Source organism: Bradyrhizobium sp. SZCCHNR1002 (assembly GCF_032381435.1).
Classification (GTDB): Bacteria; Pseudomonadota; Alphaproteobacteria; order Rhizobiales; family Xanthobacteraceae; genus Bradyrhizobium; species Bradyrhizobium aeschynomenes.
Genome location: NZ_JAUHIS010000001.1, coordinates 1916515 through 2029054, shown reverse-complemented (window position 1 = coordinate 2029054; position 112540 = coordinate 1916515). Strand labels below are relative to the sequence as shown.

Here is a 112540-nt window from a genome sequence, read left to right as displayed (position 1 = left end):
CATCTTCTACGGCTTTCGCGAGCTGACCCCGATCGGCCGGCGCGGCGACGAGATGATCCGCAAGCTCGCCGATCGCCTGGTCGGCATCGACCTGCTCGACCAGGCCGCCGAGCTCTTGCAGTACCAGGTCGACCATCGCCTCGAAGGCGCCGCGCGCGCCCAGGTCGCAGCCCGCCTCGCCATGGTGTACCTCACCAACCGCAAGCCGGACCGTGCCATCGAGGCGCTGCGCACCACCCGCATCGCCGATCTCTCCGGCGAATTGCGCCAGCAGCGGCTGCTGCTGGAGGCACGTGCCAACAGCGATATCGGACGCCACGATCTCGGCCTCGACATCATCACCAATGTGGCGGGGCGCGAGGCGATCCGGCTGCGCTCCGACATCTACTGGGCGTCACGGCGCTGGCGTGAGGCCTCGGAGCAGATCGAACTGTATTACGGCGACCGCTGGCGCGATTTCCGTCCGCTCAATCCGTCCGAGCGCGGCGACATCCTGCGTGCCGTTGTCGGCTATGCGCTGGCGGACGATGCGATCGGCCTCGCCCGCTTCCGCGAGAAATACGCACCGCTGATGACCGGTGAGGCCGACAAGCTCGCCTTCGACGTCGCCAGCAAGCCGGCCAGCGGATCGAGCGCGGAGTTCGCCCAGATCGCCAAGATGGCGGCGGGTGTCGATACGCTCGACGGCTTCCTGCGCGACATGAAGGCGCGGTTCCCCGACGCCACCGGCAAGGGCCCGGATGCCGGCAAGGATGCCGCCAGGCCCGGCCTCGAATCCACCGGCTCCCTGCCGCGCATCCAGGGCGTCAAGCAGGCGATCGCGGGCCGCTGATCACAGCACCGCACAGCCGGAGAACGCCGGCCGGCATGACCGGAGCCCGATCCGGGCCCCGGTCACGTCGGCATTGGTCACTTCGGCGATTCAGGTCTGGATGTCAGCCTGAGGAAGCTCCCGGCTACTGCTTCGGCCTGATCGCGTCGGCCGTCGCCTGGATGAAGGCCTGGATCTTCACGACATCCTCCTCCTTCAGCTTGCCGGTGAAATCAGGCATGCCGCGGTCGCGGAACGGTCCGTTGAAGACGATGTCCTTCAGCTTGGTGATCTCCTCGGCCGGCACGTAGCCGAGATTACGGATGTTGCCGCCACGATCGACGCCGGGCACGCCATGGCAGGTGGCGCAGGCGGCAATGTAGAGCGCGGTGCCCTCGGGCACATCCTTCGGGTCGTACTTCACGCCCTGCAGCAGGCCCTCGGTCTGGTACTTCACGAACTCCGGCAGTTTCGCCTTGGCGCCGACCGCGAAGGTGTAGACGGTGCCGGGCGTGCGCAGCTCGGTGGCGCGGGCGGCAAGGCCGTAGACGCCGCCCCAGCCGACCGCGATCGAGACATATTGCACGCCGTCGATCATGTAGGTCGACGGCGCGGCGACGACGCCGGTGCCCGTCGGCGTCTCCCACAGCTTCTTGCCGTCGCGGGCGTCATAGGCGACGAAACGGCCGTCCGCGGTGCCCTGGAAGACGAGATTGCCGGCCGTCGTCAGCGTGCCGCCGTTCCACGGCGAGGCGTGCTCGATCCGCCAGACCTCCTTCTGCTGTACCGGATCCCACGCGAGAAGCCGCCCGAATGCCGGCGCCTTCGGCGGCGTCGCGTTCAAGGCGAAGCCGAGATTCCAGGCGGTGACGCCGCCGAACTTGCCGGGCGTCGGGGCGTTGTTGACGAAGTTCTTCTCCGGCGTGAGGTTCACCGGGATGTTCTGCGCCGGCAGATAGACGAGGCCGGTCTGCGGATTGAACGACATCGGGTGCCAGTTATGCGCACCATAGGGGCCCGGAATGGAGTCGTAGGGATCATCGCCGCGCGCGGCGGGCACCTCAATCGGACGGCCATTGGCATCATAGCCGGTCGCCCAGTTCACATCGACGAAGTTCTTGGCCGAGATGAACTTGCCGTTGGTGCGGTCGATCACGAAGAAGAAGCCGTTCTTCGGCGCATGCAGGATCACCTTGCGCGGCGCGCCGTCGATGGTGATGTCGGCCAGGATCATCGGCTGGGTCGAGGTGTAGTCCCAGTGATCGCCGGGCGTCTCCTGATAGTGCCAGATGTATTTGCCGGTGTCGGCGTTCAGGGCCACGATGGAGGCGAGATAGAGATTGTCGCCGCCGGACGGGCTGCGGATCTTGCGATTCCACGGCGCGCCGTTGCCGGTGCCGAGATAGACCATGTTCAGGTCGGGATCGTAGGTGATCGTATCCCACGGCGTGCCGCCACCGCCATTGATCCAGTATTTGGTCGAGGGATCCCAGGTCTTCGCCGCCGCGGCCATCGACTCGTCCTCGAACGGCTTGGACGGATCGCCGGGGATGGTGAACCAGCGCCACAGCTGGTTGCCGGTCTCGGTGTCATAGGCGGTGATGTAGCCGCGCGCGCCATACTCCGCGCCGCCCTGGCCGATCACCACCTTGCCGTTGAACGCGCGCGGCGCGCCGGTGATGGTGTAGGAGTGCTCGTGATCGATCAGCGTGTCCTTTTCCCAGACCTTCTGGCCAGTCGCGGCATCGAGCGCGATCAGCCGCCCGTCATAGGCACCGACGAACACCTTGCCCTTGTAGACGGCGACGCCGCGATTGACGACGTCGCAGCAGCCCTTGTAGCCGAGCTCGCGCTTGACGCCGGGATCGAAGGTCCAGATCTTCTTGCCAGTGCGGGCATCGATCGCATGCACGACGCTCCACGATGCCGTCTGATACATGATGCCGTCGACCACGACGGGCGTCGCCTCGATGCCGCGCTCGGACTCCAGATTGTAGCTCCAGGCGAGTCCGAGATCCTTGACGTTGCCGGTGTTGATCTTGTCGAGCTTGCTGAAGCGCGTCTCGCCATAGTCGAGGCCGATGGTCGGCCAATCCTTCGACGTCGCGGCATTGGCCTTGATCATCGCGCTGTCGACGGCGGACATCGTTGCCTTGATGCGATCCGGCGTCAATTCCTCGGCTGTCGTTCCGCCCGCGGGAATGGCGAGCGCCACGCAAAGAATGGCAGCCGCGCGAACAGCGGACCGAACTCTTGCTCGATGTATACCTTGTCTGACTTCCATATCGTTCCTCCCTGGATCTCTGTCGGATCCTTCTTGCATCGTAGGGGCGGATGAAAGTGAGCGTCAAGAAACGGAGCCGGCAAAGTCGCCGCTGCAGCGATCACAACAACTAATTGTCCTCGTTTGATAGTTGTCCCATCCAATTCTTCCTGCAGCGCCGTGGACAATTTCCCGATCTGACCGCGAGTTCTGTCCCGAAACGCTGTCACACATTTCAGGGTTCACACACCACGCGTCGCGAACTACGCTTCGTGCATTCATCATCTTTCCAGGATCCACCTTCGTCTCCGGCTTCCCAAGGGCCGGAGACTTTCTTTTGACTCGGGTGCGGTGCCGCGCTTGCGGCGAGCGGATCAGCCTCTCGCCGGCGCGACCCGGCTCGCTGCGACGATTCCTTGTCGGTCAATCTCGGTGACGATCCGCTCCCTGAGGAGCCGGCGGCAGGCGAGCATCTCGAAGGGCGAGCCTCGAATTGTGGCCTCATGGTTCGAGACGCGCCTGCGGCGCTCCTCACCATGAGGTCTTGGCACTCAAGGGTGGGGGGCTGCACACCGACCATGAACGCGCCAACCGGCGCGTTCATGGAGAGGAGAAAGAGCTTGCCTCGGGAGGGGAACGAGCTTGCCCCGGGGGAAAGCGTGCCGCGACGATCGTCGTTGCGCCGCTACCCGCCGTAGCTCTGCACCAGGCTGCCGGCGACCAGCGACCAACCGTCGACGAGGACGAAGAAGATCAGCTTGAACGGCAGCGACACCACCACCGGCGGCAGCATCATCATGCCCATCGACATCAGCACCGAGGCGACCACGAGGTCGATGATCAAGAACGGCAGGAACAGCAGGAAGCCGATCTCGAAGGCGCGCTTGAGCTCGGAGATCATGAAGGCCGGCACCAGGATGCGCAGCGACAGGTCGTCGGGCGTCGCCGGCGGCGCCTCGCCCGAGAGGTCCATGAACAGCTTGAGGTCCTTCTCACGTACGTTCTTCTGCATGAAGCCGCGCAACGGCACCGAGGCGCGCTGCAGGGCGTCCTCGACGCCGATCTGGTTCTCGACCAGCGGCCGGATGCCGTCGTCATAGGATTTCTGCAGCACCGGGCCCATGACGAACGCGGTCAGGAACATCGCGAGCGCGATGATGACGGAGTTGGGCGGCGCGGTCGCCGTGCCCATCGCCGTGCGCAGCAGCGACAGCACGACCACGATGCGCGTGAACGATGTCATCATGATCAGGATCGACGGCGCGATCGACAGCACCGTGAGCAGGGCGATCAGCTGGACCGCACGCTCGGTGACGCCGCCACCGCCGGCGCCGCCGAGATTGATGCTGATGTCCTGCGCAGCCGCGCTCCCCGCGAACGAGCCGGCGGCAATCAGGACAGCGATGAGGACAACTCTACGCGGGAAGCTGCGCGATCTCACTGAGAGGACTTCGGACGTCCGAGCAGCGAGGCCATCTCGTCCTCCAGATTCTCGAAGCTCGTCTTGGGCGCAGCAGGCGCCGCTGCCGGCTCGCTGCGCGCCGGGCGGAGCGCTGCGGGGCCGCCCGATGCCGCCGGCTGCTCGGAGGTCGGGCGCCGCAACGCCGCCTCCAGACGCTGCGCCATCTCGGCCAGATTGGCCTCGGCGCTCTGATCCACAGGTGGTGGCGGCGGCGCCGGCGGGGGCGGTGCAGGCACCTGGGCGACCGGTGGAAGCGGCGGCGCGGCCACGCGCTCGGCCTGCTCGGCGCGTTCTGCCCGTTCGACTCGCTCGGCGCGAACCGGCGGCAGCCGAGGGCCCTCGGGCGGGCGCTGTGCTTCGGCCTGGCGCTGCGGCTCGGCCGGCCGCAGCGGTCGCGGCATGACCTGCTCGCCGCGGCCGGCAGCCCGCTCGGGGCGCGGCTCCAGGCGGGTCTCGTCGCCCCCGCGCGGCTCTGCGCGCATCTCGGGGCGGGGGGCAGGCCGGCGCGGCGGCAGCGGCGGCTCGGGCGGGAAGGCCGGCGGCGGCTCGCGCCGCTCGGCCGCGGCCGGCGCGGTGCGGCGAACCTCGTCGATGAACGAGGGACGCTGCGGACGGAGCGGCAGTTCCGGAACCGGCACCTCCGCAAGCTCGGCGGCCTCGGGCTTCGGCTCGTTGTCGGTCCAGGACGGCGAGTCCTGCGCCGGCGCGATGCGCGCCGCCGGCTGTTCGGCAGCATTGAGGCCCGGCCGTTGCGGCAACTGCTCGCGTGCCGGCATCGCACGCACGATGTTGGATTCGACGACGATGTCGGTCGGCCCGCCGATCATCAGGAGATGCTCTATGTTATCACGGCGCACCAGCACGAGCCGGCGGCGGCCGTCGACGGCGGCGGCATCGATCACGGCGAGCCGGGGCATGCGGCCGCGATTCGGGTTCGTGCCGAGGCGGTTGCCGGCGAATCGACGAACCAGCCATGCGGCAAGGCCGATCAACGCCAGCACGGCTACGAAAGCAAAAAAGAACGTCAGCGCCTGCATCTCTGTCCCCGGCAAATACCGCGTCCTTTCGAAGTCTCTCCTGTGTCCAACGCAGTCGCGTCAGTGAACGAGGCCTTCAGAACCGGAACCAACCCGTTAACGCAAAACGGCAGGATCTGCCGCTTGGTATCTTAATAACCCATGAATCGGCCGGGCCAAAACGACTTCTTGGCGAGGTCCCCCGTCCCGAATTGATGCATCGATCAGCCGGCCGACCCGCATTTTCCTAAGAAAGTGTCAAAACCCCGGGATAGTCCCGGTGTTCGACATACCGTTTCTTAACCCTCCGTTAACCATATGCACGGCAATTTCTACCTACCCAAACCGTCCGGTAGCCGGACACAACCGAGCAGCGCGATGTCCATCAACGATCTCCCCGTCTTGTCGGCGTTGCGGACGAAGATGCAATGGCATCAGGAGCGCCAGCGCGTGCTGTCCGAAAACGTGTCCAACTCGGACACGCCGAACTTCAAGCCCAAGGATCTGGTTGAGCCGAAGTTCAATTCAACCGGCCAGCCGGTGGGCGGCTTCGCCGCATTGACGCTGACGCGCACCAGCACGGCGCACATTGCGCCGTCGTCGGGCGACAATGCGAGCTTCGACCAGAATCGGAAGGTGGGATTTCTGACGCGGCCGGCCGGCAATGCCGTCAGCCTCGAGGAGGAGATGCTCAAGGTCTCCGCCAACCAGATGGATTATGCAGCCGCGACCTCGCTCTACGGCAAGAGCCTGCGTTTGTTGAAGACGGCGATCGGCAAGGCCTGAGCCGGAGCTAAGGACGGAGACCGACAAGCATGGCAAACGACTCCAGCGATTTCCTGCGCTCGATGAGCATCGCGACGTCAGGCCTGCGTGCGCAGGCCGGGCGCATGCGCGTCATTTCCGAGAACATCGCCAATGCCGACTCGACCGCGGCGAAAGCGGGCGGCGATCCGTATCGCCGCAAGGTCCCGACCTTCAGCTCGGCGCTCGACCGCGCGCTGGACGCCAAGGTGGTGACGCTCGGCAAGGTGGTGCCCGATCAATCTTCGTTCCGCGTCAAATACGACCCCAGTAACCCGGCCGCGGACGCGTCCGGCAATGTCAAGTACCCCAATGTCAATCCGCTCATCGAAATGACCGACATGCGTGATGCTCAGCGGTCCTACGAGGCGAACTTGAACATCATCGGCGCCACGCGCCGCATGATCCAACGCACACTCGACATTCTGAAGACCTAGGACAGGAACGAAAGTCATGGCCTCCCCAATCTCCGCAGCAAATGCCTATGCGAACTCCGCCCGCGTGCTCGACACCAGCGGTTCGGGCAATGCCTTCGGCGGTCTTGCGCGCGTGCGTGACGTGCTCGGCAGTGGCGCCGGCGCCGACAAGGGTGGCCCGTCGTTCAGCGCGGTGCTGAAGGATGCGCTCGGCAGCGTCGTGGAGGCTGGGCGCAAGTCCGACAGCCAGACGGTCGCGATGGCCTCGGGCAAGGCAAATGTGATGGACGTCGTCACCGCGGTCGCCGAGACCGACGTCGCGGTGTCGACGCTGGTCTCGGTGCGCGACCGCGTGATCCAGGCCTATGAGGACGTCATGAAGATGACGATCTGAGCCCGCTTGCGGGCGCTTGAACGACGTGATGCGCACAGGGCGTGTCACGTCGCATGATCTGCGGGGCCGGATGTGCCGGAGCCGTGCGCAATGCAAGGTCGCCCGATCAGGCGCCGACCGACGACGAGGGGCGACAGGACATGACCGGAGCTGAAACGCTCGACGTGGCGCGCGATGCGATCTGGACGATCGTGCTGGTGTCGTCGCCGCTGATGGTGGTCGGCCTCGTGGTCGGCGTGGTGGTCTCGCTGTTTCAGGCGCTGACGCAGATCCAGGAGCAGACGCTGGTGTTCGTGCCGAAGATCATCGCGATCTTCGTGACGCTGCTGCTCGCGCTGCCGTTCATGGCCGATGCGCTGCATTCGCACATGATGCGGATCTCGTCGCGAATCATCGGCGGATGAGGCAATGTCCGGCGCAGCAGAGCTGTCCTGCTTGGAGGCGTTGCGACCGGTCGTGAAGGGCAGTCCGGGGGGCACTGCCGTTCTCGATCGGGCGCAAGCGGCCTTCCGGCTCGGCGCTCTGCAGGCCGGTTGCCAGGCTGTGTCCTGTCCGGTCTTTTCTTCGCAGACCGGCGTGCCGCAGCAGCTTGCGGTTGCCGGCGCCGGGACCGCGGACGATGCGCATCGACATCTCGTTTCTTCCGACCCTGGCGGCGGTGTTCATGCTGGCCTTCGCGCGCATCGGCGCGATGGTGATGCTGCTGCCGGGCCTCGGCGAGGTCAACATTCCCGTTCGCATCAAGCTCGCGACCGCGCTGCTGCTTACGATGGTCGTGCTGCCGCTGCACCGTCAGGCCTATCAGATCGACCTGCAGGCGATGGCGCCGCTGCTGGTGATGATGGTGCACGAGATCGTGATCGGCATCGTGCTCGGTGCGACCGCGCGGGTGACGCTGTCGGCGCTGCAGGTCGCGGGCTCGGTGATCGCGCAGCAGATGGGGCTCGGCTTCGTCACCGCGGTCGATCCGACGCAGGGCCAGCAGGGCGTCCTGATCGGCAACTTCCTGACCATGCTCGGCGTGACCCTGCTGTTCTCGACCGACAGCCATCATCTGGTCATCGCAGCGCTGAGCGACAGCTACAAGATCTTCGCGCCCGGCGAACTGATCCCGAGCGGCGACGTCGCCTCGCTGGCCACCAAGGCGTTTGCCGCGGCCTTCAAGATCGGGCTGCAATTGTCGGCGCCGTTCCTGGTGTTCGGCCTGGTCTTCAACATCGGGCTTGGCGTGCTGGCGCGGCTGATGCCGCAGATGCAGGTGTATTTCGTCGGTGCGCCGCTCTCGATCCTGATCGGATTCATGATCTTCGCGCTGGTTCTCGCCGCGATGATGGGATCGTTCATCGGCTATTTCGAAGGCGTCATGCGCGAGCTGATGCCGCGGTGAGGGGAGCCTGACCGATGGCCGATGAAGCCGATTCCGAAGACAAAACAGAAGACCCGACGCAAAAACGCCTCGACCAGGCGCTCGAGCGCGGCGACGTCGTCAAGAGCCAGGAGCTCAACACCTGGTTCGTGATCGCCGCCGCGACGTTGGTGATGACGACCTTCTCCGGCTCGATCGGTGTCGCCGTGCTGGTGCCGATGCGCAACCTGATCGCCAATTCCTGGATGATCCACACCGACGGCGCGGGCCTGATGGCGCTGGCGCGCAGCCTGTCGTTCACCGTGATCGCCGCCATCGGCGTGCCGATCCTGATGGTGATGCTGGCGGCGATCGCCGGCAACATGATGCAGCATCGCCTGGTCTGGTCGGGCGAGCCGATGAAGCCGAGCCTGAGCAAGATCTCGCCGCTGGCCGGGGCCAAGCGGTTGTTCGGCAAGCAGGCCGCGGCCAACTTCGCCAAGGGCATCTTCAAGCTGGTGCTGCTCGGCACCGTCATGGTGATGATCCTGTGGCCGGAGCGGCTGCGCCTGGAATCGCTGCTGCACATGGATGTCAGCGAGCTGCTCGGCGTCACGATCTCGCTGACCACGCATCTGATGGGCTCGGTGGTGGCGCTGCTCGCCCTCGTCGCCATCGGCGACTACCTGTTCCAGTACCGGCAGTGGTACGAGCGGCAGAAGATGTCGCTGCAGGAGATGAAGGAGGAGTTCAAGCAGTCCGAAGGCGACCCGCACGTCAAGGGCCGCATCCGGCAGATCCGCCAGCAGCGCATGAAGAAGCGCATGATGGCTGCGGTTCCCAAGGCCTCCGTGATCATCACCAACCCGACCCACTACTCGGTCGCGCTGTCCTATGAGCGCGGCATGTCCGCGCCGGTCTGCGTCGCCAAGGGCGTCGACAACATCGCCTTCAAGATCCGGGAAGTCGCCAAGGCGCACGACATCCCGATCGTCGAGAACGTGCCGCTGGCCCGCGCGCTCTACGCCACGGTCGAGATCGACGAGGAAATCCCGGTGGAACATTATCACGCGGTCGCGGAGATCATCGGCTACGTGATGGGGCTGCGGCGCAACCTGTCGGGGCGCCCGCGATGACAACCGATTCGCTCCAGGATCGGGCCGCAAAATACGGATAAATCATGGAATATCGGCTTGACGGGCTTGCGCTTGACCCGTCGATTCAGGCAGGTGGAAGCGGGGGCCGCACGAATGGGCTGAGGCTCCCAGCCGACAGGTCGCGTCCCTTTGCCATGAGCGCCGAACCCGACAACGAAGCGTCACCTGACCAGGTGAACCTGCCGGAGCGGCCGCGCCGCAGCGGCAGCATTCTGCTGATTCTGCTGGTGGCGTTCGGCCTCGTCGCAGTCGCGATCGCGTTGATGACGATCGGCCGCGCCCAGGCGCAGCCTTATATTCTCGGCCTGTTGTCGCTGCTCGCCACCGTCGGCCTGTTCAACCTGTTCGCCTTTGCCGCCGGCATCGTCCGCTTCGCCGACAAGGCGACCGACGATCCCGTCATGGGCGCGATCGCCGACCACGCCTTCGATGGCCTGGCGGTGACCGATCCGCGCGGCCACGTCGTCTACGCCAACGCCGCCTATCTCAGCATGACCGGTGCGGCGGGTCCGCAGGAGGCGCGGCCCGTCGAGCGCGTCTTCATCGGCAATCCCGATGTCTCCGAGGCGGTGTTCCGCCTGCTCAAGGCGGCACGCGAGGGCAAGCGGCAGCAGGAGGAGGTGCGCATCACCGCGGCCGAGGGCGGCCAGGGCCGTTGGCTGCGCATGCGGGTGCGCCCGCTCGGCCAGACCAAGCGCCACGCCCGCTACGCCGTGTGGTCGATCGCCGACATCACCAGGGACCGCGAGCGCCAGGAGGACGTGTTCCAGGAGCTGCAGCACGCGATCGAATATCTCGACCACGCGCCGTGCGGCTTCTTCTCGGTCAATCCCGAAGGCAGCCTGGTCTACGTCAATGCGACGCTCGCCAACTGGCTCGACTATGATCTCGCCGAGATCGGCTCGGGCGGGCTGAAGCTTGCCGACGTCGTCTCCGGCGACGGCGCCTCGCTGCTCACCTCGATCGTCGCGGTGCCCGGCGAGGTCCGCACCGAGGTGTTCGACATCGACCTGAAGATGCGCGGCGGCAAGACCATGCCGGCGCGGCTCTATCACAAGCTCGCCTTCGGCGCCGACGGCAAGCCGGGCGCCTCGCGCACCCTGGTCATCAGCCGCGCCCGCGACGAGCGCTCCGATCCGGACCGCGCGGCCGAGGTGCGCTTCATGCGCTTCTTCGACCACACGCCGATGGCGATCGCGACCGTCGATCGCGGCGGCGCGGTGGTGCGCGCCAATGCGCGCTTCGCCAAGCTGGCGCAGAGCGTCAGCGGCGATGCGGCGGCTGCCAAATCGATCTTCCGTGCCGTCAGCCAGCGCGACCGGCATCTGCTGATCGCCGCGATCAACCAGGCGGGCGAAGGGCAGGCGGACATTCCGCCGGTCGAGGTGATGCTGGACGGCGCCAAGGAGCGCTTCGGCCAGTTCTTCGTCACGGCGGTCGACGAGGACGAGCGCGAGACCGAGGCTGCGATCGTCTACATGCTCGAGACCACCGAGCGGCGCGCGCTGGAGAACCAGATCAACCAGTCGCAGAAGATGGAGATGGTCGGCCAGCTCGCCGGCGGCATCGCCCACGACTTTAACAACGTGCTGTCGGCCATCATGATGGCCAACGATTTCCTGCTGAACGCGCACAAGCCGACCGATCCGTCGTTCCAGGACATCATGCAGATCAAGCAGAACGCGACGCGCGCCGCGACGCTGGTGCGGCAGCTGCTCGCGTTCTCGCGCCGTCAGACCCTGCGGCCGCAGGTGCTCGATCTCGGCGACGCGCTGTCGGACCTGACGATGCTGCTGCGCCGGCTGATCGGCGAGAAGGTCAAGCTCGATCTCGCCCATGGCCGCGACCTCTGGCCGGTCAAGGTCGACGTCTCGCAGTTCGAGCAGGTGGTGGTGAACCTCGCCGTCAATGCCCGCGACGCCATGCCCGACGGCGGCAAGCTCTCGGTGCGCACCGCCAACGTCTCGGCCGACGAGGTCGCGCAGGCGGCCTACAAGGGCATGCCCGTCGCCGACTATGTGCGCATCGAGATCAGCGACACCGGCACCGGCATTCCGCCCGAGATTCGCGAGAAGATCTTCGAGCCGTTCTTCTCGACCAAGGAGGTCGGCAAGGGCACCGGCCTCGGCCTGTCCACGGTCTACGGCATCATCAAGCAGACCGGTGGGTTCATCTATGTCGACAGCGAGGTCGGCAAGGGGACTTCGTTCCAGATTTTCCTGCCGCGCCATGTCGTCGTGCCGGAGACCCAGGCCGAGCCGCAGGCGGTCAACGGCGCAGCCAGGGATTCGGCCGCCGTCGAGCCGCCGAAGCCGCGCGCCGATCTGACCGGGCAGGGCACGATCCTGCTGGTGGAGGACGAGGAGGGCCTGCGGGCGCTGAATGCGCGCGGCCTGCGCTCGCGCGGCTACAGCGTCATCGAGGCCTCCAACGGCATCGAGGCGCTGGAGGCGCTGGAGGAATGCAATGGCGAGCTCGATCTCGTGGTCTCCGACGTCGTGATGCCGGAGATGGACGGGCCGACGCTGTTGAAGGTGATGCGAGAGAAGAATCCGGAGATCAAGATCATCTTCGTCTCGGGCTATGCCGAGGACGCGTTCGAGAAGAGCCTGCCGGAGAATCAGCAGTTCGCGTTCCTGCCGAAGCCCTTCACGCTCAGCCAGCTTGTCGCGGCGGTGAAGGAAACCATGGCGCCGCAATAGGTTACCAGGGTACCCTGGCACGGCGGCCGAGCGCGTTCATCCCGCGACCCAGCGCCGCAGCCGCGCGGCCTCGTGCCGCCTTCCTTTTTCGCCCGATGTGCCCATCTTAGGGGCATCCCCATTCCGGGGAGTTATGGGAAACGAAGATGAGCTTCATGCAGCGCAAAAGCGGCCTCCTCAAGGCGATGGCCGTGGCCCTTTCATTGGCGCTGCCGACGGTGCTCGCCGTCTCGGCGGCCGACGCCCGGATCGGCGGCGGCTCCAGCTCGGGCTCCCGCGGCACGCGGACCTTCTCCGCGCCGCCTCCGACATCGACCGCGCCGGGGTCGGCGTCGCAGTTCAATCGCACCATGACCCAGCCGGGCCAGCCCGGCATGAACACGGCTGCGCCCGCGCGCGGCGGCCTGTTCGGCGGACGCGCTGGCGGCCTGCTCGGCGGCCTCGCCGCGGGTTTCCTCGGCGCCGGCCTGTTCGGCATGCTGTTCGGCGGCGGTCTGTTCTCCGGCCTCGGCGGCTTCGCCTCGATCATCGGCCTGATCCTCCAGGTCCTGCTGGTGGTGCTGGTGGTGCGGTTCGCGATGGCCTGGTGGCAGCGCCGCAACCAGCCGGCCTATGCCGCCGGTCCCACGCCGTCGCCGACCGACGGGCAGCCGAGCTTCCGTTCGGGCCTGAGCGGTCTGGGTGGTGGTTTCGGCGGCTTCGGCGGCGGCAGCCAGCCGCCGCTGCAGATCCAGCCGGTCGACTATGAGGCGTTCGAGCGGCTGCTCGGCGACATCCAGTCGGCGTGGTCGAGCGAGGACGTGGGCCGCCTGCGTCTGCTGTCGACGCCCGAGATGGCCTCGTATTTCGAGCGCGATCTCGAGCAGAACCAGGCTCGCGGCGTCGTCAACAAGGTCACCGGCGTCAAGCTGCTGCAGGGCGACCTGGCCGAATCCTGGCGCGAGAACGGCGCCGACTACGCCACGGTGGCGATGCGGTTCACCTTGGCCGACAAGACCATCGAGCGCGCCTCGGGCCGCGTGGTCGACGGCTCCGACCAGCCGCAGGAGGTCACGGAGATCTGGACCTTCCTGCGTCACCCCGGCGCCGACTGGCAGCTGTCGGCGATCCAGCAGGTCGGCTGAGCCGATTGATAGGAACGAACTTCAGGCGCCGCGGAGCCATCCGCGGCGTCTTTGTTTTGCGCCGGCGGGTGCGGAATAATCCGGCCCTCAACGGGTTCCATGCTCACGAACGACATCGCGTCCAAGCGATGCGCCAATATCGTCCAAGAACTCGTCGAAGAACTCGTCGAAGAACTCGTCCAAGAACGTCGTCCAAGAGGGAGGACACCATGACACCGCTCCGCAGCATCCTGATCGCGAGCGCGCTGCTCGCCGCGGCACCCGGCCTGATCGCGACCGCGACGGCCCAGAGCGCCGACATGAGCTTCTTCCTGACCAGCAACGGCCCCGGCAATGGCGGCAATCTCGGCGGCCTCGCCGGCGCCGACAAGCACTGCCAGTCGCTCGCCCAGGCAGCGGGCGCCGGCGCCAAGACCTGGCGCGCCTATCTGTCGACGCAGGCTGCCGATGGCCAGCCCGCGGTGAACGCGCGCGACCGCATCGGCAAGGGTCCGTGGCAGAACGCCAAGGGCGTCGTCGTCGCCAAGGACGTCGCCGACCTGCACGGCGCATCCAACAACCTCACCAAGCAGACCGCACTGAGCGAAAAGGGCGAGGTCATCAACGGCCGCGGCGACACGCCGAATCGCCACGACGTGCTGACCGGCTCGCAGGCCGACGGAACCGCATTCGCCGCCGGCGAGGACCGCACCTGCCGCAACTGGACGAGCTCCACGCAAGGCGCTGCGATGGTCGGCCATTCGGATCGCATCGGGCTTCGCGACGACGAGCCGTCGAAGTCGTGGAACACCTCGCATCCCTCGCGCGGTCCCGACGGCGGCTGCTCCCAGGCCGATCTGAAGAGCACCGGCGGCGACGGGCTGCTATACTGCTTCGCGGCGAACTAACAACCCGCGTCCGTCTCCGCCGCATCGCGTATGGGCGCATCACATCGAGGATGGCCCATGCGTTACGAGCTGTATTACTGGCCGATGATCCAGGGCCGCGGCGAATATGTGCGGCTGGCGCTGGAGGAGGCGGGTGCCAGCTATCGCGACGTCGCGCGCGAGGAGGGGATCGGCGCGATGACCGCGGTGCTGGAGGCGGCGAGCGACACGCCGCCCTTCGCGCCGCCGTTCCTCAAAGCCGGCCGCCGCATCATCGGCCAGACCGCCAATATCCTGCTCTTCCTCGGCAGCCGCCACGGGCTCGCGCCGAAGGCCGAGGCAGGCCAGTCGTGGGTGCATCAGCTGCAGCTCACGGTCACCGACTTCGTCGTCGAGATCCACGACACCCATCATCCGCTCGGGCCGACGCTGTATTACGAGGACCAGCGCGCGGCCGCGAAGAAGCGCACCGCCGAGTTCTGGGGCGAGCGGGTGCCGAAATTCCTCGGCTATTTCGAGCAGATCCTGGCCAAGAGCGGCGGCGCCTATGTCACCGGGCGGCGGCTCACTTACGTCGACCTGTCGCTGTTCCAGATCGTCGCCGGCCTGCGCTATGCCTTTCCCCGCCGGATGGCCGCCTTCGAGCGCAACATCCCTGGCCTCGTCGCGCTGCACGACCGTGTCGCCATCAGGCCGAACGTCGCCGCCTACCTCGCCAGCGACCGCCGCATCCCCTTCAACGAGGACGGCATCTTCCGCCACTACAAGGCGCTGGATGCCTGATGCGGCGGCTCAACGCACACGTATGACGGCAGACGCCCAAAGGCGCCGCCGCCATACGAAGTTGGCCTGAGGGTGTGGGGTCGTCAGGCGATGATGTCGACGCGCGTGCCCTGGCCGGGCGGCAGCGGCGGACGCGAAGCCTTGTTCTCGGCAGCGTTTTCGTCCCCGGTCTTCTCCGGCTTGAACGACTGCGTCTGTTGGCTCTGAGTCTGCTGCGTCTGCGGCGTGTTCGTCTCGATCGAGACCGGCGGCGGTGAAGGCGGCGGTGATGATGTCGAAACGCTCGAAACGGACATGGTCCGGCTCCTCGCTTGGTGTTCGGCCAAGCGTGGCCATGTCCAGCGAACGTTTCGTCAACCGGATCGGTCGAATTGTCTGCAACTGTGAGTGGCGGCCCGGAATAGTGAACGGGTCGCTGATTCCCTTGCAGAAACCGGCGGCACCCTGGTCACGCCAGGCTATTGATCCTTGCTGCGGCTGATCGTGATCGACGATTCGGTCTTGGTTCGGGCGCAGCGCATGTCGAGCCGGCGGTAGCGGCTGGGAACGTCGTCGCCGCGGAAGATGCCGAGCCGGCGGTAGCAGCGGTTGACGCCGCGCACCATGTCGTCCTTCGGCAGGGTGAACACGATCGCCGCTGCGCTCGCCATCAGCTCGACGAAGGCCGGCGGCGGCTTGCGGTCGGTTTTCCCGAACAGCTGGTTCGAGAAGTTCTTCGACGAGCAGCCGAGCGTGATCTCGCGCGCCTTGGGATGAGCGAGATACACGGTGCCCGCCGCGGTCTGGCCGATCTTGAGACCGTCGATGCCGTTCTTGAGTTCCTTGGCGACGTCGTCGCACCGATCGGCCCGCGCCGCCTGCGGCGCGAGCATCGCGCCGAGCGCAATGATGATGGCAAATCCAGCCGAGCGGCCAAACGAATAGAGAAATGACTGCATTCCAATTACCCCCAATTCCATTGAAGCGTGCACGCGCGGGTCATGCAAGCGCCGATGGACCGGGCAGGGCAGCAGGCCGCCGGGTGTGGCAAACCGGAGTCCGTCGGTCCCTCGCGCGGTTCTTTTCGTCGCCCACCAGCGCTATTACGTTCAACCCATGACCAGATTGCTCGAGCAGGCTTTGCAAGAGGTCCAGCGCTTGTCGGCCGACGATCAGAACGCTGCGGCCGGCGCTCTCCTCGATTACGTCAAGCACATGCGGGATGTTGGACTGACAGACGACCAGCTGGAGGAAGTTCTCCGGAGGAAGCTCGATCCAGACCGGAAGATTGTCTCGCAGACAGAAGCACGAGATTGCATCAGCAAGCTCGGGTGCTGAACGCCTCCGGCGTCTGACGGGTTCACGACCGGTTCCGTCCGCCCATACTGCCCCGCCAACCTCCCGCCATTCAGACCAAAGGTGGCATGGTCCCGCCCTGGAACGGCCATGCCGAACCATATGTTGCGCCCCAACACCAGGGTGATATCAGACCTGTCAAGACCGCTTTGGGCGGCCCATTTTAGAACCCCACGAGCTCGCCATGAACGCGCCCACCGCCTTCCCCGACCAGTCCAAGCCCGTTCCGCCCTACAAGCACACGCCGCTGTTTCCGCTCGGGCCGGACACCACGCCTTACAAGAAGATCAGCACCGAGGGCGTGCGGGTCGAGAAGGTGCTCGGACGCGACATGCTGGTCGTGTCGCGCGCGGCGCTGCGGACGCTGTCGGAGGCCGCGTTCGGCGAGATCAACCACTTCCTGCGCCCCGGCCATCTGAAGCAGCTGCGCAGCATCCTGGACGACGCGGAGGCCAGCCCGAACGACAAGTTCGTCGCGCTCGACTTCCTGAAGAACGCCAACATCTCCGCCGGCGGCGTGCTGCCGATGTGCCAGGATACCGGCACCGCGATCATCATGGGCAAGAAGGGCTGCAACGTCATCACCGACGGTGACGACGAGGCGGCGCTCAGCGAAGGCGCGCGCGATGCCTATCTGCGCCGTAACCTGCGCTACTCGCAGGTCGCGCCGCTCTCGATGTACGAGGAGAAGAACACCGCCAACAACATGCCGGCGCAGACCGAGATCTACGCCGAGGGCGAGGACGCCTACAAGTTCATGTTCATGGCCAAGGGCGGCGGCTCGGCCAACAAGAGCTTCCTGTTCCAGGCGACGCCCTCGGTGCTGACCAAGGACCGGCTGCTGGCGTTCCTCAAGGAGAAGATCCTGACGCTCGGCACCGCCGCGTGCCCGCCTTATCACCTCGCCATCGTCATCGGCGGCACCTCGGCCGAGCTGTGCATGAAGACCGTGAAGCTTGCCTCCGCGCGCTATCTCGATGCGCTGCCGACCCAGGGCTCCGCCGACGGCAACGCCTTCCGCGACGTCGAGATGGAGCAGGAAATCCACAAGATGACGCAGTCGCTCGGCGTCGGCGCGCAGTTCGGCGGCAAGTATTTCTGCCACGATGTCCGCGTCATCCGCATGCCGCGCCATGGCGCTTCGCTCCCGATCGGGCTGGGCGTATCCTGCTCGGCCGACCGCCAGGTGCTCGGCAAGATCACCAAGGACGGCGTCTATCTCGAGGAGCTCGAGCATCACCCGGCGCAATATCTGCCGGAGGTCGAGCAGGCGCTCGGCGGCGAGGTCGTCAAGATCGACTTGAACCAGCCAATGAAGGACATCCTCGCCACCCTGTCGAAGAACCCGATCAAGACCCGGCTGTCGCTGACCGGCACCATGATCGTCGCCCGCGACGCCGCGCATGCCAAGCTGCGCGAGCGCCTCGACCGCGGCGAGCCGCTGCCGGACTACTTCAAGAACCACCCGGTCTACTACGCCGGTCCGGCCAAGACCCCGGACGGCTACGCCTCCGGCGCGTTCGGCCCGACCACGGCGGGCCGCATGGATTCCTTCGTCGATCAGTTCCAGGCGGCCGGCGGCTCGATGGTCATGGTCGCCAAGGGCAACCGCGCGCCGGCCGTGCGCGAGGCCTGCAAGACCCACGGCGGCTTCTATCTCGGCTCGATCGGCGGCGCCGCCGCGAACCTCGCCGAGCACTGCATCAAGAAGGTCGAGGTCGTCGAATATCCCGAGCTCGGCATGGAAGCCATCTGGCGCATCGAGGTCGTCGACTTCCCGGCCTTCATCATCATCGACGACAAGGGCAACGACTTCTTCAAGGAGCTGAACCTCGGCTGAGGGGAGGCGAGGGTGCTTTTCGTTGCAACGGCCGGGAGTCATCCCGGCCGTTAGCTTGTGTAGGGGCAGGGTGGGGCGTCGAGGACCGTTCTCCGAGCTCCAACTGTGCATACGAGCCTTTGAAGTTGCTCCGCGAACGGTGCGCCCCCCTCCCCCTTGCGGGGAGGGGTCGGGAGTGGGGGTCCACGAGTCCCGCTCTGTCGATGAGTAACAGACCGCTGCGTGCGCAGCGCACTGGCTCTCTCGATGATCCGGTGAGTGTGCGCGAATGAGCCCACCCTGGAGTTCATCGCCCGGAGACCCCCACCCCCAACCCCTCCCCGCAAGGGGGAGGGGAGCTCACCGTCGGTGTGGTGACCATCTCGGCTTCGATTTCGAATGGGCTGTGTTCACTGCCCCCCGACAGTTAGGCAAGGCGGGTCAGACGCATTTGGTAGGTGAGCGCAATGCATCCCCAACGCTTCCTCGGCCTCGATGGCTTCTCGTGCGGATGGGTCGCCGTGTCGATCGAAGGCGACGACCGTGACATCGCCTTCCTCGCCGATGTCACCACCGCACTCGTATCTCCCTTCACTCGCGCCTTCATCGACATCCCCATCGGTATGACCGACGACGGCACCCGCGCCTGCGACCTGCTCGCGCGTGACAAGCTCGCGCCGCATCGCTCCCGCGTGTTCACCGGTGCGCGGCGTTGGCTTTGGGAGACCTACACCGATCCCGACGAGGCAAACACCGAAGCCACCCGCCGCGGCCAGCCCCGTGCCTCGCGCCAGCTCTGGCATCTCGGCCGCAAGATCATGGAGGTCGATGCCTTCGTCCGCGCGCATCGCGAGCGCGACATTCGCGAGGCCCATCCGGAGCTGGTGTTCCTGCGCCTCAACGGCGCGCCGCTGCCGTCGAAGAAGACGGCGCAGGGGATCAGGCTGCGGCGCGACCTGTTAGTTGCCGCGGGCTTTGCGGGCATCGATGACTGGCTGACCCGCGCCCGCATCGGCACTGGCGCCAAGTCCGACGATGTGCTCGACGCCTGCGCCGTCGCGCTGGCCGCCCGCGACTGCGCCGGCTGCGTGCCCGACGGCGATCCGCCACGCGATGCGCATGGCCTGGCGATGCAGATCTGGTTCTGAGAGTGCGTGAGCACTCCTGCGGCCACGAACTCCGCCGTCATTCCGGGGCGAACGTCAAGCCCGGAATCCATCGGGCTGGGCGTGCTGCCGCCCGATGGATTCCGGGCTCGTGCTTCGCACGCCCCGGAATGACGGAGGAGAGAGTGTCGCCTCTCGCGAGATCCAGCGGTCAGGCGAGAATGCGTGTTCCGAAAAATAAAAATTCATTGCCATTTTCCGGAAATCATGATAATCTCCCCGCATCCCGTCCCACTGCGAAGGGGCGTAGCGCGCGATCGTCACGACACGCGGGGCGGGGAGCGATGGCCGCGATGGAGCCGCAGCGTGTCCTCAGCGGATGCGCGGACGAACGGCTCGGCGCGGACGTGAAGTCGCAGCGGCCTGACACCCCGAAGCTGGTGTCAACAGCGCAATGCGCAAGCATTGTCGCGGCATGGTGGCCAACACGCCGGCGCACCAGGGCGACTGCGTATAAACGTGAGACCGTCGCGCAGGGAAGGCCGGGTGTTCTCGGCTGCACCTGTGGTACCTGCCGCCTGCATTTTTTCAGCAGGCGGGCCGCAGGCGTCAGCCGACGCCTGGCCTTCCCTGCGCCCTCTGCTTTCGAAGAGGGACCTGCCGGTGCATCACTCGGGCGTTATCAGCTGCGAGACTGCGAATGCTTGTCTGGGAGATGTGAAGCGGAATGCTGGCGGAAAAATAGGCGTCGTCCCGGCCTTGAGCCGGGACCCATACGCTGCCGCGGATGTGAGGGGCAAAATGCCAATCGCCAGCGTGCCTCAAACCGCTCCCGCTTTCGCGGGGACGACAGCGGAGGGCGTCGAGGCGACGTGCTCACCACTCTAAAGAATAAGGATCAGCCGCGGGCGCCGGTGAACGGGAAGCTGCCCATGAAGCCGATGCCCATCTCGCCGGAGATGGTGTCGCCGGACACCTTGCCCTTGAAGTCGAGCGTCAGCGGCATCGGGCTGGTGATCGAGACCTTCCAGGAGACGTCGTCGCCATTGACGGTGCCGTCGAAGATCTCGGCGGAATCGCCCTCGGCGGCCTGGGTGCCGGTCAGCGTCGAGCCGGAGCTCTTCACGCTCAAGGTCGCGCTGCGCTCGCCCATCGGCGTGTTCAAGGTCAGATTCCAGTTGCCGTCCACAGCCATCGATCGTTCTCCCTGGCGTTGCACATCCCGGATGCCGAAGCGGCCCCGCATGGATGCGTTCGCGCGCTCCTATAGCGTATCTTTGATCGTAAGCCCATTGGGCGATGGACGGCCCCGGTCAGGCTCGTGCGGCCCGGAGGCGGTTGGCGACCGCGAAGCGGAAGGCGATGAACTGCAGGGCGAAGGCCGCGACCTTGGCGCCGCCGGCGACCACGGTGATGTAGAGCACCCACAGCTTGATGTCGCCGGTCATGGCGACGGCCACCGTGCCGAGGCCGAGTGCGAACATCAGCGCCGCCCAGGCATAGCCGGCGACCGTGACGTATTCCGGAATCGTCTCGGAAACGATCGGCGGCACGTAGCGCAGCATCCAGCCGCGCCTGAGCATGATGAGGCCGATGGCGAAATGGCCGATCGCGGGTTTTGCGAACATGAAGCGCGGATCGTTGGTCAGCAGCGTGACGCCGCCGAGCACGATGACGAGGGCGACGCTGGCATAGGCCATGAAGCTGAGGCTGACGCCCTTGATGCGGGCCCAGACCACCTGGACGATGGCGACGCCGACCGCGGCGGAGGTGGCCAGCACGACGTCATCGGTGGCGATGTACAGGATGAAGAAGACGGCAGCAGAGAGGAAATCGGCAGTCAGTTTCGAAAACACGTCTTTCACGCACGTCTCCCTGGAGCCAACCCGTCACGAATCCTGACCGGACATTGCGGCGGCAGTCTGCGCGGCGATGTCCTTTGTCTTACGATACTCAGGATACCAGCGCGTGAAATAAAGTGCACTGTTGCGTGCAGCAAAGGCAATGGCGAGACCGGTCCAGTAGGGCAGGCCGGGAACGTAGAGCGTCATGAGGTTACCGACGATCATCAGCAGCGCCGACAGCGTCCAGGCGCCGGTGATGACGTAATTGGCGCGCAGAAAGCCGGGAATCGCCGCCGTTTCCGGCGGCACGTCCTCGAGCGCATATTGCAGGGTGAAGGGGGTGCGGAGCAGCATCGAGCCCAGCGACAGTGCGAAAATGCCGCAGTCGACCGCGATCCGCACTCCGGACGCGCTCAATGTGGGATCGAAGAGCTGCAGGTAGGCGGCTACGCCCGCGAATATGATCGCCGAGCCGAGGCCCAGGATCTTGACCGACCGGCCGCGCACGACGTCCAGCCCAACCACCGCCAGGCACAGCGCGGCCGCCACCGCCAGGCTGAGCGTGGCCGAGGCCACCATCATCAGCGCAGCATAGACGCCGTAGGGCGCGAGGATGAGGAAGATCGTCATGGCGAGGTCCCGTCGCACTCATCTTTACATTGGAAAGATAAATACGGCCCGCTGCAGCGCGGGTCAAGGTGAACTTGACAGTGTAAACATATCGTGAGGCGAGAGGTTCGTGTCGTCTTTCAATGGCTTGGTATTCAGAGGCTCGGATTTCAGGCGCCGACCCAGTTGCCGTGGAAGCCGTCCGGCACGCGGTGGCCGAGATGAACCAGGGCCACCGGTCCGCTGCCGATATCGGTGGCGTTGAACACGGCGAGGTCGGACGTGTTGGTCGCGGCGCGCCAGACCACGGTCAGCAGCCAGCCGTCGCCTTCGGCCGCGCCCGCGCTGCGCGGCACGAACACCGGCTCGGACAGGCTGTCGCCGTCCGGCAGCAGATGGGTCGCGCGGCGCGTGCCGGCGCCATCGACATGAGCGAGGCCGGAGAGTGCGCCGAACAGCGGACCGTCCGGATTGGCGCAGGCGTACCAGCCATGATGGCTGGCAAGGCCGGCGCGGCGGTCGTCGACGCGGGGGAATTCGCCGGTGAGGTCGTCGAGATACATCTGCGTGAAGCGGTCGCTGTTGCCGGCGAGGTCGAAGCTCCAGCGGCACAGCCGCGCGCGCGACTTCCGCGGATCGGTCGGCCGACCGTCGGGGTGCGGAAACAGCGGCGGCTCGTCGAACTGCATGACGTCGGCAATGATGCGACTGCCGTCGTCCCAGGCGTTCATGATGTGGAAGACGTAGCAGGCGTCACCGCGAAACCAGACGATGTCCTTGATGTCGCCGCTCCGCTTCATCACACCGACGAAGGCGCCCTTGTCGGGCTCCCACGCATAAGGCGGCTTGCCCGACATTGCGCGTTCCATGCTGCCGGTGAGCGGGAGGATCGGAAACAGGACGTGGTTGGCGGTGACGATGAAGTCATGCACCATGCTGGCATAGGGCGCTTCGAACCGATTGAAGCGCGTCAATTGGCCGGCGGCGTCGATGGTGCCGTAGGTGAGCGCGGGCGTCAGCGGTCCGGCCGCGTTATAGCCGAAGAACAGCAACTCGCCGGTGACCGGATCGGTCTTTGGATGCGCGGTGAAGGCCCCGCGCAGGCGGCCGCCGAAATCCTGATAGCCTGTCGTCGCCAGCGTGCCGGGCTCGATCTCGGTCGGCAGATGCGCCTCCTCCAGCGCGAGCAGCTTCCCCGCATGGGCGATGATGTTGGTGTTGGCAACGCCGCCATCGCTGACGTCGCTCGGCGCGTCCGGCAGCTTGCGGCCGAAGCCGCCGAACAGCGCGCGTCCCGCGCGGCGCTCGGCCTCGAATTTCGGCGTGCGGATCCAGCGGTTGCGATAGGAGGCGCGGCCGTTTTCGAGATGGAAGGCGTGCAGCATGCCGTCGCCGACGAACCAGTGCGAGCCGGGCGAGTCGAACTGCGGATTGGGACCGTTGCGATAGAGCGTGCCGTTGAGCTCGCGCGGCAGCTCGCCGGTGACCTTCAGGAACGGGGCATCACATTCGAATGGGATCGGCGCGAGATTGTTGCGCCTGGTCCAGTTGTGCTGGTCACTCGTCTGGAGAGTTTCGCTCACGACCGTTCCTCCACTTTATCTTTACGTTGTAAAGATAAGGCTATCGGTCGCGCAGGCGATGGTCAAGCCAAATCTTTACGGTGTCAAAATTGGTTGTATAAGGAGGCTCATGACGAGCAAGACGGAACAGGTTCGGGTCCGGCCCGGCCGCACGCCTGCGCCAGCGGCACGCCTGGCGCGGCGACGTACCGGCGCAGCGGAGGCGGCGCCCTATCACCATGGCGCGCTACGCGATGCGCTGCTGCAAGCCGCCGAGCGCGTGCTGGAGCGGGACGGCCTCGCGGGCCTCACCTTGCGCGCGGTGGCGCGCGAGGCGGGCGTCTCCCATGCAGCGCCGACGCATCATTTCAAGGATCTCACCGGGCTCGTCAGCGAGCTCGCCGCAATCGGCTTCACGCGATTCAACGCGGCGATGAAGGCCGCGGGAGAATCGCCGGGCACGCCGATCGAGCGCGCGATGGCCCGGGCGCATGCGTATGTTGCCTATGCGCAGGCCAATCCCGGCATGTACGGGCTGATGTTCCGCACCGAGCGCCTCGACTATTCGCGCCCGTCGCTGCACTCTGCCGCCGAGGCCTCTTTTGCCGGTCTGGCGGGCTCGGTGGCGGGACGCGAAGGCCTTGTCGGCGACGAGGAGCTTTCGCTGGATCAGGCCGCGGCGATCGCGCGCGCGTGGTCGCTGGTGCATGGCTATACGATGCTGCTGCTCGACGGCAGGCTCGCCGACATTCTGCGCCGCTCTCCCGCGGGCACCACGGCCGAATCGCTGCTGGATGCGATGCTGCGCGCGACCGTGCCGAGGCTGCCGCCGGGGGCTTAGTTCGACGCAGCGGAAACCGGGTCGGGGATCATGCGTTGATGACGCATGGCACGATCACCACGCGCTCCCTGGAGCAAGACCAATCCGCGCAAGCGCGCCGGCAAGGCCTCCAAGCCTCTCACCCCGGCACAAAAGGCGACGGCCAAGGCGCGCGCCCGCCGGGCGGGACGGCGCTATCCCAACCTCGTCGACAACATGCGCGTTGCGGCCAAGAAGGCCGCCAAGACCAAGACCAGCGGTCGCAAGCGGACGGCGAAGTCCAAGACCACGCCGCGCGCCGCCCCCTCTGCAAAGAAGCGACCGGCCAAGCGCGGCGCGGCTCGCTCTCGGAAGACGACAACCCAAGCGCCGGAGAAGGATCCGCGCGGCGGCCTCACCGCGGCGGGGCGCCGGGCGTTTGCCGAACGCGACGGTGCGCATCTGAAGCCGGGCGTCACCAAGAAGGTGTCGGAGATGACGCCGCTGGAGATGCGCCGCAAGGGCAGCTGGGCGGTGCGGTTCTACGGACGCAAGCGGTTGCCGCCGCTCGTCGACGCGAAAGGGCGTCCCACGCGGCTGGCGCTCTCGGCGCATGCCTGGGGCGAGCCGGTGCCGCGCACCGTGGCAGCTGCGCGCCGGATTGCAGCAAAGGGCGAGCGGCTGCTCGCACGCTACCATCGCATCAAGGACCGGGATGCCCGAGGCAGAAGAGGCTAGGGCTGCGGCAACGCCAGATCGATCACGCGGCCGCGCGGGCCCATGATCTTCACCTTGTCCTTGCCGCAGGCAAAGCCCCGCGCCGCCTCGTCAGCCGCCTGGCGCGCGAGCTCGTTGGCGTTGGTGCCGGCGGCATCGACATAAGCGACGTGGCACACCGGCCCCGGCGGCAGCCGCGTCACCACCAGCATCGGCTTGTCCTTCGGCCCCTTCCTGCCCTGGTCGTCATTGTCGGCGATCTGCCAGCGCTGGATGATCGCGAACGGTTTGCCGTCGGCCATGCGCCACTCCACGATGGGGCCGGCGGAGTTGAACGGACCGAACCAGGTCTGGGCTGCGGGCTCCTTCGCGGCGGTGCGGATGTTGCGGCCCACCGACACCGTCTGGCGAAGATCGCCTTCATTCACCAGCAGGATCAGGCCGTCTCTGCCGGGACAGGTTTGCGTGGAGCTGTCGCCCTCCGGCTTGCCGATGGTCCGGCAGTCCTTGGCGGCCGCCGACGTGTAGGCGCTGGCGATGGTCTCGGCAGCCGCCCGGCTGATCCACGGGATCAAGAGCACGAGCGCGACACTGATTCGCGAAACCGCGCCATTGATGAAGGATCTGGGCATGCGCCTGATGTCCGGAACTCGTCCCGCGCAGGACGCTGCAAGCTGGGGACGACGCGAAACGGCAGCGGGAAACACCTGACAGCGTCGTGAAATTATCCTAGAACGGCGGCCTCGCGAGGTCCATCTCTTCTCATCGCTCATGCCTGTCATCCCAAAGACCAAACCCTATCGCGTCGGCCGCTCCAAGACGGGGCTTGGCCTGTTCGCCACGCAGCCGATCAAGAAGGGCACCAAGATCATCCGCTATTTCGGACCGCTGCTGGATTCGAAGAAGGCGGAGGACGACGCGATCGAGAACAAATATCTGTTCGAGCTCGACAAGCGCTGGACCATCGACGGCTCGATCCGCGAGAACGTCGCCCGCTACATCAATCATTCCTGCAAGCCGAACGCCGAATCCGACGTCAAGCCGCGCAAGAAGAAGATCGTCATCCGCGCGATCAAGAACATCGCGCCCGGCGACGAGATCAACTACGACTACGGCACCGACTACTTCAAAGCCTATCTGAAGCCGATTGGCTGCAAATGCGATGCCTGCGAGAAGAAGCGGGCGAAGAAGCAGGCCGAGGCGCGCGACGAGCGGGCGCGGGTGAAGGCCAAGGAGAAGGCGAAAGACGCGCGCAAGGCCGAGAAGAAGGCGAAGAAGGCCGAGACGCTCGTCAAGGGCAGGGACAAGCAGCGGGCCATGACGAAGGCGAGCATGGACAAGGCGACCAAGACTCGCGGCCAGACGCGCCGCGATGCTGCCGGTCTGAAGCGCGCCAAGACGAAATCCGGCTCGGCGAAAGCGGCCGCGGGTCGCGCCAAGGCAGCCTGAGCGAAGCCGGCTCGGCCGCCGCGCGGCACGCGGCGACCGATCGCTCGACGTCTGGCCGTTCAGGCGGCGACCGCGCCGGCGCTTCGGCGCAACCCCATATATTGCAGCTCGGCGAACACGCCGGTGCCGACCGCCTGGGCCGCGACGAACATCTCGCCGAGCAGGTTGGGCGTCACGAGGCCGGAGAACAGCAGCGCGATGCTGCCAATCGTCCAGGCGGCATTGCCGGCAATGACGAGCAGGACCAGCGGCTTCGGTGCCAGTGGCCGCGAACCCAGCCAGCCGACGAACGCAGCATAGACGATCAGGAACAGGCCGGTCTCAAGAAGCAGGGCGTCCGGGAGTTGCAGCCGTGCCGCGAGCGGCGATGCGGCGAAGGTGAGCGCAAGGCCCGCGACGCCGCTGAACACGGCATCGGCGATCAAGGCGCGGCGGAGCAGGGCGGACGAGGTGATCATGTCGGGTCTCCTTCGGTTGGGGTGAGGTTGGCTTCAGCGGAACCAGGCGAGGAGTTGACGTCGCAGGCGCGCCGGGCGCAGCGAGCGTGCGGCCCGGAGCTCCATTTCATAGACCTGCGCGAAGACGAGGCTGCCCGTGGCGTGCAGCAGCGGCTCCGGCAGGTTGAGCGAGCGCGCCAGCAGCGAGGTTGCAAGCCCGGCCATCCAGCGGCTGACGGCTGCGACTGGACTCGTTGTCGGCGTGTGCGGCCTGCTCATCGGTCATCTCCTGTGGTGAGGACGATGATCGGCAACGCGAGGCATTTCGATTACCTCGCACGTCATGGTGGCGCTGACGTCTGCGTGATAGGTCTTCCGCTCATGATGACCCAGTTCGCCTCGGCGCGCGCCGACCGCGCCAAACCCGTTCATGTCGGCGAGCATCTGCGGCAGTGGCGGCAGCGCCGGCATCTCAGCCAGCTCGATCTCGCGCTCGATGCGGAGATTTCGGCGCGGCATTTGAGCTTCGTGGAGACCGGCCGCGCCGCGCCGTCGCGCGACATGGTCCTCAAACTGGCGGAGCGGCTGGACGTGCCGCTGCGTGAGCGCAACGTGCTGCTGGTGGCCGCGGGCTACGCGCCGGCGTTTCAGCAGCGCCCGCTGGATGATCCAGCGCTCAAGGCTGCGCGCGAGGCGATGCACCTGGTGCTCAAGGCGCATGAGCCCAATCCGGCGCTCGCGGTGGATCGGCACTGGAACCTGGTCGCAGCCAATCGGATGATCGCGCCGCTGCTGGCGGGCATCCCCGAACGGCTGCTGGCGCCGCCGCTCAACGTGCTGCGCGTCGCGCTCCATCCCGAGGGGCTCGCCGCGCGGACGGTAAACCTCGCCGAATGGTGCGGGCATCTGCTGGAGCGGCTGCACCGGCAATGCGAGGCCACCGCGGATGCCGACTTGCTGACGCTCTATCAGGAGCTGAAATCCTATCCGATCCCGGCGCGATCGGGGCCCATCGCAACCGACAGCGTCGCGATTCCGCTGCGGCTGCGGGTCGGCGCCGACGTGCTGAGCTTCTTCTCGACGACGATGGTGTTCGGCACGCCGGTCGACATCACGCTGTCGGAGCTGGCGCTGGAGACCTTCTTCCCGGCTGACGAGCTCACGGCCGCGAGGTTGAAGGAGATGGTTACCTCGCTGTGACCTGAGCTTGTGTTGGCCGTTCACCACTCTATCTTGGACGCAGCCCGTCGGAACCTGGAGGCACGCGCATGAGCACCTTGAAGCCGCTGATCATCGACGTCGTCTCCGACGTCGTCTGTCCCTGGTGCTATATCGGCAAGCATCGCATCGAGGAGGCCCTGAAGCTGGTGCCCGACGTACCGGTCGAGGTGAACTTCCGGCCGTTCTTCCTCAATCCCTGGGTGCCGCGCGAGGGTATCAGCCGCGAGCAGTATCTGACGACCAAGTTCGGCTCGGTCGAAGCCTATAAGGGCATCGCGGGTCGCGTGGTCGCGGCCGCCGAGCAGGAGGGACTGACCTACCGGCCCGACAAGGTGGCGCGCCAGCCCAACACGACCGATTGCCATCGCCTCATTCACTGGGCCGGCCAGATCGGCAAGGCGGCCGAGATGAAGCAGCGGCTGATGGAGCTGTATTTCCGCGACGGCGGCGATCTCACCGAGACCGAGGTGCTGGTGCAGGCCGCCGCGGATTGCGGGCTCGATGCCGCCGTCGTCCGCAAGATGCTGGCAACCGACGAGGACGTCGCGCTGGTCTCGGGGCAGGCCCAGGAAGCCGCGGAGAAGGGCATCTCCGGCGTGCCGACCTACGTCTTTGCGCAAAAATACGCCGTGTCCGGCGCGCAGGATCCGCAGATGCTGGCGCGCGCCATTCGCCAGGTCTCGGCAGAGGTCAATGCGGAGGCCGCTGAGTAGTCGTCCGGTGTCTCCGCCAGTCGCGGATCGCGTGAACCGCGCGCCGGGCAAGGCCGAGGCCCTGGCGGCGGGCGATCAGCGCGGCGTGAATGATCTCGACGGCGGGATCGCGCGCATAGAGCGGGATCAGCACGTCACCGATCGCAAGGCGCCCGCGCCAGATCGGATTGATCATGGGATGGTCGGGACCCGCGGTGGAATCGGCGGAGCTGATGGACGGATCGCTGCAGAGGTGCCGCGTCAGATCGAGCGTCAATTGCACGCCCGGCGAATATTTCGCGAACCGCTCGTCGACGCCGAGCTTGAAGAAGAAGGCGCGGCCGCGGTGGCGCAGCACGATGCCCGCAGCCACGGCAATGTCTCCGGCCAGGAGGCTGATGACCTCGCAGGCGTGGTCCTGCGCGAGCGCCGGTACTGCGCGCCGGATGAAGGTTGCATCGCCATCATGCTGGATCAGCGCGGTGCCCCGGCGTCCCTTCCAGCCGCTCGCCTCGAGCCGCAGGAAGGTCTCGAGCGCAGCTGCGACATCGCCGGGGGCGCGCGCGACCTCGAAGCGGATCTCGCCATGCTCGGCCAGACGATGGCGCTGGCGGCGCAGCTCCTTCAGCTTCTTGGTGCCGAGCGCGTCGTGGAGCATCGTCTCGCCGTCGCCGGTCGCGTCGAGGCATGCTCGCTCGTAGGAGTGCACGATGCGTGGACGCAGCCCCGCGCTGCCGAGGATGGCGGCGAACGCCTGCATCACGGGTCCCTTGACCGACATGTCGCGCAGCAGCACCGCGCGTGCACCCGTTCGCCTGGCCTCGTCGAGAAGTCGCGCCGCGGCCGGCTCCGCGCTGCCGGCATCGAGCAGCGGCGTGCACAGCGTGCCGTAGGGGTGGCCGCTGGCGAGCACAGGCAGCGGCAGCTTGCAGGCGCGCCACAGCGAGGTGACGGGCATGAGGCCGACGAGGTGAGGAGACGGGTCGTCATTCCACGCGCACAGCGCCGAGGTGCCGGTGCGGCCCTGGGCAGAGGCGTCGACGGCGAACTCCCAACCCGGCAGGTAGTAGCCGTTCGGCTCCAGCGCCCGCTGGGCGAGAGCCTGCCAGGCCGGAACAGCGACCTCTCCGAGCGCAAGCAAGGGCGCTGCCGTCGCAACGGTGCCGGCGTGGGTGCGGCGCCCCGGTGCGCCCGCTGAAGCATGTGCAATCGAATGATCGATGATCTCGGCCACGTCCCATCGTCCCCTTGCTGCGCGAACCGCGCCGCCCCGCCGAACGGTATCGCAAAGCTGACAAGATAGGCCTTGCCGCTCGATTAGGATTTGCGTGCCGGCCTTAACGGCGCATTCACCACGGCTTGATTGAGCCTCAGCGCATCAGCGCGACATCGCGGAAGGCGCCGATCAGCGGCTTCTCGAGCTTGCCTTCCATCCCCTGCAGAATCTCGTATGCCTTTTCGCGCGCCATCACCGGCTTGTAGCTGCGATATTCGATCAAGGCCGAGAAGATGTCGGAGATGGTGAGGATGCGCGTCAGATCCGGGATGTTGTTGGCCATCAGCCCGTCCGGATAGCCGCTGCCGTCGAGAAATTCATGATGGTGGCGGACCGCGTTGAGCACCTCGGTCGTGATCGCCGCGTTGTCCTTCAGCGCATCGTATCCCGCCGCGGGGTGTGTTTCGACCAGCGCGCGCTCCTTGACGTCGAGCCGGCCCGGCTTGTCGAGGATGGTCAGCGGGATCTTGGCCTTGCCGATGTCGTGGAACATCGCGGCCATGTAGAGCCGCTCCAGATCGGAGCTGTGGACGCCGAGGCTCAGGCCAAAGTCGACGGTGATGCCGGTAACCAGCAGACAATGCTGATAAGTGCCTTCATGGTGGCGCCGAACGGTCGCGAGCCAGTCAGACAGGCCGTTTTCAGCGATACATTCCGCAATCCGCTTGCCGGCGCGACGCGTCTCCTCGATGTCGATCTCGGCGCCGCCGAGCACCGCAGCGAACATCGAGGCGATGCAGGCCGCACCCGTGAATGCGGCTTGGCGATCGTCGACCGCAACGCTCTTGACCGCCGAGTTCGGCCGCGCATCCAGCAGCTTTCCCAGCAACTGATTGCGGCTCGGTGTGCTCGACAACACGCTCGTAGCACCGAGCGCATAGGCCTGAACCGTCGACAGACGGGACTTGTGGTTGGTCAGGAAAATGCGGCGCGGAATCCGCGCCAGCCGGTCGGAGATCTCCTTCAATGCCGTGATGTTGTCGACGTCGCGCAGATCCGCGGCGACGACGATGGCGTCGATGTCGCCGCCTTTGATGTCGGCGTCACCGATCAGCTCCGATGTGAGCGAGCAGCGCTCGGCCAGCATGCCACGAAGCAGGGCGAGCTTGGCTGTGTCATCGCCGACGATATGAACGTTCATGGAGAACCAGATTCCAAGGGTCATTCCGCGCGTGTGTCGGAGATGATGTTCCCCAGGAATCGTTAAATTTGAGCCATTCGTTCGCTGGGCGGTCGCTGGTTTGCGTTAGCTAATAACTAACACTACGTTCCCGAGGTGGTAGCAGGTTCTTGCATGGAGCGGCTCGTCATCAGCTCCGGTCGTCCGGATTCAGTACAGTCGCCCTGTGGTTGAATCATTTCGTGGGCAGGATCGGTTTGTAATCATCAGACACGCAGTCGCGGCCTGGGACGGCGCGCCGCCGGTCGATGATTTCGTTTTGCCGGATCGTCAGCCGGTAGGTCTGGCGCCGGAGCCGAGCGCCGGCGACGGAGATGATCTGGGCGCGCACGCAGGCGGTCCATGCGTCGCCACGCTCCGTGCGCATGGCGGGTGTGGCCTCCAGATCGCGCGGCTGCGCCGTGGCGACGAAGATCATGTCGAGAGACTTGCGGACGAGAACCGCCACGTCGGGCGGAGCTTCCGGCGGCGGCTCGGGGGCCCTGGCGCGCATGAAGGCGGGGAGGCGGGATTGACTGTCTGCGGCGCAGCCTGCAAGCGGCAGAGCCGCGAGCATTCCCGCAACTGACGCCATCAGTCGCATTTTCGAGCTACACGCCATGCGGCGCGGACGCTAGGTCGCGATCGCGGCAGTGCTGCGGGAATCTCGTGCTGCAAAGATGTCGACTAGGACGCCACGCCTCGGCAGGACCTGCCGAGTGGAGCCGACCGTGCGGCATTTGCTCCCGGCAATGAACCGGGCCGCGAACCGGCCCGACCAACGGGCAAGTCACGTGCAGATTGGAGATTGCCATGTTCCGCCACGCTCTCAGGGCCGCCGTGCTGGCCGGCGGCCTGCTAGCCGGATTGTCGCCCGCATTGGCCGAGAGCAGCAGGCTGGCGCTGGTGATCGGGCAGTCGGCCTATCGTGCGGTGACCCCGCTGCCCAATCCGGCGAATGACGCCAATGCGATGGCCAAGATGCTGGCAGAGGCCGGCTTCGATGTGACCAGGGCCGCCGATCTGTCGCAGCGCGACTTGAACCGCGAAGTTGGGGATTTTGCCGCAAAGATTGCGAGCAAGGGACCGGATACGGTGGCGCTGGTGTTCTATGCCGGCCACGGCCTGCAGATCGATGGCGAGAACTATCTCGTTCCGGTCGACGTCGACCCGCGACGTGAGGCCGACATTCCGCTGCAGGCGGTGCGTCTCAACGATCTTCTGAATACGCTCAACTCTGTGCCCAGCCGGATGCGCATCCTGCTGCTCGACGCCTGCCGCAACAATCCGTTTCCCGCGATCAATCAGAACGCCGGCCGCGGTCTCGCGCTGGTCGACACCAAGACCGGCGCGCCGGGCACCTTCCTGTCGTACTCGACCTCGCCAGGGGCGGAAGCCGAGGACGGCACTGGCGCCAACAGCCCATACACCACGGCCCTGCTACAGGCCGCGCGGGAGCCGGGCCTGCCGATCGAGCAGGCGTTCAAGCGGGTGCGCGTGGCAGTGAACAAGGTCACTGAAGGCCGCCAGACGCCCTGGGATTCGTCGTCGCTGACGGAGGATTTTCGCTTCGTCGTCTCCGCCGATGCGAGCGCTGCCAATGCCGGCCCGCGGCCGGTGGTCGCCAAGCGCAGCGTCGACGAATGGAAGCGCAGCCTGCAGGACAAGCCGATCGAAGCCGCCAACGAGATCATCGTCGGCGACGGCAGCGTCGAAGCTTATGAGGCGTTCGTGGCGCTCTACACCGCGCCGCCCTACGGTCCGCAGGCGCGGGAGTGGCTCGACCTCCACAACAGGATGGCGGCCTGGAACGAGGCGGTTTTGATCAACACGGTCGCCGCCTATCAAGGGTTTCTCGCGAGCTATCCGGACAGCGATCTGACTCCGACCGCACGCAAGCTGATCGAGCGGCTGCGCAATCGGCCGGTGGTGGCGCCCGTCGTGGCGGCCGCCAATGCGGCGATCCCTGCCGCGGCTCCGGCCAGCCCGCCGGTCGTGCCGGTGGCCGCCACCGCAGGTCCCACCTGCCCGTGCTCGCAGACACCGCCGCCGGCCCGCAAATCGGAGACGCCGAAGCGGGTCGAGGAGAAGCCGGCCCGGAAGCGCGACGAGGATCCGCCCAGGCGCGCTGGCCGGACGCCTCGCCGCGACCCTGGTGATGATGTCGTCGTCTATGCGCCGCCGCCTCCGCCGCGCGACTATTATGGACCTCCGGTGCGGGTGGCGCCGCCGGTTGGTGTGAGGATCGGCGTCGGCGGGGGCTATGGTGGCGGCGGCTATGGTCGGGCTCCTCAGAGCTATCCGACGCGGCGCGGCTACGGTTACTGAAGCTCATCGACTCCACGTGATCGAGGTGGCCGTCCGCAGGGGCGGCCGCTTCCACATTTGGAGAAGCTCCGTCCGGTCGTCCCTGGCGTCCGCCATCCGTCATTGCGTTCAACCACTCGTCCCGCATCGGCTGCCAACCGTCCCATTCGACTGGATTTGCCCATGGGAGATGCTCTCATGGCTCACGCGTCGCTTCGGAGGCAGCTTGCGGGAGGAAGAGGAGGATGTGGTTGCGTCAAGGTGGCGTTTGGGCGGCGGTCATCTGGAGCCAGCTGATGGGGGTGCCGGCCCATGGCTGGGAGCATTGGGGTGGCGACGCCGGGGGGACGCGATTCTCGCCGCTGGCGCAGATCACGCCGGCGAACGTCGATCGGCTGGTGCCCGCCTGGGACTATCACACCGGTGATCTCCAGAGCCGGCCGCCGGCGGCAGCGCTTCGTACCAAGTTCGAGGCGACGCCGATCCTGGTCGAGGACAGCCTTGTGTTCTGCATCCCGTTCAACGAGGTCGTCGCGCTCGACCCCGGCACCGGCGTGCCGCGCTGGCGCTTCGATCCCAAGGTCGGCGACGGACGGCGTCCGGCCAATCGCTATGCCTGCCGTGGCGTCGCGCATTGGATCGACGCGCAGGCGCCGGCCGATGCGGCATGCCGCAGCCGGCTGTTCATGGGCACGGTCGATGCCCGATTGATCGCGCTGGACGCGCGGACCGGACGTCCCTGCGCCGGCTTCGGAGCCGATGGCGAAGTGCGGATCGACATCGCCAGGGACCTGCTGTGGCCGGGAGAATTCCAGATCACGTCGGCACCGGTGATTGGTCGTGGTGTCGTGGTGGTCGGCTCATCGATCGGCGACAATGTACGGGTCGATGCGCCCCGAGGCACCGTGCGCGGCTTCGATGCGCGCAGCGGCGAGCTGCGCTGGAGCTTCGATCCGCTGATCCATGACGGCATCGTTGCCGGCCATGCCAATGTCTGGGCGCCGATGTCGGTCGACGAGGAGCGCGGCCTGGTCTTCCTTCCGACGTCCTCGCCCAGTCCGGATTTCTTCGGCGGCGCGCGCCCAGGCGACAATCGCCATTCCGATTCCGTCGTCGCGTTGCGGCTCGAGACCGGCGCGCTCGCCTGGTCGTTCCAGACCACGCATCACGACGTCTGGGACTATGACCTGCCGGCGCAGCCGACGCTGGCGCGGATCGAGACCGGGCAGGGCATGCGTGACGTCGTGATGCAGCCGACCAAGCAGGGTTTCGTGTTCGTGCTCGATCGCGACACCGGTCTGCCGATCTGGCCGGTCGAGGAGCGTGACGTGCCGCAAGGCGCGGTCGAGGGCGAGCATCTCTCTCCGACGCAGCCATTTCCGACGCACGTGCCGCCGCTGCTGGAGCAGCGTTTCGCACCGGCGGACATCTTCCGGGTGATGCCGCGCGTCGTCGATTCATCCTGTGACGATCAGCTCGCAGGTCTGCGCAACGACGGCCTCTACACGCCGCCGACGACGCAAGGCACGCTGCTCTATCCGATGACCGGCGGCGGCGTGAACTGGGGCGGAGCGGCGTTCGATCCCGTCCACCAGATCCTCTATGCCAATGTCAGTCGCGCCGTTCACGTCGTCAGGCTGATCCCGCGCGCCGAGGCCGACCGCATGACACCGCCGCGCGGCGTCGATTTCGGCCTGCAACGCGGCGCCCCGTTCGCGGTGACGCGCGCGGTTGCGATGTCCAAGCTCGGTTTGTTGTGCAATCGGCCGCCCTGGGGCGAGATGGTCGCGGTCGATCTCAAGGCCGGGAAAATCCTGTGGCGCGCGACGGTCGGCACCACGGAGGATCGTGCGCCGCTCGGGCTTGCGTTCAAATGGGGGACGCCGCTCGTCAACGGTGTCGCCGTGACGGCGGGCGGACTGGTCTTCACCGGCGCGATGGATGCCTATCTGCGCGCCTTCGACGCCGGCACGGGGCGGGAGTTGTGGCAGGGCCGGCTGCCGGCGCCGGGCGTCGCCAATCCCATGACCTATGAGTGGAAGGGCGAGCAATATCTGGTGATCGCAGCCGGCGGCCATTCCGAGGCCGGCACATCGCTGGGCGACAGTGTCGTGGCATTCCGGCTGGCGCGGGCGGGCGAGGCGCCGTCTTGGTGGTCGCGAACGATCGACAGGCCTGGCGGACGGTTCGCCGGCGGTGGCCTCACGGCGAGCCTGGTGATTGCGGTGCTTGTCTCGGCCGGCTGGCGATGGCGGCTGCGGAGGCGGCGGCTCTAGCCGCCGGATCCGCTCAATCGAAGGCCACGCCGATCCGCTTGTCGTGGCTCCACACCGCGTGACAACGCCGCGTGAACTTGTCAGACGGGATCACCAGCGTGAACGCCTCGGGCAGGCCGACCGGGCTCACCACCTCGACCCGCGCACCCGTATCGGACATGTTGCGGACCATGCAATCGACCGCGCCGCCGCCGTCGAACGCCAGCCTGCCCTGCTTGAGCACCCGATGCCGGGGTGCGATCCGCTTCTCATCTGTCTCGCTCATGGCCGTAACCCGATGCCGGCTGACGCCGCCTTTCGTGTCAAAAGCGCGTAAAATAAATCAGGCCCGGGTTTCATTGAGATAAATCCGGCCCGCGAAGGCCGGACCGTCGTCTTTACGTTTCGTTAAGTCTCCGGAGCCACCCTTATCAGAGCATCGCAAAGGCGCTCGACACCATCGCCACCGGCTTGCCGTCGGATGCGCTCGTCAGCGTGACCCGGCCGAAGCTCATGGTCCGCCCCATCCGAACGACACGTGCATCCGCGATCACGTCGGCGGAGGCTATGGCGCGCATGAAATGCGTGGTCTGGTCGACGGTGGTCATGGGCCGATAGCCGCCGCTTGCCGTCACCATGGCGATCACCATCGCGGTGTCGGCAAAGGCCATCAAGGCCTGGCCGCAGACCACGCCATTGTCACGACATAGGCGTGAGGAGAACGGCATCCGCAGGATGGCCCCGGGCTCGCCCTGCGCCGATGGGGCGATGTCCTCGACCGCCAGAGCGAGATCCTTGATCCAGGGTGCGAACACGTCATCCAGGATGCGCCGCGCCTCGTCGAGGGTGAATTCCGGGGTGTCGTTCGGCACTGGCGGTGGTCCTCCGAGGTGTTGTCGCCGACAGGCTCCAGCGCAGGCCGGAGCGGCCGGCCGATGGCCGCCGGCTTGAAAAGGCCGGAGTTGAAATCCTATGATGAATGCCGGGGAGGCGACAGGTCCGGCGAGACGGCTGCGATACCCCGGGTTTGCGCCTGAACCTGGTTCCCTCAGACGGGGCATCCTGCAGACGTGGCATCCCGCAGACTTCGCATCCCGCAGACTTGGCGCAGGGCCATGCAATGGTATAAGGCGGCTTATACCGGGGAGTAACCAATGAAGAAGCTGATCGTGACGATGACGGTCGCCTTGCTGACCGGCTGGGCCGTTCCGGCGATGGCGCAGATGCCGAACATCAATCTTCTCGCGGATGGTCCGTCCAAGACCCCCGAGGAGAAGGAGGCGGAGGCCGCGCGCGACAAGGCCTACAAGGACACCATGCGCAAGATCCCGGATGCCAAGACAAGCTCCGACCCCTGGGGCAATGTGCGCGCTGCGGAACAGCCGAAGACGACCCCTCCGGTGAAGACCACGGCGGCCAAGAAGCCGAAATCCGGCGCCAGCACCAACTGAAGCGATTCGGCGGGCCAGACCCCCATCCTCCGGACTCGGATTCTGCGCAGTCTCGTCTATATTGACGAGGTTGCAGCGTGTCGGGAGTTCATCGATGGGGTTGCGCCCGCGGGACATCGCCAGCCGGATGGCGGCCCGGCGCCGGAAGGGCGACGGCCGCGAGGGCTACGTAAGCGATGGCTACGTGCGCGACACGTTCACCCTGCCGCGGGAGGAAGCGCGTGCCAAGGCGCGCGACTATCTGAGCCGCTATCCCAAGGCCGGCTATATGAGCGCCGTCGAAAGCTGGCGCGAGCTTCCCGATGGCGCCATCGAATTCACGATGCGGCGATTGCCGAGCGCGGACTAAAGCATGATCGGGAGAAGTGCGCAGCGGCTTTCCGAAGAGATCATCCGCAAACTACAACCGAAAGCGCGATGACGAATCATCCTGATCTCATCGCGCTTTAGACGCTGCTCACTCGCGCTCGCCGAGCAGCTTGCGGGTGTCGCGGTTGATGAAGTGAAGCCGGGTGCAGGCCTTGCAAACCACGGTTTCGTAAGCGCATGCGGGGTCGCCTGGCTTCGGCTCTTCCAGCCAATGCTGCACGTTCATCCCGGTCCGCGGACATTTGAAGATCAGATTACCCATACAAGTTTAAGTGTCTGCCAGGAGGGCAACTGACTACTTGATCTGGATCAAGGGCGCCTGCCGAAATGGCAGGCATTTGCAACAACTTACGCAGCCTTTGGTTGTTGATTGTTGCGCTCGCCATTCAGGGTCGGCGCGACGCGCGGACCGCAAGCCGCCGTCACGCCTGGTCGAGCGTCTCGGCCACGATGCGGATGCGAAAGACCGGCTGCCGCGTTTCGTCGAGCAGCTCCATCTGCCACTCGGAATTTTCGGCGAGCTTGCGCGAAATGCTGCTGGCCATGTCGGCGCACACAGTCGTCATCTCTTTCCAGGCTGCATTGCGATCGGCACACTCGGTGCCGTACTCGGACGCGCCTGAGAAGTGGCCGTTACGGATACGAAAGAAATAGAGCGGCATTGCCAAAACCGGTGAGCCCTGACCGCCCCAGGCCGCTGGGTTTGATGAACGCAGCGTAAATGGATGCGGAAACGCCCCTTGGATCAATTCCGGTAAAATACGGTCGCCAGTGGCGCCGCTCGCGATGGCCGCCAGGTGTCGTGGCTGCGAAAGCGCATGGCGTCGCGATTCCCGAGCCACCCGCGACGAATGAGCCTCGGATCGCCGCGATCCGAGGCTCGGGTCAACGTCGGAGCTTCCCGGCAGGGCAGTTCGGCAATGACAATTTCAATCTACTTCGTTACGCGCATGCTCACCTTGCGTCACATCAAGGTTGCAGGGCGAACGTGCGGTCTTTTGAGGGCGCGCATGTCGCGCGTCGAAGACCCGCTCAGGCACGACCGTGAGCCGGTAGACGACCTCCGTCGCGCCATCGACGGTTTCGAGCAGCGCGTCGCAGGCCGGGCAGCGGCGGTCTCCTGCAGCCCCGCGCTGCGAATGAAGCTCGATGCGCTGGAGGCCGGCTCTGCAGCAGCGGCAGGTGAGATCATCGCGTGTCATCGACATGATGATGCGTAACCGACGCGATCCGTTCCAGGTCGGCTGCGACAAAACGGCAGCTGCGCTGCTGATCAGTCCCCATGCGGGGGCGCGCAACGTCAAAAGCCCCGGACGCGGTCCGGGGCCTTCTTTCGGCGCGGATGGTTTCAGGGCCGTGCGCCTACGGGTGACAGAGCCTGCAGCCATTGCTGGCAGATGGCATTCGAGGGTGACGGCACATCACGCGCCAGTATCAGCCGGTGACATTCGCCAACCGTCATCGAAAACGAACAAACAAATTCGGGGCTGATCAATTCGTTGCGACGCCCGATGACCTGAATTTGTTACCACAACCAAAAGTTTATGACAATGGCCGTGGTTTGACGGTGACCCGGCCGCATATCGCGTGATCTCCATCACGTCCCGTCCAGGTGGCAGGACTTGTCGCCTTCTGATTGTGTCACGCATGCGGGGAACAGCAGCGCCATTTCATCCTGGACGAGCTGCTCGCCGATGGAGGTTCCTGTTGCCTGTCATGACCGCATGCACCGGCAACTCAAGGCCCCGCGGTATGATGGTCAACAGATAAAGAATGCAGGATCGTGTTCTCCTTGCCGAGGTCGGCAAGCCCGTAATCAATCATCGTCTTCGTGGTGCGCGCGAGGCCAGTCGCGGCCACGATCCTGCTGTGGAACTCGCTGCGACCGAGAGAGGTCGCGCGAGATCTAGGGATCGGCGAGAGCAGGTCGCTGCACGAAATCAGTGCGCGTGCTCATGTGATGAGCCGAACAAAAGTAGAAGGGTTGCGGGAACTTCGTTCTCGTCAGGAGAACCACGGAGCGTGCGGTCTACGCACGCGTGCAGAAGTCTGTTTGTTTGTCGTCTGCTTCAAGGAAAAGTTTTGACGAGCGTGATCGGGCCGACGATGGCGGCATTGAAGTCCGCGAGATGCTCGCTCGGAATCCAGTACTCCAGGTGGTCGCGCCCGCCGGCCTCGTGCACGTCGTAGCGATCGAGAAAATCTCGCCGCACCTCGAAGCGCAGCACATGACCACTGCTGCTGGCCGGCACGTTCCAGTCGCGCGCGATCTTCACCGCGTAGTCCTCGGTCAGCACGGGATAGAAGATGGGCTGCTCGGGAAGGCGCGGCGGAAATGCGCGCATGCCCGACGCTTCGATCAGCGCGAGTTCCTTCGGGCCGACCGGCCGCCACAGCGTCACGGTGGGCGCGGAATTGCTGTTCGACATGCGGTGCCCGGGCGATGCGAGTTGCTGCGAGTTCGAGAGGAAGCAAACCACGAGCCGCATGGCAAAGCTTGATGGCAAATACAATTCTTGGTTGAATTTCGGTTCGTCGCAGTCGAGGGAAGCGAGGCTCGATCGTGGGGATGGCCGGGTCGCAACCGGTGTCGCGGGTCGCGGTTCGGCCAGCCTGTCGCGACTTGGCTCGATCGCGCACCCCGGATCCTGCGCAGTCGCCGCTCCGGCTGTGTGATCGGCCGTCCATGCGACCGAGCCACTTGTGGCCTCTGCGAACGATCGGGAAAACGCGCAAGAACATATTGCGAACAAAGAACAGATGGAGTACATTCACCTCAAGATTGCTGGCCGACCTCGTTAACCGTTTGTCCATCCCGCGAATCCCCGCCATAAGGAGCGCCAATGTCCGCCACCGCCCTGCGTATCGTCGAAGGTTCCTCCATGGATAAGAGTAAGGCGCTCTCCGCAGCGCTGTCCCAGATCGAGCGTCAGTTCGGCAAGGGCTCGGTGATGAAGCTGGGCAAGAACGACCGCTCGATGGACGTCGAGACGGTGTCGACCGGCTCGCTCGGGCTCGACATCGCGCTCGGCATCGGCGGCCTGCCCAAGGGGCGTATCGTCGAGATCTACGGGCCGGAATCCTCGGGCAAGACCACGCTGGCGCTGCATACCGTTGCGGAAGCGCAGAAGAAGGGCGGCATCTGCGCGTTCATCGACGCAGAGCATGCGCTCGATCCGGTCTATGCGCGCAAGCTGGGCGTCAACATCGACGAGCTCCTGATCTCGCAGCCGGACACGGGAGAGCAGGCGCTGGAGATCTGCGACACCCTGGTGCGTTCCGGCGCGGTCGATGTTCTGGTCGTCGACTCCGTGGCGGCGCTGGTGCCCAAGGCCGAGCTCGAGGGCGAGATGGGCGAGTCGCTGCCGGGCCTGCAGGCCCGCCTGATGAGCCAGGCGTTGCGCAAGCTGACGGCGTCGATCAACAAGTCCAACACCATGGTGATCTTCATCAACCAGATCCGCATGAAGATCGGTGTGATGTATGGCTCGCCGGAGACCACCACCGGCGGCAACGCGCTGAAATTCTATGCTTCGGTACGCCTCGATATCCGCCGCATCGGCGCGATCAAGGAGCGCGACGAAGTGATCGGCAACTCCACCCGCGTGAAGGTGGTGAAGAACAAGCTGGCGCCGCCGTTCAAGCAGGTCGAGTTCGACATCATGTATGGCGAGGGCGTGTCCAAGATGGGCGAGATCCTGGATCTCGGCGTCAAGGCGGGCATCGTCGAGAAATCCGGCGCCTGGTTCTCCTATGACAGCCAGCGGCTCGGGCAGGGGCGCGAGAACTCGAAGACCTTCCTCAAGGCCAACCCCGACATGACCGCGAAGATCGAGGCTGCGATCCGCCAGAACTCCGGTCTGATCGCCGAGCAGATCCTGGCCGGCAACGCCGAGCGCGATGCCGACGGCGACGGCGAGGAGCCGGCGGAGGAGTAGAGCGAGCATCGCGGGCGCCGGGGACGTCGGTTTGACGACGTTCCGGCGCCCGTCGTTTGCCCATACGTCGCGCTCCGGTGGATTGGCCTGGTTCCTGCGGGTGCAATCCTTGACGCAGCGCGCGTCCCTTGAGGGATGACTTGTCTCCGGGGGCAAACAGGAGAATCCGTGTTTCCGGATCGCCGGATCTGCGCAGTCGATGAGGGGCGCAGGGCCTTCTGGCGGCGGTTTTCGCCGAAATCGATTGCGGGCGGCGCCGTGCGCCGGTCGTGCCATGACGGAGCCAAGCGGATGACAAGCCTCATTCTCACGGCCGACGACCCCGGCGCCGGTGCGCTACGAAGAGGCGGCTTTGCCGATCTGGTGGTGCCGATTCTGCATCGTTTCGTGTGGGGGCCTTTGCCGTCCGATGCGGATCTGTCGGCTTTTCTCGCCGGACGCCCGCCGCGTCAGAAGAGGGCGCACTGGTTGGATTTCGCCTCGCGGCGCGAACTGATGGCCGCCGGTGTGCGCAGCCAGGGTCTTCTCGAAGTTGTCGATCGTTGTGATCGTGTCGAGCTCTGGATGGACACCCGACCGAACGACCAGTTGGTGCTCATCTGGCTCTTGGATTATCTCCGCCATCACGCGGAGATCGCGAACAAGATCGTGTTGCGGCATGTCGATACACCGCTTCATGCACCAGCTTGGCAAATCGCCGAGCAGACGATGGGCATTGCAGTTTCACGCGAACATATGGAGCTTGGTCATCTCGCATGGCAGGCTTTTCGAGCGTCGACGCCGCAGGCCTGGTGCGATCTGTTGAAGCAGGATCTGAGTGCGTTGCCGCAGCTTCGGCGCTGCGTGCTGGAGATGCTCGATGAGCTTCCGGGGGCCGCGACGGGCCTTGGCGCGTCGGAACTGAGAATCCTCGAATTGCTGTCCGCCGGCTACGAGCGCCCGCTCGACGTGCTGCCTCCCTTTCGGGAGCGCTTTCAACGACGCGTGTTCGACTATTGGGAAGCGGGCGCGCTGCTCGACGGTCTGGCGCTGGCGCCGGTGCCCATGATTTCGGGCCTGGCCGAGTGGCCATTCTCGATCGAGATGCACCACGGCCGTGAACGTCTCGACCGCTACAAGGCGAGCACGCTTTCGCTCACGCCGCTCGGTAAGGCCATCCTTGCCGGCGAGGAGGACTTTACGGCCCACAATCCCATCCGGCGCTGGTGGGGCGGCACCGAATTGACCAACGCCAATCTCTGGCGCTGGCATGGCGTGCTGATCGCGCCGGACCCCGACACGGCTCACGTCATCGACTGTCGTGAGCCGTGGCAGGTGACCGATTGGAGCGGGCGCGAGGCAGCTTACTCCGCTGCCTGCGCGTAGTCGTCGACCGGCGGGCACGAGCACACCAGGTTGCGATCGCCATAGACGTTGTCGACGCGGCCGACCGGGCACCAATACTTGTCGGTGCGCGAGGTGCCCTCCGGGAAGCAGCCTTCGCTGCGCCGATAGGCTCTGGTCCAATCGTCGTCGGCGATGTCGTGCACCGTGTGCGGCGCGTGACGCAGTGGCGAGGCCTCGATCTTGAAGCGGCCCTGCTCGACCTCGGCGATCTCCTTGCGGATCGCGATCATGGCGTCGCAGAAGCGGTCGAGCTCGGCCTTGGACTCCGACTCGGTCGGCTCGATCATCAAGGTGCCGGCGACCGGGAAGCTCATCGTCGGCGCGTGGAAGCCGTAGTCGATCAGGCGCTTGGCGATGTCGTCGACTGTCACGCCGCTGGTTGGCTTCAGCGGGCGCGGATCGATGATGCATTCATGCGCGACGCGGCCGCGCTCGTTGCGGTACAGCACCGGGAAGTGCGGATCGAGGCGTGCCGCCACGTAATTGGCGTTGAGGATCGCGATCTCGGTGGCGCGGGTCAGGCCATCGCCACCCATCAGCAGCATGTAGATGTAGGAGATGGTCAGGATCGAGGCCGAGCCGTAGGGCGCGGCCGACACCGGGCCCACGGGGTGCGCGGTGGCGCCATCGGTGTTGGGATGACCGGGCAGGAACGGCGCCAGATGCGCCTTGACGCCGATCGGGCCCATGCCCGGGCCGCCGCCGCCATGCGGAATGCAGAACGTCTTGTGCAGATTGAAATGGCTGACATCGGCGCCGTAATCGCCGGGACGGGCGAGGCCGACCTGGGCGTTGAGGTTGGCGCCGTCGAGATAGACTTGGCCGCCATGGGCATGGACAATGTCGCAGATGTCGCGGATGTGCTCCTCGAACACGCCGTGCGTCGAGGGGTAGGTGATCATGATCGCCGCGAGCTTCTTGCTATGCGCCTCCGCCTTGGCCTTGAGATCGGCGAGGTCGACATTGCCGCCCGCGTCGCAGCCGACGACGACCACCTCCATGCCGACCATGTGCGCCGAGGCCGGGTTGGTGCCGTGGGCGGAGGAGGGGATCAGGCAGATCGTGCGATGGCTCTCGCCACGCGCGGCATGATAGCCGCGGATCGCCAAGAGGCCGGCATATTCGCCCTGCGCACCGGAGTTCGGCTGCAGCGACACCGCGTCATAGCCGGAGATCCGGCACAGCCAGTCCTCCAGCTCGGCGAACATGGTGTGATAGCCGGCGGCCTGGGCGCGCGGCACGAACGGATGCAGGCTGGAAAATTCCGGCCAGGTCAGCGGGACCATCTCGGTGGTCGCGTTCAGCTTCATCGTGCAGGAGCCGAGCGGGATCATCGCGCGGTCGAGTGCGAGGTCGCGGTCGGCGAGCTTGCGCAGATAGCGCAGCATCTCGGTCTCGGAGCGATGCGCGTGGAACACCGGATGCGTCAGGTACGGCCGTTGCCGCTTCAGCTCGGCCGGGACGGCGTCGCGCGCCTCGGCCTCGATCGCGGCGTAGGACAGCTCGCCACCGAAGGCGCGCCACACGGCTTCGACGACATCGGGCGTCGTGGTCTCGTCGAGCGCGATCCGCAGCCGGCTGCCGTCGCGGCCGAGATTGATCCGCTCGCCCTCAGCGCGGGCGATGATCGAATCGGACTTGGCGCCAGCCTCGGCGGTGATCGTATCGAAGAAGCTGTCACTTGCCGGAGCAAAGCCGAGCTTGCGCAGACCCGCCGCCAGCACCGCGGCGCGGCGATGCACATTGCGGGCGATCGCCTTCAACCCTTCAGGGCCGTGATAGACCGCGTACATCGCGGCGATCACCGCCAGCAGCACCTGCGCGGTGCAGATGTTCGACGTCGCCTTCTCGCGGCGAATGTGCTGCTCGCGGGTCTGCAGCGCCAGCCGATAGGCGGGGGCGCCGCGCGAATCCACGGACAGGCCGACGATGCGACCCGGCAGCGAGCGCTTCAGCGCATCGCGCACCGCCATATAGGCGGCATGCGGACCGCCATAGCCCATCGGCACGCCGAAGCGCTGCGCCGAGCCGATCGCGATGTCGGCTCCGAGCTCGCCTGGTGAGGCAATAAGCGTCAGTGCCAGCAGGTCGGCGGCGAGGATCGCCAGCGCCCCCTTGTCGTGCAGCTTGGCAATGGCGGTGCGCGGATCGCGCAACGCGCCGGTCGTGTCGGGATATTGCAGCAGGCCGCCGAACACCTCGGCGCTGTCGAGATCCTTGGCGGGATCGCCGACGATCAGCTGCCAGCCGAGCGGCTCGGCGCGGGTACGCAGCACCGCAAGGGTCTGCGGGTGCACGTTGTGGTCGACGAAGAAGGCCTTGGTCTTGGCGCGCGCCGACCGCTCGGCCAGCGCCATCGCCTCGGCCGCCGCGGTGCCCTCGTCGAGCAGCGAGGCGTTGGCGACGTCGAGCCCGGTGAGGTCGCAGATCATGGTCTGGAAGTTGAACAGCGCCTCCAGCCGGCCCTGGCTGATCTCGGGCTGATAGGGCGTGTAGGCCGTGTACCAGGCCGGGTTCTCCAGGATGTTGCGCTGGATTACCGCCGGCATGATCGTGCCGGAATAGCCCTGGCCGATCAGCGAGGTGAAGACTTGGTTCCGCGCCGCCAGCGCGCGCATGTGCGACAGCGCCTCGGTCTCGCTCAGGGCGGGGCCGATGTCGAGCGGGGCGGACTGCCGGATCGTTCCGGGCAGGGTCTGCGCCATCAGCTCCGCGACGCTCTTTGCGTTCACGGTCTCCAGCATCGCCGCGACGTCACGCGGCGAGGGACCGATATGGCGGCGGGCGAAGCTGGCGGCGGCATCATCGAGCGGCTTGAGCGGCGTGGTCATGAGCAATCCTCTATGCCTCGTCATGCCCCGCGAAGGCGGGGCATCCAGTAAACGTTGCTGTCGAGATCAAGCGGAGGGGGCGCGGCGTACTGGATCGCCCGGTCGAGCCGGGCGATGACAGTGGTGGGTGTTGCCGCACCGCCTTGTCTCACGCCGTGTGCGCCTTGTACGCCGCCTCATCCATCAGGCCGCCGAGCTCGGCCTTGTCGGCGATCTTGAGCTTGAAGAACCAGGCCTTGCCGTCGGCATCGGTGTTGACCAGAGCCGGCTCGTCGACGATCGCCTGGTTGACCTCGACCACCTCGCCGGTGATCGGCGCGTAGACGTCGGAGGCGGCCTTGACCGATTCGACCACGGCGGCGGCCTCGGTCTTCTTCAGCGCGCGGCCGACCTGCGGCAGCTCCACGAACACGACGTCGCCGAGCTGCGCCTGCGCATAGTCGGTGATGCCGATGGTGGCGACATCGCCCTCGATGCTGAGCCATTCATGGTCGGAGGTGTAGAGCGTGGTCATGGACGTCCTTCAGCGCTTGCAGGGTCAACGTTTGTAGGTGTTGGGAACGAAAGGCGAGGCGGCGACGCGCAGCGGCAGCCGCTGTCCGCGCACATCCGCGAACAGCTGGGTGTCCAGCGCGGCGAGGGCGGTCGGGACATAGCCCATCGCGACCGGCGCATTCAGCGTCGGGCCGAAGCCGCCGGAGGTCACCTTGCCGACCGGCTCAGTCGAGTCGGCGGTCGCGAACAGCGTTGCGCCCTCACGAACCGGCGCGCGTCCCTCGGGCCGGAGCCCCACACGACGACGCGCCGCGCCGCCGTCGAACTGCGCCAGGATCTTCGCGGCGCCCGGGAAGCCGCCTCCGCGCGCGCCGCCGCTACGGCGGACCTTCTGCACCGACCATTCCAGCGCGGCCTCCACCGGGGTCGTCGTGGTGTCGATGTCATGGCCGTACAGACAAAGCCCGGCCTCGAGCCGCAGGCTGTCGCGCGCGCCGAGCCCGATCGGCAGCACGTCCTTGTCGGACAGCAGCGCCTCGGCGAGCTGCTCGGCCTTGTCGGCCGGCACAGAAATCTCGTAGCCGTCCTCGCCGGTGTAGCCGGAGCGCGAGACGTAGCAGGCGAGACCGTCGACCATGCGCGGGCCCGAATCCATGAACCGCATGCCTTCGGCCTCTGCACAGAATTTCGTCAGCACGCTCGCCGCCTTCGGCCCCTGCAGCGCCAGCAGCGCGCGGTCGGTCAGCGGCTGGACCTCGCAGGCGTCGGACAGGCCGTCGCGTAGCAGCTGGATGTCGGCCTCCTTGCACGCGGCGTTGACCACCAGCACCAGGTGCTCGCCGAAATTCGCCACCATCAGGTCGTCGAGAATGCCGCCGTCCGCGTTGGTGAACTGGGCATAGCGCTGCCGGCCGGCCGGAATGCCGATGATGTCCTGCGGCACTAGCCGCTCCAGCGCAGCCGCGGCGTCGGCGACGTTACCGGATTTCGGCACCAGCGCGACCTGGCCCATGTGGGACACGTCGAACAACCCGGCCGCGGCGCGGGTATGGAGGTGCTCCTTGAGCACGCCGGGCGCGTATTGCACGGGCATCTCATAGCCCGCGAACGGCACCATCTTGCCGCCGAGGCTGACATGCAGCGCGTGCAGCGGCGTTCGCTTGAGGGAAGAGGAGAGAGTAGCAGCCGGTTCAGCCATCAGGGGTCCTCGCGCGGTTCCTCGGGACCAGTCCCGAAAAACGCTACCGAAGCCCCATCTGTCGCTGTGCCTGAGAGTATTATCCCGTCGGCGGACGCCTCCCGGGGTCAGGCCCGGCCAGCGCCTCTTTCCAGATGCAGTTGAAGTCGCGAGGGTCCTTTTGCCTGAGAGTTTCCGGGGCGGTTGCTCCTTCGGCGCCGGCCCCTGAAGTTCAAGCTGAACCTCAAGAGACGGTCTCTCCCGACGCGACTGTCGTCAGTCCGGCGACAAAACACCAGCTCACCGGATGTGTCAACGCGTCACCATGGCTTTCAACCAGCTTTAGGAGCCGTGCAGCAACCCCATGATGTTTCTGCACAGTTTCTGGACACGCGAAGTCGGCTTGTCTAAAAGCATTCCCTCAGAATTCACGGACTTCTTCGATTGGATTGCTATGAGCGGCGTCAACGAGATCAGGTCGACCTTCCTCAATTTCTTCGCCGCGAACGGCCACGAGATCGTGCCGTCCTCGCCGCTGGTGCCGCGCAACGACCCGACTTTGATGTTCACGAACGCCGGCATGGTGCAGTTCAAGAACGTCTTCACCGGCGTCGAGAAGCGGCCGTACCACCGCGCCACCACGTCGCAGAAATGCGTCCGTGCGGGGGGCAAGCACAACGACCTCGACAATGTCGGCTATACCGCCCGGCACCACACCTTCTTCGAGATGCTCGGCAACTTCTCCTTCGGAGACTACTTCAAGGAGAACGCCATCGAGCTCGCCTGGAAGCTGGTCACCAAGGAGTTCGGCCTCCCGAAGGACAAGCTGACCGCGACCGTCTATATCGACGACGACGAGGCGTTCGGGCTGTGGAAGAAGATCGCGGGCCTCCCTGAGTCGCGCATCATCCGCATCGCCGGCTCGGACAATTTCTGGCAGATGGGCGACACCGGCCCGTGCGGTCCGTGTTCGGAGATCTTCTACGACCACGGCGACAAGATCTGGGGCGGCCCTCCGGGCTCACCGGAGGCGGATGGCGACCGCTTCATCGAGATCTGGAACCTCGTGTTCATGCAGTACGAGCAGCTCGAGGGCGGGGTCCGCAATCCCTTGCCGAAGCCCTCGATCGACACCGGCGCCGGCCTGGAGCGCGTCGCCGCGGTGCTGCAAGGCAAGCACGACAATTACGACATCGATCTGTTCGTCGCGCTGATCCGCACCATCGCCGACCTCACCAACGCCGACCCTCAGGGCCCGCAGAAGGCGAGCTTGCGCGTCATCGCCGACCACCTGCGCGCCTCGTCGTTCCTGATCTCGGACGGCGTGCTGCCGTCGAACGAGGGCCGCGGCTACGTGCTGCGCCGGATCATGCGCCGTGCCATGCGCCACGCCCAGCTGCTCGGCGCGCGCGAGCCGTTGATGCACAAGCTGGTCGGCGCGCTCACCCGCGAGATGGGCCAGGCCTATCCGGAGCTGATCCGCGCCGAGGGGCTGATCAAGGAGACCCTGCGGCTGGAGGAGACCCGCTTCCGCAAGACGCTGGAGCGCGGCCTCGCCATCCTCGACGAGAAGTCGGCCTTGCTCTCCAAGGGTGACATGTTCGACGGTGATGTCGCCTTCACCTTGTACGACACCTACGGCTTCCCGCTCGACCTGACCCAGGATGCGCTGAAGTCGCGCGGCATCAGCGTCGACCAGGCCTCCTTCACCGACGCGATGGAGCGGCAGAAGGCGAAGGCGCGCGCCGCCTGGGCCGGCTCGGGCGAGGCGGCCACCGAGACCGTCTGGTTCCCGCTGCGCGAGAAGCTCGGCGCCACCGAGTTCCTCGGCTACGACACCGAGACCGCCGAAGGCGCGGTGACCGCGCTGGTCAAGGACGGCGCCGCCGTCGACAGCCTCAAGGCCGGCGAGAGCGGCGTGATCGTGCTGAACCAGACGCCGTTCTACGGCGAATCCGGCGGCCAGGTCGGTGACACCGGGTTGATGACCGGCGACGGCGTCCGCGTCCGCATCACCGACACCCAGAAGAAGGCCGGCGACCTGTTCGCGCATATCGGCACGGTGGAGCAGGGCACGCTCAAGCTCGGCACCGCGCTGCAGCTCGACGTCGATCACATCAGGCGCTCGGCGATCCGCGCCAATCATTCGGCGACCCACATCCTGCACGAGGCGCTGCGCCAGGTGCTCGGCGACCACATCGCCCAGCGCGGCTCGCTGGTCTCGCCCGACCGCCTGCGCTTCGACTTCGTGCATCCGAAGCCGATCACGCCGGATGAGCTCGCCCGCGTCGAGGACATCGCCAACGACGTCGTGCTGGAGAATGCCGAGGTCACGACCCGGCTGATGGGGCTCGACGACGCCCGCGAGGCCGGGGCCCGCGCGCTGTTCGGCGAGAAATATGGCGACGAGGTCCGCGTCGTTTCGATGGGCAATGCCGCGCGCGACCATGGCACCAACGCCATGGGCTGGTCGGTCGAGCTGTGCGGCGGCACCCACGTGAAGCGCACCGGCGACATCGGGCTGATCGCGGTGACGTCCGAGAGCGCGGTGGCGTCCGGCGTCCGCCGCATCGAGGCGCTGACGGCGCGCGGCGCGCGCGCCCATGCCAATCACAATCTCTCGCTCGCCAAGGCGGCCGCGGCCGAACTGCGCACCACGGTGGACGAGGTGCCGGCGCGCATCACGGCGCTGATGGAGGAGCGCAAGAAGCTCGAGCGAGAGCTGTCGGATGCGCGCAAGAAGCTCGCGATGGGCGGCGGCGCGGCGGCGGGCGGAGCCGCCTCCGGCATCCGCGAGGTCTCAGGCATCAAGTTGATGGCCCGTGCGGTCGATGGCGTCGAGGTGAAGGATCTCAAATCGCTCGTCGACGAGGCCAAGAAACAGCTCGGCTCCGGTGTGGTCGCTATCGTCGGCCGCAGCGAGGACGGCAAGGCCGGCGTCGTGGTCGGCGTGACCGCCGATCTCACGTCGCGCTTCAACGCAGTGGAGCTGGTGCGGGCGGCGTCCGAGGCGCTGGGCGGCAAGGGCGGCGGTGGCCGCCCCGACATGGCCCAGGCCGGCGGCCCCGACGGATCCAAGGCGGAGGCTGCGCTGGCCGCGATCGAGAGCGCGATCGGCCGGGACGGCTGATCGTGCCGACGCTCGGGCCGGGCGAGAGCATTCGCGATCCCGATCTGCGGGACCGGCTCTACGAGCTGCTCGAGCACGATCACCTGCCGCTGTCGGTCGGCTCGCGCATCGTGCGGGCCGTCGTCATCGTGATCTTCGCCGACGTGCTGGCGACAATCCTGGCCTCGGTGCCGCATCTCGACGCCCGCTTCGGCCCGACCTTCACCGCGGTGAAGGTCATGGCCGTGCTGGTGTTCGGCTTCGAGTATGTTGCCCGGCTCTGGAGCGTCGCCGGCCATACGCCGCAGCACGTCTCGCCGCTGCGCGACCGCTTGCAATATGCACTCTCCGCGCTCGGAGTCATCGATCTCCTGGCTTTCCTGCCGGCCGCTGTCGTGCTCGCGTTCGGCGATCACGCCACGCTCGCGGTGCTGGTGGTGCTGCCGTTCCTCAAGCTGGTACGCTATTCGCCGGCGATGCGCTCGCTGCTCGCGGCGATCCAGGCCGAGCGCCGTACGCTCGTCGGCTGCATCGCGATCCTGGCCGGGGCCGTGCTGCTGTTCGCCTCGCTGCTCTACGCGGTCGAGCGCGACGTGCAGCCCGACAAGTTCGGCACCATTCCCGACGCGATGTGGTGGGCGATCGTAACGCTCGGCACCGTCGGCTATGGCGACGTCGTGCCGGTGACCTCGCTCGGCAAGGCGATCTCGGTGTTCGCGATCGTCGGCGGCCTCGCGATGATCGCGCTGCCGGTCGCCATCATCTCCAATGCATTTGCCGACGAGGTGAAGCGGCGCGACTTCGTCGTCACCTGGGGCATGCTGGCGCGGGTGCCGCTGTTCTCACATCTGTCCGCCTCGGAGATCGCCGACATCATGCGGCTGCTGCGCGCGCGCACGATCGAGACCGGCGAAATTCTCGTCCGCCGCGGCGACGTCGCGTCATCGATGTATTTCATCACCGCCGGAGAGGTCGAGATCGAGCTGCCGACGCAATGCGTCAAGCTCGCCGACGGCACCTTCTTCGGCGAGATCGCGCTGCTGCACCGGACCAAGCGCTCGGGGACCGTCAAGGCCACCCGCAAGACCCGGCTGCTGGTGCTCGACGCGCAGGATTTCCACGCCCTGATCGCCCGCATGCCGGCGCTCGCCGCCCATGTCACCACCACGGCGAAGGCCCGCATGGCCGATTCCGGCGACCTCGCCATCGCCGAGCTGTCGCAGGCCGAGCACGAGGAGGAGGCGTGAGATTCAGACGCCGCCACAATGATGGTGCGCTCCCTCTCCCGGTTCTTACGGGGAGAGGGTCGGGGTGAGGGGCAGCTACACGGGTGGTGTGAGTTAAGAAGCGTGTCGCCGATTACGTCTTCGATGGGGTCCTCGTAAGGGACGACATGTCTCCGCGTAGACTTCCCGTGCCGCGGCCCCTCACCCCAGCCCTCTCCCCGTAAGAACGGGGAGAGGGAGCCGACCGCCCTTACCGGCCAACACCAAACATGCAATCCGCTCCCCTTCGCGTCAAAGGCGGTGCGCCCCCTCTCCCCGTTCTTACGGGGAGAGGGGCGGGGTGAGGGGCAACTACACGGGTGGTTTAAGTTAAGTAATGAGTTGGATCGCGGATGAGCTCAGCGACATCCGGGGTCAAGTCTGCTCGGAGTGTCGCGGAGAGACCGGCCCCGCATGTCGCTGCGCTCTTGCGGGCTACGAGATCTACGAGAACGATGCCTGCCTCACGCCTTCTCCTTCGCGACCGCAGCGTCCTTCAGCTTGCCGATCGCTTCCTTCACGGCCGGGTCGAGACCGGCGCCGCCGGCATCGTGATGCGCATAGATCGTCTTCAGCATGCGCGGGTCCCAGAACTTCTTGATGTGCTCGGCGACGCCGGCGACCTCTTTCTCCTGCCCCTGGCTCTGAAAGAACTTGCCGATCTGGTTGGCCATGTAGACGAGGCGGTCGGAAGGGTTATGCGACATGGGGCGTGTCCGTCTGTGTTGATCGCGTGCCGGTCTCGGCGCTCGCGATGATCCGTTCGGGATGGGTGAAGATTTCGAATCCGTCGTTGCGGGCCACCGCGATCAGGGTGATGCCGGCGGCCTCGGCCATGCGGATGGCGAGTGCGGTCGGCGCTGACACCGCGACCAGCACCGGCGCGCCCATGGCGGCGGCCTTCTGCACCAGCTCGACCGAGACGCGGCTCGTCATGATGACGAGGCCTTCGGTCGCCGCGCTGTGAGCCTGCGCGAGATGACCGGCCAGCTTGTCGAGCGCGTTGTGACGGCCGACGTCCTCGCGAAGGGCGACGATGCCGCGGGCGGGTGTCCAGAACGCCGCGGCGTGGACGGCGCGGGTCTCGTGGTTGAGCTTCTGCAGCGGCTCGATGGCGACCAGCGCCGTCATGACGTCGCGCGGCGTGAAGCGCCGGCCCTGGGGCACATGCGCTGCCGGCCGGACGGCCTCGGCAAGAGAGTCGATGCCGCACAGGCCGCAGCCGGTGGGACCGGCGATGTTGCGGCGGCGCTCGGCGAGGCGTTCAGCGAGGGCGTCGGGCAGCCACATGCGCAGCTCGATGCCGTCATCCAGCTCGACGATTTCGAGCGAGACGATCTCGTCGCGGCTCCTGATAAGGCCTTCGTTGAGGCTGAAGCCGATGGCGAAGTCGGAAAGATCCTGCGGCGTCGCCATCATGACGGCCTGGGTGCCGCCATTGTAGGTCAGCGCGACCGCGGTCTCCTCCGGCACGCGGCGGTGGCCCTCGGTGAGGGCTCCGTCGCGCCAGACCAGACGATCCGCGATGCGCACTGCATCTCGCATGCTACTCCGCCGCCTCCACGACCGGGGCGATGCGGCGCGAGTTGCGGGCCTGCTCGTCATAGGCCTTCTGCCAGTCCGACGGGCCGTTGGACTGCGACACCTGCACCGCCGTGACCTTGTACTCCGGACAATTGGTCGCCCAGTCGGAGTAGTCCGTGGTGATGACGTTGGCCTGCGTGAGCGGGTGGTGGAACGTGGTGTAGACCACGCCCGGCGCCACGCGCTCCGAGATCAGCGCATGCAAGGTGGTCTCGCCGGCGCGGCTGGTCAGACGCACCCAGTCGCCGTCGCGGATGCCGCGCTGCTCGGCGTCGTGCGGATGGATCTCCAGCACGTCCTCGCCATGCCACACCACGTTCTCGGTGCGCCGGGTCTGCGCGCCGACATTGTACTGCGACAGGATCCGCCCCGTCGTGAGCAGCAGCGGGAAGCGCGGGCCGGTGCGCTCGTCGGTCGCGACGTACTCGGTGACCACGAACTTGCCCTTGCCGCGGACGAAGCCGTCGACATGCATGATCGGCGAGCCCTCGGGGAACTTCTCGTTGCAGGGCCACTGCACCGAGCCCATCTCCTCGAGCTTCTGATAGGAGACGCCGGTGAAGGTCGGCGTCAGCGCCGCGATCTCGTCCATGATCTCGGACGGGTGGTTGTACGTCATCTCGAAGCCCATCGCCTTGGCGAGACCGATCGTGACCTCCCAGTCGGCCATGCCGTTGAGCGGGCTCATCACCTTGCGGACGCGCTGGATGCGGCGCTCGGCGTTGGTGAAGGTGCCGTCCTTCTCCAGGAAGGTCGAGCCGGGCAGGAAGACGTGGGCGTAATTGGCGGTCTCGTTCAGGAACAGGTCCTGGACGATGACGCATTCCATCGACGACAGCGCCTGCACGACATGCGTGGTGTTCGGATCGGACTGCAGGATGTCCTCGCCCTGCACGTAGAGGCCCATGAAGGTGCCTTCGATCGCGGAGTCGAACATGTTGGGGATGCGCAGGCCCGGCTCAGGGTTGAGCTTGACGTTCCACATCGCCTCGAACTGGTCGCGCACCGCGTCGCCCGAGATGTGGCGGTAGCCCGGCAGCTCGTGCGGGAACGAGCCCATGTCGCACGAGCCCTGCACGTTGTTCTGGCCGCGCAGCGGGTTCACGCCGACGCCGCGGCGGCCAATGTTGCCGGTGGCCATCGCGAGGTTGGCGATCGCGATCACCGTGGTCGAGCCCTGGCTGTGCTCGGTGACACCAAGGCCGTAATAGATGGCGCCATTGCCGCCCTTGGCGTAGAGCCGGGCCGCGCCGCGGATCGCTTCCGCATCGACGCCGGTGAACTGGGCGACGGCCTCGGGGCTGTTCTTCTCGAGAGTCACGAACTCGGCCCAGTCCTGGAACTCGCTCCAGTCGCAGCGCTCGCGCACGAAGGTCTCGTTGACGAGGCCCTCGGTGACGATAACATGCGCCAGCGCGGTCAGGATCGCGACGTTGGTGCCGGGCAGCAGCGGCAGATGATAGTCCGCCTTGATGTGCGCCGACTTCACGAGGTCGATCTTGCGGGGATCGACGACGATCAGCTTGGCGCCCTGGCGCAGCCGCTTCTTCATGCGTGAGCCGAACACCGGATGCGCGTCGGTCGGGTTGGCGCCGATCACCATGATCACGTCGCTGTCTTCGACCGAGTCGAAGTCCTGCGTGCCGGCCGAGGTGCCGAAGGTGGTGGCGAGGCCGTAGCCGGTCGGCGAGTGGCAGACGCGGGCGCAGGTGTCGACATTGTTGTTGCCGAAGCCGGCGCGGATCAGCTTCTGCACCAGATAGGTTTCTTCGTTGGTGCAGCGGGAGGAGGTGATGCCGCCGATCGAGTCGCGACCATGCTTGGCCTGGATGCCGCGGAGCTTCTGCGCGGCGAATTTGAAGGCCTCGTCATAGGAGACCTCGCGCCAGGGCTGGTCGATGGTCTCGCGGATCATCGGCTTCAGGATGCGCTCCTTGTGAGTCGCATAGCCATAGGCGAAGCGGCCCTTGACGCAGGAATGGCCGCGATTGGCCTTGCCATCCTTGTAGGGCACCATGCGCACGACTTCCTCGCCGCGCATCTCCGCCTTGAAGGCGCAGCCGACGCCGCAATAGGCGCAGGTGGTGACCGCCGAATGCTCGGGCTGGCCGATCTCGATCACGCTCTTCTCGGTGAGGGTCGCGGTCGGGCAGGCCTGCACGCAGGCGCCGCAGGAGACGCACTCCGAGCCGAGGAAGCTCTCGCTCATGCCCGGCGACACCCGGCTGTCGAAGCCGCGGCCGGAAATGGTCAGCGCGAACGTGCCTTGCACTTCCTCGCAGGCGCGGACGCAGCGCGAGCAGACGATGCACTTCGAGGGATCATAGGTGAAATAGGGGTTCGACTCGTCCTTCGGCAGCCAGGCCGGATTGGCCTCGCCGCAGGCATCGGCGAACACGTGGTTCTCACCCTGGTTGCCGTAGCGAACGTCGCGCAGGCCGACCGCGCCGGCCATGTCCTGCAGCTCGCAATCGCCATTGGCGGCGCAGGTGAGGCAGTCGAGCGGATGGTCGGAGATGTAGAGCTCCATCACGCCCTTGCGCAGCTTCTTCAGCCGCTCGGTCTGGGTGTGGACGACGAGGCCCGCGGCGACCGGCGTGGTGCACGAGGCCGGCGTGCCGGCGCGGCCCTCGACCTCGACGAGGCAGAGCCGGCAGGAGCCGAACGCGTCGACCATGTCGGTCGCGCACAGCTTCGGGATCTGCGTGCCGGCCTCCATGGCCGCGCGCATGATCGAGGTGCCCTCGGGAACGGTGATGCTCTGGCCGTCGATGGTCAGGGTGACCATCTTCTCGGACTTGGAGAGCGGCGTGCCGTAATCGGTTTCGTGGATGAGCGACATGGTCGGTGTCCTTGTTCCCGATATCTTATTCCGCAGCCTGCAGGCGCGGCTGCTGAGGTCCGAAGTCTTCGCGGAAGTGCTTCAGCGCCGAGAGCACAGGGTAGGGCGTGAAGCCCCCCAGTGCACAGAGCGATCCGAGCTTCATAGTGCCGCAGAGGTCTTCGACCAGGGCGATGTTCTCGGCGACGCGCTCGCCGCGGCGGATCTTGTCGATGGTCTCGGCGCCCCGCGTCGAGCCGATGCGGCAGGGCGTGCACTTGCCGCAGGATTCGATGGCGCAGAACTCCATCGCGAAGCGCGCCTGCTTCGACATGTCGACGGTGTCGTCGAACACGACGATGCCGCCATGGCCGATCAGGCCCTCCTTGGCGGTGAACGCCTCGTAGTCGAACGGCGTATCGAACAGCGCGCGGGGGAAGTAGGCCCCGAGCGGACCGCCGACCTGCACCGCGCGGACGGGCCGGCCGGTGAAGGTGCCGCCGCCGATGTCGTCGACGAGCTCGCCGAGCGTGATGCCGAACGCGGTCTCGAACAGGCCGCCGAACTTGACGTTGCCGGCGATCTGGATCGGCATCGTGCCGCGCGAGCGTCCCATGCCGAAATCGGCATAGGCCTTGGCGCCCTCATCGAGGATGAAGGGGATGGCGGCGAACGACAGCAGGTTGTTGACGACGGTCGGCTTGCCGAACAGGCCGTGATGCGCGGGCAGTGGCGGCTTGGCGCGGACGATGCCGCGCTTGCCCTCGAGGCTCTCCATCAACGCGGTCTCTTCGCCGCACACATAGGCGCCGGCGCCGGTGCGGACCTCGAGATCGAACGTGTAGTTGGAGCCCGCGACGTTGTCGCCGAGCAGGCCGGCCTTCTTGGCGATATCGATCGCCTTGGTCATGGTCGCGATCGCGTGCGGATATTCCGAGCGCGTGTAGATGTAGCCCTTGGTGGCGCCCACCGCGATGCCGCAGATGGTCATGCCCTCGATCAGCACGAAGGGATCGCCTTCCATCAGCATGCGGTCGGCGAAGGTGCCGCTGTCGCCCTCGTCGGCGTTGCAGATGACGTATTTGCGGTCGGCCGCGGTCTGCGCCACCGTCTTCCACTTGATGCCGGTCGGGAAGCCTGCGCCACCGCGGCCGCGCAGGCCCGAGGTCGTGACCTCGGCAATGACGGCGTCCGGCGACAAGGTCAGCGCCCGCGTGAGGCCCTTGTAGCCGCCATGGGCGCGGTAATCCTCGAGCGACAGCGGATCGATGATGCCGCAGCGGGCGAAGGTGAGGCGGGTCTGCCGCTTCAGCCACGGGATCTCCTCGGTCAGGCCGAGCGAGAGCTTGTGCGAGGTGTCGGCGACGATGGCGTCGAGCAGCGACGGCACGTCGTCGGCGGTGACGGGACCGAAGCCGAAGCGGCCCTGCGCCGTCTCCAGCTCGACCAGCGGCTCCAGCCAGTACAACCCACGCGAGCCATTGCGCACGATCTCAATATCGACCTTCCGCTCCAGCGCCGCCTTGTGCAGCGCGTGGGCGACCTCATCGGCGCCGACGGCGAGCGCGCCGGCATCACACGGGACAAAAAGACGCACGCTCATCGCTGGGCCTCCGAGACGAGAGCATCGATCCGGGCTTCGTCGAGCCGGCCGACCAGCCGGCCGTCGATCATCGCCGAGGGCGCGGTCGCGCACAGGCCGAGGCAGTAGATCGGCTCCAGCGTCACGCGCTCGTCGGCGGTGGTGTTGCCCATGGCAATCCCGAGCTTGGCCTCGGCACGCGCCGCGAGCGCATCGCCGCCGGCGGCCTGGCAGGCCTCGGCGCGGCACAGCTTCAGCACGTGACGGCCGGCCTTCTTGGCCCGGAAATCATGGTAGAACGTGAACACGCCGTAAACCTCGGCGCGCGACAGGTTCAGGGCGGATGCGATCATCGGAATGGCATCCTCAGGCACGTAGCCGAACGCCTCCTGCAACGCGTGGAGGATGGGCAAGGTTGCTCCCTCCATCTGGCTATGTTCGGCGATGATCTCGGCGCCGCGCGCCGCGTCCCAACTTTCGTACACCGGCGTCATCCTGATCCCGATTCTGCGTTGCAAGCGTTTCGCACATCCAAATTGGAATTGCTCAAGATATCAATAAAGCAGTCCCGTGCTGCGATAGCGAAACGCAATCGTGAGATAGCTAGAAGTTGACGAAAAGCGGGCGCTCGCGCGACCGGCTCGCGGCCGCGTTTTACCGTGTCCGGGACCCCCTCGCCGTGATAGGGTTTCATAATGGCTGGTAGCGCCGAAAACGTGCGGAACCAGGCTCTTCAACCGCTGGAAGGCCGACCTCTTGATCGACAAGCTCGAACTGCTGCTGGCGCTGGCCAAGGAGCGTCATTTCGGCCGCGCTGCGGAGACCTGCGGGGTCACCCAGCCGACGATGTCGACCAGCATCAAGCAGCTCGAGGAGATCCTCGGCGTCATGCTGGTGCAGCGCGGTTCCCGGTTCCAGGGGTTCACGCCGGAAGGCGAGCGCACGCTGGACTGGGCGCGCCGCATCGTCGGCGACTTCCGCGCGATGCGGCAGGAGATCAACGGCCTCAAGGACAAGCTCTCGGGCGAGATCCGGATCGCGGCCGTGCCGACCGTGCTCGGCATGGTGGCGTCGCTGACGACGCCGTTCCGCGCCAAGCATCCGGAGGTCCGGTTCCGCATCATGTCGTGCACGTCGGCCGACGTGCTGGGCCTGCTGGAGAACCTCGAGGTCGATGCCGGGCTGACCTACATCGAGAACGAGCCGATCGGCCGTGTCCGCACCATCCCGCTCTACAACGAGAGCTACCGGCTGCTGACCGCGCCGGACGCGATGTTCGGCGATCGCGAGCAGGTGACGTGGAAGGAGGTTGGGCAGGTGCCGCTGTGCCTGCTGACGCCGGACATGCAGAACCGCCGCATCATCGACCGCGCGCTGAAGGCTGCCGGCAACGAGGTGACGCCGACCTTGACCTCGAACTCGCTGCTGGTGCTGTACACGCACGTGAAGACCGGCCGCTGGGCCAGCGTGATGCCGGCCAAGCTCGCCGAGACGCTGGGGCTCGCCGACAAGGTGCGCTCGATCCCGATCGTCGATCCCGTGATCAACTACCAGATCGGCCTCGTCATCCCGCAGCGCGACCCGATGACCCCGCTGATCGCCTCGCTGGTGCAGATCGCCCGCGAGGTCGCGCCGAGCCTGCAGGCGTAGGAATTGACTTCGTTTTAGGGTAGGCAAAGGCGCGGCCACGCGGCCAGCCGCAGCATCTTGCTCTCGCACGCGCCGCGCCCACCATCGGCGTTCGTCTGTGCCGAGATAGGGTGAGCACACGCCGCGTGCGGCGCCGCTTTGCCTAGCCATCGCTTTTGCGTGCCGTTGCGGGCTCAGCCTGCCGTCGTCGATGGCACCCGGACGACGTAATGTGCAGACTGCGCGTCATAACGACTGAGCAGCGCCTGCGCTGCTGCCGGCACGACGGCCTGCTCATGCGCGGCTCCTGCGAAGCGCTTGACGGCGTCCTTGTCGGTGAACGTCATGATCGTCATGAACTCCACCTCGGTCTCCAGCGGCCGGCGCAGCAGCTCGATGCCGGTGAACCCGGGAATGGCGCGGTCCTTGATCCCGGGGAAGATCGTCGAGCGCAGCAACGCCTCATAGGCATCGGCGTTCGCCGGGCTGGTCCAGCCGCGCCAAATTCGTTTCAGCATCTGATTGTCCTCCGCGATGATAGGGATCGGCCATCGCATGCGTCCGCAACGCGCGCTTGGCGAAAGTTGCTGTTCGCGTGACCTGGGCACGGAGCGGGCCGCCGTCTTGGAAACTTCAAGCTTGTTGGCTTAGAACAACGGATGGCACGACCCTATCTGGGTCGTGGAGAGGGTGAGCCGGTGACTGCGCAAGCGATGCCAGCCGATCAGTTCTGGTCGATCATCGGACGGACAGGTGCCGCATCAGTTGCTGACCCTGCCGCGCAGAGCGAGGCGCTCGCTGCGGCGCTCCGCGAGTTGCCGCTGGATCAGATCATCGGCTTCGAGGTCGCGTTTCGCCGCTATCTCAATCAGGCCTACAGCTGGGATCTCTGGGGCGCCGCCTATGTCATCCATGGCGGCTGCTCGGATGACGGCTTCGAGTATTTTCGCCGCTGGCTCGTGACGCGCGGGCAGGAGGTCTATGAGGGCGCCATGACTGATCCCGACAGTCTGGCACAGTTCGATGGCGCTTCGGGACCTGACGACACATGGGAATTCGAAGAGATCTACTATGTCGGCAACAGGGTTTTTCGCGACAAGGGCGGGGAGGGTGACGTCCGCGACCATTCCGAGCCGGAGGCCGGGTTAGGTGGACCTGGACCGGCCGGCGATCCCTTCGAAGAGGACGAGGCGCATCTGGCCGCGCGCTATCCGAAACTCTGGCGCCGCTTCGGGGAGAGTCCGTTGGGCTGACGCCGCGGCATGCAGACCTGCTCCGACCGGTACATGTGGGCATCACTGCCGCCAGATCCTCCGCCGTCATTCCGGGGCGGCGCGCGAAGCGCGGCGAGTCCGGAATCCATGTCGCCGCGCGGTCTGCCGCACGATGGATTCCGGGCTCGTGCTGCGCACGCCCCGGAATGACCGAGGAGGGAATGTTGCGTCAAACCCGACCGGGACGAAGTTGGAAGTGTTCCGAAAAATAAAAATCTCTTGCCAATTTTCGGAAATCATGGTTTCCTCTCGCCATCCCGCCTCAAGCAAAGGGGCGTTGCGCGCGATCGTCACGACACGCGAGGCGGGGAGGCGGTGGCCGCGAGGGCACGTAGCGTCTTCGGAAGGAGGCGCGGACGGACGGCGCTCTCGCGGACGTGAAATCGCAGCGGCCTGACACCCCGAAGCTGGTGTCTACCGCGCAATGCGCGAGCATTGTCGCGCGATGGTGGCCAACAAGCCGGCGCACCAGGGCGACTGCGTATAAGCGTGAAGACCATCGCGCAGGGAGGGCCGGGTTTGTCCGGCTGCACCTGTGGTACCTGCCGCCTGCATTTTTTTCGCAGGCGGGCCGCAGGCGTCAGCCGACGCCTGGCCTTCCCTGCGCCCTTTGCATTGTCCAGGGGCGTGATTGATCGCATCACTCGGGCGTCATGGGCCGCGAGACTGCGGACGTTTGTCTGTGCTGTTTGAGACGTGAAGCGCGAATGCCGGCGGGTCAGAACGGTGTCGTCCCAGGCGCGCCATGAGCACGCGGGGCGTGATCGTGCGTCAACCCGGGATGCAAGCGCTGCGGCCGTGGTGGGGTTGGAGATCCAATGTGTTGGGTCGTAGCCGCGAAGATGGTGTCCAATACAGTGCCCTCGCCCCTTGTGGGAGAGGGCATGTGCGGCCCCTCCACGCCTCGGTTGGGTGAGGGGTCTCTCTCGGCGAACGACGCTCGTGGAGAGAGACCCCTCACCCAACCGAATTCGCTGCCCTGTCCTACATGCCCTCTCCCACAAGGGGCGAGGGCGCAGTCATGTGCACCGCACTTGTGGCGGCAGTCCAAGCGCCAAGCTGTCGGCTCCCAGGCTGTGGGCTCCAGGTGCTTCAGCAGCGTGCGCGGCCTATGCCGCGACCGAGATGCTCGCCGTGGCCTTGTAGGCGTCGCGGGGGAGGGTGACGCGGACGACGGTGCCGCATTCGATGCGGGAGCGCAACCGCATCGAGCCGCCGTGGAGCTGGGCCAGCGAGCGGGCGATCGCGAGGCCAAGGCCGGAGCCGTGGTAGGTCTTGGTCATCTGGCTCTCGACCTGCTCGAACGGCCGGCCGAGCCGCGCCAGCGATTGCGCGGGGATGCCGATGCCGGTGTCGGCGATGATCAGCACGACCTTGTCGTCGAACACGCGGCTGCGCATCGTCACGCGGCCGCCTTCGGGGGTGAACTTCACCGCGTTCGACAGCAGGTTGACCATGATCTGCTTGGTGGCGCGGCGGTCGGCGACGACGGGGATGCTGCCCTCGATGTCGGCGTCGAGCACCAGGCTCTTGTCCTGGGCGCGGCCGGAGACGACGCGCAGCGACTCCGCCAGCGTCTTGGCGAGGTCGAGCGGCTCCATGTCGAGCTTCATGCGGCCGGCCTCGATCTTCGACATGTCGAGAATGTCGTTGATCACCTCGAGCAGATACTGACCGGAGGTCAGGATGTCGTGGCAGTACTCCTGGTACTTCTCCGAGCCGAGCGAGCCGAACATGCCCGATCCCATGATCTCGGAGAAGCCGATGATGGCGTTGAGCGGCGTGCGCAGCTCGTGGCTCATGTTGGCGAGGAACTTCGACTTGGTCTGGTTGGCTTCCTCGGCCCTTGTCTTCTCCTGCGAGTACTTCTCGGCGAGGTCGGCGAGCTCGATCGCCTGGCGCTCCAGCGCGGTCTGCGAGCGCTGCAGGTCGATCACGGTGGCGCGCAGGCGCAGGTCGTTGTCGACCAGCTTCTGCTCGTGCTCCTTGATGCGGGTGATGTCGGTGCCGACCGAGACGTAGCCGCCATCCTTGGTGCGGCGCTCGGAGATGTGCAGCCAGCTGCCGTCGTCGAGCTGCGCCTCGAAGGTGCGGCCGCCCGGCGCCTGCTGGCTGTTGTCGTGCAGGCGGGTGCGGATCTCCGGCATCTTGCCGACCTCGATGACGGTCTCGTAGGAGGTGCCCGGCGTCACGGCGGAGTCCGGCAGCTTGTGCAGCTTCTGGAAGTGCGAGTTGCACAGCACGAGGCGGTTGTTGGCGTCCCACAGCACAAAGGCTTCCGAGATCGTCTCGATCGCGTCGCGCAGCCGCAGATCCGCCTCGGCGGTCTTCTCGACCAGGCTCTTCTGTTCGGTGACGTCGACGGCGATGCCGATCAGGTGCAGGCCGGAATCGGTGGTGCCCTGGCTCAGCTCGCAGCGCACCCGCAGCCAGATCCAATGGCCTTCGGTGTGGCGCATGCGGAAGCTCTGGTCGATGTGGCGCAGCTCGCCGGCGACGAGCTGGTCGGCGATCGCGAACAGGTCGATGTCGTCCGAGTTCACCAGCGCGTTGACCTCGCCGAAGGTGAGCAGGTCGGTGCGGTTGTCGAGACCGAGCATCGCGAACATCGAGTTCGACCAGAAGATGCGGCCGCGCGACAGGTCCCAGTCCCACAGTCCGCAGCGGCCGCGGTTCAGCGCGGTGTCAATGCGGCCGCGCACGGCGTCGTTGATCAGGTCGCCTTCGCGGGCGCGGGTCGACTGCCAGTGGAAGGCAAAGCCAAGGATCAGGACGACGAAGCCCGTGGTCGCCGACAGCGTGATCGAGAGCGCGGCGTCCGAGCCCCAGATCGGCTCGATCTTCTCCTGGATCACGACGACGCGGCCGGGCAGGGCCTTGATCAATTGCGAGACGGCGAAGGCGGGACGGCCGTTCGGCAGCGTGATCTCGGTGACGGCGCCCTGGAGGCCGGGGGTGGCGAGCAGTTGCGCGGTCGAGATCAGGTCGAGGATACGGTCGTTCTCGCCGAGGGCGGCATCGACCGGGACGCGGGCGAGGATGCGGTGGTCGGCGCCGGTGATGATCACATGGCGGCCGGGCGCAACGCCCCAGGCGGGGATCAAGTCCGGCAGCAGGGTCTGAAGATGCTCAATGTTGGCCATGCGGTCGGGGCGCATCGCCAGATGACCGATGCGGTCCGCCAGCAGATCTGAGATCGCTGCGAGGTCGCGCTTGGTCGCGCCGCGCTTCTGCCGGCTGTGATCGAGCACCTGGACGAAGGCGCCGAGACAGATGGTGACGAGAAAGGCAATGATCAAAGTGGGGACAGCACGACGCAATACCGGCTCAGCAGTCAGCAGCCTTTGATAGGCCGGTTTCGCGATCGATTGCGCCAACCCCTTGATGGAATCAGAAGATTGGACGCACGCGTTCGCGGCATGCGCACGCGCCATGCTGTAGACCCCCGAAACTTTGCTTGGATACCCGAATTTCGAAAGAGCCCCAGCCGCTTCCGAATCAAGTCGATTTGAATCCAGATTTCTCGGGCTGTCGAGAGTCAACGATTTGGCAAAAGCTAATAAATCTTATCCAATGCGGATTTGCCATGGCGAAAAGCCGGCGAGATGAGTCCGAAGCGAGAACGCGGCGTGACATTAGGGCTTCAGCCATGAGGGCTTCAGCCATGCGGCGGCTCGGCGTGACTGATGACGCGCTTCACGGTCGGGAAGGTGCGCCGTATCCCGCGCTCGATATGGTCGACATTGTCGTGCACCTTGAGCACGCTCATCGACGGCGCGGCCCGGCAGTGGAAGTTGACGATCTCGCCGGCCTCGGTGTTGCGGACACGGACGTTGTGCACATCGTACATGTCGGTCTCGGCGGCGAAGCGCTGCAAGGCGTCGGCGATCAGCGCGACGCGCTGCTCGGGCGCATCGATGCCGAACGGCAGCTCGGGCTCGAGCGGCTCGATATGGGTGTCGACCTCGACGTCGGCGCCGAACTCGTCGCGGATGCTGCGTTCCAGCTCGTGGGCGATCGCATGCGCGGCGACCAGTGTCATGTCGCCGTCGACCTCGAGGTCGATGGCGACGATCAGGCGGCCGCCGATATCGTGGACGGTGACGTGGTGGATCGCGAGCCCGGAATTGCGCGCGATCACCATGATGCGCTCGCGGACGCTCTCATTGCTGAGGGCGACCGGCACCGTGGTGAAGGTGACGTCGGCGCCGCCGAGGCTGGCGTCCACCGCCGCCTGCGCATCGCGCTTGATCTCGTGGACGCGGTCGATCGGATAGGTGCGCGGCACCGTGACGGTGGCGTCGACGAAATGCGTGGCGCCGACGAGTCGCACCCGCAGCCGCTCGACGCCGACGACGCCGGCGACCGAACGGATCGCGACGTCGGCTTTCTCCGCCGCGCCATCGGGCGCCCGGTCGAGCAGTGTTTCTACCGTCGAGCGTGCGAGCCGCAGGCCGAGCACCGAGATCATCACGGCGACGGCGACCGCGGCGGCGGAATCGCCCCACCAGAAGCCGAGCGCTGTCAGGACGAGGCCCGCGATGACCGCGATCGATCCGAGCACGTCGGAGGCGAAATGCAGCGCGTCGGCGGCGAGCGCCTGGCTGTGGGTCTCGTGCGCGGCCCGGTGCAGGGCGCGGGCGCGCCAGAAATTGACGGCGATGTCGATCAGCAGCACCACGAACGGAATCGCCGAGAGCTGTGGCGGCGGCGCGGCTTCCCGCAACCGGCTGACGGATTCGACCAGGACGCCGCCGGCCAGCACGTAGAGCAGGGCGATGACGCCGAGCGCCGACAGGCTCTCGAGCTTGCCATGGCCATAATGATGCTCGTCGTCGGCCGGCCGGTCCGATACCCGAACCACCATCCATGTGATGACGGTGGCGACGACGTCGACGGCGCTGTGCAGCGCCTCGGAGACCAGTGCGAGGCTGCCGATCAGGATGCCGACGACGAACTTCGCCGCGGCCATGCTGGCGCTCGCCGCGATCGAAATCGCAGCGACGCGGGCCTTGCCGGAATCGACATGAGAGACGGCGTCCTTCATGGGCGCGGATTTAGCAGCCGATGCCGCGCCGTGAAAGCCGGCATCGCGCGGCAAATTCGTCTTTGCCGCGCACTGTTTCGATTGCGTCTAAATGTCAGAACATTGGGCTCACAACGTCACCACGATCTTGCCGAGATGCCTGTTCGCCTCCATGTGGGCGAACGCAGCGCCGATGTCGTCGAAGGCGAAGACGCGGTCGAGCGGCAGGCGCAGGGCCCGCGTTTCCACGGAGCTCCAGATGTCCTGCTTTACTTCGTCGAAGATCGTGCGGATCTCCTCGATCGAGCGGGTGCGGAAGGTGACGCCGACATAGGTGATGCGGCGCGCCGCGTGCAGGTCGAAATTGAAATCGGCATGGGTGCCGCCGAGCCGGCCGACATTGACGATCCGGCCGAGCACCTTGGTGGCCGCGAGGTTCTGGTTGGCGACGGCGCCCGAGATCTGGTCGACGATGAGGTCGACGCCCTGGCCGCCCGTCGCCTTCAGCACCTGGTCGACCCAGCCGGGATCGCCGGAGTCGATCGCGAGATCGGCGCCGAACTCCTTCAGTCGCTCGCGGCGCGTGGCATCGGTGGAGGAGCCGATCACGAGCGATGCCCCCTTCAGCTTGGCGATCTGCATCGCCATCAGGCCGACGCCGGAGCTCGCGCCTTGCACCAGCACGCTCTGGCCGGGCTGCAGCGCGCCGTTGGTGACGACGGCGTTGTGCATCGTGGTCAGCGCGATCGGCAGCGTCGCGGCCTCGTCGAAGTTCATGTTCGACGGCGCGTGGAACAGGCGGCCGTGATCGGCGAGGGTGTATTCTGCGAACGCGGCGCCGCCCGAGCCCATGACCCGGTCGCCGACCTTGATGCCCTTGGCGTCCGGTCCGAGCTCGGCGACCTCGCCGGCCCATTCCATGCCGAGCACGGTGCCGACACCGCCGGCGGCGCCGTGCGCATGTCCCTTGGTCATGCCGAGATCGGCACGGTTGAGGCCGCAGGCACGGACGCGCACCAGCACTTGCGTGCCCTTCGGCGCGGGTTTGGCGACGTCGGTGATCGCGGCGCCCTGGGCGCCATACACATAGGCTTTCATCGCAAGCAGTCCTGTCGGGCCAAAGCGAGCGGCGGGATCGAGCCGCCGCTCTTCACTGCGCACCGCCTAACAGGCGGCGCGCGGCTCCGACAAGACCTGGTTTGCGGTCAGACGGTTCCGCTGACCGGCGCAATGCCTCAGGCGGCGACCGGAGCTTCCGCTTCGTCGAAGGCCGAGGAGACGTCGCGCATGCTGATGACGCCGGCGAGCGCGAAGTCGACGATGACGGGAAGGTGGCGGATGTGGTGCACGTTCATCAGGTGCCGCACATGCTCGAGCGTGTCCTCGGTGCTGCAGGAGATCAGCCGTTGCGGCGAGATCAGCTGCGAGACCTTCAGGTTGACGCCGGCGGCGCCATGCTCGGCAATGGCGCGAACGACGTCGCGCTCGGTGAACATGCCGGCGGCGGTGTTGCCCTCGGTGCGGACGACGTCCTTGACGACGAGGGCGCTGACATTGCTGGCGCGCATCAGCTGTGCCGCGACGCCGACGGTCTCGTTCATTCGCACCGTGATCACGCGCGCCGTCTTGTTGCGCAGGATGTCTCCGACTTTCATGGCACCCTCCCGTTCATTTGGTTTCGACGGCAGAGAGTCTGGTATACGTTATGCCAGAAGTCAATGTCGTTTGATGGCTTTTTGTGCGCTCGGCCACCGGAAAAACACGTCAGCGACGCTGTCCAGGACGGTGCTCCCTGGCAGCCGGCGCCTCGTTTCGGCGCAGAAACAAAAAAGAGGCGCACCGGGGTGCGCCTCTCGAAGTCGCGGGAGGAAGGGGCTCATGCCGTCCGGACATCCTGCGCGGCCGGCTCGGCGGCCGAAGCCTCCTTGCCCAGGATGAAGGCGCGGCGCAGCGGCTTGATCACGAACAGCGCCATCAACGCCGCCGTCGCGTTCAGAGCGACGCCGATGACGAACACGGCCTGCCAGCCATATTTGGCCGAGACGAGGCTCGCGAGCGGGACCAGCAGCGAGGCGGTGCCCTTCGCCGTGTAGAGCATGCCGTTGTTGGTCGCGGCATATTTGCTGCCGAAGGTGTCGCCTGAGGTTGCCGGAAACAGGCTGTAGATCTCGCCGAACACGCCGAAATAGACGGCGGTGGCGAGCACGAACACGATCGGGTTGTGCCCGTAATTCGCCAGCGTCAGCAGCATCAGCGCGGCGGTGCCGAAGGCGATGAACATGGTGTGCTCGCGGCCGATCGTATCCGAGATCCAGCCGAACACCGGGCGGCCGAAGCCGTCGAAGATGCGGTCGAGCGAGATCGCGAAGGTCAGCGCCGCCATCTGGAAGCCGGCGAGCGTCACCGGCTCGTTGGCGATCTTGAAGTCGTGCGCGATCGGGGCGATCTGGGCCGCGGTCATCAGGCCGCCGGAGGCCACCATGACGAACACCAGATACATGATCCAGAAGATCGGCGTGCGCAGCACCTGCGGCGGGGTGTAGTCGATCTTGCTCTGCGGCAGGTTGAGCTGCTTCTTGCGGGCGGGCGCCGCCACGCTCGGCGGCCGCAGGAAGATCGCGAGCACGAACACGATCAGGCCCTGGCCGATGCCGAAGGTGAAGAACGCGCTCTGATAGCCGCTGGAGGCGATCATGCTGGCGATCGGCACCACGGTGAGCGCGGCACCGGCGCCGAAGCCGGCGGCGGTGGCGCCGGCGGCGAGGCCGCGGCGGTCCGGAAACCATTTCAGCGCATTGCCGACGCAGGTGCCGTACACGGCACCGGCACCGATGCCGCCGATGACGGCGCCAGCGTAGAGCAGAGTGAGGGAGTCGGCGTAGGAGTTCAGCACCCAGGCCAGCGAGATCATGACGCCGCCGAACATGATGACGACGCGCGGGCCGTATTTGTCGACGAACCAGGCTTCGACCGGCACCAGCCAGGTTTCGGTGACCACGAAGATCGTGAACGCCAGCTGGATGGCGGTGCGGCCCCAATGATATTTCGCATCGATCGGGTCGACGAACAGTGTCCAGCCGTATTGCAGGTTGGCGATCATCGCCATGCAGACGATGCCCATTGCGAGCTGAACCCAGCGGAAGCTGCTGGACTGTGCCTGAACAGGCGGTGTTGCCTCAGTGCTGGAAACCATGTGTCCTCCCAAGACGGCGCTTTCTTTCGGCCTGTCGGGCCGGGCGGCGGGGCCGTCGTCCGTCTGTGTTGGTATACTGGTATAAGATATCCCAGACGGCAATATGGCCTGCGACACGGGGTGCGACATGTTGCTTTGCACACAAGCCGCGCCGGTGCACCAAGCAAAAGAAAACGCTCGGCAAACTGCCGAGCGTCGTCAATCTGGAATCGTTCTATTTTTATTTTCGCTGCAGTGCGAAGCGTGCTCCTCAGAGCATCGACTTCTCCACCACGACCTTGCGCCACGGCTTGAGCACCGCGATCGACAGGATCGAGGCCAGGATGTTGGCGCCGGCCGCGATGATGAAGACGCGGTCCCAATCGCCCGACGACTGCTGCATGTAGTTCGCGATCGGCACCAGCAGCGCCGCCGTGCCTTTCGCGGTGTAGAGCAGGCCGGCATTGGTGGTCGCGAACTTGGTGCCGAACGTGTCGGTGCAGGTCGACGGGAAGAGCGAGTAGATCTCACCCCAGGCGAAGAACACGAAGCCGGAGAGGATTACGAACCAGACCGGATCATGACCGAGCATGTACAGCGCCCAGATGCCGATGCCCTCCATGCCGAAGGCGATGAACATCGTATTCTCGCGGCCGATATTGTCGGAGATCCAGCCGAAGAACGGACGGGTCAGGCCGTTGAGCACGCGGTCGATGGTGGCCGCGAAGGTCACCGCCGTCATGGTCATGCCGATCAGCGTCACCGGAACGTTGTCGACCTTCCAGTCGCCGGCGATCGGCTTGAGGTTGGCGGTGACCATCAGGCCGCCGGCGCCGACGATCACGAACATGAAGTACATCAGCCAGAAGATCGGCTGGCGCAGCACTTCGGTCGGATTGTAGTTGCGGCGGCTCTGCACCAGGTTCGCGTTCTGAACGACCGCGGGCACCTGGCCTTCCTTCGGTGCGAACAGGAAGAAGGCGAGGATGACGATGATGATGCCCTGTCCCAGGCCGAAATACAGGAAGGTGGTCTGGAAGCCGGAGTCGCGGATCATGGCCTGGATCGGCGCGACGGTCAGCGCCGAGCCGGCGCCGAAGCCGGCCGCTGTGATGCCGGCTGCGAGGCCGCGCTTGTCGGGGAACCACTTCAGCGCGTTGCCGACGCAGGTGCCGTAGACGCCGCCGGCGCCGATGCCCGCGATGATCATGCCGAGATAGTAGCCGTTGAGCGAGGTCGCGTAGGCGTTGATCATCCAGCCGATCGCGCAGAGCACGCCGCCGACGAGCACGACGATGCGCGGACCGTATTTGTCGACGAACCAGCCCTCGACCGGCACCAGCCAGGTCTCGAACAGAACGAACAGCGTGAAGGCCCACTGGATCGAGGCCCGATCCCAACCGAAGGTCTTTGCGATATCGGGGACGAAGAAGGTCCAGCCATACTGGTAGTTGGCGATCATCACCATCGCCAGAACGCCGACCGCGAGCTGCGTCCATCGATAGGCGTCACTTACTCTTGCAGATGCGGGCGCCCCCGCGTGAGCCAAGTCCGTCATGTTTCCTCCAGGCTGTCTATTTTGTCCTAACAGCTATGCGGAGTTTGGTATATGATATGCCAATAGACAAGCGGATTCATTGCGGCCGGGTTGGGCTGGTACGCCAGCCAGCGCAAAAAACCTCGCAGAAGCAAGGCAAATCGCTGCAGCGACAATACGACGCAGCAGGGGAAAATTGTAGCTCAACTATCGGAGTAAGGCGGGTTTAGGCGGCAGCTGCCCGCAACCGGCTATAGCCTTCCTGAATCGCCGACCAGAACAGCGCAATCAGTCCGAGCACCATGATGGTGCCGACCAGCCCATTCGAGAAGAACACGGCGAGCGAGCCCTGGGATCCCAGAAGTGACTGGCGGAAAGCCTCCTCGGCCTTGTCGCCGAGCACGATCGCCAGCACCAGGGGCGCGAGCGGATAGCCGCACTTCTTGAACAAATAGCCGAGCACGCCGAACACCAGCATCAGCACGACGTCGAACGTGCTGCTATGCACCGAATAGGCACCGATGGCGCAGAGCACCAGAATCAGCGGTGCGATGATGCTGAAGGGAATGCGCAGGATCGCTGCGAAGATCGGGACGCAGGTCAGCACGACGAGCAGCCCGACGAGATTGCCGAGATACATCGAGGCGATCAGGCCCCAGACGAATTCCTTCTGCTCGACGAACAGCATCGGGCCGGGCTGCAGGCCCCAGATCAGCAGGCCACCGAGCAGCACGGCCGCGGTCGGCGAGCCCGGCACGCCGAGCGATAGCATCGGCAGCAATGCTGCGGTGCCCGCGGCATGGGCCGCGGTCTCCGGCGCAACGACGCCCTCGATCTCGCCATGGCCGAACTTCTTGCCGCGCTTGGACACGCGCTTGGCGATGCCGTAGCTCATGAACGACGCCGGGGTCGCACCCGCGGGTGTAATGCCCATCCAGCAGCCGATCAGGCAGGAGCGCAGCGACGTCAGCCAATAGGCCGGCATCTCCTTCCAGGTGTGCAGCACGACCCGCAGGTTGATCTTGGCGTTGCCGCCGCGGAAGCTCAGGCCTTCTTCCATCGTCAGCAGGATCTCGCCGATGCCGAACAGGCCGATCACGGCGATCAGGAAGTCGAAGCCGTTGAGCAGCTCGGTGACGCCGAAGGTCAGCCGCAACTGGCCGGTGATGGAGTCGAGGCCCACTGCTGCGAGTGCGAAGCCGATCATCATCGCCGCGACGGTCTTGAACGGCGGCTCCTTGCTCAGGCCCACGAAGCTGCAGAAGGCGAGGAAGTACACGGCGAACTTCTCGGCCGGCCCGAATTGCAACGCGAAGCTCGCGACCAGGGGCGCGACCAGCGTGATCATGATGACCGCAAACAGCGCGCCGACGAAGGAGGAGGTGAACGCGGCCGTGAGCGCCTCGCCGGCCTTGCCCTGCTGCGCCATCGGGTAGCCATCGAAGGTGGTCGCGACCGACCATGGCTCGCCGGGTATGTTGAATAAGATCGACGTGATGGCACCGCCGAACAGGGCGCCCCAATAGATGCAGGACAGCATGATGATCGCCGAGGTCGGCGGCATGCTGAAGGTCAGCGGCAGCAGGATTGCGACGCCGTTGGCGCCGCCCAGGCCCGGCAGCACGCCGATGATCACCCCGAGCACGATGCCGAGGATCATGACCATGATGTTGAAGGGTTGCAGCGCGACGGCGAAGCCGTGAAAAAGGTTGGCGAGTTCTTCCATGCCAGCTGGTCCTGCAACCTGTAAGTCGAATGAAGTTTCTTGTTAAAGTCCGAGCCATTCCTCGACGGGCCCCTTGGGGAGGGGGACCATGAACCAGCGCTCGAAGATCAGATAGGTCACCACCGGCATCCCGATCGCGACCGCCGTGACGGTGAGCCATCCATACTTGCCGAGCCATCGCATGAACCAGGCGATGAAGATCATGGAGGCGAGGTAGATCCCGGTGAAGGGCAGGGCGCCGACATAGATCGCGGTCGGCACCACGACGCTCATGACCTGGCGAAGCTGGCCCCATTCGGCAAAGACTCCGCCGTCATTCTCGCGGAGTGTATTGCGGAAATTCATCGCGCTCGCAGCGACGATGAGCAGGCCGACATAGAACGGAAAGAACCCCGCGCGCGGCCCCTCGGCGCCCCAATTGATGCCCGCCTTCACGCTGCCGATGATCACGATGATCCCGAACAACGCGATGGCGAGCGTGACGCCGGCCTCGACCGCCTTGTGGCTGGGGCCGGCGGATCCTCCGTGACTACTCATGCGAGCCGCTCAGTTCGAGGCCAGGAAGCCGGCTTCCTTCATCAGGAGCTCGTGCCGCTTCTCTTCGGTCTCGACCCATTTGGCGTAGTCCGCGCCCGTCATGAAGGTGGTGTTGAAGGCGCCGGTCTTCATGAAGTCTTGCCATTCCGGCGTCTCCCGGACCTTCTTGAACAGGTCGACGTAGTATTCGATCTGGTCCTTGGTGGCCCGCGGCGACATGAAGATGCCGCGCAGCATCAGATATTCGATGTCGAGCCCCTGGGACTTGCAGGTCGGGATATCCTTCCAGGCCTTGCCGTCGGTGATCGGCTCGTCATAGCCCATCGGCTTGTCGTCGAACACGCAGAGCGGCCTGACCTTGCCGCCGCGCCATTGCGCCACCGCCTCGATCGGATTGTTGACGGTGGAATCGATGTGGTTGCCCACCAGCTGGACGGCGACTTCGCCGCCGCCCTTGTAGGGGATGTAGGTGAACTTGGCGCCGGTGGCCTTCTCCATGGCCACGGTGATGATCTGGTCTTCCTGCTTCGATCCGGTGCCGCCCATCTTGAGGGTGCCGCCGGCCTGCTTGACCGCGTCGATGTAGTCCTTGGCGGTCGCGTAGGGCTTCTCGGCGTTGACCCAGAGCACGAACTCGTCGAGCGCGAGCATCGCGACCGGGGTGAGATCCTTCCAGCTGAAGGGGATGCCGGTGGCAAGCGGCGTGGTGAACAGGTTCGACAGCGTGATGATGATCTTGTGCGGATTGCCGGCCGATGCCTTGACGTCGAGGAAGCCCTCGCCGCCGGCGCCGCCGGACTTGTTGATCACCACCAGCGGCTGCTTCATCAAATTGTGCTTGGTGACGATGCCCTGGATCGTCCGGGCCATCTGGTCGGCACCGCCGCCGGTGCCGGCGGGAACGATGAACTCGACCGGGCGGACAGGCTCCCATCCCGCCAGGGCCGGGATCTGCCCCGCCACCAGGGCAATGCCGGCCGCGAAGGCCACGCGTATGGAACGCTTCATCGACGCTTTCTCCCCTTCATTCCCGGATCGCGACGGCTTCTTCCGGCCGTTCTATCCGCTCAAACCACGACTCTATCTTGATACCAGTCCTTGCCATTGTTCAACCACAACGCGCTTCGGCCCTTTCCGCACCGCAGCAGGCGTGGCCGTCGAACCGGCAACGCAGTCATCGTCGCAGCATATCGATCGATCTGATTTTGGTATGAGAAGGCGACCGACCGCAATGAGGAGATCGGCTGGGATGCCTGGGAGGCCAATTTGTCGCAGCAGCGGGGTCGTCAAAAAGCAAAAGCCCCGGACGGTCCGGGGCTCTTGATTGGTCTTCGAGGTGGGGAGGACGCCGGCAGCGCGCTCCGGCCTCAGAGGCCGAAATAAGGCAGGTCGCCGTTGCGGTTAGCGGCGCGAGCACTGGTCATCAGCACGCGGTCGAGGGCGGCCAGGAAGCGGCCGAACAGGGACACGGGCTGAACGAGGGGGAGGGCAACGGTCTTGGCCATGGTTTGTCTCCTTCAGTGAGGCGGTATGACGTTCTGACTGAGGAGAATTTACGTATACCAGATGCCAGATGCAACGATCGATATTGCATAGCGGTATGAGCATTTTGCGATGCAGCAGGAATGTTACAATTGGGATTTCTTATTGAAACCGGCATTCTCATACTGAAAGTGCCGCCCAAAGCAGGATTGAAACGGGACCGAGGGATGGATGTGGCGCGGGAGGTACACTCCAACAATCGCCGACACGGGTGGGAACCCTGCACAATGGAACGCCGTTGATGCGCCAAAGCTGGACGGCGAGAAGAATGATCATTGATCCGTCGCGCCGTTTCAGGATGGAACAAATTATCGGCAGATTTGCGGGCGAAGGAGGGACCATGCGCGCCTTGATCCTGGCAATGTCCATCCTGACGGTCGTCGCGAGCGCCGGTGTTGCGAACGCCGGCCTTAGCAGCTCACCCCGTACAGCGACCGCACCCGCCGATCCCGCGACCGCCACCCAGGACGCCGATCAGCAGGACGCCAACCAGCAGACCGAGAAGCAGATCGGCCTCACCAAGACGAAGCGACGTGCCGTCCAGCGCGGACTGACTCGGCTCGGGTTCGACACCAGGCCCAACGGGACGTTCGATGACCAGACGCGTGCCGCCCTCTCACGTTGGCAGCAGGAGCGCGGCTATCCCGCGACCGGCTTTCTCGATGCCGCCCAATACAAGGTTCTGATGGCCGCGGCCAAGGAGGCTGCCAAATCCGACCGCCAAGCCCGCCGCAGCGCGGGGAGCCGTACGCGGCAGTCGCGAAGTGCGGGAGGTCCGATCGGCGCGATCGGCGGGGCGATGCATCGGGTGGTGGGCGGAATCTTCGGCAGGTAGCTCGTCCAACCGCGAACGGTTGCAAGACGCCCCGAGCAACCTGGAACGCCGTGTCCGGCGTCCTGGCAGATCGATCATGTCAACCCGCTGTCATCGTCCGCGAAAGCGGACGATCCAGTACGCGGCGACCTCGGTTCGATATCGTCTGCCGCGGCTTACTGGATGCTCCGCCTTCGCGGAGCATGACCGCAGTGGAGACGGCTCAAGCTCAACCCGGAGTTTTGTGCACTGGCATCGTATTCCAGGCAGGGCTATCGCATATGGCGATGCGGAGCTGTAGTGGCGAACGATCCTGCTCACCTGCTACTCCGTCTTGCCCGGCCTTGTCCCGCCTGCGCGGCCGAAGCCGCTTCGGCGCGGGGAAGGCCGTGTGCGTCGCCCTTTATCGGGCAAATCCATTCGGGATCGTGGTGAGAGACAATCTCGCCTTCGCCTACCGGGGATGGCAAGATGCGCAGCATTCTTCTCGCGACGGAGTCCTGCAGCGACCTTTCCGATTTCACCGAGCTGAAGCGTTCATGATGAAGATCATCAAGGGAGATCTGATCAAGCTCGCGCTCGACGGGCATTTCGATGTGATCGTGCATGGCTGCAATTGCCAGTGCACGATGGGGGCGGGCATTGCGAAGAGCATCAAGGACATCTTCCCCGAGGCCTATGCGGCCGATCTGTCGACGCCGAAGGGCAGCCGCGAGAAGCTCGGCTCCATATCGGCCGCGACCGTCACGCGCGCCGGCCAACAAATCACGATCGTCAACGGCTATACGCAATTCCACTGGCGCGGGGCTGGCGTTCTCGTCGACTACGCGGCCGTCAGGACGGTCATGAAGCAAGTGAAGCTCCGATTTGCCGAGCGCCGCATCGGCTATCCCAGGATCGGTGCCGGCTTGGCCAAGGGCGACTGGACACTGATCGCGCAGATCATCGATGCCGAACTCGAGGAGGAGGATCACACGCTGGTGGAATATCTCGCCTGAAAACGCTCGGTGGACTCGGCGCTCGATACCTCGCGCCACGCCAGGCTTGTGGGGGCCCTGCGGTTGCCTATCGAAACATCCAGAAATCGCCAACTGGTCCAGCCGGTTCTCTTTTGGGCGGCGCCAGCACGTCACCCAGACCTGGGTTGCCCGGCTGCGCGATCGCGCAGACTCTGGTCTGCAAGGTCTCGGTTTTCTTGTGGCCAGCCTTGAGCATATCCGCGACGTCAGGCGGAATTCTGCAATCGGTCGAATGAGCTTCGACATATTCGATCATCTTGAGTTCGGCCTGAGAGAAACTGCGAATGAGTTCACAGGCGTCTTCCGGCGTTGCGCGGCGCTCGGCGGCGGCCTTGATCAGCCGGCCGCGCCGCTCTGCCTCTGCGCGCAAGGGAAAAAATCCGTTGCAGACATCCGAAGCGCCGTCAGCAGCCGCTGGCGCGCTGTCGCCCTGCGGAGGGGTGGTGGTCTGCCCGGGCAGCGGCGCTGCAAATGCGCCCTGCGCGAAGGCGTGGCCAACGATCGGGGTCATCGCGGCTACGATGAGGCGTAAGATCAGGTGTCGTGCTGTCCGTGTGATCACGATCCGCGCTCCGTCCGCATTCACCTCGAAAGCTCCAGCCATTTGGCGCTATCCCGTTCGGTTTGTAAAGGCGCTGAGCAGACGACAGCTTTCCACACCCGGCGAGGTCTCAGGAGGCCAGTCCGTAGCAGCACCGATAGCGGATTCGGTCCAGCACTGTCCCCGAATCCTGAGTGCTCTCCGATCTCGGGGCCCTTAGCCGTTCAAATGTTAGATGCAACTACTCGTAGTTCTTTCCAGCGATCAGGAAGTCAGCGAAGCGGCGCCAAAGATTGTTTGCGGCGAGCCCCTGCTCGACTCCGAAGTCGGTGGCTTCTGCCCAAGCGGCTGCAGCTTCGAGGTAGGTTTCGATTCTGATGTTCTCCCAACCACCTGCATCGGGCCCCCAGGGTGAAGTCGGCTCCGCCTTCTCGCGCTTCATAGCAGACTCGCGGTCGGCCACCAGAGCGTGAACGAACGCCAGCAGTGAGCTGGCGTCTGTCACCGCTTCCAACTTCATCCTCAGTTGTTCGTCTGTGCTAGATCCCGACAAATCACCACCCGCATGTTCGAGTTCGGCCCGATTGCATTTGCACGTCATTCTTGCCAGCAAAGCACCTGGCTCAATACGAAAAGCCGCCGGACGATGTCCGGCGGCTTAATGTCAAGAGGGCAGTTGCGGCGAAGCTTGTGCCGCGCCTTGTCTTGTCCGGCTCCAGCCTTACTCCGCCGCTTCCTTGCGCGGCGGATCGAGTGCGCCGGAGTCGTGGATTTCGGCGACCTGGTGGTCGCTGAAGCCGAGGACCTGGCGGAGGATTTCGTCGGTGTGCTCGCCGAGCAGGGGAGAGCGCGTCACGTCCGCCGGGCTGTCCGACAGCTTGATCGGGTTGCCGACCGAGAGGTACTTGCCGCGGGTCGGGTGGTCGACCTCGACCAGGGTGCCGGTCTTGCGCAGCGACTCGTCCTCGGCGATCTCCTTCATCGAGAGAATGGGACCGCAGGGGATGTCGAACTCGTTCAGGATGTCCATGGCCTCGAACTTGGTCTTGGTCATGGTCCACTGCTCGATGCGGCCGAAGATCTCGTTCAGGCGCGGCAGGCGGGCGGCGGGCTTGGCGTAGTTCGGATCGGTCTTCCAGGTCGGCTCGCCGATGACGTCGCAGATCTTCTCCCAGACCGGGGCCTGGGTGATGAAGTAGATGTAGGCGTTCGGGTCGGTCTCCCAGCCCTTGCACTTCAGGATGCGGCCGGGCTGGCCACCGCCGGAATCGTTGCCGGCACGCGGCACGGCGTCGCCGAACGGCACGCCCTCGCCGAACTGGCTGTATTCCTTGAGCGGGCCGTGGTCGAGGCGCTGCTGGTCGCGCAGCTTGACGCGGCAGAGGTTGAGCACGCCGTCCTGCATCGCAGCCGTGACGCGCTGGCCCTTGCCGGTGTGGGTGCGCTGATAGAGCGCGGTGACGATGCCGAGCGCCAGATGCAGGCCGGTGCCGGAATCGCCGATCTGCGCGCCGGTGACCAGCGGCAGGCCGTCACGGAAGCCGGTGGTCGAGGCGGCGCCGCCGGTGCACTGCGCGACGTTCTCGTAGACCTTGCAGTCCTCGTAGGGACCGGGGCCAAAGCCCTTGATCGAGGCGACGATCATCTTCGGGTTGATCGACTGGATCTTCTCCCAGGGAAAGCCCATGCGATCGAGCACGCCGGGGCCGAAATTCTCGACCAGCACGTCGCACTTCTTGATCAGCTCGGTGAGGACTTCCTTGCCCTTCGGGTTCTTGGTGTCGAGCGTGATCGACCGCTTGTTGTGGTTCAGCATCGTGAAATAGAGGCTGTCCACGTTCGGAATGTCCTGCAGCTGGCCGCGGGTGATGTCACCCACGCCCGGACGCTCGACCTTGATCACGTCGGCGCCGAACCAGGCCAGCAGCTGGGTGCAGGTCGGTCCGGACTGGACGTGGGTGAAGTCGAGAATGCGAACGCCCTCGAGCGCCTTGGTCATGTGTTCCTCTCCGTATCGAATGGTCATCCCGCATCGGCGGGCAGGTGATGTCTCAGTCCACCCCCGTCATTCCGGGGCAGCCCGACAGGGCTGAACCCGGAATCTCGAGATTCCGGGTTCGATGCTCCGCATCGCCCCGGAATGACGAGAGGGATGGCTCTCGGTCGTGGCACAGTCCGATCAGCCTTACTTCTTCTTGGTCAGCACGCTCTGCGGATTGAGGTTGCCGATGCGGCCGCTCTCCGATCCCGCGGCGGGATCGATCACGGCGTTGATCAGGGTCGGCTTGCCGGAATCCATCGCCTCGTTGACGGCGCGCTTCAGCTCGTCCGGCGAGGTCGCGTTGACGCCGACGCCGCCGAAGGCCTCCATCATCTTGTCGTAGCGCGCGCCCTTGACGAACACGGTGGTCGCCGGATCTGACCCCGCCGAGTTCTGGTCGGTGCCGCGATAGATGCCGTCATTGTTGAAGATGACGACGCAGATCGGCAGATTGTAGCGGCAGATGGTCTCGACCTCCATGCCGGAGAAGCCGAAGGCCGAGTCGCCCTCGATCGCCAGCACCGGCTTGCCGGTCTCGACGGCCGCGGCGATCGCCGAGCCCATGCCGATGCCCATCACGCCCCAGGTGCCGACGTCGAGCCGCTTGCGCGGCTGGTACATGTCGATCACGCCGCGGGCGAGGTCGAGCGTGTTGGCGCCCTCGTTGACCAGGATCGCGTCCGGACGCTCCTTGATGATGGTGCGGAGCACGCCGAGCGCGCCGTGATAGTCCATCGGCGAGTTGTTGTTCATCAGCCGCGGCGCCATCTTGGCGACGTTGTCCTCGCGCTTCTTCTGCACCGCGCTCAGCCACTCGGCCGGCGCCTTGGTCCAGCTGCTGCCCATCGCGTCGGAGAAGGCCGTGACGACCGAACCGATGTCGCCGACCACGGGGGCCGCGATCTCGACGTTGGAGTCCATCTCCTTCGGCTCGATGTCGACCTGGATGAACTTCTTGGGCGCATCGCCCCAGCTCTTGCCCTTGCCGTGCGACAGCAGCCAGTTGAGGCGGGCGCCGATCAGCATGACGACGTCGGAATCCTTCAGCACCGTCGAGCGCGCCGCGCCGGCGCATTGCGGATGCAGATCCGGCAGCAGGCCCTTGGCCATGCTCATCGGCAGGAACGGCACGCCGCTCTTCTCGACAAAGGTCTTGATGGCTTCATCGGCCTGCGCGTAAGCCGCGCCCTTGCCGAGGATGATCAGCGGGCGCTTGGCGCTCTTGAGCACGTCCAGCGCGCGCTTGACGGAGTCGGGGGAGGGGATCTGCGCCGGGGCCGGATCAATCACCTTGACCAGCGAAGCGTGGCCTGCCTGCGCGTTCATCACCTGGCCGAACAGTTTGGCCGGCAGATCGAGGTAGACGCCGCCCGGACGGCCGGAGACCGCGGCGCGGATGGCGCGGGCGAAGCCGATGCCGATGTCCTGGGCGTGCAGCACGCGGAACGCCGCCTTGCACAGCGGCTTGGCGATCGCGAGCTGATCCATCTCCTCATAGTCGCCCTGCTGCAGGTCGACGATCTCGCGCTCCGACGAGCCCGAGACCAGGATCATCGGAAAGCAGTTGGTCGTGGCGTGCGCCAGCGCGGTCAAGCCGTTGAGGAAGCCCGGCGCCGACACGGTGAGGCAGACGCCCGGCTTCTTGGTCAGGAAGCCGGCGATCGCGGCGGCGTAGCCGGCGTTCTGCTCGTGACGGAAGGAGAGCACGCGGATGCCTTCAGCCTGCGCCATGCGGCCGAGGTCGGTGATCGGAATCCCCGGGACGTTGTAGATCGTATCGATCCCGTTCAGCTTCATCGCGTCGATGACGAGATGGAAACCGTCGGTGAGCTCCTCGTGGGTATCCGCCTCGGTCTTCATGGCAGTCTGCGGCATGCGCCTCTCTCCCTGGTCTTCATCGAAGGCGCATTCCGCGTCTTCTTCTGTTTGAACTTGTCAGCTGAATAATTCCTGGCCGTGCGTCTCGACATAGGTCGCGAGGCCCAGCGTATGATCACGGGCGCGCTTCTCGGCGAGCTCGGTGTTGCGCTCCTCCAGCGCCTCGATGATCGCAAGGTGCTCGGGCAGGGAGGCTGCGATACGGTCGGTGCGGCCGATCGTGAGCTGGCGATAGCCGCGCACGTGGAGCAGGATGTCGTTGGTCATGTCGACAAGCACCGGCGATTCCGACAGCGAGATCAGCGCCTGATGAAACGCGATGTTCGCCTTGGAATATTCCTCGATGTGCTCCTGCGGCGGGCGGTCCTTGCCGAAATCCTTGAAGTAGTCGCGCAGCGCCGAGATGTCCTTCTTGCGCGCGATCGTCGTGATCATGCGCGCGGCCATGCTCTCCAGCGCCGCCCAGGCGCGGATCATGTCGACGATCTCGCTCTTCGTTCGACGGACGACGACGATGCCACGGCGCGGCACGGTCTTCACGAAGCCGTCCTGCTCGAGCATCGCGATGGCTTCGCGGATCGGCGTGCGGCTGACACCGAGGCGCTCGGAAAGAGCGCGCTCGTCGAGCATCACGGGCTCGGGCGAGGCGTAGATGTCCATCTTCAGAATGGCTTCTTTCAAGGCCTCATAGGCCTTATTCTTGAAGCTCGTCTCCGGGGCGATGCGAGCGATCGCGATGTCGGCCTCGGCCATGATGGGCAATGCCTTGTTTGTTTTCTCTGTCGACAAGACCGATCTCCTCTCCTTGGGAGATCCTTGTTTACAGCATTTTGCGTCCAAGATTTTTGGCATACCAGATGCCAGACTGTCAAGCTGCGTGCTTTTTCAGCGTTTCCACATCTTCGTGGCGCTTGACAAAATTGGCTTCTGGCATACCAAATGCCATAAAGACGACTAATCCCTCAGGAGGAAGCCCCAATGTCTGACGCCATCCCGAATGCCAAGGCCACGATCCGAGACGTCCTCGATCGCGTGAAGGCGGATAAACGCACCAGCCTCACCGCGCCCGAGGGCAAGATCGTGTGCGACGCCTACGGCATTCCGGTGCCGAAGGAGGGACTGGCGAAGTCCGCCGCCGAAGCAGCCAAGCTCGCGGGCGATATGGGTTTTCCGGTCGTGATGAAGATCGTCTCGCCCGACATCCTGCACAAGACGGAAGCAGGCGGCGTCATCGTCGGTGTCAAGAATGCCGACGACGCGCAGAAGGCATATGAGACCATTCTCGCGAATGCGAAGAAGTACAAGGCCGACGCCAAGATCGAAGGCATCCAGGTGCAGCAGATGCTGACCGGCGGTACCGAGGTGATCGTCGGTTCGATCACCGACGGCTCGTTCGGCAAGCTGGTGGCCTTCGGCCTCGGCGGCGTGCTGGTCGAGGTGCTGAAGGATGTGACATTCCGTCTCGCCCCCGCGACCAAGGACGACGCCCTGTCGATGCTCGACGGCATCCAGGCGCATGAGATGCTGAAGGGCGTGCGCGGTGGCGATGCCGTCAGCCGCGAGGCGCTGGCGGACGTCATCGTCAAGGTGTCGAAGCTGGTCAGCGATTTCCCTGAGATCGTCGAGCTCGACCTCAACCCGGTGTTCGCGACCAAGAACGGCGCCATTGCCGCCGACGTCCGCATCGTCGTCGATTTCGACTACAAGCCCCGTCCGGCGCCGCGCTCGAACGAGGAAATCGTCACCGCGATGAACCGCATCATGAAGCCCCAGGCGGTCGCCGTGATCGGCGCCTCCGCCGAGGACGGCAAGATCGGCAACTCCGTGATGAAGAACCTGATCAACGGCGGCTACAAGGGCCAGATCTATCCGATCCACCCGAAGGCCTCCGAGATTCTCGGCTACAAGGCCTATAAGAGCGTCAAGGACGTGCCGGGCGTGATCGACACCGCGGTGTTCGCGATCCCCGCCAAGTTCGTCGCCGGCGCGCTGACCGAATGCGGCGAGAAGCAGATCCCGGGCGCGGTGCTGATTCCGTCGGGCTTCGCCGAAGCCAACGAGCCGGAGCTGCAGGCCGAGATCGTCGAGATCGGCAAGAAGTACAACGTCCGCCTGATGGGGCCGAACATCTACGGCTTCTACTACACGCCGGCCAATCTCTGCGCGACGTTCTGCACCGCCTATGACGTCAAGGGCCACGCGGCGCTGTCGTCGCAGTCGGGCGGCATCGGCATGGCCATCATCGGCTTCTCGCGTTCGGCAAAGATGGGCGTGTCGGCGATCGTCGGCCTCGGCAACAAGTCGGATATCGACGAGGACGATCTGCTCGCCTTCTTCGAGCAGGATCCGAACACCAACCTGATCGCGCAGCACTGCGAGGACCTCAAGGACGGCCGCGCCTTCGCGGAAGCCGCCAAGCGCGTCTCCAAGAAGAAGCCGGTCATCGTGCTCAAGGCCGGCCGCACCTCGGCCGGCGCCAAGGCCGCCTCGTCGCACACCGGCGCGCTCGCCGGCAACGACAAGATCTACGAGGACGTGCTGAAGCAGTCCGGCGTCATCCGCGCCCGCTCGCTGCGCCAGCTGCTCGAGTTCGCCCGCGGCGTGCCGGTGCTGCCGACGCCGAAGGGCGAGAACGTCCTCATCATCACCGGCGCCGGCGGTTCGGGCGTGCTGTTGTCCGACGCCGTCGTGGACAACGGCCTGTCGCTGATGGCGATGCCGCCGGATCTCGATGCGGCCTTCCGCAAGTTCATCCCGCCGTTCGGTGCCGCCGGCAACCCGGTCGACATCACCGGTGGCGAGCCGCCGATCACTTACGTGAACACGGTCAAGCTCGGCCTGTCGGATGAGCGCATCCATGCGCTGATCCTCGGCTACTGGCACACGATCGTGACCCCGCCGATGGTGTTCGCGCGCAACATGGTCGAGGTGAAGAAGGAGATGGAGGCCAAGGGCTTCGTCAAGCCGATGGTCGCCTCGCTCGCCGGCGACGTCGAGGTCGAGGAAGCCGCCGAATATCTCTACCAGAACGGCATCCCGGCCTACGCCTATTCGACCGAGCTGCCGGTCGAGGTGCTCGGCGCCAAGTACAAGTGGGCGCGCGGCGCGGGCCTGCTCTAAGTCATAGTGACGCGAATGCCGCTCCGGCCCTGGCCGGGGCGGCACTTTATTTGATAGCGTGACGAAGCAAGATCCGTCCGTCCTGCAACGACGCCGCCTGTAACGGCCGCGCAGAGAGGCGCCACGTGATCCGTCGCAAGACGATTGAGCCACGCGCGGATGCCGCGGCCGAGCCCCGCGACGGCGGTGTGCAATCCGTCGGCCGCGCGCTGCAGATCCTGGAAATTCTCGCCGAGGACGACGAAGGCTATCGCCTGAGCGATCTCGCCGTGCGTGCCGGGCTCTCGACGTCCACCGTCCATCGCCTGCTGACGACCTTGGAGAAGCGCCGCTTCGTCCAGTTCGACCGCATGGAATCGAAATGGCACGTCGGCGCCCAGAGCTTCGCCGTCGGGGCGACCTTCACCCGCCGGCGCAATTTCGTCGCGCTCGCCATTCCCTATCTACGAAGGCTGCGTGACCAGTCGCGCGAGACCGCCAATCTCGCCGTCGTCGACGACGAATCCTTGATGGTGCTGCTGCGGCTCGACAGCCGCGAGATCATGCGCTCGCTCACGAAAGTCGGCGGCCGTCTCTCGATGGTCACCTCCGGTATGGGCAAGGCCGTGCTCGCGACCTATTCCGACGACGACGTCAACGGCATCATCCACCGCCAGGGCATGCCGCGCCTGACCGAAAAATCCATCATCCGGGCCAGCGACCTGTTCCGCGAGTTGGAGACCATCCGCCGCCAGGGCTACGCCGTCGACGACGAGGAAGCCCGCCTCGGCCTGCGCTGCATCGCCGCCGTCGTCCACGATTCCTGCCGCGAGCCGCTCGCCGCGATTTCGGTCTCGGGCTTGGCGAGCCGGCTGACGGAGGAGCGGGTGCCGGTGGTGGGGGGAATGGTGCGGGATATTGCCGCGGAGTTGACAGCGGCGCTGGGGGGAGGGGCACCGCCCGGCGGCAGTCAGGCCCGACAGCCCGATTGACCGCCGCACACGCAGTGCCGACAATCCGCGCTGTCGCTCCGCCGCATCACCGAACTCCGGACATGGCAGAAAGGAAGCCAGGGAGTGAGATTGGGAGATCTATCCTCGAATCGAGCCATCTATGTTTGTCAGCATGTCTTCGACAAGTCGCGTGGTATGGACTACGTCCACTATGATGCCGAAGGCGACATACTGATAACATGCTCCGGGGATGATCATGATTTCCGTGACCCGGCCGAAGTTCACGTGGTTGGTCTTGGACACCTTTTGTCTCGGGATCCGACACTCAACGATCTACCAGATCTAGCGAAGGGCGATTGGGCCGATCGGAGCGGTCGGGGACAACCCTGGCGAAAGCACGATAACCACACGTAGTCGCCTCCGCGAATCCGCCGTGAGATGCGGCCCAGGAGCTCTCCACGCCGTCATTCCGGGGCATCGCGAAAGCGATGAGCCCGGAATCCATAGCCCCGAGCGGCGGAGTGGCGAAGACACGCGCCATGCCCATCTCGCGCCTCATGGCCGCTCGGGGCTATGGATTCCGGGCTCGTTCGCGCTGCTTCAAAATGGCTTCGCCATTTTGCGCGCGAACGCCCCGGAATGACCGTGGGTGGAATGAGAGCCCGGGCAACCAGTCGTGATGTCTCGTCTGCGGGAGCGCAGCCAACACCATCAGGATCGGGACCGCCGCCATGGTCCTGCTGCCCAAGCCGTCATCAGCTCCGCCGACCTATTTGGGCTTGCCGTCGCCTCTTTCGCGCGCAACGATCCTCCGCGGATCGCTGCAACCCGTCCAAGGGAGTCTGCCATGACCAAACTCACCCGCTTCTCCGTCGCTCCCCTGCACGGCATGACGCGACGGCTCGCGGATGTCGCCTCGGGCCGGGTCGCGCCCGATCTCGTGATCACCGGGGCGCGGGTGCTGTCGACCTATTCGGAGCGCATCCTGCCGGGCCGCGAGCTGTGGATCACCGGCGGACGCGTTGCGGCGGTAAAGCCGGCGGGCGCGCATAAGGCGCTTGCGAGCGGCTTTGCCACCTACGACGCCGCCGGCGGCATCATCGCGCCGGGGCTGGTCGATCCGCACATCCACATCGAATCCTCGATGGTGACCGCCTGCGCCTATGCGGAAGCCGCACTGCTCAACGGCACCACGACGATCTTCTGCGACAGCCACGAGATCGGCAACGTGATGGATGTCGCCGGCGTCGAGGCGATGCTGGAGGATGCGCGGCAGGCGCCGCTGTCGATCTTCCTGACCGTGCCCTCGACGGTGCCGGCGACCTCGGCGGCGCTGGAGACCGCCGGCGGCGATCTCACGCCGGACAAGATCGCCGGCCTGTTCGATCGCTGGCCGGAGGCGGTGGCGCTCGGCGAGAAGATGGATTTCGTGCCGGTCTGCATGGGCGACGAGCGCAGCCACGCCATTCTCGCAGCCGCCCTGCAGCGCGGCCGGCCGGTGTCGGGCCATGTCTATGGCCGCGACTTCGTCGCGGCCTATGCCGCAAGCGGCGTCACCGACACGCATGAGGCGATCGACCGCGACATCGCCGACGACCTGCTCGATGCCGGCGTCTGGATCTTCCTGCGCGGTGGGCCGCCGACGACGCCGTGGCACAGCCTGCCGCAGGCGATCCGCACCATCACCGAGCTCGGCGCCTCGCACAAGCGCACCGCCGTCTGCACCGACGATCGCGACGCCGACGATCTGATGCTGTTCGGCTTGGACTGGGTGGTGCGCGAGGCGGTGAAGGCCGGCATGTCGCCGGAGCAGGCGTGGTCGATGGGCTCGCTGCACGGCGCCACGCGCTTTGCCATGGACGGCGAGATCGGCGGCCTCGGCGGCGGCCGCCGCGCCGATCTCGTGCTGCTCGACGACGGTCTCAAGCCGCAATCGACCTGGTATGGCGGCGAGCTCGTCGTCGACAAGGGCCGGATCACGCCGCGTCTCGATCAGGCGCTGTCGCAGCGCTATCAGTACCCGAAGGCGGCCTATGCCACGGTGAAGCTGCCCAACCAAATGACGCTGACACCGGAGCTGCCGGCCAAGGCGTGCACCATCAACGCGATCAAGACGGCGCTGCCGGGCATCACGCTGATCCATGAGAAGGTCGCGATCGAGCCGGCCAACGACTGGGACACGCTGTTCGCGCGCCACGGCCTCTGCTTCGTCGCTGTCATCGAGCGTCACGGCAAGTCGGCCGGCAACGTCGCGCATGGCCTGTTGAAGGATTTCGGCCTGAAGCGCGGCGCCGTCGCCTCCAGCGTCGGCCATGACAGCCACAACATCATCGTCGCCGGCACCAACGAGGCGGACATGCAGACAGCGGTCGCCGCGATCGGCGCGCAGCAGGGCGCCGTCTGCGTCGTGGCCGACGGCCAGGTGCGGGCGATGGTTCCCTTGCCGATCGCCGGCCTGCTGTCGGACAAGCGCGTCACCGCGGTCGCCGATGAGGTGAAGCTCTTGAAGACAGAATGGGCCGAGGCGGGCTGCACCATCCCCTACATGGGCTTCAATCTGATTCCCCTATCGGTCATTCCGGAAATTCGTATCACCGACAAGGGCCTCGTGCTGGTGCCGCAGATGGAGCTCGCGCCGCTGTTCGAATAGGAGGATCGCGCTGCGAAGCTGTTAGGACATGTCAGCTGTTTGTCGCCCTAACTAACTGAGCCATCCGCTGTTTTGCCGAGCGTACCGCATCGTGGGAAAAATCGACGACTGAATTGAGATCATCGCCGTCAGCAGCGACCCTCGCGCATCAACCAAACGGGAGACGCGAGATGGCGAAGATGCGGGCGATCGATGCTGCGGTGCGGATCTTGGAGAAGGAGGGCGTCACCTGCGCCTTCGGCGTTCCCGGTGCGGCGATCAATCCACTCTATTCGGCGCTGCAACGGCGCGGCTCGATCCGCCACATTCTCGCCCGCCACGTCGAGGGCGCCTCGCACATGGCCGAGGGCTACACCCGCGCCAAGGCCGGCAACATCGGCGTCTGCATCGGCACGTCGGGCCCGGCCGGCACCGACATGATAACCGGGCTGTATTCGGCGATCGCGGACTCCATTCCGATCCTCTGCATCACCGGCCAGGCGCCGCGCGCCCGGCTCTACAAGGAGGACTTCCAGGCCGTCGACATCGAGCAGATCGCAAAGCCCGTGACCAAATGGGCGGTGACGGTGCGCGAGCCGGGCCTGGTGCCACGCGTGTTCAGCCAGGCCTTCCACATCATGCGCTCGGGACGTCCGGGCCCGGTGCTGATCGACCTGCCGCTCGACGTGCAGCTCGCCGAGATCGAGTTCGACGACGACACCTACACGCCGCTGCCGGTCTACAAGCCCGCCGCGAGCCGCAAGCAGATCGAGAAGGCGCTGGAGATGCTCAACGCCGCCGAGCGTCCGTTGATCGTCGCCGGCGGCGGCATCATCAACGCCGATGCCAGCGATCTGCTCGTCAGCTTCGCCGAGATCGTCAACGTCCCGGTCGTGCCGACCCTGATGGGGTGGGGCGCCATTCCCGACGATCACGTGCTGATGGCCGGCATGGTCGGTCTCCAGACCAGCCACCGCTACGGCAACGCCAATTTCCTGGAGTCCGATTTCGTCCTCGGCATCGGCAACCGCTGGGCCAACCGCCATACCGGCTCCTTGGAGACCTACACCAAGGGCCGCAGCTTCGTGCATGTCGACATCGAGCCGACCCAGATCGGCCGCGTCTTCAATCCCGATCTCGGCATCGTCTCCGATGCCAAGGCCGCGCTGGAGCTGTTCATCACGGTGGCGCGCGAGTGGCGCAAGGCCGGAAAACTGCGCGAGCGGCAGGCGTGGCCGGCGGCCTGCCAGGACCGCAAGCGCACGATGCTCCGGCGCAGCGATTTCGACCAGGTGCCGATCAAGCCGCAGCGCGTCTATCACGAGATGAACAAGGCGTTCGGCCGCGACACCTGCTATGTCAGCGTCATCGGCCTGTCGCAGATCGGCGGCGCGCAGTTCCTCAGCGTCAACCATCCGCGCCACTGGATCAATGCGGGGCAGGCCGGCCCGCTCGGCTGGACCCTGCCGGCCGCGCTCGGCGTCCGCGCCGCCGATCCCAGGCGCGAGATCGTCGCGCTCTCCGGCGACTATGACTTCCAGTTCCTGATCGAGGAGCTCGCGGTCGGCGCCCAGTTCAATCTGCCTTACATCCATGTCGTCGTGAACAACGCCTATCTCGGGCTCATCCGTCAGGCGCAGCGCGGCTTCTCGATGGACTATCAGGTCCAGCTGTCGTTCGAGAACATCAATGCGCCGGAGGTCGGCGGCTACGGCGTCGACCACGTCGCGGTCGCGCAAGGCCTCGGCTGCAAGGCGATCCGCGTCACCGATCCGCGCGACGCGCAGGCGGCGTTCGCCACCGCGCGCGAATGGATGGCGGAGTATCAGGTGCCGGTCGTGGTCGAGTTCGTGCTCGAACGCGTCACCAACATCGCGATGGGCACGGAGATCGACAACGTCGTGGAGTTCGAGGAGGTGCTCGATCTGCCGGTGGACGAGACCCCGGCCGAGCCGCAACGCACATTGCTGCCGGCTTGATCTCAGCGCACCCCGATCATCGAGGACCACGACATGCCGCGCTTTGCCGCCAACCTCACGATGCTGTTCAACGAGCTGCCGTTCCTGGAGCGCTTTGCCGCCGCCAAGGCGGCCGGCTTCAGCGGCGTCGAATATCTGTTTCCCTACGACTTCGACAAGGCGGAGCTGCGCGAGCAGCTCGCGCGCCACGGCCTGACCCAGGTGCTGCACAATCTGCCCGCCGGCAACTGGGCCGCCGGCGAGCGTGGCATCGCCATCCTGCCCGACCGCGTCGACGACTTCCGCGACGGCGTCCGCCGCGCCATCGAGTATGCGAGAGCGCTCGACTGCCGCCAGCTCAACTGCCTCGTCGGCATCGCGCCCGACGACGCCGATCCGCGCGAGCTCAACCAGGTTCTGGTGCGCAACCTTCGCTTCGCTGCGACCGCGCTGAAAGCGCAGGGGATCAAGCTGCTGATCGAGCCGATCAACACGCTCGACATCCCCGGCTTCTTCTTGAGCCGCACCGCCAAGGCGCTGCAGCTGATCTCCGAGGTCGAGTCCGACAATCTGTTCGTGCAATACGACATCTACCACATGCAGATCATGGAGGGCGATCTCGCCCGCACCATGCAGAAGCACCTCGCCCGCATCGCCCACATCCAGCTCGCCGACAATCCCGGCCGCCACGAGCCTGGAACCGGGGAGATCAACTATCCCTTCCTGTTCCGCCATCTCGACGCCATCGGCTATGCCGGCTGGGTGGGCTGCGAGTACAAGCCGCGGGCAGGGACGGCGCAGGGGCTGGGCTGGCTGATGGACGGCACGCTCGCCCCGGCGAGCTGAGCTGAACAAGGGGCCATGCGGCCCGGATGATCGCGCAACACCACGTCAGGCGATTGCGCCGGCACCGAACCGCGCTCCCTCGTCATTCCGGGACAGCCGCGCAGCGGCTGAGCCCGGAATCCATAGCCACGAACGGCAGATGCAGGACGAGCTGAGGCCACGCGCAGCGCGCGTCATCGCAGACAGGCGTGGCTATGGATTCCGGGCTCGCGCTGACGCGCGCCCCGGAATGACGGCGGGAGAGCACTTTCGGTTGACGAAACAGTCATTTGCATTCGGCACCGCTCCCGGACAGATGAAGAGCAATGGAAGCCACGCTAGGTCCCCGATGTCATCTGCCGCAACCGTGTTTGCCCAATCCTTCTTCCACGGAACACGCGCCGACCTGCGGCCGGGCGACCTGATCGCCGTTGGACATTCGTCCAATTTCACCGACGCGGAGCCGCTGTCCTGGGTCTACTTCACGGCCACGCTGGACGCGGCAATCTGGGGCGCCGAGTTGGCTGCCGGTGACGGACGGGGACGGATCTACGTCGTCGAGCCCACCGGTCCGTTCGTCGACGACCCGAACCTGACGGACAAGAAGTTCCCGGGAAATCCGACGCGGTCTCATCGATCCCGCGCGCCGCTGCGCGTCATTGCCGAGGTCGTCCTTTGGCAGGCGCACGCGCCGGAGGTGGTGAGGCAGATGAAGGAGGGCGTTGCGCGCGCGATGACCGAAGGGCCGGGCATCATCGACTGAACGGCGCGGCGGCATCGCAATGGCGTCGACCGTTGCGCCCGATGGCTGATTGCGGACGCTGCGACGCGCTCGCCACGCCGGCGTCCAGAACATCGAAAAAGTCCGGTGGCAAGTGGCGTTCGAACTCGCGTCGACGCACGAATTCTCCTCCTCATGAGCCGAGCCTATCGCCGAGAGGCGATGGTCGGACCCGTCGTCCACGATTGATCGGCGGCGCCGCTCGGCAGCGTCGCTCGCCGTTCGGCGACGGCATGGTTGAAGAGTTCGAGGACCAGGCCGAATGCCGCCAGGTCCTCCTGTTCGATGGCGCCATCGTCATAGTCCTTGAGGGTCTCGGCGATGATCCCGTCGACCTCGCGCTGCCAGGTCAGCAGATCCTGTTCCGACCCGGCATTGCGCACCTCCGACACCGCGGCCAGAACGCGGTTGCGGCCGCTGGTGTCGTCCTCCGGTTCATCCCGGTTCAGATAGCGGCGCAGCCATTCGGCGGCCGAACCGATGCCGGACAGGACGAGCAACGCGAACCAGAAGTAGTCGCTGTATTTGTCCAGGAAGGTTCGCTCGGTGCCGTTGATCACCGCCGCAGCGCCGCGATGCACGGACGGCTCGGTCTCCTTCTCGGTGTCGGGCTTCATGATGTGCGACGCGCCGGCGAGGCCTTGCGTGATCGTGTCGCGGACCGCGAAAAGCTGTCGGTAGAAGGCCGCCGCCTTGGCTTCGGAAAGCCCCTTCTTGGCCAGGATCAGGTGATTGACGCTGATCGTGTCGACCTTGTCCTCCGGCCAGGCCGGCTTCGCGTTGAAGACGCTGGCCGGAATTTCCTCGGCCTCGTAGCGCGGATGCTTCAGGGCGATGGCCTCCGATGCGTCGATCGGAAGAAACGTCGGAGCTCCGCGGGCCCGGGAGGTCGCGGTGATCGCGTCCGCCGTGATCTTGCTGTCGAGCGGACCGACGGCGAGATACGCATCGAGGGTGGGGTCTTGCGCAAGCTTCTCGATCTCGTCTGTGCCGAATTGAGCCGTGGCAACCTTATCGGGCGGCACGCCGGCCCCCTCCAGAATGGCCTGGAGCACCGCGACGTTTGCTCCGGTCCGGCCGATGATGCCGACCTTGCGACCCGCCAGATGGGCGATATCGGCGATCTTGCCGCTGCCCTTCGGCTTGGATTCGCTGCCGCGTCGTCCGGAGGGCGACCACAGCACGACATAGTTCTTGCGCAGGACCGCGAGCGTCTGCGCGTCCGGCGGCATGCCGAGGTCGCCGCGGCCGACCGCCAGATCGGTCTTGTCGGCGGCGAGCAGGGCGAGGGATTCAGCCGCTCCCGCGGTCGTGATCGGGGCGAGCCGGACGGTCCTGCTTTCCTCGCTGAACGCGTCGGCCATCGCCTGGACCACCTTCTGGTCGTCACTCCCCGCCGGTCCGACGGCGATCCGAAGCGTCTCGGGCTGCAGGATGTAGACCAGGCCCGCCGCGGCGGCGCCAAAGGCGATGAATCCCAGGGCCAGCACGATCAGCAGCCGACGTTGGCGGCGATCGTGAGCATTCCTGACCACATCGGACGATGACATCAGCGGACCCTCTGAGAAAACGCGTGGCGGCTCCAAGCGCACTGGAACTTGGGCGAACCGGTGTCAACCCGGAATGTTCCGCCGCTCTGGCGAGAGTTGATGAAGGCAAGCCTTGGCCGGGTCACTTTGGATCAATAGCTGACGTCGTGAACGCTCGCTTGAGTGGCAGTCGGCGAATGACCAATCGCAAGCCATTGACGGTTGGTTCGGCCGCCGTGCGATCGGGTAGCTACCGGTATTTTCTCAATTTGTTGCGAAAGAATGCGAACAGGCCCGTAACATCTGCACTCAGTCAGACGTATTTTTGGAGTCAGTTTGGGAGAAGATCATGCCAAGCCGTCGCTCGATACTGGCTCACCAACTCACGACTGCACCTTAGAGTCGTCGATCTTGCTGTGTCGTCTTGCGAGACAACATCCGCGACGTTCCGAGCGAGAGGGCCTCGACATTCTGGCTGGATTTTGAGGAAACGCTGATGCTTGTGCGTCGTACAATACCGGCTTTCTTGATGTTCGCGGGGCTTCCGCTGGCGTGCGCAACCGGTGCGCAACGCCTCCCTGATACCGAGGTGACGCGTGTTGGCGAATTCACCGCCTATCTTATCGATCCCACGACTCGTTACGACCACGGTGTGCTCGGAGACGCCATCGAGGCAGGCGGCTTTGTGGTCGAACGTAATGGCCGGCGGCTTACCTATCGCCTACCGAAAGATGCCGTGTTCGAAGATCGACGCGTGCGGCTCGCCGACCTCGACGGCGACGGTGTTACCGAAGCAATCTTAGTGAAATCATACGTGCGCCGCGGTGCGGCCATTGCGGTCTTTACACTTCGCAACGGGATAGAGCCCTTGGCGGAAAGCCCGGCGATCGGTAATGGCCACCGTTGGCTCAATCTGGTCGGCGTTGGGAATTTCACGGGGACCGGCGAGATGACCATCGCTGCGGTGTTGACGCCGCATCTTGAGGGCTCGATGCGGCTCTACCGGCTCGAATCCGGCAGCCTGGTCGAGATCGCGCGTATTGATGGTTTTACCAACCATATCCTTGGCAGCCGCAATCTCGATCTTGCGCGACTCCATGACATTGATCGGGATGGGACGCCGGATGTCGTTCTGCCGTCGCTGGATCGTCGCGAGCTAGCCGCGGTGAGTTTCCGCGCTGGCAAGGCTGTACAAATCCGCCGGGTGTCATCCGTTGGGCCTATCGTCGCGGTCGACAGTGTCTTAGGCGGCGTCGCAACTGTGACTCTTGAGAACGGCACACGCGACACGATTGATCTCAACGCTGAAGGACGCTGAGTGGGGACTTTCTTTCGGCAGCGCGACGCAATGCAGTGATCGCCTCGATGCATAGCCGGCCCCTGTCAAAGGTACCTTATCGGTCCTGTCCTTTGAAGGGCTGGGATGTTGGGCCTGGACGTCCTGCTTTCCGCGCCATGGCCGCTTCGGGTCATAAGCAGCTTGTCGGTTCTCTGATCGCCGACGTCCGGTGGGGGCCACCTGCGGAGATAGCGTAGCCTTCGAGTTTACGATCGGATCGCATAATATGCCGGTTGGCTTTCCTGCGCTCGCGTAGGTTGCCGCGTGCGAAATCACGAAAGACTTTCCTATGTTGCGCAGTTTGGCGGGTTCGGTGGTCGTGATCTTGGTATGCGCCATCACCTTCGCGGCGTTCTACCTAAGCATGGAGGCGGCGAAGACGCGGGTATCTGTTTGGCGAAGAGGCTCGACCTACTGGTTCGTTCGTTCGAACGGACTCGGGGGCGACCTAGGAAGGGCGCGGCTTCTTTGGATGGAACGGCTCGGGTACGACGAACCCGAAGCGACTATCATCGCAAACTATGTATGGCGTGCCGGGCGTTGGGCCTTAATCGGCAACTTTGTCTTGTTTGCGATTGCAGGTGCCATTTTTCAATTCTTTAGGCTTTAGGTTGGTCTGCTTCGGGGTCAGAAGCTGACATGTGGCGACATGCGCAAGAATGGTCACAAATCGCTCACAAGAAAGGGGCGTAGCGTCAGACAGGATCAATTATCGAAAAAGTCTGGAGGTAGGATGCGTTCGAACTCGTGTCGACGCACGAAATCTCCTCCCGGACTGCGCGCCCACACTTCCACCAACTCCTGCAGGATCCACGTCATAGCCAAACCGTCGCACTGCCCGGTCTGGTGATCGTGAAATGGCGGATCATCGGAGAGATTGTTCAGTACGCCCAAGTCGGTCGCTAACTCTTGGACGTCTTGAGACTTGGGAATAATACCGACGAGATAGGGTCTATTGCACGCTTGGCAGGCGACGCGAGCGAGCACGGACACATCGTTATAGATTGAAAGTTTGCGAGGCCCAAAAGGCAGATAGCGAGGAACTCCATCATGAAACCATGCCGGCAGCTCCGCTATCTTGCTTTCTATGTCATAGTAGGAGATGCGCATCATCCAGCCCGAGTTCATAGGTTAAACGCCAATCCTAGCCACGACATTAGCGCTTGGCCAGCGCCCCAAATGCGAAACGCTCGACCTGCGCAATTCCAGTCGGCTGACCGCCCCAGAGCAGACAATCAAAGTGGCGGCTCGCCACTTCGCTTATGGGCCACAAGCAGACATTCACAGTCTCTTAAGCCCGTGAGGACCAGCGCCGATTGGGCATATTCACAAGATAGTGCCACTTTGATACTCCTCGCGGCATTGAGCAACTCCATAGGGATTTGACTTCGTTCTCTGCCTGCGGGTGCAAATGTGGTTCAGAAGAAAGTCGCCCCTCGTCTTTTTGTGGTATTTGCGCGTGAAGCACATGAAGCCGTCATCTTCCGTCGGGGTCCGTCGGACTGGTTTCATATCGTTCGCTGGGACACCGAGAACGATAAGTTCTATCCGGGCGCCTGGCTGAAAGGCCGCATCTATCCAGAAAAATGTGATCTTTCGCCTGACGGCGAATTGCTGCTGTCGTTCATCCACAAAGGTCGTGGCCTGAGAACGGACTACACCGATGCATGGAGCTCGATCAGCAGGAGTCCGTGGCTTCATGCTCTTGGCCTGTGGCCACAGGGAACAACGTATGGCGGTGGAGGACGATTTACAGAAAATCGAAGCGTTGTCCTCAGATTTTACCCGGTAGCAGCACATCCAAATCATCCGGGTGTCGGGATCAATGTCAGCTTTATTGCGTCTGACACGAGTTTCGCCAGAAAAACCGATCTTGCACCTTTACATCGATCGACCCAAGAAATTTCGGGAGCCGAGTGGACCGGCCGAGATCAGCGAGGCAGATTGGTTTACGCTGCTGATGGCAAGCTCATGCGCGCAGGCACAAAGACACAGCAATCTACTTGCCTCGCCGACTTCAACAATCTCGTTCCGGACCCGCAACCGCCCCCTTTCTCCGCAACTGTGCCGCTCGGAGAGAAAAAGCTTCAGCGACGTGTCGAACGTAAACGAAGATAGCAGCATCATCTGGACTTGAGATCGTATATCAACGCGGATGGAATCTCTTTTTTCTTTTGGTGGAAGGTGCATCCCAGTAGCTCGTTCGCTGATATCCGCTACGGGTCAAGGGCGGCTGTTAGCTGCAGTCGGACGGCACAGCCGGACTTCCCCCAGCTCCGGAAGTGCCCCGTGCGGCCCAGCACTTGCGTTCCGGGCCAGAAGCGGAAGGTGCAGGTAGACGAACTCGTTAATGGTCTGCAAACCTGTTCTGAGCAAGCGGGCAATACGGGAAACTAGCGTATGCTATGGTGATGAGCATATGAGTGGAGCTCCCAGCGTGAAAGTCCGAGCGCAGGCGGTCATCGTTACTTATCTAACGATCTGGACCACCGCTGTGGCCTCGCTGGCCATTCTTATGATCCGGCCTCTCTATCCCGAGCTTTTTACGTCCGTGGTGCGCATCGAGCGCGACCTGATGAATGCGCTTCCGGGATTTGCTCCGTTCATCGTCGCCCCAGTCGCATTTGGCGAAGCAATGAGCGCTATAAGAAAGCGGAATGCCATCGACGTAGGCATGCTAGTAGGCTATTTTATTGGCGCTCCCGTTTGCATCTACTTCACGCTTCTCATCATTGTTTCCCTTATCACCGTAATCTTCGCTCCTATTACGTTTGTGCTGGGTTTGATCTATGGCACCATTCCTCTTTTGGTTGGAATAGCCATTCACTGTCTGGGAATGGTGCCATTGTTCTTCTTGGACAGATGGCTGCAATCGCCAGCACGGGTGAGCAAGTCCGCTTAGGGTCCGAAGCAGATATGGCAGCTTCACGAGGTGAGCCCGTAATATCGCCGATAAAACGCAAGCTGCCGTTGAGGCGTAAAGCCGTCAAAATCACCGGCGCGCTTACAGTCCTCAAGCAATTCAAGAAGCGGCTCGGCTTCAGGGTCGGTACTTGAACCCAAGAAACTCTTGGGTGGCCTCGAGCCCGGCCGCTGCGGGGCCACCTCGTCATGGCGACCCGGCGCAACACCATCCGTTGGCCTTGGCTACCGTGGCTGGCCGCGTCCACCTTCGACATCGGTGGAGCACGGCCGATATAGCGCCTGGAGTTGCCGGCCGCGAAGGTAGATCGAGCGCGCGGTCATGCCGCCGTGCCGCGTAATCCATTGCCTGACCGCGGGTGGGTAACGATCATAGAGCATCTGCGTGGCTTCAGGGTTGGGGATAGCCCTCCCATCGGGCCCGGGATTGTCCGCGACCCTGAAGCCGAAGACGGCTCTCGGAGTCACGCAGATGCTGTCGTGGGGAATGTACGCCAGCACGAGCGTGCAGGCGCCGGCGCAGACGCCGTCGATGATGACGGACGCGCCGAAGTCGCGCAAAAGTTTGAACCTGTCGACATAGTTTCCGATCCGTCCGCCCTGATCAAAAACGATGCGCACGGCAGCATCACTCGGTTGCATGCTCCCAAGCATGAACGCCGCGACCAGCGTCACCTTCACCAGCTTCATCTGTCCATCATCCGATCGACCGAACTCCATCACCTTGCGCCATAACGGCTGCCGGTTCCGCTTTGGTCAAGAGCTGTCTGCGGACCATTCCACGATTTGCTTCGATGCGGCCTTCAGCGCGGATATCGCCGGCATCGAGCGGGAAGGCGCGTGACGGGGCAGAAGCGATCAGAAGGACAAGGGCTGCGCTCGTCGGGCAAATCAGTCCAGGCACTTTGCGCGCAAATGGTTGAAATGCGCGCCGCCGTGACTAAGACACGCCGCAGCGGACGAATCGAATTCGTCCACGAAATCAAGCCGATCTCGCGCACATCGCCGCGCAGCCGAGAAATCGCTTTCCATTTTTCAGAAATCATGCATGATGTGCGCCTCCTGCCTCGATGAGAGGGACGTTGCGCGCGATCGTCACGACACGTGGGGCAGGAATGCGGTGGCCGTGAGATGTCGCAGCATGTGCTCAGCGCATGCGGACGAACGACACATCACGGACGCGAAGTCGTGTGGTCCTGGCCTCCCGGTGCCGAGGTCAAGCGCGCGACGAGAGCTTGTGCTCTCGTGCGAGCGACGGGGTCAATCAGCCGGTCCCCGAGGAGAGCGCGAAGGAAGCGTTAAGACCGCCGCGCAGGGAATGCCGGTTGATCGGCTTTGCCTGTGGTACCTGCCGCCTGCATTTTTTCAGCAGGCGGGCCATGGGTGAGGCCTTCACCCGGCATTCCCTGCGCCCTCTCGATGTCATCGAAGGGCGATCGATCGCAGGACTCGGGCGTGATCCGCCGCGAGATCGCGAACCTGCGCCGCTGTTTGAAACGTGGATAGACCTCGAGCGATCCTTGTCATGTCCAGGTGCGGAGCTTCGGTTTCCGTTCCCGGGGGAATGATGAAGTTTCGGCCATTTGGAACCGGAACCGCGGGCGTTCTCTCGGTGTTGAGCGGGCACCTTGAACACACTGGAGGAGAGAATGATGAGGACCCGTCTTGCCGTTTCGCTGATCGCCACCTCGCTGCTGGCGTCGACCGCCGCGTTTGCCCAGTCCACCACCGTCGAAGGCGCCGCCAATGGCGCGGCCGCGGGTGGGGCCGTCGCCGGTCCGGTCGGTGCCATGGTCGGCGGCACCGTCGGTGCGGCCGTCGGCGCAGCCGTGGAGATCCCGAATGCCGTGATCACCTCGATCGATGCCGAGCGTGCGCCGTCCGTGGTGGTGCGCGAGCGCGTCGTGGTCGGCGAGCCGCTGCCCGACACCGTCGAGCTGCGCCCCGTGCCGCGCTACACCGAGTATCGCTATGCGGTGGTCAACGACCGCCGCGTGATCGTCGATCCGCGTACCCGTCGCGTGATCAAGATCATCGAGTGATCCGACGTCACTGAACGCGAAGGGCCCCGCTGCATCAGCGGGGCCCTTCGTGCATCAAGTGGTCTGCGGACGGATCTGGCGCGCCAGCCAATCCAGCGCGGCGGCCAGGCCGAAGCCGGCGCAGGCCGCAGCGGCGTCGACGATGAAATCCTCCAGCCGTGCGTGGCGCCCGGGCGCCACGAACTGCGCCAGCTCGAGCGCGCCGATCAGGGCCACCGCGATCGCCGTCGTCAGCAACCGGTGGCTGCGATAGGCGAGGCCGAAAGCAAGGCCGATCAGGACGAAGGCGAGCGCATGCTCGCCATCCTGTCCGAGATGGGAGTGCGGCCGGTAGTTCGGCGGGCCAAGCGTGGCAAAGGCAACGGCCGCGGCGAGCAGCCAGGCAGAGAGTCGGAATACGAGTTTCATGCATCCTGCTTAGCATGATCCGGGCCAGAAGCCGGGCTCACGGCTGCTCGAGCCGCTGGTGTAGTTAATGGCGCGGAAGCCTGCGCCGTCCGATTGTACCGTGGCCTTCGACCGCCCGTCAGATCGGCTGCCGCACGCCCAGGCCCTGCATGAATCGCTCGCGGATCTGCGCCGGATCGCGTTTGGTGGCCCCGGCGCCCGGTCTGTCGTCGATCCGCGCCGCAATCAGCATCGGCCCTGGCGTCGCGAGCGCCACATCGACCAGGCGTTCGAAATCCTCCTCGTCCACGGCCCAATGGCTGGCCGCAATGCCGCAGCCGGCGGCGATCGCGACGATGTCGGCCTGCCGGGCCGGCGTCGGCTGACATCCGGTGATCTGATAGATGCCGTTGTCCATGACGATGATGGCCAAATTTGATGGCGCCAGCGTCGCAATCGTGGTCAGGCAGCCGAGCTGCATCAGCAGCGAACCGTCGCCTTCGATCGCGAACACCCGGCGTGGCGGCTGCGCCAGCGCGACGCCGAGCGCGATCGGGCAGGCCAGCCCCATGCTGCCGAGCATGTAGAAATTCTGCGGCCGCTGGCCCGCCGCCCACAGGTCGAAATTGGTGTTGCCGATGCCGCCGATCACGGCTTCCCCATGCGTCAGCCTGCCGACCAGCCGGCAGGTGAGATCGGTGCGGTTCATGACCTTGGTATTGCGCAGCGGCGCGCTCATGCGAACACCTTCCCGCCGGTGAGCAAAGGCGACAGGATCAGCGCCACCGGCGCCTGCGTCGCAATCGCCTGCTTGATCGAGCGGTCGACGATGAATTCGAGCTCGTCGAGGCGCGTCATGGTGTGATGCTCCATCGCCAGCGCATCGAGCACCGGCCGCATCGTCCGGCACACCAGTGTCTGGCCGACATTGAACTCGCCGAGCGTGCCGCGTTCCGACACGAACATGATCAGCGGAATCTGGCTGGGCACGACCAGCGAGGCCAGCACGTTCGCCAACGTCGCGAAGCCCGAGGTCTGCATCAGCAGCGCGCCGCGCCGGCCACCCATCCAGGCGCCGGCGAGAATGCCGACCGCTTCCTCCTCGCGCGCCGTGGCGAAGGTCGTGAAGAACGGGTCGGCATGCAGGCCTGCGATCAGCGGGGTCAGGACGCGGTCGGGAACGTAGGGGACGAGGTCCACCTCGTTGCGCTTGAGCGTGGCCTGCACGATTTCGTGCCAGTGCGCCAAGTCCGGGGATATGCCCGGTGATATGACCGGTGATCGCGCCGCATCGGCATCGGCGGCCATTGTTCGTCCTCCCGCGCCTCCATCCCGAGGCATTGCGTTGAGCTTGACGTGGTCCGGACGATTGTCAACATGCCGCCCCGGCCGGTCAGGCATCCGCCTTGCGCGTCCGAATCAAGAAACGAGAACCAGGAGGTCGCCCGCTCATGGCCGCAAACTCGAAGCGCGTGTTCTACGTCAAATATCTCGCGCACCCCATCTTCAGCGAGCTGCTCGCGGCCCGCCCCGACGTCCGGCTCGACCGGCTGGAAAACGAGGGCGCCGAGGCCGAGACCGCGCCGATCCTCGCCGCGGCCCACGCCTATCAGATCGGTGCGGCCCGTGACGAGCTTGCCCCGCGCTTCCATGTCGATGCCGACCTGCTGCGCCGCGCGCCACATCTCCTGATCGTCTCCAGCAACGGCGCGGGCTACGATCCCGTCGACGTCGAAGCCTGCACCCAGGCCGGCGTTCTGGTCGTGAACCAGTCCGGCGGCAACGCCCATTCGGTCGCCGAGCACACGCTGGGCATGATGCTGACGCTGTCGAAGCGCATCATCCAGTCCGACCGAAGGCTGCGCCGGGAGCGTGACGTCAACCGCAACGACCTGATCGGCAACGAGGTGCAGGGCCGCACGGTCGGCATCGTCGGGCTCGGCAATGTCGGCCGTCGCGTCGCCGAGCTATGCCGGGGCATTCTCGGCATGACGGTGCTGGCCTACGATCCCTACCTCTCGGCCGAGGAGATCGCGGCACGCGGCGCGGAGAAGGTGGAGCTGCACGATCTGATGCGGCGCTCCGACTTCGTCTCGGTCAATTGTCCGCTGACGCGGGACAGCCGGGGCATGATCGGTGCGGCCGAGTTCGCGCTGATGCAGCCGAATGCCTATTTCGTCACCACCGCGCGCGGCTTCATCCATGACGAGGAGGCGCTGCTCGCGGCGCTCACCGAGAGGCGGATCGCCGGGGCCGGGCTCGACGTCTGGGCCAAGGAGCCGCCGCCGCCGGAGCATCCGCTGCTGCTGCTCGACAACGTCCTGGCGAGCCCCCACACGGCCGGCGTGACCCGGGAGGCGCGGCAGAACATGGGCCGCATCGCCGCCGAGCAGTTGCTCGCTGCGCTCGACGGCAGCCGGCCGCCGCGGCTGATCAACCCGGAGGCTTGGCCGCGCTACAGCGCCCGGTTCCGCGAGGCGTTCGGGGTGAGCCCGGGCTGAGGGGGCGAGGGCCGCATGCGAGGGGAAGATTTCATGCGTCGCAAGCTGCAATGCAGCAACAAATCTTCTCTCCCGAGCGGCTTCGACGATGCAGACATTGCTATTTTCCCGCCGGTCTCGACAGCCCGACGGTGCCCCATCATTTTCCGAGTTGCGCCATGAGCTTGAGCTCGGTCTTTCGCTCGGCGCTGAAGGGAAATGGATCCAATGCGCCACTTGCACGCGATCTTGAAGTCGACCCCTCGTCGGGTGCGACGCGCCGTCTCGACCTTCGTGGCGATCGCTGCCGCGAGCCTGCCCTCCGTCGGCGCCTGAGCGACGGTTCCACTGCTGCATCAAATATTTGCGTCGGCCGCTTGATATCGGTCAACAGCCCGACCGCAAGCGCGGTAACATCTCCCTTGAGCACTGCTTGAGAGCGGGAGGTCGTATGTCGCGCTATGTCATCCATTTCATGAAGGACGTGCTGGGCGAGAACGGCCGCCAGTGCGAGATCTGCCAGAGTACGCTGGAGGTTGAGGCCGAGAGCGAAGGCGAAGCGGCAGAGATCGCCAAGCAGGAATTCTGCAAGACGCAGAACCTGCGCGACTGGTCGCTGCATGCCGACCGGATGCAGGTCAAGGCGGCCGACTTCCCGTCCTGATGCAGCACGCCGGCAGCGCTTGTCATCGGCATGGTGCGATGGCAATCGTGGCGCCCGTCGTTCCCCTCACGAAAGATCTTGCGTGCTTCCTGAATGGACCAGCCTCGATTGTGCGCCCCCGTCCGAGACTCATCGGCAGGCGGCTCTCGAACGTCAGGCGCAGTTGACCAAGCCGCTCGGGGCCCTCGGCCGGCTGGAGCAGGTGGCGGTCGAGATCGCGGCGCTCCAGGCCTCTGAGCGGCCTTCGGCCGACCGGGTCCCGGTGGTGCTGTTCGCAGGCGATCACGGCATAGCGGCGCAGGGTGTCTCGGCCTATCCGTCCGAAGTCACCGTCCAGATGCTGCATAATTTCGCGGCCGGCGGCGCGGCGATTTCGGTGCTGGCACGCGGCCTCGGCTGTCCGCTCGAGGTGGTCGATGTCGGCACGCTGGCGAGCGCGCCGGTGCCTGGCGTCCTGGTCGACAAACCGCGCCGCGGCACGCGTGATTTCAGCGTCGAGGCGGCCCTGGCACCTGCGGAGGTCGCGTTCGCGCTCGAGGCTGGACGGCGCGCCGTGGCGCGGCAGGCGGACCATGCGCCGCAGCTCGTGATCTTCGGCGAAATGGGGATCGGCAATACGACATCTGCGGCCGCGATCGCCGCTGCGCTGTTGCGCTGCGCGCCCGCCGAGATCGTCGGCAGCGGCACGGGTCTCGATGCCGACGGGCGGGCCCGAAAGGCCGCGATCATCGCCGCAGCCCTGACGCGGCATGGACTGGCATCAGGCGCGGCCGTTGCCGACATCCTCGCCGCGGTCGGTGGTCTCGAGATTGTCGCGATCGCCGCCGCGATCATCGCCGCCGCGCAGCGCCGCTGGCCGGTGCTGGTCGACGGCTTCATCGTCTCGGTCGCGGCGCTCGTGGCCGTCAGGCTCAATCCCTCCTGCCGTCCCTGGCTGCTGTTCTCGCACCGCTCGGCCGAGCGCGGCCATGCCCTGGTGCTCGAAGCGCTCGGCGCGCGGCCTCTGATCGATCTGGACCTGCGGCTGGGCGAAGCTTCGGGGGCCGCCACGGCGCTCCCCATCATCCGGCTGGCCTGCGCGCTTCACAACGGCATGGCGACCTTTGCGGAGGCTGCCGTCTCCGGCCGCGGGTCCTGATGCGGATCGATCTCCTGCGGCACGGCACGACCGGTCGCGACGGTCATCTCGACGGCCGCACCGATCCGCCGCTCAGCGACCTCGGCTGGGATCAATTCCGGCGTCAGACGCAAAGCCGCATCTGGCGGCGCGTCGTGAGCTCGCCATTGATCCGCGCGCATGCGGCGGCGGCGGAGTTCGCGCGGCAAACCGGCTGTGCGCTGGTCATCGATCCCGACTGGAGCGAACTCGACTTCGGCCGATGGGATGGACGCACGCGCGCCGACATCGCAGCGGAGGCCGGCGGAGCTGCCTTGCTGGATGCCTTCTACTCCGATGCTGCGGTTGCGGCGCCCGACGGCGAGAGCTGGGCCGACCTTCAGGCCCGGATTGCGCGAGCATTGGATCGCATTCTCTCCAGCCCGGAGGCCGCGCCGGCTCTGGTCGTCAGCCATGGCGGTGCCATTCGCGCCGCGCTGTCGCATCTGCTCGGCTGGCCGCTGCGCCAGCTGTGGAGCCTGCGCATTCGTCCGGGGACGCGCATCGCGGTCGAAGCCGGACGGGCGGAGAGTGGCACGTCCTGGGGCGAAATCATCGAGATCATCCAGCCATGAGCACACGTGAATTCTGGATCGCGCTGCAATTCCTGACGCGGCTGCCGACGCCGCGCGTCGCGGAGGCGCGCGCGGATGATCTCGCGCGAGCCTCGGTCTGGTTCCCGGCCGCGGGACTGGTCATCGGCGTATGTCTGGCGGTCGTGGCCCGGCTTCTGCACGGCGCCGACCCTTGGATCGTCGCGCTCGCCGTTCTGGTCGCCTGGATCTGGATCACCGGCGCGCTTCACCTCGATGGTCTCGGCGACGTCGCCGATGCCTTCGGTGCCGCGCATGGCAAGCCCGAGCGCTTCATTGCCGTGCTCGGCGATCCCCATGCCGGCAGCTTCGCCGTCGTCGCCATCGCCCTGCAGATCGCAGCCAAGCTGGTGCTGATCGCCGAGCTGGCGACCGGACCGACCGCCTGGGCGCTCGTGCTGATCCCGGCCTGGGCGCGTCTGGGGACCTTGGTCTGCAACAAGACGCTGCTGTCGCTGAAGCCGGGTCTGGGCGCGAGCATCTCCAACAGTGTCGGCTGGAACGTGATCGTCGGCTGGGGCGGCGTGCTCGCGCTCGGCGCACTGGCCGGCGCGCCTCCGACGCTGATCGCCATCATCCTCATTCCGGCGGTCGCCTTCTATTGGCAATGGCGGCTCGGCGGCATCACCGGCGATTGTCATGGCGCCAGCATCGAGGTCACGGAGGCGCTGCTGCTTGCGGCCTGCGTGCTGGGCTAGGACGAACTGCCGAGCGCCTGCGCCAGCCGCTCCCAGTCGTCCTCACGGCCTGGCAGGCCGAAGCGTAGCCAGGTCGGCTGAGCCGGAAAGCGCCGGACGTGAATGCCGTGGCGGGCGAGCCGGTCGGCGATCTCGGCCGCGATCGGCGATGTGATCAGGCGGAACAGTGGCGTGCTGCCGATGACGGCGCAGCCGGCGTTCTCCAGCAGCGGCCCGATGCGCTGGCCATCCCGGACGAGGCGCGCGCCCGTCTGCGCGAGCCAGGCGTCATCGGCCAACGCGGCCGCTCCCAGCGCGAGCGCCGGCCCCGATACGGCCCACGGTCCGAGTTCCTCACGGAGGCGCATTGCAATGTCCTCGGAGCTGATCGCAAATCCCAGCCGCACGCCGGCGAGCCCATAGACCTTGCCGAATGAGCGCAGCACGATCGTCGCCGGCGGCAGATCGGCCGCAAGGCTCGCATGGGCGGGATACAGATCGACGAACGCTTCATCGACGATCAACAGACCGTCGCGCCGGCGCTGGGCTGCGGCCAGCCGGACCAGGACGTCGCGCGGCAGCAGGCGGCCGGTCGGATTGTTCGGGTTCACCACGACGGCGATGTCGGCGTCGGCGAGCGCGTCGGCATCGTCGACCAGACGCACTTGATGGCCGCAGCGCCGCCAGCACAGCGCGTGCTCCTCATAGGTCGGCGCGAGCACCGCGACGGTCGATCGCGGTCGCAGCCGCGGCAGACCCTGCAGCAGCGCCTGCGTGCCTGGTGCGGCGACGATCGTTTCCTGCGAGGCCAGGCGATAGCGCGCCGCCGCCGCGGTGAGCAGGGCGCGTTCCTCGGACTTGGCCGGCAATCGCTGCCAGGCGGAGGGCGGGATTTCCGGGACCGGGTAGGGCACTGCATTGATGCCGGTGGACAGATCGATCCACGGCTGCGGCGCATCCGGGTAACGACGGCTGACCGCGTGGAGATCGCCGCCGTGAACGATGGCTTCCGGCGTTTCCGATCGCGTGCTAGTCGCTCTGTCGTCGTTCATGCCTGTCCTTCAGCGGAGATCGATGTTCGTCTCTCTCGCGCTCGTAGCGCTCCTCATCGAAGCTGCGGTCGGTTATCCCCAGATGCTGGTGCAGCGGATCGGTCATCCCGTGATGTGGATCGGCGCGCTGATAGCATGGGCTGACCGCTACTGGAACGGGGCCGGCGACAGCTTCGCCGCGCGACGGGCGCGCGGCGTCGGCCTCGTCGTGCTGCTCGTCGCGGGCATGATGACCGTCGGTCTGGCGCTCACCTGGGTCGCGCAAGCCGTTGTCGGTGAGTGGGCCGCAACGATCATCCTAGGACTGTTCGCCAGCAGCCTGCTCGCTCAGCGGAGTCTCGACGCGCATGTCGCTGCCGTCGCGGAGGGCTTGGAGAACGAGGGGCTCGACGGCGGCCGTCGGGCGGTGGCGATGATCGTCGGGCGCGATCCCGAGCGACTCGATGAATCCGGCGTGTCGCGCGCAGCGATCGAAAGTCTGGCCGAGAACTTCTCCGACGGTGTGGTCGCGCCCCTGTTCTGGCTCGTGATGGGCGGTCTGCCGGGCATCCTGATCTACAAGGCTCTCAACACGGCCGACAGCATGATCGGCCATCTCTCGGAACGTCACCGCGCGTTTGGCTGGGCGGCAGCTCGGCTCGACGATCTCGTCAACCTGCCGGCCTCACGGCTCTCGGCGCTGTGGCTTGCGGCCGCCGCCTGCTTCGTCCCCGCAGAGTCCGCGTCAGCGGCCCTTCGAACTGTTGCACGCGATGCCGCGAGGCATCGGTCGCCGAATGCCGGCTGGCCGGAGGCCGCCATGGCGGGGGCGTTGGGACTACGCCTGGCCGGGCCGCGCGTCTATCACGGCCATCTCGTCACCGATGCCTGGATGGGCGACGGGCGTGCTGATCTCGACGCCTCGGATATTCGCCGTGCGCTGCGGCTTTATCGGTTGGCCTGTCTGGTTCAGGCTCTTGCCGTTGCGGGACTCGTCGTCGTCAGGATGGTCTAGCCGCTGCGCGCGAAGGCTCGGTCGCCATCGCAAGGATACGATCCACGTCGACGTGACGCTCCAGATGTGCTGCAAGCGCATCCAGGGTTGTCTCGACGTCGCTCTCGTAAGCGAGCCCACTTGCGGTTGCGCCGAGGCCGCGCAGCCAATGACTGCGCAGACCGTCATCTGCAAACAGGCCGTGCACGTAGCAGCCGGCGATCCGGCCGTCGGCTGCGACAGCGCCATCGCGGCGACCGTCGGAGAAGGTGAGGAATGGGGTCTGCGTTGCCGGCCCGTCGGTGCGGCCAATGTGCATCTCGTAACCGCGGAAGGGCCGCTGATCATCCATCAGCTTGCCATGGACCTCCCGCAACGCCTTGTCATCGGTCAGCGTGGTTTCAACCTCGAGCAGGCCAAGTCCTGCGACGGAACCCGGTGCTCCTTCGTGTCCATCGGGATCGCTGATGATGCGCCCCAACATCTGATAGCCGCCGCAGATGCCGAGCACGCGCCCGCCGCGACGCAGATGCGCGGCGAGGTCGATGTCCCAGCCGGCGTCGCGCAGGGCGGCGAGATCGGCGATGGTGGCCTTCGAGCCCGGCAGGATCACCATCGAAGCGTCGCCAGGAACGGGTGCGCCCGGCTGCAGGAATTGCAGATCGATTCCATCCTCCAGCCGCAATGGATCGAACTCGTCGAAATTCGAGAGCCGTGGGTAGGCGAGCACGACGACCTTCGGCTTTCGTCCGTCTGCATCTCCAAGAGCAGGAAGGCCGAGCGCATCCTCCGCCGGCAGACGGTGTGCATCCGCAAAATGCGGAACCAGCCCGAGCGCCGCCCAGCCGGTTCGCGTCGCGATCTCGTTCATGCCCGAGGCGAACAAGGCGGGATCGCCGCGAAATCGATTGACCAGGAATCCCGTGATGCGCGCCGCATCGTCGGGCGCGATCACGGCCTTGGTGCCGACCAGGCTTGCAATGACGCCGCCGCGGTCGATGTCGCCGATCAGCACCACGGGAATCTGCGCCGCTTGCGCAAAGCCCATGTTGGCAATGTCACCGGCGCGCAGGTTGATCTCGGACGCCGAGCCCGCGCCCTCCACCAGCACAATATCGGCATTGGCTGCCAGGAGATGAAAGCTGTCGAGCACGGCATGCATCAATTGCGGCTTCATCGCCTGATAGGCGGATGCCTTGGCATTGCCGACGACGCGGCCCTGCACCACCACCTGCGAGCCAATCTCGCTCTGCGGCTTGAGCAGCACCGGATTCATGTGCACCGTCACCGGCCGCCGCGCTGCGCGCGCCTGCAGCGCCTGGGCCCGGCCGATCTCGCCGCCATCCGCGGTGACGGCGGCGTTGTTCGACATGTTCTGCGGCTTGAACGGCGCCACCTTCAGGCCGCGCAATGTCAGCGCGCGCGCGAGGCCCGCGACGATCAGGGACTTGCCGACGTCGGAGCCGGTGCCCTGGAACATGATGGCGCGCGCGCTCATGAGCCTAGTACTCGATGCCTTCCTGCGCCTTCACGCCGGCTGCGAAGTGGTGCTTGACGAGGTTCATCTCGGTGACGAGATCGGCCGCCTCGATCAGCTCCGGCTTCGCGTTGCGGCCGGTCACCACGACGTGGAGATCGGGACGGCGCGCCGCGAGCGCCGCCACGACGTCGCCGATCGGCAGGTGATCATAGCGTAGCGCGATGTTGAGCTCGTCGAGCACCAGCAGCCGGATCGCGGGATCCGCCATCAGTTCCTTGGCCTTGGCCCAGGCGCGCTCGGCCGCGGCTACGTCGCGCGCACGATCCTGCGTTTCCCAGGTAAAGCCTTCGCCGAGCGTGTGCCACGAGACCTGATCACCGAACGCGGCGATCGCCTTGCGCTCGCCCGTCTCCCATGCGCCCTTGCCGAACTGCACGACGCCGATGCGAAAGCCGCGGCCGATCGCACGCAGCATCAGGCCCCACGCTGCCGTCGTTTTGCCCTTGCCCTTGCCGGTGTGGACGATTAGCAGGCCCTTCTCGACGGTCTTCGAAGCGACCTCGGCATCCTGAATGGCCTTGCGGTTCTCCATCTTGGCCTTGTGGCGTGAATCGTCGGCGCTCTCGGTCATCGGCATGTCCTCTTCTTCGTCATTTCAATGTCAGCGGCAGGCCGGCCGCCATCAGGATCACACGGTCCGCAAGGGCGGCGACGTCCTGGTTCAGTCGTCCTTGCGCATCGCGAAAGGCGCGCGCGAGCGCGTTGTCAGGCACGATGCCCAGTCCAACCTCGTTCGAAACCGCAACGATGGGTCCGCGCGCGGCTGCGAGCGCCTCGATCAGATCGGCACATGCGGCCGCAACGTCTCTGTCGGCCAGCATCACGTTGCTGAGCCAGAGCGTCAGGCAGTCGATCAGCATCGGCGTGGGCGACGCATCGTGCGTGCGGACGAGCGCGGCGAGGTCGTGCGTGGTCTCGCGCGTCTGCCATCCGTCTGCGCGCCGCGCCTTGTGCTGTGCGATTCGTTCGGTCATTTCCTCGTCGAACGCCTGCGCGGTCGCAACATACGTCCAGGGCGGTGCGCTCGCCGTGACCAGCGCCTCCGCGTGGCGGCTCTTGCCCGAGCGCGCTCCGCCGAGCACCAGGGTCAGGCGCGGCAGGGCGGGAGGCGGCGGGGCAGGGACCATGGGGACGATTCCGATTGACGGGCTTTGGCGCGACCCGTATCTAACAGATGACGGTTCTCCGAAAGGAGAGATTTAGGGAACACGGTGCGGGATCACACCCAAGGCCGTGGCTGCCCCCGCAACTGTAATCGGCGAGTGTGAGGCCAAAGCACCACTGGGAAACCGGGAAGGTGGTTTCACGCAGCGACCCGAGAGCCAGGAGACCTGCCGTCGACATTGCTGTTGGCCGACCCGTCGCGCGGGGAGTCGCGATGCTGGTTCTGATCCCGCCGGGATGGGCGGGATGCCGTCGGATGCAGCGCATCGTCCGGTCCTCTGGGGGAGCCGGCAAGCGACGGAGACGGCCATGAAGTTCACACGCACGACGACTTTCACGATTGCGAGCCTGCTTCTGCTCGCCGCCCAGCCCGCTTTCGCGCATCACATGATGGATGGCAAGCTGCCGCAGACCTTCGCGCAGGGCATGCTGTCCGGGCTCGCCCATCCCATCATCGGCATCGATCATCTGGCGGCCATCGTGGGGGCCGGCATCGTTGCGGCGTTGCTCGGCCGCGGCTTCGCCCCGGTGCTGGCGTTCACGACGGCGATGATCGCCGGTGTCGGCCTTCACGTGGCGAAGGCCAACATCCCGGCGGCTGAGCTGCTGGTCGGCCTCACGACCGTCGTGGTCGGCCTCGTGGTGGTGATGCGCGGCCGTTTCGGCGTGCTGCCGGTCGCCGGTCTGTTTGCTCTGACGGGCCTCGTGCACGGTTACGCGCTGGGCGAGTCGATCGTCGGCGCGGAGACTGCGCCGCTCGGCGCCTATCTCGCCGGTCTTCTCGTGATCCAGACCGTGATCGCGGCGTGTGCGTTCCTCGGCACCAGGCTGCTGTCGGCCAAGGCCAATGCCATTGCGCCGCTGGCGCTGCGCCTGGCCGGCGCTGCGATCGTGCTGGCCGGCGGCGTCGCCGCGGCCACGGCAGCCGGAATGATCGGCTGATTGATGTCCACATCTGAAACCGGCGCAACGACGCTGTTCGTCTGCGTCACCTGTCGCACGCAGGCGGCTGAAGCTGCGCCGCCTGATCAGCCGCGGGCCGGGGCCCGCCTGCTCGCGGCGATCGAGACCGTGCCGGCCGAGCAACGTGCCGGCATTGCCGTGGTCGGCGTCGAGTGCCTGTCCAACTGCAACCGGGCCTGCACGGTTGCCGTGACGGCGCCGGGCAAATGGACCTATGTGCTCGGGGCTCTCGATCCCGATGTTCATGCGCAGGACGTGCTGAGCTTCGCGCAACTGCATCAGCGCCACGAAGCCGGTCTGCCGGCGTGGCGCGAGCGTCCCGAATACATCCGCAAGAACACCGTTGCGCGCGTGCCTGCTCTGGCAGAGCCGCGCTGAAGACGAGAGATCGTATCACCATGACGAAGTCGTTCGCCAAGACGCCTTGCACCATCGTCACCGGCTTTCTCGGGGCCGGGAAGACCACGCTGGTGCGCAATCTGATCGAGACGGCGAACGGCCGCCGGCTCGCCATCATCGTCAACGAGTTCGGCGATGTCGGCATCGATGGCGACATCCTGAAAGGTTGCGGCGTGCCGGACTGTCCGGAGGATCGCATCGTCGAGCTGTCGAATGGCTGTCTATGCTGCACCGTCGCCGATGATTTCGTGCCGGCGCTCAAGAGCCTGCTCGACCAGAAGGACCCGCCCGAGCACATCGTGATCGAGACGTCGGGTCTCGCGCTGCCGAAGCCGCTGGTGCAGGCCTTCAACTGGCCGGAGATCGCAACCCGCGTCACGGTGGATGGCGTCGTCGCGGTGGTCGATGGCCCGGCGGTGGTGGCCGGCCGCTTCGCCGACGATCCCGAGGCGCTTGCCGCGCAACGCGCCGCGGACGATTCGCTCGATCACGACAACCCGCTCGAGGAGGTCTACGAGGACCAGCTGCTCTGCGCGGACCTCGTCGTGATGAACAAGAGCGACCTGATGAGCGAGGACGAGCGCAAGGACGTCGCCGCCGAGATCGCGTCGAAGATTCAGCGCGCCGTCAAGGTGATCGCGACCGAGCATGGCAGGCTGTCGGCCTCCGTGCTGCTCGGGCTTGGTGCCGCCGCCGAGGACGATCTCGCCGCGCGTCCCTCGCACCACGACAACGAGGCGGAGCATGATCACGACGATTTCGAAAGTTTCGTGCTGGACGTACCGGCGCAGACCTCTCCCGATGCACTCGTCGATCGCATCGCGGCTGCCGTCGATGCGCATGACGTGTTACGGGTGAAGGGATTCGTCGAAGTAGCAGGCAAGCCGCTGCGCCTTCTGGTGCAGGCGGTCGGCAACCGCATCCAGCATCAGTTCGAGCGCCCCTGGCAATCCGGCGAATCGCGGCAGGGGCGGCTGGTGATCATCGGCGAGCGCGGCCTCGATGCGGCAGCGATCCAAAGCCTGATCGCGGGCTAGGCGAGGGCCATGCATCTCCTGGCGACATCGGGCGCTGATCTCGACGACCTCGAACAGGCCGTGGATCTCGCGCAGTCGCCCGCCGAGATCGTCGTACTGTCGTTCTCCGACAGCGACCTGTCGGCGCTCGCGGAGGCCTGGACGGCCTCCTCGGACGAGCTGCCGAGCCTGCGCCTCGCCAGCCTGAAACGGCTGAAGCACCCGATGTCGGTCGACCTCTACATCGACCGTGTCGTGCTCGGCGCCCGCGCCGTGGTCGTGCGCTGCCTCGGCGGGCTCGACTATTGGCGCTACGGGATGGAGCGCATCGCCGCGGTGTGCCGCAGCCGCAACATCTCATTCGCGGCGCTCCCCGGCGATGATCGCGCCGACGATCGGCTCGACGCGCTCTCGACGCTGCCGCAAGAGGCCACGTCGCGGCTCTATGGCTATCTGCACGAGGGCGGGGTCGGAAATGCGCGGGAGGCGCTGCGTTACCTCGCCGCGCTGCTCGGCCGTCGCACCAATTTTGCCGAGCCGGTCGCGATCGGCTCGATCGTGGGCTTCGTGCCGGATCGCGGCGCTGTCGCCGTCGAGGAGCTCTGTCGTCAGGATGATGCGCAGCCGGTCGCGCTGATCGTGTTCTATCGCGCCAGCCTGCTGGCCGCCGACACGGCGGGGATCACTGAGCTGATGCGGGGGATCGAGCGCGAAGGGCTCGCCGCATTGGCGGTCGCGGTCACCAGCCTGAAGGATCCCAGCATCGCGGCCGCGCTTGGGCAATTGGTCGTGACGCGGCGCCCCGCGATCATCCTGAATGCGACCGCGTTCTCGGCGCTGCGCGATGACGGCTCGACGGTGCTGGACGTCGCAGACGCGCCAATCCTGCAGATCATCCAGGCGCAGAGCACGGAAGCGAGCTGGG

At 65.7% G+C, this 112540-nt stretch carries 107 protein-coding genes and 2 riboswitches (2 of these 109 running past the window's edge); of the genes, 53 read left to right on the top strand and 54 right to left on the bottom strand.

Going from position 1 to position 112540, the window contains the following annotated elements:
• A protein-coding gene (locus QX108_RS09060; protein WP_315779654.1) for a tetratricopeptide repeat protein crosses the window boundary here: on the top strand, positions 1–832 show its final stretch. It extends 2930 nt beyond the left edge of the window; 832 of the gene's 3762 nt are visible here — the last part of the coding sequence; its start codon lies off the left edge, out of view; the stop codon is at positions 830–832.
• A 124-nt stretch (positions 833–956) separates the two neighbouring features.
• Here QX108_RS09060 and QX108_RS09055 read toward each other — a convergent pair whose 3' ends face one another.
• The 3 genes from QX108_RS09055 to QX108_RS09045 all read right to left on the bottom strand — a co-directional run bounded on the left by QX108_RS09055 (position 957) and on the right by QX108_RS09045 (position 5573).
• The gene (locus QX108_RS09055) at positions 957–3095 is read right to left on the bottom strand and encodes a PQQ-dependent dehydrogenase, methanol/ethanol family (RefSeq protein WP_409998488.1); all 2139 of its coding nucleotides are present in this window, start codon (positions 3093–3095) and stop codon (positions 957–959) included.
• A gap of 664 nt (positions 3096–3759) precedes the next feature.
• Positions 3760–4515, bottom strand: a complete 756-nt coding sequence (fliP, locus tag QX108_RS09050) for a flagellar type III secretion system pore protein FliP (RefSeq protein ID WP_315779658.1) — start codon at positions 4513–4515, stop codon at positions 3760–3762.
• Positions 4512–5573 (bottom strand): flagellar biosynthetic protein FliO, encoded by a 1062-nt coding sequence (locus QX108_RS09045; RefSeq protein WP_315780545.1) that lies wholly within the window; start codon positions 5571–5573, stop codon positions 4512–4514. The genes fliP and QX108_RS09045 overlap by 4 nt, the downstream gene beginning before the upstream one ends.
• A gap of 357 nt (positions 5574–5930) precedes the next feature.
• Between QX108_RS09045 and flgB the strand changes: the two genes are divergently transcribed.
• The 10 genes from flgB to QX108_RS08995 all read left to right on the top strand — a co-directional run bounded on the left by flgB (position 5931) and on the right by QX108_RS08995 (position 15143).
• Positions 5931–6338 carry a flagellar basal body rod protein FlgB gene (gene flgB, locus QX108_RS09040; RefSeq protein WP_315721024.1) on the top strand — a complete coding sequence of 136 codons (408 nt, stop codon included), beginning with the start codon at positions 5931–5933 and terminating at the stop codon, positions 6336–6338.
• A gap of 29 nt (positions 6339–6367) precedes the next feature.
• Positions 6368–6793: a flagellar basal body rod protein FlgC gene (gene flgC / locus QX108_RS09035; RefSeq protein WP_172114395.1), complete on the top strand. Its 426-nt coding sequence runs from the start codon at positions 6368–6370 to the stop codon at positions 6791–6793.
• 16 nt (positions 6794–6809) lie between these two features.
• On the top strand, positions 6810–7166 hold the full coding sequence (fliE, locus tag QX108_RS09030; protein ID WP_315721023.1) for a flagellar hook-basal body complex protein FliE: 357 nt from the start codon (positions 6810–6812) through the stop codon (positions 7164–7166).
• 140 nt (positions 7167–7306) lie between these two features.
• On the top strand, positions 7307–7570 hold the full coding sequence (gene fliQ / locus QX108_RS09025) for a flagellar biosynthesis protein FliQ (RefSeq protein WP_008965881.1): 264 nt from the start codon (positions 7307–7309) through the stop codon (positions 7568–7570).
• Between the two features lie 215 nt (positions 7571–7785).
• Positions 7786–8553, top strand: coding sequence for a flagellar biosynthetic protein FliR (fliR, locus tag QX108_RS09020; protein ID WP_315721022.1), 768 nt, complete (start codon positions 7786–7788; stop codon positions 8551–8553).
• A 14-nt stretch (positions 8554–8567) separates the two neighbouring features.
• Positions 8568–9647: a flagellar biosynthesis protein FlhB gene (flhB, locus tag QX108_RS09015; RefSeq protein ID WP_315721021.1), complete on the top strand. Its 1080-nt coding sequence runs from the start codon at positions 8568–8570 to the stop codon at positions 9645–9647.
• 155 nt (positions 9648–9802) lie between these two features.
• Positions 9803–12370: a cell cycle histidine kinase CckA gene (gene cckA, locus QX108_RS09010; protein WP_315779662.1), complete on the top strand. Its 2568-nt coding sequence runs from the start codon at positions 9803–9805 to the stop codon at positions 12368–12370.
• A gap of 155 nt (positions 12371–12525) precedes the next feature.
• Complete coding sequence (locus QX108_RS09005) at positions 12526–13494, top strand: Tim44 domain-containing protein (RefSeq protein WP_315779664.1); 969 nt, start codon at positions 12526–12528, stop codon at positions 13492–13494.
• 209 nt (positions 13495–13703) lie between these two features.
• Positions 13704–14381 (top strand): lectin, encoded by a 678-nt coding sequence (locus QX108_RS09000; protein ID WP_315779666.1) that lies wholly within the window; start codon positions 13704–13706, stop codon positions 14379–14381.
• Between the two features lie 57 nt (positions 14382–14438).
• The gene (locus QX108_RS08995; protein ID WP_315779668.1) at positions 14439–15143 is read left to right on the top strand and encodes a glutathione S-transferase; all 705 of its coding nucleotides are present in this window, start codon (positions 14439–14441) and stop codon (positions 15141–15143) included.
• Positions 15144–15226: 83 nt separating this feature from the next.
• Here QX108_RS08995 and QX108_RS08990 read toward each other — a convergent pair whose 3' ends face one another.
• Both QX108_RS08990 and QX108_RS08985 read right to left on the bottom strand, forming a co-directional pair.
• Positions 15227–15439 carry a hypothetical protein gene (locus QX108_RS08990; protein ID WP_315721016.1) on the bottom strand — a complete coding sequence of 71 codons (213 nt, stop codon included), beginning with the start codon at positions 15437–15439 and terminating at the stop codon, positions 15227–15229.
• Positions 15440–15601: 162 nt separating this feature from the next.
• Positions 15602–16015 (bottom strand): hypothetical protein, encoded by a 414-nt coding sequence (locus tag QX108_RS08985; RefSeq protein WP_172134567.1) that lies wholly within the window; start codon positions 16013–16015, stop codon positions 15602–15604.
• A 223-nt stretch (positions 16016–16238) separates the two neighbouring features.
• Between QX108_RS08985 and QX108_RS08980 the strand changes: the two genes are divergently transcribed.
• The 3 genes from QX108_RS08980 to QX108_RS08970 all read left to right on the top strand — a co-directional run bounded on the left by QX108_RS08980 (position 16239) and on the right by QX108_RS08970 (position 19445).
• Positions 16239–16460, top strand: coding sequence for a hypothetical protein (locus QX108_RS08980; RefSeq protein WP_315779670.1), 222 nt, complete (start codon positions 16239–16241; stop codon positions 16458–16460).
• A gap of 202 nt (positions 16461–16662) precedes the next feature.
• Entirely contained in the window at positions 16663–18318 is a 1656-nt protein-coding gene (locus QX108_RS08975; protein ID WP_315779672.1) for a fumarate hydratase, read from the top strand.
• Between the two features lie 446 nt (positions 18319–18764).
• The gene (locus QX108_RS08970) at positions 18765–19445 is read left to right on the top strand and encodes a DUF429 domain-containing protein (RefSeq protein WP_315779674.1); all 681 of its coding nucleotides are present in this window, start codon (positions 18765–18767) and stop codon (positions 19443–19445) included.
• 856 nt (positions 19446–20301) lie between these two features.
• Here QX108_RS08970 and QX108_RS08965 read toward each other — a convergent pair.
• The 4 genes from QX108_RS08965 to QX108_RS08950 form a co-directional block, all read right to left on the bottom strand.
• Positions 20302–20598: a hypothetical protein gene (locus QX108_RS08965; protein WP_315779676.1), complete on the bottom strand. Its 297-nt coding sequence runs from the start codon at positions 20596–20598 to the stop codon at positions 20302–20304.
• Between the two features lie 118 nt (positions 20599–20716).
• Entirely contained in the window at positions 20717–21268 is a 552-nt protein-coding gene (locus tag QX108_RS08960; protein WP_315779678.1) for an inner membrane-spanning protein YciB, read from the bottom strand.
• A gap of 24 nt (positions 21269–21292) precedes the next feature.
• Positions 21293–21877 (bottom strand): hypothetical protein, encoded by a 585-nt coding sequence (locus tag QX108_RS08955; RefSeq protein WP_315721011.1) that lies wholly within the window; start codon positions 21875–21877, stop codon positions 21293–21295.
• A 149-nt stretch (positions 21878–22026) separates the two neighbouring features.
• Positions 22027–23439 (bottom strand): carotenoid oxygenase family protein, encoded by a 1413-nt coding sequence (locus QX108_RS08950; RefSeq protein WP_315779680.1) that lies wholly within the window; start codon positions 23437–23439, stop codon positions 22027–22029.
• Between the two features lie 109 nt (positions 23440–23548).
• Here QX108_RS08950 and QX108_RS08945 point away from each other — a divergent pair, with 109 nt between their 5' ends.
• Both QX108_RS08945 and QX108_RS08940 read left to right on the top strand, forming a co-directional pair.
• Positions 23549–24259, top strand: coding sequence for a TetR/AcrR family transcriptional regulator (locus tag QX108_RS08945; protein WP_315721009.1), 711 nt, complete (start codon positions 23549–23551; stop codon positions 24257–24259).
• Between the two features lie 45 nt (positions 24260–24304).
• Positions 24305–24955, top strand: coding sequence for a DUF6321 domain-containing protein (locus QX108_RS08940; protein ID WP_315779682.1), 651 nt, complete (start codon positions 24305–24307; stop codon positions 24953–24955).
• On the opposite strand, the gene QX108_RS08935 is transcribed toward QX108_RS08940, so the two are convergent.
• On the bottom strand, positions 24952–25566 hold the full coding sequence (locus QX108_RS08935) for a hypothetical protein (RefSeq protein WP_315779684.1): 615 nt from the start codon (positions 25564–25566) through the stop codon (positions 24952–24954). The two genes, QX108_RS08940 and QX108_RS08935, sit on opposite strands and share 4 nt — an antisense overlap.
• 139 nt (positions 25567–25705) lie before the next feature.
• Here QX108_RS08935 and QX108_RS08930 point away from each other — a divergent pair, with 139 nt between their 5' ends.
• The gene (locus QX108_RS08930; protein WP_315779686.1) at positions 25706–26383 is read left to right on the top strand and encodes an SET domain-containing protein; all 678 of its coding nucleotides are present in this window, start codon (positions 25706–25708) and stop codon (positions 26381–26383) included.
• Positions 26384–26442: 59 nt separating this feature from the next.
• On the opposite strand, the gene QX108_RS08925 is transcribed toward QX108_RS08930, so the two are convergent.
• The gene (locus QX108_RS08925; protein ID WP_315779688.1) at positions 26443–26841 is read right to left on the bottom strand and encodes a hypothetical protein; all 399 of its coding nucleotides are present in this window, start codon (positions 26839–26841) and stop codon (positions 26443–26445) included.
• 33 nt (positions 26842–26874) lie between these two features.
• Positions 26875–27099 carry a hypothetical protein gene (locus tag QX108_RS08920; protein WP_315721004.1) on the bottom strand — a complete coding sequence of 75 codons (225 nt, stop codon included), beginning with the start codon at positions 27097–27099 and terminating at the stop codon, positions 26875–26877.
• A 105-nt stretch (positions 27100–27204) separates the two neighbouring features.
• Between QX108_RS08920 and QX108_RS08915 the strand changes: the two genes are divergently transcribed.
• Together QX108_RS08915 and QX108_RS08910 are read left to right on the top strand one after the other, a co-directional pair.
• Positions 27205–28020, top strand: coding sequence for a helix-turn-helix transcriptional regulator (locus tag QX108_RS08915; protein WP_315780547.1), 816 nt, complete (start codon positions 27205–27207; stop codon positions 28018–28020).
• A gap of 68 nt (positions 28021–28088) precedes the next feature.
• Positions 28089–28754: a DsbA family oxidoreductase gene (locus QX108_RS08910; protein WP_315779689.1), complete on the top strand. Its 666-nt coding sequence runs from the start codon at positions 28089–28091 to the stop codon at positions 28752–28754.
• Here QX108_RS08910 and QX108_RS08905 read toward each other — a convergent pair.
• The 3 genes from QX108_RS08905 to QX108_RS08895 all read right to left on the bottom strand — a co-directional run bounded on the left by QX108_RS08905 (position 28732) and on the right by QX108_RS08895 (position 31637).
• Positions 28732–29967 carry a GNAT family N-acetyltransferase gene (locus QX108_RS08905; protein ID WP_409998487.1) on the bottom strand — a complete coding sequence of 412 codons (1236 nt, stop codon included), beginning with the start codon at positions 29965–29967 and terminating at the stop codon, positions 28732–28734. The genes QX108_RS08910 and QX108_RS08905 overlap by 23 nt on opposite strands.
• 136 nt (positions 29968–30103) lie before the next feature.
• A complete protein-coding gene (locus QX108_RS08900; RefSeq protein WP_315779691.1) occupies positions 30104–31150 on the bottom strand; it encodes an HD-GYP domain-containing protein in 1047 nt (348 codons plus the stop codon).
• A gap of 214 nt (positions 31151–31364) precedes the next feature.
• Positions 31365–31637, bottom strand: a complete 273-nt coding sequence (locus QX108_RS08895) for a hypothetical protein (protein WP_246739348.1) — start codon at positions 31635–31637, stop codon at positions 31365–31367.
• A gap of 344 nt (positions 31638–31981) precedes the next feature.
• Between QX108_RS08895 and QX108_RS08890 the strand changes: the two genes are divergently transcribed.
• Positions 31982–33496, top strand: a complete 1515-nt coding sequence (locus QX108_RS08890; protein WP_315779694.1) for a caspase family protein — start codon at positions 31982–31984, stop codon at positions 33494–33496.
• A gap of 224 nt (positions 33497–33720) precedes the next feature.
• Complete coding sequence (locus QX108_RS08885; RefSeq protein ID WP_409998486.1) at positions 33721–35751, top strand: pyrroloquinoline quinone-dependent dehydrogenase; 2031 nt, start codon at positions 33721–33723, stop codon at positions 35749–35751.
• Between the two features lie 13 nt (positions 35752–35764).
• Here the strand turns inward: QX108_RS08885 and QX108_RS08880 are convergent, their stop codons facing one another.
• Both QX108_RS08880 and QX108_RS08875 read right to left on the bottom strand, forming a co-directional pair.
• Positions 35765–36016, bottom strand: a complete 252-nt coding sequence (locus QX108_RS08880; RefSeq protein ID WP_172114368.1) for a PilZ domain-containing protein — start codon at positions 36014–36016, stop codon at positions 35765–35767.
• Positions 36017–36161: 145 nt separating this feature from the next.
• Complete coding sequence (locus QX108_RS08875) at positions 36162–36602, bottom strand: PaaI family thioesterase (RefSeq protein WP_315779698.1); 441 nt, start codon at positions 36600–36602, stop codon at positions 36162–36164.
• A gap of 282 nt (positions 36603–36884) precedes the next feature.
• Between QX108_RS08875 and QX108_RS08870 the strand changes: the two genes are divergently transcribed.
• Positions 36885–37181: a hypothetical protein gene (locus QX108_RS08870; protein ID WP_172114366.1), complete on the top strand. Its 297-nt coding sequence runs from the start codon at positions 36885–36887 to the stop codon at positions 37179–37181.
• Between the two features lie 94 nt (positions 37182–37275).
• Positions 37276–37530: a hypothetical protein gene (locus QX108_RS08865; protein WP_315720997.1), complete on the top strand. Its 255-nt coding sequence runs from the start codon at positions 37276–37278 to the stop codon at positions 37528–37530.
• Positions 37531–37638: 108 nt separating this feature from the next.
• Here QX108_RS08865 and QX108_RS08860 read toward each other — a convergent pair whose 3' ends face one another.
• Complete coding sequence (locus QX108_RS08860) at positions 37639–37812, bottom strand: hypothetical protein (RefSeq protein ID WP_006610147.1); 174 nt, start codon at positions 37810–37812, stop codon at positions 37639–37641.
• A 160-nt stretch (positions 37813–37972) separates the two neighbouring features.
• Entirely contained in the window at positions 37973–38212 is a 240-nt protein-coding gene (locus QX108_RS08855; protein ID WP_315779700.1) for a DUF6894 family protein, read from the bottom strand.
• 348 nt (positions 38213–38560) lie between these two features.
• Here QX108_RS08855 and QX108_RS08850 point away from each other — a divergent pair, with 348 nt between their 5' ends.
• Positions 38561–38770 (top strand): hypothetical protein, encoded by a 210-nt coding sequence (locus QX108_RS08850; RefSeq protein WP_315779702.1) that lies wholly within the window; start codon positions 38561–38563, stop codon positions 38768–38770.
• An 849-nt stretch (positions 38771–39619) separates the two neighbouring features.
• On the opposite strand, the gene QX108_RS08845 is transcribed toward QX108_RS08850, so the two are convergent.
• A complete protein-coding gene (locus QX108_RS08845; RefSeq protein ID WP_315780551.1) occupies positions 39620–39913 on the bottom strand; it encodes a hypothetical protein in 294 nt (97 codons plus the stop codon).
• 480 nt (positions 39914–40393) lie between these two features.
• Between QX108_RS08845 and recA the strand changes: the two genes are divergently transcribed.
• Entirely contained in the window at positions 40394–41488 is a 1095-nt protein-coding gene (gene recA, locus QX108_RS08840; RefSeq protein WP_315720995.1) for a recombinase RecA, read from the top strand.
• Positions 41489–41656: 168 nt separating this feature from the next.
• Positions 41657–42853 carry a DUF1835 domain-containing protein gene (locus QX108_RS08835; protein WP_315799397.1) on the top strand — a complete coding sequence of 399 codons (1197 nt, stop codon included), beginning with the start codon at positions 41657–41659 and terminating at the stop codon, positions 42851–42853.
• On the opposite strand, the gene gcvP is transcribed toward QX108_RS08835, so the two are convergent.
• The 3 genes from gcvP to gcvT all read right to left on the bottom strand — a co-directional run bounded on the left by gcvP (position 42832) and on the right by gcvT (position 47398).
• Positions 42832–45705, bottom strand: a complete 2874-nt coding sequence (gcvP, locus tag QX108_RS08830) for an aminomethyl-transferring glycine dehydrogenase (protein ID WP_315779707.1) — start codon at positions 45703–45705, stop codon at positions 42832–42834. The two genes, QX108_RS08835 and gcvP, sit on opposite strands and share 22 nt — an antisense overlap.
• A 148-nt stretch (positions 45706–45853) precedes the next feature.
• Positions 45854–46219 (bottom strand): glycine cleavage system protein GcvH, encoded by a 366-nt coding sequence (gene gcvH / locus QX108_RS08825; protein ID WP_172134542.1) that lies wholly within the window; start codon positions 46217–46219, stop codon positions 45854–45856.
• Positions 46220–46243: 24 nt separating this feature from the next.
• Positions 46244–47398 carry a glycine cleavage system aminomethyltransferase GcvT gene (gene gcvT, locus QX108_RS08820; protein ID WP_315779710.1) on the bottom strand — a complete coding sequence of 385 codons (1155 nt, stop codon included), beginning with the start codon at positions 47396–47398 and terminating at the stop codon, positions 46244–46246.
• 142 nt (positions 47399–47540) lie between these two features.
• A riboswitch (glycine riboswitch) is annotated at positions 47541–47651 on the bottom strand.
• Positions 47652–47831: 180 nt separating this feature from the next.
• On the opposite strand from gcvT, the gene alaS reads away from it, so the two are divergent.
• Both alaS and QX108_RS08810 read left to right on the top strand, forming a co-directional pair.
• Positions 47832–50507 carry an alanine--tRNA ligase gene (gene alaS, locus QX108_RS08815; protein WP_315779712.1) on the top strand — a complete coding sequence of 892 codons (2676 nt, stop codon included), beginning with the start codon at positions 47832–47834 and terminating at the stop codon, positions 50505–50507.
• 2 nt (positions 50508–50509) lie between these two features.
• Positions 50510–51733, top strand: a complete 1224-nt coding sequence (locus QX108_RS08810; protein ID WP_315720989.1) for a cyclic nucleotide-gated ion channel — start codon at positions 50510–50512, stop codon at positions 51731–51733.
• Between the two features lie 482 nt (positions 51734–52215).
• Here the strand turns inward: QX108_RS08810 and QX108_RS08805 are convergent, their stop codons facing one another.
• The 5 genes from QX108_RS08805 to QX108_RS08785 are packed head-to-tail and all read right to left on the bottom strand — an operon-like array spanning position 52216 to position 58232.
• Positions 52216–52458 carry a formate dehydrogenase subunit delta gene (locus QX108_RS08805; protein WP_315720988.1) on the bottom strand — a complete coding sequence of 81 codons (243 nt, stop codon included), beginning with the start codon at positions 52456–52458 and terminating at the stop codon, positions 52216–52218.
• Positions 52448–53296 (bottom strand): formate dehydrogenase accessory sulfurtransferase FdhD, encoded by an 849-nt coding sequence (fdhD, locus tag QX108_RS08800; RefSeq protein WP_315779715.1) that lies wholly within the window; start codon positions 53294–53296, stop codon positions 52448–52450. The genes QX108_RS08805 and fdhD overlap by 11 nt, the downstream gene beginning before the upstream one ends.
• A 1-nt stretch (position 53297) precedes the next feature.
• Positions 53298–56177, bottom strand: a complete 2880-nt coding sequence (gene fdhF, locus QX108_RS08795; RefSeq protein WP_315779717.1) for a formate dehydrogenase subunit alpha — start codon at positions 56175–56177, stop codon at positions 53298–53300.
• Between the two features lie 25 nt (positions 56178–56202).
• Positions 56203–57759 carry an NADH-quinone oxidoreductase subunit NuoF gene (locus QX108_RS08790; protein WP_315779719.1) on the bottom strand — a complete coding sequence of 519 codons (1557 nt, stop codon included), beginning with the start codon at positions 57757–57759 and terminating at the stop codon, positions 56203–56205.
• Positions 57756–58232: a formate dehydrogenase subunit gamma gene (locus tag QX108_RS08785; protein ID WP_315779721.1), complete on the bottom strand. Its 477-nt coding sequence runs from the start codon at positions 58230–58232 to the stop codon at positions 57756–57758. Before QX108_RS08785 ends, QX108_RS08790 begins: the two co-directional genes overlap by 4 nt.
• A gap of 262 nt (positions 58233–58494) precedes the next feature.
• Between QX108_RS08785 and QX108_RS08780 the strand changes: the two genes are divergently transcribed.
• The gene (locus QX108_RS08780) at positions 58495–59388 is read left to right on the top strand and encodes a LysR family transcriptional regulator (protein WP_315720984.1); all 894 of its coding nucleotides are present in this window, start codon (positions 58495–58497) and stop codon (positions 59386–59388) included.
• Positions 59389–59561: 173 nt separating this feature from the next.
• Here the strand turns inward: QX108_RS08780 and QX108_RS08775 are convergent, their stop codons facing one another.
• A complete protein-coding gene (locus tag QX108_RS08775; protein WP_315779723.1) occupies positions 59562–59885 on the bottom strand; it encodes an antibiotic biosynthesis monooxygenase in 324 nt (107 codons plus the stop codon).
• A gap of 180 nt (positions 59886–60065) precedes the next feature.
• On the opposite strand from QX108_RS08775, the gene QX108_RS08770 reads away from it, so the two are divergent.
• A complete protein-coding gene (locus QX108_RS08770) occupies positions 60066–60620 on the top strand; it encodes a DUF4240 domain-containing protein (RefSeq protein ID WP_315779725.1) in 555 nt (184 codons plus the stop codon).
• Positions 60621–61750: 1130 nt separating this feature from the next.
• Here QX108_RS08770 and QX108_RS08765 read toward each other — a convergent pair.
• The 10 genes from QX108_RS08765 to QX108_RS08720 all read right to left on the bottom strand — a co-directional run bounded on the left by QX108_RS08765 (position 61751) and on the right by QX108_RS08720 (position 74144).
• Entirely contained in the window at positions 61751–64075 is a 2325-nt protein-coding gene (locus QX108_RS08765; RefSeq protein ID WP_172182684.1) for a PAS domain-containing sensor histidine kinase, read from the bottom strand.
• 224 nt (positions 64076–64299) lie between these two features.
• Positions 64300–65688 (bottom strand): cation diffusion facilitator family transporter, encoded by a 1389-nt coding sequence (locus QX108_RS08760; protein WP_315720981.1) that lies wholly within the window; start codon positions 65686–65688, stop codon positions 64300–64302.
• A 108-nt stretch (positions 65689–65796) separates the two neighbouring features.
• The gene (locus QX108_RS08755; RefSeq protein ID WP_315779727.1) at positions 65797–66765 is read right to left on the bottom strand and encodes a zinc-binding dehydrogenase; all 969 of its coding nucleotides are present in this window, start codon (positions 66763–66765) and stop codon (positions 65797–65799) included.
• A 137-nt stretch (positions 66766–66902) separates the two neighbouring features.
• Positions 66903–67322 carry a CBS domain-containing protein gene (locus tag QX108_RS08750; RefSeq protein WP_172114347.1) on the bottom strand — a complete coding sequence of 140 codons (420 nt, stop codon included), beginning with the start codon at positions 67320–67322 and terminating at the stop codon, positions 66903–66905.
• A gap of 221 nt (positions 67323–67543) precedes the next feature.
• Entirely contained in the window at positions 67544–68860 is a 1317-nt protein-coding gene (oxlT, locus tag QX108_RS08745; RefSeq protein ID WP_172114346.1) for an oxalate/formate MFS antiporter, read from the bottom strand.
• Between the two features lie 250 nt (positions 68861–69110).
• Positions 69111–70397 carry an oxalate/formate MFS antiporter gene (gene oxlT, locus QX108_RS08740; RefSeq protein WP_172134553.1) on the bottom strand — a complete coding sequence of 429 codons (1287 nt, stop codon included), beginning with the start codon at positions 70395–70397 and terminating at the stop codon, positions 69111–69113.
• A gap of 205 nt (positions 70398–70602) precedes the next feature.
• Positions 70603–72102: a tripartite tricarboxylate transporter permease gene (locus tag QX108_RS08735; protein ID WP_315720978.1), complete on the bottom strand. Its 1500-nt coding sequence runs from the start codon at positions 72100–72102 to the stop codon at positions 70603–70605.
• Positions 72103–72144: 42 nt separating this feature from the next.
• Positions 72145–72639, bottom strand: a complete 495-nt coding sequence (locus QX108_RS08730; RefSeq protein ID WP_315720977.1) for a tripartite tricarboxylate transporter TctB family protein — start codon at positions 72637–72639, stop codon at positions 72145–72147.
• A 9-nt stretch (positions 72640–72648) separates the two neighbouring features.
• Positions 72649–73647, bottom strand: coding sequence for a tripartite tricarboxylate transporter substrate binding protein (locus QX108_RS08725; RefSeq protein WP_315720976.1), 999 nt, complete (start codon positions 73645–73647; stop codon positions 72649–72651).
• A gap of 359 nt (positions 73648–74006) precedes the next feature.
• Positions 74007–74144, bottom strand: coding sequence for a hypothetical protein (locus tag QX108_RS08720; protein WP_172114341.1), 138 nt, complete (start codon positions 74142–74144; stop codon positions 74007–74009).
• Positions 74145–74521: 377 nt separating this feature from the next.
• Here QX108_RS08720 and QX108_RS08715 point away from each other — a divergent pair, with 377 nt between their 5' ends.
• Positions 74522–75016 carry a peptidoglycan-binding domain-containing protein gene (locus tag QX108_RS08715; protein WP_172182826.1) on the top strand — a complete coding sequence of 165 codons (495 nt, stop codon included), beginning with the start codon at positions 74522–74524 and terminating at the stop codon, positions 75014–75016.
• 518 nt (positions 75017–75534) lie between these two features.
• Positions 75535–75993 carry a macro domain-containing protein gene (locus QX108_RS08710; RefSeq protein ID WP_246739346.1) on the top strand — a complete coding sequence of 153 codons (459 nt, stop codon included), beginning with the start codon at positions 75535–75537 and terminating at the stop codon, positions 75991–75993.
• Positions 75994–76060: 67 nt separating this feature from the next.
• On the opposite strand, the gene QX108_RS08705 is transcribed toward QX108_RS08710, so the two are convergent.
• The 5 genes from QX108_RS08705 to QX108_RS08685 form a co-directional block, all read right to left on the bottom strand.
• Positions 76061–76618 carry a hypothetical protein gene (locus QX108_RS08705; protein ID WP_315779731.1) on the bottom strand — a complete coding sequence of 186 codons (558 nt, stop codon included), beginning with the start codon at positions 76616–76618 and terminating at the stop codon, positions 76061–76063.
• 178 nt (positions 76619–76796) lie between these two features.
• Complete coding sequence (locus QX108_RS08700; RefSeq protein ID WP_172182690.1) at positions 76797–77075, bottom strand: hypothetical protein; 279 nt, start codon at positions 77073–77075, stop codon at positions 76797–76799.
• A 201-nt stretch (positions 77076–77276) separates the two neighbouring features.
• Entirely contained in the window at positions 77277–78554 is a 1278-nt protein-coding gene (frc, locus tag QX108_RS08695; RefSeq protein ID WP_315779733.1) for a formyl-CoA transferase, read from the bottom strand.
• Positions 78555–78740: 186 nt separating this feature from the next.
• Complete coding sequence (oxc, locus tag QX108_RS08690; protein WP_315779735.1) at positions 78741–80471, bottom strand: oxalyl-CoA decarboxylase; 1731 nt, start codon at positions 80469–80471, stop codon at positions 78741–78743.
• A gap of 60 nt (positions 80472–80531) precedes the next feature.
• Complete coding sequence (locus tag QX108_RS08685) at positions 80532–81263, bottom strand: GntR family transcriptional regulator (RefSeq protein ID WP_172114337.1); 732 nt, start codon at positions 81261–81263, stop codon at positions 80532–80534.
• Between the two features lie 189 nt (positions 81264–81452).
• On the opposite strand from QX108_RS08685, the gene QX108_RS08680 reads away from it, so the two are divergent.
• The 6 genes from QX108_RS08680 to arr all read left to right on the top strand — a co-directional run bounded on the left by QX108_RS08680 (position 81453) and on the right by arr (position 90701).
• Positions 81453–83594, top strand: a complete 2142-nt coding sequence (locus QX108_RS08680) for an acetate--CoA ligase family protein (protein WP_315779737.1) — start codon at positions 81453–81455, stop codon at positions 83592–83594.
• Positions 83595–83719: 125 nt separating this feature from the next.
• Positions 83720–84565, top strand: coding sequence for an IclR family transcriptional regulator (locus QX108_RS08675; protein WP_315779739.1), 846 nt, complete (start codon positions 83720–83722; stop codon positions 84563–84565).
• A gap of 808 nt (positions 84566–85373) precedes the next feature.
• Positions 85374–87176, top strand: a complete 1803-nt coding sequence (locus tag QX108_RS08670) for an adenine deaminase (RefSeq protein ID WP_315779741.1) — start codon at positions 85374–85376, stop codon at positions 87174–87176.
• Positions 87177–87346: 170 nt separating this feature from the next.
• The gene (gcl, locus tag QX108_RS08665) at positions 87347–89134 is read left to right on the top strand and encodes a glyoxylate carboligase (protein WP_315779743.1); all 1788 of its coding nucleotides are present in this window, start codon (positions 87347–87349) and stop codon (positions 89132–89134) included.
• A 33-nt stretch (positions 89135–89167) separates the two neighbouring features.
• Positions 89168–89959, top strand: coding sequence for a hydroxypyruvate isomerase (gene hyi / locus QX108_RS08660; RefSeq protein ID WP_315779745.1), 792 nt, complete (start codon positions 89168–89170; stop codon positions 89957–89959).
• A 328-nt stretch (positions 89960–90287) separates the two neighbouring features.
• Positions 90288–90701, top strand: coding sequence for an NAD(+)--rifampin ADP-ribosyltransferase (gene arr / locus QX108_RS08655; RefSeq protein ID WP_315780553.1), 414 nt, complete (start codon positions 90288–90290; stop codon positions 90699–90701).
• Between the two features lie 164 nt (positions 90702–90865).
• Here the strand turns inward: arr and QX108_RS08650 are convergent, their stop codons facing one another.
• Positions 90866–92269 carry an ABC transporter substrate-binding protein gene (locus QX108_RS08650; RefSeq protein WP_315779747.1) on the bottom strand — a complete coding sequence of 468 codons (1404 nt, stop codon included), beginning with the start codon at positions 92267–92269 and terminating at the stop codon, positions 90866–90868.
• A gap of 403 nt (positions 92270–92672) precedes the next feature.
• Here QX108_RS08650 and QX108_RS08645 point away from each other — a divergent pair, with 403 nt between their 5' ends.
• Entirely contained in the window at positions 92673–93566 is an 894-nt protein-coding gene (locus QX108_RS08645) for a hypothetical protein (protein WP_315779749.1), read from the top strand.
• Between the two features lie 726 nt (positions 93567–94292).
• Here the strand turns inward: QX108_RS08645 and QX108_RS08640 are convergent.
• Positions 94293–94700: a hypothetical protein gene (locus tag QX108_RS08640; protein WP_315779751.1), complete on the bottom strand. Its 408-nt coding sequence runs from the start codon at positions 94698–94700 to the stop codon at positions 94293–94295.
• 300 nt (positions 94701–95000) lie between these two features.
• Here QX108_RS08640 and QX108_RS08635 point away from each other — a divergent pair, with 300 nt between their 5' ends.
• On the top strand, positions 95001–95705 hold the full coding sequence (locus QX108_RS08635) for a hypothetical protein (RefSeq protein ID WP_315779753.1): 705 nt from the start codon (positions 95001–95003) through the stop codon (positions 95703–95705).
• A gap of 319 nt (positions 95706–96024) precedes the next feature.
• Positions 96025–96489: a hypothetical protein gene (locus QX108_RS08630; RefSeq protein ID WP_315779754.1), complete on the top strand. Its 465-nt coding sequence runs from the start codon at positions 96025–96027 to the stop codon at positions 96487–96489.
• Positions 96490–96734: 245 nt separating this feature from the next.
• Here QX108_RS08630 and QX108_RS08625 read toward each other — a convergent pair whose 3' ends face one another.
• A complete protein-coding gene (locus QX108_RS08625; RefSeq protein ID WP_315779756.1) occupies positions 96735–97199 on the bottom strand; it encodes a hypothetical protein in 465 nt (154 codons plus the stop codon).
• Positions 97200–97349: 150 nt separating this feature from the next.
• On the opposite strand from QX108_RS08625, the gene QX108_RS08620 reads away from it, so the two are divergent.
• Both QX108_RS08620 and QX108_RS08615 read left to right on the top strand, forming a co-directional pair.
• Entirely contained in the window at positions 97350–97583 is a 234-nt protein-coding gene (locus QX108_RS08620) for a hypothetical protein (RefSeq protein ID WP_315779758.1), read from the top strand.
• Between the two features lie 578 nt (positions 97584–98161).
• A complete protein-coding gene (locus QX108_RS08615; RefSeq protein WP_015665892.1) occupies positions 98162–98551 on the top strand; it encodes a DUF1236 domain-containing protein in 390 nt (129 codons plus the stop codon).
• A 54-nt stretch (positions 98552–98605) separates the two neighbouring features.
• Here QX108_RS08615 and QX108_RS08610 read toward each other — a convergent pair whose 3' ends face one another.
• The 3 genes from QX108_RS08610 to QX108_RS08600 form a co-directional block, all read right to left on the bottom strand.
• Positions 98606–98959 carry a VanZ family protein gene (locus QX108_RS08610; RefSeq protein WP_315720959.1) on the bottom strand — a complete coding sequence of 118 codons (354 nt, stop codon included), beginning with the start codon at positions 98957–98959 and terminating at the stop codon, positions 98606–98608.
• A gap of 118 nt (positions 98960–99077) precedes the next feature.
• Positions 99078–99677: a thiamine pyrophosphate-dependent enzyme gene (locus QX108_RS08605; RefSeq protein WP_315779761.1), complete on the bottom strand. Its 600-nt coding sequence runs from the start codon at positions 99675–99677 to the stop codon at positions 99078–99080.
• Entirely contained in the window at positions 99674–100246 is a 573-nt protein-coding gene (locus tag QX108_RS08600; RefSeq protein WP_315779762.1) for a thiamine pyrophosphate-binding protein, read from the bottom strand. Before QX108_RS08600 ends, QX108_RS08605 begins: the two co-directional genes overlap by 4 nt.
• 143 nt (positions 100247–100389) lie before the next feature.
• Between QX108_RS08600 and QX108_RS08595 the strand changes: the two genes are divergently transcribed.
• From QX108_RS08595 to cobS, 5 genes are all read left to right on the top strand, one after another.
• The gene (locus QX108_RS08595) at positions 100390–101439 is read left to right on the top strand and encodes a hydroxyacid dehydrogenase (protein ID WP_315779764.1); all 1050 of its coding nucleotides are present in this window, start codon (positions 100390–100392) and stop codon (positions 101437–101439) included.
• A gap of 430 nt (positions 101440–101869) precedes the next feature.
• Entirely contained in the window at positions 101870–102082 is a 213-nt protein-coding gene (locus tag QX108_RS08590; RefSeq protein ID WP_006610655.1) for a hypothetical protein, read from the top strand.
• 82 nt (positions 102083–102164) lie between these two features.
• Positions 102165–103220 carry a nicotinate-nucleotide--dimethylbenzimidazole phosphoribosyltransferase gene (cobT, locus tag QX108_RS08585; protein WP_315720955.1) on the top strand — a complete coding sequence of 352 codons (1056 nt, stop codon included), beginning with the start codon at positions 102165–102167 and terminating at the stop codon, positions 103218–103220.
• Complete coding sequence (locus QX108_RS08580) at positions 103220–103813, top strand: histidine phosphatase family protein (protein WP_315720954.1); 594 nt, start codon at positions 103220–103222, stop codon at positions 103811–103813. The genes cobT and QX108_RS08580 overlap by 1 nt, the downstream gene beginning before the upstream one ends.
• Positions 103810–104529 (top strand): adenosylcobinamide-GDP ribazoletransferase, encoded by a 720-nt coding sequence (gene cobS / locus QX108_RS08575; protein ID WP_315720953.1) that lies wholly within the window; start codon positions 103810–103812, stop codon positions 104527–104529. The genes QX108_RS08580 and cobS overlap by 4 nt, the downstream gene beginning before the upstream one ends.
• Here the strand turns inward: cobS and cobD are convergent.
• A complete protein-coding gene (gene cobD / locus QX108_RS08570) occupies positions 104526–105560 on the bottom strand; it encodes a threonine-phosphate decarboxylase CobD (RefSeq protein ID WP_315779767.1) in 1035 nt (344 codons plus the stop codon). The genes cobS and cobD overlap by 4 nt on opposite strands.
• Before the next feature lie 22 nt (positions 105561–105582).
• On the opposite strand from cobD, the gene cbiB reads away from it, so the two are divergent.
• Positions 105583–106554 carry an adenosylcobinamide-phosphate synthase CbiB gene (gene cbiB / locus QX108_RS08565; RefSeq protein ID WP_315779769.1) on the top strand — a complete coding sequence of 324 codons (972 nt, stop codon included), beginning with the start codon at positions 105583–105585 and terminating at the stop codon, positions 106552–106554.
• Here the strand turns inward: cbiB and QX108_RS08560 are convergent.
• Genes QX108_RS08560 through cobU form a run of 3 tightly spaced genes read right to left on the bottom strand, consistent with a single transcriptional unit; the run spans position 106541 to position 109200 of the window.
• On the bottom strand, positions 106541–108031 hold the full coding sequence (locus QX108_RS08560; RefSeq protein WP_315779771.1) for a cobyric acid synthase: 1491 nt from the start codon (positions 108029–108031) through the stop codon (positions 106541–106543). The genes cbiB and QX108_RS08560 overlap by 14 nt on opposite strands.
• 4 nt (positions 108032–108035) lie before the next feature.
• Positions 108036–108644: a cob(I)yrinic acid a,c-diamide adenosyltransferase gene (cobO, locus tag QX108_RS08555; RefSeq protein ID WP_315779773.1), complete on the bottom strand. Its 609-nt coding sequence runs from the start codon at positions 108642–108644 to the stop codon at positions 108036–108038.
• Positions 108645–108663: 19 nt separating this feature from the next.
• Positions 108664–109200 carry a bifunctional adenosylcobinamide kinase/adenosylcobinamide-phosphate guanylyltransferase gene (gene cobU / locus QX108_RS08550; protein WP_315720948.1) on the bottom strand — a complete coding sequence of 179 codons (537 nt, stop codon included), beginning with the start codon at positions 109198–109200 and terminating at the stop codon, positions 108664–108666.
• A gap of 34 nt (positions 109201–109234) precedes the next feature.
• A riboswitch (cobalamin riboswitch) is annotated at positions 109235–109427 on the top strand.
• 119 nt (positions 109428–109546) lie between these two features.
• On the opposite strand from cobU, the gene QX108_RS08545 reads away from it, so the two are divergent.
• The 4 genes in view from QX108_RS08545 to cobN are tightly spaced (at most 20 nt apart) and all read left to right on the top strand, a layout consistent with a single transcriptional unit that may run on beyond the window.
• On the top strand, positions 109547–110179 hold the full coding sequence (locus QX108_RS08545) for a HupE/UreJ family protein (protein ID WP_172114836.1): 633 nt from the start codon (positions 109547–109549) through the stop codon (positions 110177–110179).
• A 3-nt stretch (positions 110180–110182) separates the two neighbouring features.
• The gene (locus QX108_RS08540; RefSeq protein WP_315779775.1) at positions 110183–110578 is read left to right on the top strand and encodes a DUF1636 domain-containing protein; all 396 of its coding nucleotides are present in this window, start codon (positions 110183–110185) and stop codon (positions 110576–110578) included.
• A gap of 20 nt (positions 110579–110598) precedes the next feature.
• On the top strand, positions 110599–111636 hold the full coding sequence (gene cobW, locus QX108_RS08535; RefSeq protein ID WP_315720946.1) for a cobalamin biosynthesis protein CobW: 1038 nt from the start codon (positions 110599–110601) through the stop codon (positions 111634–111636).
• Positions 111637–111645: 9 nt separating this feature from the next.
• Positions 111646–112540 carry the 5' end (the start) of a cobaltochelatase subunit CobN gene (gene cobN / locus QX108_RS08530; RefSeq protein ID WP_315779777.1) on the top strand. Its footprint extends 2528 nt past the window's final position, so 895 of the gene's 3423 nt are visible here — the first part of the coding sequence; its start codon is at positions 111646–111648; the stop codon falls past the right edge of the window.

What these genes read in the sequence shown, in the direction of transcription:
- QX108_RS08715 (WP_172182826.1), top strand. Translation starts at nt 74,522, where the DNA reads ATGCGCGCCTTGATCCTGGCAATGTCCATCCTGACGGTCGTCGCGAGC.
- QX108_RS08970 (WP_315779674.1), top strand. Translation starts at nt 18,765, where the DNA reads ATGCATCCCCAACGCTTCCTCGGCCTCGATGGCTTCTCGTGCGGATGG.
- alaS (WP_315779712.1), top strand. Translation starts at nt 47,832, where the DNA reads ATGAGCGGCGTCAACGAGATCAGGTCGACCTTCCTCAATTTCTTCGCC.
- QX108_RS08700 (WP_172182690.1), bottom strand. Translation starts at nt 77,075, where the DNA reads ATGAAGTTGGAAGCGGTGACAGACGCCAGCTCACTGCTGGCGTTCGTT.
- flgC (WP_172114395.1), top strand. Translation starts at nt 6,368, where the DNA reads ATGGCAAACGACTCCAGCGATTTCCTGCGCTCGATGAGCATCGCGACG.
- QX108_RS08760 (WP_315720981.1), bottom strand. Translation starts at nt 65,688, where the DNA reads ATGAAGGACGCCGTCTCTCATGTCGATTCCGGCAAGGCCCGCGTCGCT.
- recA (WP_315720995.1), top strand. Translation starts at nt 40,394, where the DNA reads ATGTCCGCCACCGCCCTGCGTATCGTCGAAGGTTCCTCCATGGATAAG.
- QX108_RS08625 (WP_315779756.1), bottom strand. Translation starts at nt 97,199, where the DNA reads ATGAAGCTGGTGAAGGTGACGCTGGTCGCGGCGTTCATGCTTGGGAGC.
- QX108_RS08670 (WP_315779741.1), top strand. Translation starts at nt 85,374, where the DNA reads ATGACCAAACTCACCCGCTTCTCCGTCGCTCCCCTGCACGGCATGACG.
- QX108_RS08945 (WP_315721009.1), top strand. Translation starts at nt 23,549, where the DNA reads ATGACGAGCAAGACGGAACAGGTTCGGGTCCGGCCCGGCCGCACGCCT.
- QX108_RS08615 (WP_015665892.1), top strand. Translation starts at nt 98,162, where the DNA reads ATGAGGACCCGTCTTGCCGTTTCGCTGATCGCCACCTCGCTGCTGGCG.
- gcvT (WP_315779710.1), bottom strand. Translation starts at nt 47,398, where the DNA reads ATGGCTGAACCGGCTGCTACTCTCTCCTCTTCCCTCAAGCGAACGCCG.
- QX108_RS08955 (WP_315721011.1), bottom strand. Translation starts at nt 21,877, where the DNA reads ATGACGATCTTCCTCATCCTCGCGCCCTACGGCGTCTATGCTGCGCTG.
- QX108_RS08710 (WP_246739346.1), top strand. Translation starts at nt 75,535, where the DNA reads ATGATGAAGATCATCAAGGGAGATCTGATCAAGCTCGCGCTCGACGGG.
- QX108_RS08965 (WP_315779676.1), bottom strand. Translation starts at nt 20,598, where the DNA reads ATGGCTGTGGACGGCAACTGGAATCTGACCTTGAACACGCCGATGGGC.
- cobO (WP_315779773.1), bottom strand. Translation starts at nt 108,644, where the DNA reads ATGACCGAGAGCGCCGACGATTCACGCCACAAGGCCAAGATGGAGAAC.
- QX108_RS09045 (WP_315780545.1), bottom strand. Translation starts at nt 5,573, where the DNA reads ATGCAGGCGCTGACGTTCTTTTTTGCTTTCGTAGCCGTGCTGGCGTTG.
- oxlT (WP_172134553.1), bottom strand. Translation starts at nt 70,397, where the DNA reads ATGACGGACTTGGCTCACGCGGGGGCGCCCGCATCTGCAAGAGTAAGT.
- QX108_RS08935 (WP_315779684.1), bottom strand. Translation starts at nt 25,566, where the DNA reads ATGCCCAGATCCTTCATCAATGGCGCGGTTTCGCGAATCAGTGTCGCG.
- QX108_RS08680 (WP_315779737.1), top strand. Translation starts at nt 81,453, where the DNA reads ATGTCTGACGCCATCCCGAATGCCAAGGCCACGATCCGAGACGTCCTC.
- QX108_RS08750 (WP_172114347.1), bottom strand. Translation starts at nt 67,322, where the DNA reads ATGAAAGTCGGAGACATCCTGCGCAACAAGACGGCGCGCGTGATCACG.
- cobU (WP_315720948.1), bottom strand. Translation starts at nt 109,200, where the DNA reads ATGGTCCCTGCCCCGCCGCCTCCCGCCCTGCCGCGCCTGACCCTGGTG.
- gcvH (WP_172134542.1), bottom strand. Translation starts at nt 46,219, where the DNA reads ATGACCACGCTCTACACCTCCGACCATGAATGGCTCAGCATCGAGGGC.
- QX108_RS08590 (WP_006610655.1), top strand. Translation starts at nt 101,870, where the DNA reads ATGTCGCGCTATGTCATCCATTTCATGAAGGACGTGCTGGGCGAGAAC.
- QX108_RS08990 (WP_315721016.1), bottom strand. Translation starts at nt 15,439, where the DNA reads ATGTCCGTTTCGAGCGTTTCGACATCATCACCGCCGCCTTCACCGCCG.
- oxc (WP_315779735.1), bottom strand. Translation starts at nt 80,471, where the DNA reads ATGCCGCAGACTGCCATGAAGACCGAGGCGGATACCCACGAGGAGCTC.
- flgB (WP_315721024.1), top strand. Translation starts at nt 5,931, where the DNA reads ATGTCCATCAACGATCTCCCCGTCTTGTCGGCGTTGCGGACGAAGATG.
- QX108_RS08720 (WP_172114341.1), bottom strand. Translation starts at nt 74,144, where the DNA reads ATGGCCAAGACCGTTGCCCTCCCCCTCGTTCAGCCCGTGTCCCTGTTC.
- QX108_RS08920 (WP_315721004.1), bottom strand. Translation starts at nt 27,099, where the DNA reads ATGAGCAGGCCGCACACGCCGACAACGAGTCCAGTCGCAGCCGTCAGC.
- QX108_RS08650 (WP_315779747.1), bottom strand. Translation starts at nt 92,269, where the DNA reads ATGTCATCGTCCGATGTGGTCAGGAATGCTCACGATCGCCGCCAACGT.
- QX108_RS08975 (WP_315779672.1), top strand. Translation starts at nt 16,663, where the DNA reads ATGAACGCGCCCACCGCCTTCCCCGACCAGTCCAAGCCCGTTCCGCCC.
- fdhD (WP_315779715.1), bottom strand. Translation starts at nt 53,296, where the DNA reads ATGCGAGATGCAGTGCGCATCGCGGATCGTCTGGTCTGGCGCGACGGA.
- QX108_RS08865 (WP_315720997.1), top strand. Translation starts at nt 37,276, where the DNA reads ATGGGGTTGCGCCCGCGGGACATCGCCAGCCGGATGGCGGCCCGGCGC.
- QX108_RS08870 (WP_172114366.1), top strand. Translation starts at nt 36,885, where the DNA reads ATGAAGAAGCTGATCGTGACGATGACGGTCGCCTTGCTGACCGGCTGG.
- QX108_RS08890 (WP_315779694.1), top strand. Translation starts at nt 31,982, where the DNA reads ATGTTCCGCCACGCTCTCAGGGCCGCCGTGCTGGCCGGCGGCCTGCTA.
- QX108_RS08915 (WP_315780547.1), top strand. Translation starts at nt 27,205, where the DNA reads ATGACCCAGTTCGCCTCGGCGCGCGCCGACCGCGCCAAACCCGTTCAT.
- QX108_RS08910 (WP_315779689.1), top strand. Translation starts at nt 28,089, where the DNA reads ATGAGCACCTTGAAGCCGCTGATCATCGACGTCGTCTCCGACGTCGTC.
- QX108_RS08580 (WP_315720954.1), top strand. Translation starts at nt 103,220, where the DNA reads ATGCGGATCGATCTCCTGCGGCACGGCACGACCGGTCGCGACGGTCAT.
- QX108_RS08995 (WP_315779668.1), top strand. Translation starts at nt 14,439, where the DNA reads ATGCGTTACGAGCTGTATTACTGGCCGATGATCCAGGGCCGCGGCGAA.
- QX108_RS08600 (WP_315779762.1), bottom strand. Translation starts at nt 100,246, where the DNA reads ATGGCCGCCGATGCCGATGCGGCGCGATCACCGGTCATATCACCGGGC.
- fliR (WP_315721022.1), top strand. Translation starts at nt 7,786, where the DNA reads ATGCGCATCGACATCTCGTTTCTTCCGACCCTGGCGGCGGTGTTCATG.
- QX108_RS08725 (WP_315720976.1), bottom strand. Translation starts at nt 73,647, where the DNA reads ATGAAGCGTTCCATACGCGTGGCCTTCGCGGCCGGCATTGCCCTGGTG.
- QX108_RS08790 (WP_315779719.1), bottom strand. Translation starts at nt 57,759, where the DNA reads ATGAGCGTGCGTCTTTTTGTCCCGTGTGATGCCGGCGCGCTCGCCGTC.
- QX108_RS08560 (WP_315779771.1), bottom strand. Translation starts at nt 108,031, where the DNA reads ATGAGCGCGCGCGCCATCATGTTCCAGGGCACCGGCTCCGACGTCGGC.
- QX108_RS08940 (WP_315779682.1), top strand. Translation starts at nt 24,305, where the DNA reads ATGGCACGATCACCACGCGCTCCCTGGAGCAAGACCAATCCGCGCAAG.
- cobS (WP_315720953.1), top strand. Translation starts at nt 103,810, where the DNA reads ATGAGCACACGTGAATTCTGGATCGCGCTGCAATTCCTGACGCGGCTG.
- QX108_RS08730 (WP_315720977.1), bottom strand. Translation starts at nt 72,639, where the DNA reads ATGAGTAGTCACGGAGGATCCGCCGGCCCCAGCCACAAGGCGGTCGAG.
- fliE (WP_315721023.1), top strand. Translation starts at nt 6,810, where the DNA reads ATGGCCTCCCCAATCTCCGCAGCAAATGCCTATGCGAACTCCGCCCGC.
- QX108_RS08775 (WP_315779723.1), bottom strand. Translation starts at nt 59,885, where the DNA reads ATGCTGAAACGAATTTGGCGCGGCTGGACCAGCCCGGCGAACGCCGAT.
- QX108_RS08545 (WP_172114836.1), top strand. Translation starts at nt 109,547, where the DNA reads ATGAAGTTCACACGCACGACGACTTTCACGATTGCGAGCCTGCTTCTG.
- QX108_RS08925 (WP_315779688.1), bottom strand. Translation starts at nt 26,841, where the DNA reads ATGATCACCTCGTCCGCCCTGCTCCGCCGCGCCTTGATCGCCGATGCC.
- QX108_RS08855 (WP_315779700.1), bottom strand. Translation starts at nt 38,212, where the DNA reads ATGCCGCTCTATTTCTTTCGTATCCGTAACGGCCACTTCTCAGGCGCG.
- QX108_RS08785 (WP_315779721.1), bottom strand. Translation starts at nt 58,232, where the DNA reads ATGACGCCGGTGTACGAAAGTTGGGACGCGGCGCGCGGCGCCGAGATC.
- hyi (WP_315779745.1), top strand. Translation starts at nt 89,168, where the DNA reads ATGCCGCGCTTTGCCGCCAACCTCACGATGCTGTTCAACGAGCTGCCG.
- cobD (WP_315779767.1), bottom strand. Translation starts at nt 105,560, where the DNA reads ATGAACGACGACAGAGCGACTAGCACGCGATCGGAAACGCCGGAAGCC.
- QX108_RS08980 (WP_315779670.1), top strand. Translation starts at nt 16,239, where the DNA reads ATGACCAGATTGCTCGAGCAGGCTTTGCAAGAGGTCCAGCGCTTGTCG.
- QX108_RS08610 (WP_315720959.1), bottom strand. Translation starts at nt 98,959, where the DNA reads ATGAAACTCGTATTCCGACTCTCTGCCTGGCTGCTCGCCGCGGCCGTT.
- QX108_RS08900 (WP_315779691.1), bottom strand. Translation starts at nt 31,150, where the DNA reads ATGAACGTTCATATCGTCGGCGATGACACAGCCAAGCTCGCCCTGCTT.
- QX108_RS08880 (WP_172114368.1), bottom strand. Translation starts at nt 36,016, where the DNA reads ATGAGCGAGACAGATGAGAAGCGGATCGCACCCCGGCATCGGGTGCTC.
- QX108_RS09000 (WP_315779666.1), top strand. Translation starts at nt 13,704, where the DNA reads ATGACACCGCTCCGCAGCATCCTGATCGCGAGCGCGCTGCTCGCCGCG.
- QX108_RS08860 (WP_006610147.1), bottom strand. Translation starts at nt 37,812, where the DNA reads ATGGGTAATCTGATCTTCAAATGTCCGCGGACCGGGATGAACGTGCAG.
- QX108_RS08885 (WP_409998486.1), top strand. Translation starts at nt 33,721, where the DNA reads ATGTGGTTGCGTCAAGGTGGCGTTTGGGCGGCGGTCATCTGGAGCCAG.
- fdhF (WP_315779717.1), bottom strand. Translation starts at nt 56,177, where the DNA reads ATGTCGCTCATCCACGAAACCGATTACGGCACGCCGCTCTCCAAGTCC.
- QX108_RS08805 (WP_315720988.1), bottom strand. Translation starts at nt 52,458, where the DNA reads ATGTCGCATAACCCTTCCGACCGCCTCGTCTACATGGCCAACCAGATC.
- QX108_RS08705 (WP_315779731.1), bottom strand. Translation starts at nt 76,618, where the DNA reads ATGGCTGGAGCTTTCGAGGTGAATGCGGACGGAGCGCGGATCGTGATC.
- QX108_RS08640 (WP_315779751.1), bottom strand. Translation starts at nt 94,700, where the DNA reads ATGATGCGCATCTCCTACTATGACATAGAAAGCAAGATAGCGGAGCTG.
- flhB (WP_315721021.1), top strand. Translation starts at nt 8,568, where the DNA reads ATGGCCGATGAAGCCGATTCCGAAGACAAAACAGAAGACCCGACGCAA.
- cckA (WP_315779662.1), top strand. Translation starts at nt 9,803, where the DNA reads ATGAGCGCCGAACCCGACAACGAAGCGTCACCTGACCAGGTGAACCTG.
- gcl (WP_315779743.1), top strand. Translation starts at nt 87,347, where the DNA reads ATGGCGAAGATGCGGGCGATCGATGCTGCGGTGCGGATCTTGGAGAAG.
- QX108_RS08595 (WP_315779764.1), top strand. Translation starts at nt 100,390, where the DNA reads ATGGCCGCAAACTCGAAGCGCGTGTTCTACGTCAAATATCTCGCGCAC.
- cobW (WP_315720946.1), top strand. Translation starts at nt 110,599, where the DNA reads ATGACGAAGTCGTTCGCCAAGACGCCTTGCACCATCGTCACCGGCTTT.
- QX108_RS08755 (WP_315779727.1), bottom strand. Translation starts at nt 66,765, where the DNA reads ATGAAAGCCTATGTGTATGGCGCCCAGGGCGCCGCGATCACCGACGTC.
- QX108_RS08605 (WP_315779761.1), bottom strand. Translation starts at nt 99,677, where the DNA reads ATGAGCGCGCCGCTGCGCAATACCAAGGTCATGAACCGCACCGATCTC.
- frc (WP_315779733.1), bottom strand. Translation starts at nt 78,554, where the DNA reads ATGACCAAGGCGCTCGAGGGCGTTCGCATTCTCGACTTCACCCACGTC.
- QX108_RS08850 (WP_315779702.1), top strand. Translation starts at nt 38,561, where the DNA reads ATGTCGCGCGTCGAAGACCCGCTCAGGCACGACCGTGAGCCGGTAGAC.
- QX108_RS08765 (WP_172182684.1), bottom strand. Translation starts at nt 64,075, where the DNA reads ATGGCGCGTGCGCATGCCGCGAACGCGTGCGTCCAATCTTCTGATTCC.
- QX108_RS08985 (WP_172134567.1), bottom strand. Translation starts at nt 16,015, where the DNA reads ATGCTCGCGCCGCAGGCGGCGCGGGCCGATCGGTGCGACGACGTCGCC.
- QX108_RS09005 (WP_315779664.1), top strand. Translation starts at nt 12,526, where the DNA reads ATGCAGCGCAAAAGCGGCCTCCTCAAGGCGATGGCCGTGGCCCTTTCA.
- fliQ (WP_008965881.1), top strand. Translation starts at nt 7,307, where the DNA reads ATGACCGGAGCTGAAACGCTCGACGTGGCGCGCGATGCGATCTGGACG.
- oxlT (WP_172114346.1), bottom strand. Translation starts at nt 68,860, where the DNA reads ATGGTTTCCAGCACTGAGGCAACACCGCCTGTTCAGGCACAGTCCAGC.
- QX108_RS08930 (WP_315779686.1), top strand. Translation starts at nt 25,706, where the DNA reads ATGCCTGTCATCCCAAAGACCAAACCCTATCGCGTCGGCCGCTCCAAG.
- QX108_RS09055 (WP_409998488.1), bottom strand. Translation starts at nt 3,095, where the DNA reads ATGGAAGTCAGACAAGGTATACATCGAGCAAGAGTTCGGTCCGCTGTT.
- QX108_RS08735 (WP_315720978.1), bottom strand. Translation starts at nt 72,102, where the DNA reads ATGGAAGAACTCGCCAACCTTTTTCACGGCTTCGCCGTCGCGCTGCAA.
- QX108_RS08540 (WP_315779775.1), top strand. Translation starts at nt 110,183, where the DNA reads ATGTCCACATCTGAAACCGGCGCAACGACGCTGTTCGTCTGCGTCACC.
- cbiB (WP_315779769.1), top strand. Translation starts at nt 105,583, where the DNA reads ATGTTCGTCTCTCTCGCGCTCGTAGCGCTCCTCATCGAAGCTGCGGTC.
- arr (WP_315780553.1), top strand. Translation starts at nt 90,288, where the DNA reads ATGTCATCTGCCGCAACCGTGTTTGCCCAATCCTTCTTCCACGGAACA.
- gcvP (WP_315779707.1), bottom strand. Translation starts at nt 45,705, where the DNA reads ATGACCACGCCGCTCAAGCCGCTCGATGATGCCGCCGCCAGCTTCGCC.